The organism is Afipia broomeae ATCC 49717, from assembly GCF_000314675.2.
Classification (GTDB): domain Bacteria; phylum Pseudomonadota; class Alphaproteobacteria; order Rhizobiales; family Xanthobacteraceae; genus Afipia; species Afipia broomeae.
In genome coordinates, this window is record NZ_KB375282.1 from 483,372 (window position 1) to 596,248 (window position 112,877).

Consider the following 112,877-nt stretch of genomic DNA (forward strand, 5'->3'; position numbering starts at 1 on the left):
CAAAATACTTCCTCTCGTCGGTGAATCGTACGGCCAGCTCTCGCGGCGACAGTTCTGGAAGATCCAGCGCCAGGTCGAGGATCTGGCGGCGGACATCGTCCGGGATCCGGTTCCAGACACGATCTGGTCGTGAACGGCGGTCATCCAGCGCCTCAGGCCCACCCTCACGGTATCGGTCATACCAACGATAAAAAGTGGCGCGCGGGATGCCGAGTTTGTCCAGTGTGCGCTTGGCCGGCAGATGTGATTGCTCGACCAGCTGGATGATCTCGGCCTTCTCGGATGCAGAATACCTCATGCGTCGTCCTCCCCATCCCCGCTCATGCTTTTTTTAAGCAGGCGATTCTCCAGGGTGAGATCGGCCACGACCTCCTTCAAGGCGGTGGCCTCACGACGAAGGTCCTTCACCTCTCCGGACGTTGCGGCGCGGGCCGTGTCGCCCGCCAGCCGGCGCTTGCCGGCCTCGAGGAACTCCTTCGACCAGCCGTAATACATCGAGGCGGCGATGCCTTCACGGCGGCAAAGCTCCGAGATGTTCTCCTCGCCGCGCAGCCCCTCCAGCACGATGCGGATCTTCTCTTCCGCCGAGTACTGCCGGCGTGTCTGACGCCGAATGTTCTTGAGAACTTGTTCTGCCGGCGCTTTATCCGGCCCGGATTTCTGTTTCATCTTCGCTCCTTGCGGCTACGATGAACCAGAAATCCTCCCTTCGGGAAGACCCTCAGTTTGTCTCAGGGGTGCTGACGGGGAACAATCGGCCAGGCGCTGACATCGTGGGCTGCAACATCCCGTCTCAGGCTCGTGGCGTCGAGCGCTTCGCTCGGGAATGTCCGGACGGAAGGACTCGCGGGACTTTATCGTCCGGAGGAAGCGCTCGAACGATTGCTGCAGAACACCGACCTTCGCTTCAATTTCACCGGAAAGCGCACAGTCACTATCATCAATTCTTCTCTGCTAAATGCCAATGCGCAGGCCACGCTTTCACCAATCGAAGTCTCGGACCAGAAGAGCAAGGATGCTCCCGCTGTTCAGGGTTACGTTCCGAAGCGCTCCGCCAGCGGCACCAAGACCAACACCTCGATCCTCGAAACGCCACAGGCCATTTCCGTGGTTGGGCGCGAACAGGTTGTTGATCAGCAGTCGCAGAGCATTGTTGAAGCCTTGCGCTACACCTCCGGCGTGTCGACCAATGTCAATCCGAATGACAATCGCTTCGAATCGCTGCGAATTCGGGGTTTTGAGCCAGTTCTTTATCTCGACGGCCTGCAGCTTCCCTACGGCTCGCAATTGTATGGACGGCCGAAAGTCGATCCGTTCATGCTCGATCGCATCGAGGTGCTGAAGGGACCGTCGTCGTCGCTTTACGGACAGATCGCGCCGGGAGGTCTGATCAACATGGTCAGCCTGATGCCGACCACGACGCCAATCCGGATGGTGGAATTTCAGGCCAACAACTTCGGACGGCTTCAGGCGGGATTTGATGTGGGAGGTCCGGCCGATCCGAAGGGAGATTTGCTATATCGCATCACCGGCGTCATTCACGGCGGCGGGACGCAGATCGACCACGTGGACGATTTCCGCGGTGCCATTTCGCCCTCGTTTACGTGGCGTCCCGACATGGACACTACGCTGACCGTTCTCGGCTCCTACCAGCGGGACGATAGCGGCGTCGCCATCCAGTTCCTGCCCTCTGTCGGCACCCTTTATCCGAATCCGAATGGCCAGTTGCCAGTCAGCAAGTTTGTCGGCGAGCCGGGATTCAACCAGTTTACCCGAACGCAGTATTGGGTCGGCTATCAGTTCGAGCATCACGCCAGCGACGTCTGGACCGTTCGCCAGAATCTCCGCTATGCGTCCATCGATACGATGGTGAAGGCCGTCATCGGAGCTGGCCTTCAGTCAGATAATCAAACGCTTAATCGTTCGGCGTTTATCGTCCCGGAAAAAGCCGATGCCTTCACCGTAGACAACCAGGCGGAAGCGCGCTTCAACACCGGCGCTCTGTCTCATATCGCGCTGTTCGGGCTGGACTACCGGCACGTGACGAGCGACTTCAGTCAGTACTACAGTCCGATGGTGTCGCCGATCAACCTCTACAACACCGTCTATGGCGCGGCGATCGCGGATCCACCGCTGGTGGCTCACAATGGGCAGGTCCAGGACCAACTCGGCATTTACGTGCAGGACCAGATCGCCCTCGATCGCTGGCGCCTGACGCTGAGCGGCCGGCATGACTGGGTCAGCACTGACACGACGAACTATCTGGCGAACACCCGCCAGAGCCAGAACGACAGCGCATTTTCCGGCCGCGCCGGGCTGAACTATGTGTTCGACTCGGGCGTGTCGCCCTACATTGCCTATGCGCGCTCGTTCCAGCCCACGATCGGCACACTGGCCAGCACGTCGGAGCCGCTGAAGCCGACCACCGGCGAACAGTATGAAGCAGGCGTAAAGTATCAGCCCGTCGGGACGAACATCCTGCTCACCGCGGCCGTCTTCGACATCACGCAGCAGAATATCGTGACAACTTATCCGGTGCCTATCGGACAGCAGCAGACCGCCGAAGGCCGCTCACGCGGCGTCGAGCTCGAAGCCAGCGCGAGCCTCTCAAACGGCTTGAAGTTTGCCGCAGCCTATACCTACACAGACACCAAAAACATGAGCGCCGGCAACGCGGCCCAACTTGGCAAACACTTTATTACGGTTCCGCTCAATCAGGCGGCCGTCTGGGCGGATTATACCTTTCAGGAGGGGCAGGCTGCAGGTTTCGGCTTCGGCGGAGGCATCCGGTACATCGGCGAATCCTTCGGCGATGCAGCCAACACCATCCTCATTCCCGATTACACTCTGTTCGACGCTACAGTTCATTACGATCTATCCAACCTCGACCCGCGGCTTCGCGGCACCAAGGTGGCCGTCAACGTCAATAACATCTTCGACAAGGCCTATGTCTCGACGTGTGCGAGTCTGAACCAGTGTTATTATGGCACGGGCCGGGTGGTCACCGGCAGCCTTCGTTACACATGGTAAGAGGTGGTCGGGAGGGACATGGCACCGAACACCGTTCGCATATGGAAAAGGGTACACACTTGGACGAGCCTGGTCTGCACCCTTTTCCTGCTGATCCTCTGCGTCACGGGCCTGCCGCTCGTGTTTCAGGAGGATATCGACCAGGCGTTTGGACAGCGAGCCGGTCCCGATCCCGCGGCGGATGCAGCCGCCCCGCATCTTGATCTTGACCGGCTGATCGCAATTGCACGCGCTGCGAAACCGAACGAAGCCCTCCGCTTTGCTACGGCTGTGTGGGGTAAGCCGCTCTGGAACATGGAGATGGGGACGACGGTCGAGTCGATGAAGCTCACGTCGCTCATCACGATCGATGCGCGCACCGGCCGGATCATGCGTATCGGCGAGCGGCTGCGTAGCCCGGCAATGCAGTTCATCAAGGATCTGCATACCGAGCTCCTGCTTGGCCAGCCGGGGATGCTGTTCCTGGGTCTCATGGCGCTGTGCTTTGTCGCTTCTATCGTTTCAGGTGCGGTAGTCTACGGCCCATTCATGCGTCGCCTCGACTTCGGCACGCTCAGAGCTCGAGGCTCGCAAAGACTTTACTGGCTGGACTGGCACAATCTCGTCGGCATCGTCGTTGATAGCCTGGCTTTTCGTGGTCGGCATGACGGGGGCGATCAACACGCTGTCTCAGCAAATCGCGCAAAGATGGATGAGAACCGAACTGGCGGAAATGATCGGTCCGTGGCGTTCGGCGCCCCCACCGTCGCACATCGTCCCTGCGCAGAAAGCAGTGGATGCGGCACTTGCGGCAGCGCCGAACATGTCGGTTGCCACGGTCGCAATGCCCGGATCGGCTTTTGCCGGTCGGCATCACTACGACGTGTTTCTCAGCGGGGATCAGCCACTGACCTCTAAATTGATTGTCCCCGTACTCATCAATGCGGAGGATGGGACCGTTACGGAGATGCGCAGCCTGCCGATGTACGCTCAAGCCCTGTTCTTGTCGCGCCCGCTTCATTTTGGGGACTATGGCGGCATGCCTCTCAAAGTGATCTGGGGGTTGCTCGATATCGCCACGATCGGGGTTCTCGTTTCCGGTCTCTATCTTTGGTTTGCGCGACAACGTCGCAATCAGACAATGGACAGGCGCTCGTCGGCGCGCGGACAGTGATTGCTGTTCGAGGCAATATCTATGTCTGATCTCGTCTGCTTATTGGACGATCACTTTTTGATGTTATTCCAATGATGCCGAATGAAAGCGTTGTCCGATGAAGGCCGTGAAGCCGTGACCAGACTGAACTCGCTCTGGCGCATTTGGCGTTGGCCAACGGCCATCGCATTTTTGAGCATCCTTGGGCTTTTCTCCGCATTGCTCGGCGGCGGCGGCATCTGGTGGGTGCTCTGTTGGATCGCCCTTGCGCTACCATTGGGGCTTATAGGCTGGTTTGTTGCAAGAATCTGATTGCCACGGGTGGATACTTCTTCGATCGGCATATCATGTTGCCGTCGGCGAGGGTCTAAAGGGGTTTCTCCAAAAGCGAGCATCGTTACAAAGCAGGTCTAGGATAGCAGGACTTGTTGCTCCAGGTATTACTTCGGTATCGCTGTTGCTTCAGATCTTTGGCCGTATCTAGAAATGCCCTGATCTGTGCCGATTGATCCCTGATACAGAAGTATGAATTCCCTGCTCGATAGACTAGGGAATTTGCCTGATTGGCCTGGATTTAGCGGGTTTGATTGCTGCGAAACCAGCCCTGAATTCGATATTTTTGGCTATTTCCCTGTAAAATTCCCTGTTTGCAGGCCACTTGGCCGGAGATGGCGCGATTGGCACTGCGCCGCCAGCCAAAAAGTGCAGTAATTTCAAATACTTGAGAGAATGTCGCGAAAAGCCCGCAAACAGCGGGCTTTTCTGACACCGTGTTTGTCTCTGTGTGGCCAATTCGCTTTTTTCTTTGCGTATGTCGGCAGAAATCTCCGCGCATACTTTGAAACATTCCCGTTTTCGGGAGACACATTTTGGAGACCGGTTCGATCCCACTGCGTGGCCGACCGGATAACAACCGTGGCTGTCAACAGCGGCGCTGTAGGCCAGTTTGAATAGGCGACAGGGCTGCCCCATTCCTGACGGCTAAAGACATCGGGGTACGAGAATGACAATTCGGCTTACGCGAGAGCAGCTTTAGGAACTGGTCTGGTCAGAAGCATTGGTGCGTCTCGGAAAAGGCCTGGGAATTTCTGACGTCGCCATCGCGAAGCAATGCCGTAAGGCGAGCATTCCGATTCCGGAGCGAGGTTATTGGAATAAACTTCAAGCTGGACATGCTGTCGCGCGTACCCCTCTTCCGCCACGTGATCTCGCAACTGTTGATGTGATTGAGATGAACGGCGAGCTGAAGCCGGAACACAGGGAACGGTTCAGTGGTGAGCCGGGCATTGAAAGTGCGTCTGAAGACATTGACGTGCTCGCCGCGCGATTTCGGCAGCGGCTTGGCAAGGTGACGATGCCGCGTGATCTCATGCAGGGGGATCCCGCTATCGTCAAACTACTTCAACGCGATGAGGCCATACGGCAGAAGATGGCGACAAGTTCCTATTACTTTGACAAGCCGCTGTTCGAATCTGCTTTCGAGCGGCGACGCTTGCGAATCCTGAATGCGATTTTTCTGGCTTTTGCTCGAACAGGCGGTGGAGGTGGATATTTCCGAGACCGCCAGGCACGTGAGGTCTCGATCTGGGGCCCGGCCGGAGTGAGCGTCGAACTCGACACGCCAAAGCCGCGTTCGCGTGGAAGGAATCAGGAAAGTGCCGAGAACGAGAAGAAACTGGTGCTGACGGCGACTGCCGGCGAGCGGTTTTCAAACCTTGTTTCAAGCTGGGCGGATGACGAAGCGGGAAAGCTTGAAGACAAGCTCACCGACATTGTCGTCGGTCTCGCCACCATAAGCGAGTATGAATCGCGCCGCTGGCAGGCCGAAAGGGCAGAGTGGGATCGTAAACGCGCGGCTGAAGAAAAGGAGGCGCGCAGGATTGCCAAGGATAAGGCCGAACGCGAAGCTCGAGAACTTGCAATAGCTGAGCAACAGGCGCGGCTCGATGAGTTACTTGGCGAAGCGAGGGCGTGGCAGGACGCTGCACTCATCAGAGCTTACGTTGATGCTCGCTGCCAGCGCGAGAGCTTTCATGAGCCGTCAAAGTGGGTAGAGTGGGCGCTCGCCGAAGCCGACCGCATTGATCCGTTGATGAAGTGAGCTTTGCGTCTGTCAGATGCAAGATTGCCAGCTGCGGTTTCAGCCAGCTTACCACGACTCATTTGCGATGATCTTGCGCTTTGGATCAAGAAATTGGCGGGGTAAGGCAAAACACAAGTTTCTAAGTTGTGTATAGGTTTCACTGTCACGTTGAAATGGCGCATTGCGACGGTCTGCTGGAGTTGGGGGCGATTCCTCAACAGCGGAGGTCACAATGTTCAAGCCTCTTAGTGCGAATCGTTTTGTCACGCCGCAATCAGAGTTTGTGCCGGGACCCGCTCCGTTTCTGGAGTGGATTGAAACTGACAAGCTCGTCGTCGATGCGTCATACCAGCGCGAAATCGGCCGACGCGGGACAATCAACGTCAATCAAATTGCAGAAAATTTCGACTGGTCAAAGTTTGCGCCGGTCATTGTCGCGCCGGTCGAGGGCGGGCAGTTCGCTATTGTTGATGGTCAGCATCGGACGACGGCCGCGATGTTGCGCGGTCAGAAGACTGTGCCTTGCCAAGTTGTTCAGGCTGATCGCGCACGGCAGGCTGCGGCATATGCCGCCGTCAACGGCAATATTACCAAGACGACTGCACAGCAACTCTATCACGCAAGGCTTGCTGCTAAAGATCCCGCGTCACTCGCGCTTGCAGAGGTATGTGCTGCAGCTGAGGTCGAAATCGTTCGCAAAATTCAGTCCAATCTTAAGCGAGGTCAGACGTCGGCCGTGGGGGCGCTAACAAGATGTTTCAATCTATATGGACGAGATACGCTGATCACTGCTCTTCAATGTATTACGCAGACCGCAGATGGGAATCCTGGCTTCGTTAAAGCCACCATCGTCGAGGCGTTGTGTGAGGTTCTAAACGGCGTACCAGAATGGCGGGATGCTGGAGAGCTTCTGCTTCGCACCATGGATAAGTTTCGGTTTGCGGATGTGTGGGGGGAAATAACCGACGGCCGAGACAAAATATTCCCAGGCACTGCTAACAAGGTGATGGCGGACAAAATCCGAAAATTCTTGTCCAGAAAGCTCGGAGCCCCCAACAGCCGGGCGGCAGCCTAGAAAATCAGGGGAGGCGAGTTCGTTAGCTTGCCTCCCAGCTGTTTTCACCAAGGTGCATACTTCTGGTTCAGCATCCGGTGGGTGTAAAAGTCTCTGAGCCCGAAACTCGCGGAAAAATGCAAAATTCTCTTGAGAAATCAAAGGGGTTTTTGCAATTGGGAATGTTGCAGTTCGAATCCTCCCACGACAGCCAACCAGTCCGGCTTTTATAGAATATTATTGTTTTGAGGCAGAAAGGCCCGCAAATAGCGGGCTTTTCACGCGTTACGAGTCTCTGTCGAGACTAATGTTCGCCCAATTCCTCTGAAAATTTCCAAAAGTCTCCAAGTACCTATTGAAGAATTCCCGTTTTCTGGAGACTCGCCTCAGAGACCGGAGAATAAAATCACTGCGTTATGACCTGGCAGTCTGCTCGGCCGTCTTCCGCGGAAAGCTGTCATCAACTTTGCTCTGGAACACCAGCAAGGCGAGCGCCATTAATTGGACGGGCGACATCGAATCACCGACGAATCCCAACTGGGCTGTTCAAGTCTATCAACGTCAAAGGAGTTGTTCGATGCAGAAGCTCTTTATGGCCCTTTCGCTTTTGTCCGCGCTGCTCTTTGCGCAAATTCCGGAGTTGATACAGCAGTATCGCCAAAGAATTGGCGGCGCGGCTGATGAACTCAATGTCATTGTGCGCAATTTCGACGAAGATTCTCGGCGATCCGGATTTGACCGCGCTGGCGCGTTTGGCCTCATGAAGAAGAACCCTGAGCGCCTTGTAAGAGAGCAAGGTCAGCGGATGGAAGATTATACAGGCAGGCTTGAACGACTAAATTCGCAGCAATCAGTGTTAGCAAACGGCGTTACTTTGGCAGCGGTGCTTTCGGTCGCGTTTAATTACGATGCGCAGATAATGTCGCAAGCGCGGGCAGCTTTCACGCCCGCGTTTCCACTGACACTCACATCAGTTATATTTGCGATCATTGGCTTTATCCTTTGTTACGGCCCACTGCTGCTTCTCAGTTCCATTTTTGGATCACGCGAACGCGCCAGAGCTTAGCTCTGATCGAATCTTGATCGCCACGGCGCTAGATGTATCTGGCGTAATCAGAGCTGACTTTCTGATCGGTTGTGTACTTTAAGACTTCGCCAACAGCTCGCGCTGCTCGAATAGGAATTGGCAGCTTCTGATTCATTTGCGTGGAATTCCAGTTCACCTTCGTCAAAGCCAAAACTTCGCTCGCAATTTGCGCCACTGTGCTGTCACTGCCCTCGTATGGACAGAGAAGAAGCGGTCGTGGATCGTACATACCTGGATAGGTTCCGTAATAGGGAATGCTTCCGTTTGTGTAGAGCAGTCCTTTCCCGTCTAGATCGACGAATGTCCCGCGCATAACAGGATAGTTGCCGTCACGTAGAACTTTGACGGAATAGGACTCCTGTACCCAAACGAGGTCTCGAAACTCCAATCCGGCTTCATTTATAGCTTCAAAGATGCCTTCTGCTTCTTCTTCTCGGAATTTCGAGGTCTTGAGGACAATAACGCGCGCGGGATAATGCTTGTGATGGTTTTTATAGGCTGTCAGCGCATTGGCGACCAATTCATGCGCATCCTCCTGCGTCATGTATGGGTGACGACCTCGACTTTCGGTCTGGGCTCGTTTTCCCTTTAGAATAAAACCCCGACCTCGCTCGTCGAACATCTGCGCCGCACTGGTGAACAATTGCTGCCCGCCGACTTCGCGATAGAAGCTGATCCCGATATAGCAGGCAGTGAATTCGCCATCTTGCGGCATCTTCCGCCACGGAATGCGGCCCGTTCCTTTGTAGTAGATCGTCGTCAGCAAATTCCAAGTTCGATCAGCTTGATCTTGTATCTTTCTGGCGCGACTTTCCTTAACCTTGAGCGGAATTTTTGCACTCTCGTCAAACACATCTTCCCAAGCAATTTGGATCGGGAAGCTCAGGTCCATGGCCTTTGCCTTGAGCATGCCACGGAAGTCGGGTGCATCTGAACCGCCGGAATCGTCCTTCTCGGTCGTCGCCTTGGAATCCACTTTCGCATTCCATACACGTTCAATCAGCTCCACCGGTAACGCGACAATCGCAACATCCGGACGGTGGCTGGTCTCATCGAGTGTTTGCAGTTGTTGGACGATTTCATCGACCGCCATCTCTACAGCTTTATAATGATGTGGTTCTTTCCTAATCTTGTCGATTTTGGATTGCGAGATCGCAATGGTCGCGCCATCAGATATCTCGAATTTGCATCGATATGGATTCTGATTTCCCAATCCCGGAAAATCTGGATGCAGGTTCGGATGTTTTTCGCCTTTGCCCTCAAAGCCAGCAACGGCTTCTTCAAAAAACTCCTTTGTATCCTCCACTGTCTTTGAGCTGCCGATTACGGCGATCTTGACCACGTCTCCTAAAGGAATCTGCAGCGGTCCAGCTTCTGACAGGCCAAGCCGTGGGTCCGGATGATGATGCTTGTCACCAAACTCCAGCTGCGGCTCTTCGAATATTTTCGTTTCAAATTTCATCCGAACATTTTCTCCTGTCCGTCGTCAGGCTCGACAACGCTTTTCTTTTGCGATCCCCAAACATCCTCAGGAACGCGCGTTGCTAGGTCGACAGTCGGTGGCTCACCGAAGCGTAGCCGAGGTTCGGTCGATAATTTCCCAAACAGATTGTTTTCTTCGCGGTCTGCCTGACTTAGGAAGCGGTGCCACATCACGACTTGCCCGCGCAGCGATGCGCTATTGTCCAGGCGTTTTTTTCCTGCAAGAAGCGCAGCCGGATACGAATGCGGAATAAATCCATTCGTCGTGAAAAAATAAGTTGGGTTGATGACAAGATACCACTGATCGTAAATCAATTCGAAACGTGGCGTAAACGCGTGGTGACGGACAAAGTCGACACTCTCTTTGTCGGCCTTGTTCACGATCGCATTCACAACGTCGGTTGACGCGCGTTTTTTTGATGCCTCATACGCGAATGTTCGCGAAGTATTCTCTGCCAAGGCTCGGACATAGAAGAGTTTGCGATCCTTGTTCCAACGCAAGTCATTTTGAACTTGATGGTCCAGCGTTTTGCGAAGCAGGAAGGCAAAGTTATTTTGCTCATCCTGCTCCTCCTGAAACGCAAGTGCCGTGGTGTTGATTGCTTCAACCTGATCGAAATCGACAAGCTTCCTGCAAACCGTCTCGCGCGGGTCACTAAACGACCAGAATGTTCCGCCCTTGATGGCCCAATCAAATCGTGGGCTATTGCCATCGAGCAGGATCGCAGCTGCTTTCTTAGGCGTATGCGGCGTGGATGCTACGAACACCTCAGTTGGAAGCGTAATCGGCAAAATATTGACTAGTGCTTCTTCTCCGCCTCCGATAGGCGGCACATAATAACCGAAACCAGTTTTCGGAACAGTCAGCGCTGCAAGGCGATCTACGGCATCTGCATCGAGAATATCGCGTTTCTTGTCGAATTGGAGCCGACGCTCTTCCCCTTTGATTTGACTGCCAACTTCGTTCCAGAAGTAAGTGTCATCGGATCTGCGATGGAGAACAATGATGACCGGAAGGTTGGAACCGCGCCAATAGGCCAGATCTTCGGGGCGCAACAGGTAAGAAAAACCGTCGTCAGTCTCGGACGAGTAGCGAGATGAGTCAGTTGCCTTGACCTGAACCGCAATCATCCGGGCCAGTGGCTGCCCCTTATCCATTACCTCGGCAATGCCATCGACCCCCGCTTCTAGACGCGAGCGCCCGTCAAACTGAAAACCCATGTTAAGAAAGCGAAGACGAACTGCCGTCTCGCCTATCTCCCCGAGCAATTGGTTGGCGGTTATAGTTTTTGACATGCAATAAGACTAGAACAATCCAAGAACGCTGTTAAGTCTATTTGGAGTGTTCACTGTGTGCCAAGCCGCAATTGATTGAGTTGTCCCTGACCACAGGGGCTTCCCCCCAATCTGCGAGTTGCTGGGTTCTTACGAGAGTGGACGACCGCTTAGGCGGGGCCGGACCGGTATCCCGGTATCGGACGGGGATAGCCCCGACCAACGTTGACGAAGGTGACGAATCGCTTTGCCAAGAAGGACCTCGACCGCGCCGTCTATGTGATGACCGGACGCTGGGTCGTATGATGTCGACCGACCTGTCGGTCGTGCTGGCCGTATGGCGCAACGTCTTACCGAAATTGGCATTGTGACGCCGCTGAAACTACGCCAGTGCGACCCGGAGTTTATCCGGGAACGGTTCAACGTGGTGGAAGATCCTGTGCTGGACCGCAAAGCATCATCGCTTCGCGTTCGTTCGGCAGGCTAGTCACGACCTTGCAGGAAATGGAAGAAGCCGTCGCTCGCGCCGCAGAGAAGATGAGGCGGCAGTATCTCGCGACTGCGCACCTGTCTGTTTTTGTCAAACCTAACCGCTTCAAACCGACCGATCCGCATACAACGTATCACGCTTGATCCGGTTGCCGGTCGCCGGCGCGGATGCGGGCACGCTCGCCAAGGCGGCGAATACGGTCATACGCGCGATCTATAAGGACGGCTTCCCATACAAACCAGCGGGCGTGATATTGCTCGATCTCGCCCCGTCAGAGCGAGTGCAGGGTGATCTTTGGACGTCATCCCGATGCCCGCACGGTCGAAGTCCCTCACGAAAGCCCTCGATGAGCTCAACGCGTATTACGGTCGCAGCACCCTGACATACGCGTCATCAGGCAAGCGGCCGGCTTAAAAGCTCCGGAGGGATCACCTCTCCCCGTGATATACGACGTCTTGGGATGAATTGCTTGCCGTCGGCGATTAGTTACAGCATTCTAATTGCTTAATAACAAAAGAAGTGATTTTGGGGAGTTGCGGGGTAAATGCCGCTTACTATTCTCGATTACCCTGCTGCACCTGAGTGCGGCGGCACGCAATGGCTGGTGGCCAATCAGGACGAGCTAGCAACGCTTGTCGGGACGGTTCTTGTTGGGCGGGCGAAGCACGTTGCAAGCGTTCTTAAAGGCACACAACACAATTCGGTCAATACGAGTGTAGCGCAACGAAATGCGTTACGTGCCCAGCTTCACCCTGCCAGTGAGGCCATGCAATGGCACCGCGACGGCCTTCTATTCGAAATCATCTGCTGGATAACTGCTCGCATGTCCGCAGACGCTAATGATGTGATTTCGGATCCACATCTTTCCTCAACCCAACAGGGTGCGGACACAATTGTTGTCCGATTTGATGCCGCGTCACGCACGCTATCGCTGGCGACAATCTATGAGCAGAAATGCACAGCGAACGCGCGACCGCAATTTAGAGATAATGTGATGCCATCTTTCAAGGAGTGGATGTCTGGGAAACGCGATAATCATCTGACTTCAATCGCAACTGGGTTATTGAGTTCTTTTGATCTAACCGATGACGAGCGCACTGCGGTGTTCGACAGATTAGTTCAAGACCGGCCTTTGGCATTCCGGGCGGCACTAACCGTCACGCCGACTCCATTTGCAACGGAACAGTGCGTAGCAGTGTTTAAGGATTACGGCACCCTGACTCCTGCGATCGAGAATCGTCTTGGCGACACATTTCCACTGCCTGACATTCGACAATGGTTCAGCGTCTTTGCACAAGACGTTTGGGCTAAAATAGAGGAGCAGGATGTTTGACGTTGAAACATCGCGCCTGATCCGCCGTGCGCCTGCATTGCGAGGCGTTGATCCAAATGTTCTTCCGCAGGAATTAACAGGGATTTATGCGGAACTGGTCGCTCTTCGCTTACGTGAAGATGAATTGGTGGCCGCTTCTGACCGCGCAATTTTGCTAGAAAGATTGAGCCGCATTGCCACGGTCTACGAGGCTTGCGCAGATGTAACTGTGGACAACGAACGGAGACGCGCATCCGCTTTCGTTGCAGCAACAGCCCATCAAATTCTCGGTCGCGTTATGGCTGGAGCATACGATGTATCGCTACCATACCTTACCGTATCAAGCATTCATCCGTTGCTGGCTGCGCCGCTCTTATTTCTAGTCGCGGAGCAAAACGCCGACGCTCGCGAGGCGGCTAGGTCCCTAACAGATGTTCGCGATGATAACCTGATCAAATCTGCGCTCATCGAAACCGTCTATGATCTCGCCTCCGAGAGCTACCAGTCAATTCTTGACCGTGCGGCCCGCCTTGAGCAAATGCGAGCGCCAATTAACGAGTTTGGTGACGCAGCGATCGAACAGGCGCTTTACGGCCTGTGTTGGTCGGGCATAGTACAACTGGTATCTCGCTTGATGGGTGTTGAGTCTCCAGCAACACAATTTCTCAATTTTGACTCACCGCAGAATGCATTCGAACGCGTTCTAGAACTATCCGTCGAAGATCTAAATCTTGCGGATTTTGGCGAAGGCGATTCATATGCAGTGTTTGGAGGGCCCAGACATCTGGCGGCGCTTTTGCGGCATCTTGCGGATGGTTTGGAGGGCGCAGGGGTCGCGAATATTCCACCGCCACAAGATGCATCCCCCGAATTCTGGGTGCCTTGGCTTAAACATCGCGCGAAGTCCAAGCCCATAATCTGGAGTAATCACCGCCGCGCTCTCGAAACCAATTTCTTGAATAGAGGCACGTCCGCTGTTCTGGTTTTGCCGACAGGCGCGGGTAAGACCACACTTTCCGAGCTAAAGATCGCAGCAACGCTGGCTGCAGAACACAAGGTTGTGTTTATTGTTCCCACGCTCGCTCTTGTGGACCAGCTCCGGGACGATTTAGCAGAAAGCTTTCCTGCATCAATCGGCGATATTGAGGTCGCCGCTGACGGTGACCTCACCGGAACATTATCGGTCCCGGAGCTAAGCTCCATTGAAGTCATGACCCCAGAACGCTGCCTTGCTCTCATGAGTCACAATGCAGACGCTCTCGAAGACGTGGGGCTCGTGGTGTTTGATGAGTGTCATCTTCTAAGCCCGCAAGGAGGCGGAAAGCGTAGCCTTGATGCAATGCTGTGCCTTATTCAGGCAATCAGACGCGCTCCGCATGCCGACTTACTGCTTCTTTCAGCAATGCTCACAAACGCCGCTGATTTTGCAGATTGGATTGCAGAAATAACAACTCGCCCGTGTGTCGCCTTCCAAGATTCGTGGAAGCCGAGCCGCCAGGCCCGAGGTGTTATTGTATATGATCAAAATGAAGTTCAGGAAATTCGTAGATCAGCCACTAGAGCAAACCGGGCTGCCAAAACAAAAACTAAACTGAAGCGTAAAAAGGATGTGGTGCCGTTTGCGGTTTTTGGACTACATCAAAATTGGAACCAAGGAGCGGCGGCGGACATTCGTCTGATAAAATTGTCAGATGATCCTGTAGAGCTCACAGTTAAAAAAAATGGTTATGCGACACCGAATTCCAACAAAGTTGCGGCCCGCCTTGCTATCGACGCCTGCGCTGCCGGTCTCAAAACTATAGTTTTCGTTCAGCAGCCCGGACACGCTGTTTCTACAGCACGAAACATTTCAGGTAAATTGGAAGCAACATATACGCTGACTGCAAGCGAAACTGCTTTATGGGGAAACATTCAGGCTGAGTTGGGCGGGAGCGAGCATTCCCTGATTAATATCGGCGCTGCGGCGTTACCTCACAATGGAGACATGATACCCCTCGAGCGAAGACTCGCGGAATCTCTCTACAAGAAGCGAGACGGCGTCGACGTGATAGTCGCCACGCCCACACTAGCGCAAGGCATGAACCTTCCGGCGCAATTGGCAATACTCGCTGGCGACAAACGTCACGACGATGACGAGGGCCGATCAGCTCTAGCGGCCCATGAGCTGTTGAATGCGGCAGGCCGCGCTGGTCGCGCAGGTCATTTGGCAAACGGTGTGGTTTTAATGGTCCCGGAACCAATAGAAACCTTTCACAATGGGAGGCCCTCCGATTCTGCCTTCAGTAAACTTCGCGCCATACTTCCGCAGGATGATAAGTGTGTGGCCATCGCGGACCCAATAACCCGGGTACTCGATCGTATCCAGTCTGGCGACACAAATAGTCTAGACGTCAGATATTTCATTAGCAGGATTCAGGCTGCTGACGACCCAGAGCAAGCGGCAGAGAACGCACTGAACACAGTGCGCCGTTCTTTCTCGAAATTCCTTGCTGACCGACGAAACGAAGCTGAAAATTTCGAAACCAAAGTATTGGCCTTGCAAGCGGTCATCGCGCAGCCTTCTGACATCGATGCTGATGTCTCCGCTATTGCGGCTTCATATGGGCTTGCCGCAGATCCGCTGGCCAAGGCCCGCGCCCGCATGGAAGCCGACTTTGAGAGCCTTCCCACGAGTATCGGCGGGTGGGTTGAGTGGCTGATACAGTTTTTCAAAGCGGACCGACAATCTTATGAAGCACTGATGGAGTTGGATGCAGGAATTGCGCTGTCAGTAATGCGCGGTGACCTGCCACTGAGTTTTTCCTCCACCTGGAGTTAGAGTCCGGCCTCTATTGGAGGCGGACCAATGAAGCGGAAGCGATTTACGGAAGAACAGATTATCGCGGTTTTGCGCGAACACGAGGCTGGTGCGAAGGCCGCCGATCTGGCGCGCAAGCACGGCGTCTCGGAAGCCACGCTGTACAACTGGAAGGCCAAGTATGGCGGCCTGGAGGTGTCTGAGGCCAGGCGGTTGAAGGCACTGGAGGATGAGAACCGCAAGCTGAAGAAGCTGCTGGCGGAATCGATGCTCGACAATGCCGCGATGAAGGAGCTTTTGACAAAAAAATGGTAGGGCCCGCCGCCAAGCGCCAGGCTGTCGCTCATCTGCGCAGCGTGCTGGAGATGAGTGAGCGTCGGGCCTGCACCATCGTTGCTGCGGATCGCAAGATGATCCGGTATCGCTCGCGCCGCCCGCCCGATATCGAACTTCGCGCGCGTCTGCGCGATCTCGCCAACCAGCGCCGCAGGTTCGGCTACCGGCGGCTGTTCATCCTGCTGCGGGATCAGGGCGAGCCCTCAGGCATCAACCGCATCTACCGGCTTTATCGGGAGGAAGGGCTGACGGTGCGCAAACGCAAAGCTCGGCGACGGGCCGTGGGAACACGGACCCCGATCCTGATCGAAGCCAAGGCCAATGCACGCTGGTCGCTCGACTTCGTCCACGATCAGTTCGCGCTCGGCCGACGCTTCCGCATTCTCAACATCGTGGATGATGTGACGCGCGAATGCCTGGCGGCGATCCCGGACACCTCGATCTCGGGGAGACGGGTCGCACGCGAACTGACGGTGCTTATCGGCAAGCGTGGCAAGCCTGCGATGATCGTGTCGGATAACGGCACCGAGTTCACCTCGAACGCGATCCTTGGCTGGGCAAAAGATCATCGTGTCGAATGGCATTACATCGCGCCGGGCAAGCCGATGCAGAACGGCTACATCGAATCCTTCAACGGCCGGATGCGCGACGAGCTTCTGAACGAAAGCCTGTTCGTCGATCTTGGTCAGGCCCGCCAACTCATCGACGCATGGGCCACCGACTACAATACCGCGAGGCCGCATTCCTCGCTCGGATACAAGACGCCGGCGGCTTATGCCGATACACTCACCGCGCGAGAAGGCGCATCACCAGCCGAGGCTCTAATTGCCACCGGATGAAAGTTCAGTGGCAGGTCAATGTTTGCGGCTATCACGAATGTTATCGAGTAACACTATAAATGGTCCGGTGCTGGTGGAGCAGGAAAGCTCCAAGCCAAACTCGGGATGCTAAAAGGTGGCGAAGCGTGTTCCGGCGCGCTAGAATCCCAGCGCCTGCCACTGCTTGGAAAATGCCAGCGGCAGCGTCTTGGGGATTCGCGCTAAGGATAATGTCGCTGGTTGATCGCCGTTGAGAATGGCCGCGGTGATGGCCGGTGCGAGAAACGCGTAACGGAGTTCCTGCCGGACCAGCTTGGGATGCAGGTTAACGGCGGCTGCCAGCGCTTCAACAGTGTCAAATTTGTTGTTCTTCAGATCGCGCAACCACGCATGAGCCCGAACAACGGCCTGCACCAATTTTGCATCGGGTTGGCGTTCGTTAGTTGCATCGACGATCGATGCCGAACCGGCCTGGGGCGGCTGCCAAGGAATCGTGAACTGGCTGGATCGAATCTTCGCTGCTGGAGATGTGGTGATTTTGATGGCACGGCTACTTAGTTCGGCACGCGCAACATATGTGCCGATAATATCCGCATCCAGGATAGCTTTATCGATCTTTAGTCGCTCGCGCAGAGCATTAATCAGCGTCTGTTCGATGCTGGTTGCCGAAACGCGTGCGACCGATCCAGCGTCGGTTTTGCGCCCACGCAGGATTGCTGAACTGACATAGAAACGATAGCGGGCACCGTTTTTCGACGTAAAACTGGGGCTCATGGCGTTGCCTCGGTCGTCGAACAGTTTGCCCATCAGGAGCGCACGGCTTTCCGATCGTTTGATCTTCCTCTTGTTGGTGCCGGCGGAGAGCAGTTCTTGAACCTTGTTGAAGGTTTTGCGATCTATGATCGCCTTGTGCTCGCCGGGATACCATTTGCCGCCGTGACCAGTTTCGCCAATGTAGATCCGGTTTTTCAGGACATGAGCGAGGGGACCGTAGGTGAACGGGATGCCACCGTTAAATTTCTTGACCTGGGTATTTCGCCGCTTGGTGACGATGCGGCGCTTGTCGAGATCGACAACAAGGCGGCCAAAAGACTGCAGCTCGATATATCGGCGGAAGATGATGCGGACGGTTTCTGCCTCTGTAGGATTGATGACGAGCTTCTTATCCCGGGCCTCATAACCGAGCGGCACCGTGCCGCCGGTCCACTTTCCCTTGCGACGCGAAGCCGCCACCTTGTCCCGGACCCGCTCGGAGGACAGCTCGCGCTCGAACTGGGCAAAGGACAAGAGCACATTGAGGGTCAATCGTCCCATCGACGTGGTGGTGTTGAACTGTTGCGTCACGGCGACAAAAGAAATCGATCTTGCATCGAACGCTTCGACCAGTTTGGCGAAATCCGCCAGCGAACGGGTCAAGCGATCGATCTTGTAGACCACCACCACATCGACCTTGCCAGCTTCGATATCCTTCAGGAGCCGCTTGAGGGCGGGGCGCTCGAGGTTGCCTCCGGAGAAAGCGGGATCGTCATAGGGCTGGGGCAGCACCTTCCAGCCGAGCGATGTCTGGCTCTTTATATAGGCCTCGCAAGCTTCTCTTTGGGCATCGAGCGAGTTGAATTCCAGTTCCAGGCCGTGCTCGGTAGATTTGCGGGTGTAGACGGCGCAACGGAGTGTTTTGGTTGCGCTACTTGCCATTGGCTGCTCCAGGAGTCTTTGACCGCAATCCGAAGAAGCGGGGTCCATTCCAGTTGGTGCCGGCAATCAGCGAGGCGATCTCGGAGAGACCTGCATAGGTCTTGCCGTCATAGGCAAACCCGTCCGGACGAACCACGACGCGGTGGGTTTTTCCCTTCCATGTCCGAACCAGTTCCGAGCCGGGCTTGATCCGGCGCGGCAGCTCCAGCCGCCCGTTGGGCTTGGCGGCCATCGCCTTCACCAACTGGTCGAGCAGGCGCTTGGTCGGGCCGGACAAGCCGCCATAGGCTTTTTCCTGGATCCGGTGAGCGATGCTCCGGCGCAGCAGGTCCGGACCAAATGCTTTCGGCGGATCCGTTCGAAGCACTTCCCGATAACGTCTGCGCAGTTCGGCGATGGGAGCTGTCGCCAGCTGGTTCAGCTCGGCTTCCACCGATGGATCGGCTGGCTTCATGGAGGAGGAAGCTTGGATCATTTCGCGGTGCTCGATTTTGCGATCCGGTAGGCGCGCTGGCTATCGGTTTTCGCTGAGGTCAAGTTCAGCTTGAGCTTCTTGCGCACCGTGCCTGCAAAGAATCCCCGCACCGAATGCTGCTGCCAGCCCGTGGCCTTCATGATGGCGGCGATGGTGGTGCCGGACGGGGCGCGCAGCATGTCGAGGACCTTGTCCTGCTTGGACATGGCCACGTTCGGCGTCTTCGGCGTGACCGGCTTCTTCGGCGCGACGGGCGGCAGAATCTTAGAGGCCGGTTTCGTCGATCGCTTTGGTGCCGGGGTGGATCTACGCCCGGTCTTGCGAGGGGGCTTTCGATTGCTGGTGGTCATTTCGGTTCTCCTGCCTCAACGACAGCGTCCTGTGCTGCCACTGCCGCAAGCCCGTCGGTTGCCGACGGGCCGAGAACCTTTCGGTCGGAGAGAAATCCTTAGTCGCTCGACAACCGGTTGAGCAGCGAAGCCGCATCCTGCAAGCGGCTGGTCTCGTAAAAGATCTGCTCGAGATCCATCGAGACTCTCACGCCCTCACTGACACTGCCAGCCAGCGCGCAGGCCTCTGCCGCCTTGGCGATCCGGGCGGCTTCGCCAAGGCGAATACCGATCTCGGTGAGGATCAGCCCAATTGCCTGTTCCGTGATTTTGCGGTCCATCATCTTGCCTCCGGTTACGGCGACAGTGACGCTCCATGTGCCGGCGAAGTCGAGCCGAAACGCAGCAATCTAGTGGCTCTTATCAGCCAGTCCGGATCACAAGATGATCGGGAAAAGTCCGAGCCGCCACGCTTACTTGGCCGGACGCTTTGACGGGGACTTGGGCGAGCCCTTACCGCCAACATAGTCCTTGAATAGCTTGACGGGATCGGCACCAAGGGCGCGGGCGATAGCAGTGAACTCGATGATATCGAGGCGGCGCTCGCCGTTCTCATACTTCGCGACAAAAGATTGAGGCCGCCCGAGCTTCTTGGCCAACGCCTGCTGGCGAACGTCCGCGGCTTTCCGCGCTGCGACAAGCAGGTCGATCAGCCGGGCATAATCTGCGGATTTAAGGGTCTTTTGCATGCGCCGCCAAGGCCGTGAATCGGCGGCGAGCAATCTGATCCTGAAAATGGATTATCCCAAAATAGGATTATATTAACTGACGTTGGCGATAGTGACGCCGACAGCCGAGGGTGTCGTGGACTTCTACCCCGTGGGAAGCGATGTGCTGACCCACCCACGCCGAGCCTGCGGGGTGCGGCGGAAGGGCACACTGAGCAATAGCTGGGAGTGATCCATGAATATTGTGATCAAGGCGGCCTTGGGCTGCGCACTTGGATTTATCGTCGTCGGCGCCCTTGTCGGTGGCGGTCGAACTGCGGCACCACCCGCTCCGAGCGCGCCCCTGCCATCCGATCAGGCTCGCTTCATAGCAGCCATCACGCAGGCACGATCTCAATTCACGTCGGCCCCCAATGAACTGGCTGCAGGCGGAATCCGCAATACCAGGCAGCAGGCGATCTGCAGCGCTCTTCAAGGTCAGAGTGCCTCAGGATGGATCGGAAAGGTCGCTTATCTCTCCACCAATGGCGATGGCAAAGGCGTCATTACGCTCGAACTTGCGCCGGGTTTACAGGTCTCGACCTGGAACAACGCCTTATCGGACTATTCTGATAAAACTCTGATCGATCCCGATACGCAATTTTTCAAATCTCTGGTTGCGATGAAACGTGGCGACCCCGTCCGGTTTTCGGGAAGTTTCTTTCCATCGAACCTCGATTGCGTGGGTGAGCAGAGCGTGACCTTGGCCGGATCCATGAAGAACCCGGTCTTCACCATGCGCTTTTCATCCATCCGCAAGCTCTGACCGACTATGAGGACACTTCACTCGTTTGACGCGGAGAAGCGCGGTGGCAGCTCGATGACTCAAACGCACCCGGCCGGCTCGCAGCTATTGACTAATCGACCGCGCTTTCACCCGACCCACGATAGAGTCGTATCGTAGCCGCCCTTGTATGAAAGTGCTTGGCTAAGGCTATCAACCTGATCGTCGTGCTTGCCTTGCGGGAAAGTCAGAAGCTCGGTTTCGAGCTGCGCTAAAAAAGGTGCCTTCTTCGGAAACAGCACCAAACCCGCCTCGAACTTGGCTTGATGCACGAATAGGCGGCCCTGCTTATCACGCTCGATGGGCACGGGTTTGACGGTGTGGATACCGCTTTGCTTAAGTTCCTGAGCCAGAGCGATACCTGTCGATGCGTCCTCGACCAGAATTTTGAGCGGATCGTATCGCTGCGCGAGGGCGATCGCCGTGGCGCGGAGTTGGGGATACTCATAACGTCCCCTTGTGACGTCCATCAGATAGAAGTGTTTATCCACGAGCAACCACGTCGTGCAGACGGACCAGTCGTTCTGAGTGCCAACTTTTGCCGCCGTGTCCCAGCTTTGGATCACTTTGGTGCGGTAGGTGCGTTCCGGCAATTGATCGTAATAGCGCAACCATTCACGCTTGATCATTCCGCCGCCGTCGGGAACGGGAGATTGCTGATATTGGGCCCCGAAGATGCCCGAACCCATTTCGGTGCGAAGCTTTTCCAGCGTTGCGAGAGTCTCGTACGCGGGATGTAGAGCTTGGCCCGCGCGGCGCGCGTGAAAATGCCCTTCACCTATCTCGACCTTCTCATCGACGTCGGCGATGGCAGGCAGGCTCAGGACTTTCCAGTCTTTGGAGTTCTCAACAAGAAAGCCCGTTAGATCATGCAGATGAACTCGCTGCATGACCAGAATGATGACGCCCGTCGCTTTGTTGTCGAGACGCGAAAGGAGTGTATTGGTAAACCACTGATTTAGTGAGTTACGCAGAACGTCGGATTGCGCGTCGACCGGTTTTTGCGGATCATCAAGAATGATCATGTCGCCGCCGAGACCTGTCAGCGTTGCCGAAACGGAAGTCGATCGGCGAAAACCGCGTTTAGTGGTGAAGACATCGGAATCGGCGGTCCGAGCGATACGCATGCTCGGGAACATTTTTCGATACCAATCGGACTGCACAATCGCCCGGAAATCGGCCGCGTGCTTGGCCGAGAGGTCGTTACTGTAGCTCACGCCGAATATCTTCATTCGGGGATCGTGACCGAGCAAGAACGCCGGCAGTATCACCGACACGGTGAGAGACTTCAGGTATCGCGGCGGCATATTGATGATTAAGCGGTTCGTCTCTCCTCGGCGAAGGCGCTGGAGTTGATGCGCAATCGCTTTAATGTGCCAATTGGGCAGGTATTCAGCCCCTGGATTGAGCATCAGAAAGCAACGATGAAGGAAGCTCTCGAAATCATTGCGCAGGATGGAATAGAGGAGGTCTTGATCCTTCATCGCGCCTTCTCCTTTCCACCAAGTGTGGATTGGAAATCACGTAGGTAGGCGTCGAGTACTGCCTTGTCGTCGCGACTTATCTCGGATTCGTCGCCCGCGTTCGATGCGATCGCGGCCAACTGATTTAGCAAAAAGGTAGCGCTCTTGATGTTACCCTTCAAAGAATCCTCCACCACCTTATGGAAGATGCCCTCAATGACTGTGATCCTGCGAATCTTGCCGTCGCGGCGCATTGTGATTTTGCTATCGAGGAGTTCGCGAAGGATAAGTTCGCGACTTTTGGCCCCCTTGGGACGACCTTTTGGATTGCCGCTTTTGCCCGGCCTGAATTGATTTGCCTTTGGCGGCTTGCCATAGCCGACATCTTCGTCGCTCGACTTGAGCCGAACCCGCTTCCGGAACACACGTTTCACTTTTGGAATTGATGCCATTTGTTAGGTCCTTACGCGTTTGAGAACAGGGGAGACGGATCGCTCTGTGGCCACTTCGTCGAAGGTTTGACCGGTAGCCGCGAGTATCGCGTCGCGTCTGGTGAATTCCTGCCAACGGCGGATCGCTACGTCGATGTAGAGGGGATCGATTTCGATGCCATATCCGCGCCTGCCAACTTTCTCCGCGGCTAGAATGGTGGTGCCGGATCCCATAAAGAGATCGAGCACTATGTCGCCACGACGGGAGCAGTCACGCATCGCGTCGGCAACGAGGGCGACGGGTTTGACAGTGGGATGAAGGGTCAGCTCCGCAAGGCGGTCTTTTCGAAATGTATTGACGCCAGCATACTGCCACACGTTCGACCGAGATCGCCCGTGCTTACCAAGCTGAATATTGTTCTGATGGCGCGCTTCGCCGCTTTTAAAGACAAAGACTAATTCATGCTGCGATCGGTAAAGGCTGCCTTGTCCAGGATTCGATTTTACCCAGACAACGATATTCTTCAGCTCGTCATAGATCTTCTTGCCCGCGGCCAGGATTTCCGGCGTATGTCGCCAGTCCATGAAGAAGAAATGCATTGAGCCGTCTTCCGAGAAATCAACCGCGATCCCCATCGAAATGGCGAGGAACTCCGTAAATTCTTCGGACGACATTTCCCCAGAAGCGACGGAGAACTCGCGATGCTTGATCTTGCCTCGCCCTTGCACGGAGCTTACGCGGACATTGTAGGGTGGATCCGTGATAACCATAAGGGCGCGGTTCTTGCCCATCAGATGTTTCAGATGATCCGCTCGTCTACAGTCTCCGCATAAGAGGCGATGCTCGCCGAGCATCCATAAGTCACTTGTACGGCTTGTCGCGTTGCTTTTGAGCGACGGCACAAAATCGCTGGGATCGGCTTCAGCGTCGCTGAAGTCGCCCATGAGACCGTCGATCTCAGCAGGCTCGAAGCCTGTGATCTCCAGATCTAGATTGAACTTCGGCAAAAGCGTAGCGAGCTCGCCAAGCTCGTTTGCCAACGACGCTCTATCCCAGCCCGCGTTAGAAGCTATTTTGTTATCTGCTATTGCAAGGGCGCGCTTTTGAACTTCGGTCAGCTCGGTGCAATATATGACAGGTACTGTTTTGAGCTTAAGCTCCAGAGCAGCAGCCAATCGTCCGTGTCCGGCGATCACATTGCCTCTATCATCCGCCAATATCGGCTGGGTCCAGCCGAATAAGCGAATGCTGTCTGCGATCTGCAAGATCTGCTTTTTTGAATGAGTTCGCGCGTTGCGCGCGTTCCGCTTAAGGGCGGAAACTAGGGTTGTCTCAACTTTCGGCGTCTGCATTGAAGCCCCATTCCAAATGAATGAAGCTCCTAATGTTCACATCCCCGGTGCGGCGTCACCAGCTTAGATCCAAGTGAGAACATGGCCAAAAAGTGGCCATCTGCAGTTCTACGATTTTGGCCTACGTTTTGGATTCCAAAGGCCCACCAAAGCTAGCGTGTCAGAAATCTTTTGCTCCGAGGGAATTGCGGCCGCGGGGAAAATTTCTATAAATTTGCGCTGCACATGTTTTAGCTTGAGACGTGGCTTTTCAACCTCTGCCAGCTTGCCAAAGTCGATAAATTTGAAGCCGTCAATGAATTCACCGAATTCAACGAATTCAAAGAACTCAGCTCCCGTGACCACAGTGCGTTTCGCATCTTCCTCAGATAGCCCCTCCCGGAAAGACCGATAGGCAGCGCCTTCGATCTGCGCGACCGAAATGGCCGCATGGATGATTTTCTCATCTAAGGGGGTGAATTCATATGGAAGTCGACCGGGTATAATCTCGACCGCGCGTAACGTGGTGCCATCTTGCAGCGTGATAACCGCATCATGTGACACCATACCTCCGTCTAATAAATCAACAGCATACTCGCGGCGCTGGCCGGTTAAATTCTCAATTGCACGAAACGTATTGCCTGATTGCAAGGGAATGAAAGTGCTCTCGTCGGAAAGTGAGAGCTTATAATCCAGCAGGACGAGGTGAAGATGCTTGCCCGCATTCAAATTCATTCGCCCAACATGCACCACGATTTGCGCGCGCTCTGAAAGGCCGTGGCTTTTCTCGACAACATGAATTGCCTCAGCGAGGGTTGTCGGTTTCCGTATTGGATCGTTTCGGATCATGGAGGGTATATTAGGAATGAGCTAGGCAAGCTGCAGTATAGTATGTCGAAGCACTTTTAGCTGACATTCATCTTCCGAGCGAGCGATCATGTCGCCGCCATTTAGGGAAGTCACGATTTGCGCCAGTTAGAAATGTCACCCGGTCGGGAGCAGGATAGCCGCCTTTCTGTGGGTTAGAGGTTGGAAACCGCCGGATCTATCCGATCTTAAACATGTGGTTCTTCTGGCCGCGCCGGCGCGGCGCCTTGGCGGAGCGGGACATGTCGAGCTGTTTCTGTTGTTCGGCAATGTAGGCCAGGATCGGGCCCAGCCGCTTGTTCTCGACAATGGCGGCCTGGTTGACCTGCGGACGTTTATCGAAGGTCCGGTAGGGCAGATCGACGCCGTGGTGCCGGATGGCCAGCCGTCCGTCGGGGTAGTCAATCACCGTGACCCGCTTGCGTGCCAGCGACCGTGCGATCGCGGTCGGCTCCAGCATGAACAGCACCTGGTCGTACTGCAGCGTCAGGTTCACCGAGACCGAGCGCTCTTCCTTCCAGGCAAAGGCGTCGTCGAGATCATCATGCCCGGCGAGCGGGCGGTGACCATCGCGATCCTCGAAGGGCGCCTTGGCAAAGCGCGCGTTGTGCTGCTCCATGAACGTCGGCAGGAATGCATTGCCGGCTGCGATGGTGTCGATGCCGCACAACCGCATCTCCTTCACCAGCCGGTCCTGCAACGTGCCATGGGCCCGTTCCACTCGGCCCTTGGCCTGCGAGGAGTTGGCACAAATGATGTCGATGTTCAGCGCGTGCAGCGCCCGGCCGAACTGGGTCATGCCATCGCCGGAGGCGGCATCCTTCCTGTTGACCCGGAACACGCCGTGCTTGTCGGAGTAGAACGCCACCGGTTTGCCGTGACGCTCCAGATAAGCGCGAGTGGCGGCAAAATAATCGAAGGTGCTCTCGCTCTCGACAAACTGCAGATGCATCAGCCGGCTGGTGGCATCGTCGATGTAGACGAGCAGGGTGCATTGCGGACCGCGGCCCTCGAACCACCAGTGCTCCGAGCCGTCGATCTGGATCAACTCGCCCAGGCAATCGCGCCGATACCGCGGCTGATGCACAGGCTTCAACCGGGCGCGGCGATCCTTCCACAGACCCGCCATGATCATCCATTGCCGCAGCGTCTCGCGCGCCAGGTGAATCCCGTGCAGCTCCGCCAACTTCTCCGCCGCCAGCGTCGGACCGAAGTCGAAATAGCGCTCACGGATGATGCCGATGACTTCGGCGCGCAACGCTGGCGGATAACAGCGGTTGCTCGGCCGGCCGCGGCGGCGTGAGACCAGCGCCTCGGGGCCATGCTGGTCGTAGGCCTTCGCCAGCCGGAATACCTGACGTCGGCCAAGTCCCATTAACGCCGCAGCATCCGCAACCTTGATCCTGTTCGCCGCCAGATCCTGCAACACGCTCATCCGGTCGATCTCCGTCCGGCTCATCGCAATCACCGTCATCGGCCCCATGCTCCCCAACTGAAACCGTGGAGAGTGACATCTCTATCTGGGACAACAGTGACTTCTCCATCTGGCGTCTACAATGCAAACGCAAGACTACACTGGATCGCAGGACGCGGTCAGGTCGTGTCAAACGGCGGGCCACCCAAACACTTAAGTGGAGCAATTTACGAGATCACAGACCGTAAGGCACTTGAAGCACGTTTGCTCTCCGTCAACGAGACGCTTGAAGCGAGGGTAGCCGAAGCGCGGGTGGAAACGCGAGCCTTGGAAGTTCTGAACCAGGTCGGAATTGCCGTTGCGGCCGAACACGATATTGCAAAGTTGGTACAACTCGTGACCGACGCCGGCGTCGAGCTTAGCCATGCCGAGTTCGGAGCGTTCTTCTACAACGTCCTACGGGAAGACGGCGAAGCATATACTCTGTACACGCTATCCGGTGCGCCGCGCGAAGCGTTCGAGAAGTTTCCGATGCCGCGCAACTCAGCCATTTTCGAGCCTACGTTCCGGGGAGGGGCGCCGGTGCGATCAGATGATATTCTTGTTGATCCACGCTACGGAAAAAATCCTCCCTATCATGGTATGCCCCAAGGCCATCTGCCAGTGCGCAGCTATCTTGCGGCATCGGTTGTATCGCGCTCCGGTGAAGTTCTAGGTGGACTTTTCTTCGGTCATGCACAGCCAAGAGTGTTTACCGCGCGGGCGGAGCGGATCGTTGAGGCGCTCGCGGCCCAGGCGGCGGTTGCCATCGACAACGCCAAACTCAATGAAGTCAATCTGCGCCAGATCGCAGCGCGAACACAGGCTGAGAGCGATCTCCAGCAACTAAATCAAAATCTTGAGAAGCGCGCGGAAGAACGGGCGCAACAACTAGCCGCCAGCGTGATGAAGCTGGAAGACACAGAAAGGCGCTTTCAGCATCTTGTTCAAGGCGTGACCGATTACGCAATCTATATGCTCGACGTAGACGGGACGATCATTAACTGGAATCCGGGAGCTGAGCGGATCAAGGGATATTCGCGCGCCGAAATCGTCGGGCGGCATTTATCGACCTTTTATACACCGGAAGATATTGAGCGCGACCTTCCCAAAACCGCGCTCGGGACGGCGTTGGAGACTGGAAAATATGAGGCGGAGGGTTGGCGTGTGCGCAAGGACGGCAGCCGTTTTTGGGCAAGCGTGGTCATCAATGCGATTCGGAGCGCTGACGGTAAGCATATTGGGTTCGCCAAGATCACACGAGACTTGACAGAACGTCGGGCCGCTGACGAACGCGCGCGTCAGGCGCAGAAAATGGAAGCCATTGGCCACCTGACCGGGGGCGTTGCCCATGACTTCAACAATCTTCTGATGGTCATCGTCGGTAATCTCGAAACTGTTCAGCGCAAGTTGAATGACATACCTGTCGATATTCCCAGGCTTGCAAGGTCCGCCGAAAACGCAATGCGCGGCGCGCGGCGCGCCGAGTCACTAACGCAGCGTCTGCTTGCCTTTTCCAGGCAACAGCCTCTCGATCCGAGGCCGCTGGATCTTGGCCGTACAATACCGGGCATGTCAGATATGCTTCGCCGTACGCTCGGAGAGCAAGTAAGTATCGAAACTGTGCTGGGCGGTGGGACGTGGCGGGCACTCGCTGATCCGAACCAACTCGAACTTGCCGTTCTCAATCTGGCGGTGAATGCACGTGACGCTATGCCGGACGGTGGAAAATTGACGCTCGAAACCGCGAATGTGTATCTGGACGAAAAATATACTTCCACGCAGAATGAGGTCGTTCCTGGTCAGTACGTCATGATCGCGATCACGGATAACGGGAGCGGGATGACCGATGAGGTTAAGGCCAAAGCCTTTGACCCGTTTTTTACCACCAAGGATGTGGGGCATGGCACCGGGCTCGGCCTCTCGCAAGTTTATGGCTTCATCAAGCAGTCGCGCGGACACGTCAAAATCTACACCGAACTCGGGGAAGGCACCACGATCAAGCTTTACCTGCCCCGCGCGCATGCGGTTCCTGACGAAGTAGAGTATGAGCATGGCAAAATACTTGTTCGCGGCCGCAAAAACGAAACCGTTCTTGTGGTGGAAGATGATCCTGATGTGCGCGCCTATAGCTGCGACACGCTAAGCGAGCTTGGTTACGACGTTCTTTCCGCTGGTACTGGCGCTGCCGGGCTGGGCGTTCTGGACAGCAACCCGGCTATCCGTGTTCTGTTCACCGATGTCGGACTTCCAGGTGGCATGAATGGGCGACAATTAGCGGATGAAGCGCGGAGACGCCGCCCCCATCTCAAAGTTCTTTTTACAACGGGCTACGCGCGAAACGCGATTGTCCATGACGGCCGGCTCGATGCAGGTGTGGATCTTATCACCAAGCCCTTTAGTCAGGCTGCGCTCGCGGAAAAGCTGAGAGACATTATTGATGCTAAACGAGAACCCGGCCGGATTTTGCTTGTTGAAGACGAAGCGCTTATCCAAATGCTCGCCGCTGAATATCTGCAAGGAAGCGGTTTTACCGTTCATCCCGCTGGCACCGCGTCCGAAGCGATGAACGTGCTGGGCAAGATACCCGGCGGTGTTGATGCCGTTGGCCGACATGGGTCTTCCAGACCGAAGGGGCGACGAGTTAATCCGTGAGATAAGAGCACTGCACCCGTTCTTGCCGGTGGTGGTGGCCACCGGCGCAGGCTCGGAAGAGATCAGGACGCTATTCGCAGGGCAAGAGAAGATTGCCTTCGTCACGAAGCCTTACCGTGAAGTCGAGCTGCTCAGTGCGCTTTCCTCGCTCGGTATCCCCGCAGAAGCCAAGCGGTAATGATATTCAGGGACTACCTCGGCTCTATCTTGGCTCTCAGACGATGAAATTATTCCGCCTCGCCCCGTTCGGATCGATGGAAAGCGTCGGGCATACAGCCCGATTATTATAAATTTGTCCTGGAAATCATCTATTGAGCGGTGCAGAGAGAGTTTGGCGCGCACCGGAGGCGTCTTGAAGCTCGCTTATCCTGAGAATGTCCGTTCACCTGGGGTGACCGAAACGGCCATCGTCCATTCAAAGCGACGCGAAGGACCCAGAGCGGACTTCGGACCAGCCGACCGCTTGATATGGCCGGTGCTCTATATGTCTAGGACTCGAGGATCGCCTTGCTCTGGGCGGTGAGGTTATTCTTGCGGCGGAGCTGATAGGGCCGAAAAAGTACGGCCCGCCGAAGCGGGCCGCATGTATCAATCGATGACTTCTATGACTAAGACCGTCCGATCATTGACGACGGCGTAACGATACTTGGTGACGCCGTACTCGCGCGGTACTTCGTAATAGGTTACGCCGCTTGAGGGCAGATCAGCGCCAACTCGTACTTCACGGTCATAACGATAGGAGCTATGCTTTTGGCCCGATACATAGGTGCGAAAGCTTGGACGGGTTTCGTCCGAAATGCCACCCGCAGGGCACTGCGCCAACAGTAGCGCCCAGGGGGCCGCCCACGATAGCGCCGCCGACAGCGCCCGCACGCTTTGTGCAAACGCGCCGGTTGAACTCACGAGGGCAATCAGTAGGCTTCATAACGTCTTTCTCAGTGTTACATCGTGCGAGCTAACAAACTCGGTTGCCAAATGTTCCCGGCGTCAGCGGCGCTCCGTGGAAATTAGGCGAACGTTCGTTGCCCGTCCGGCATTGCGGAGACATGAAGGAGTAAAATTCGGCCACACCTGCTTCGAACAGTCTTCCGTCGAAGTGTGCGCTTTGTCGCTGGGAATGGTTTCGTGTTCTGCGCGAGCCCCTGTTGCCAGGAGAAGCAGTACTGCGACCGCTGACAAGTTACGTTTCATTCATGCACCTCTTTGTAAAATTTTAATCCTAACGAAGATATGGGCGCGGTGTTCCGCTGAATTTTACGAGGCGAAAAAAAACCTGCCGAGTGGGTACTCGGCAGGCTGCGCACAGAAGTCTGACAGACGGCAAGTGGGGAAAACTTGGTGGCCCGTCGCCTGCGTTCTCAACGATCAGTTTTCCGAGCAAACTTTGATGGTCTTCATGCCGGTCTCGGCTTCGGTCCGGGTCTTGAAGGTGCCGTTATCGACAACGGTCGTGGTGGTTGTGGTCGGCTTCTTGTCGACGATGGTGCACTTCTTGGTCGTGGCATCCCTCACAACGTAAAATTCGGTGGTCTGCGCGAACGCCGAGGTGACGGTAAAGGCGACGACAGCGGTCGAAAGCAGGAGCTTCTTCATGATTTTTTCCTTCCAGTGGAGTCTAAGCTTTGTTGAAACAAGTAAAGTGGACGGCTCGCCGCAGGAAGCGGCTCGCGCCACCTGCTCACGGAGTCAAACGCGCCATATTGCCACTTGTTCCCGATCTGGGTCGGTCAGTGTAAGCGAGGGCAGCAGCGGGTGAGGCGCTAACACGCTGACCCGAACAGCAGCATGGTGAAGCGGAAAGCAGGCGCATGGGGGTCTTCATAGTTCGGTGGTCGAGGCCGACGCCGTCGGACAATTGGGATCATGAGGGACCTGAAGGGAAATAACTTCCCGCGAATAAGATCGGTTTCCCGTCGCGCGCCCGTCTTTCGGCGGATTGCCACGTTTTCCTAGCGGGAACTGAACGACCGTCCTTTAGTTCTGTCATGACAATAGGGGCGCGACACGTGATGGCAAGAAGAGTGGGTTTAGCCGCGCCCAAAAAACGGCCGTCGGAGCGGATCGACGACGCGCCTGCCACGACGGAGAGGAAGCCTCTTCCTTTGGGCGCCGGCGCGCGCATGAATGCCCGGGTCGTGCTTGCCCTAGTCCTATTTGGTCTAGCGGTGTGGACCGCCGCGGGTTTTCTGCCAGCGCTGATTTGGGCCACGATTCTCGCGGTTGCCCTGTGGCCGCTGTACCTCAAATTTGCGGCACGCTTCTCCTACGGTCCCTCCAGCTTGGCTGCGTTCATCTTTACCGCAATCGTTGCACTGGTCCTGTTCACTCCGATGTCGCTTGCCGTCTACCAGATAGCGCAGCAAGGCGACGTGCTCGTGAGTTGGCTCAAGCAGGCCCAGGAGAGCGGGGTTGAAGTCCCGGATTGGGTCGCTCGCCTGCCGGTTGCCGCGGAAAGTCTGCAATCATGGTGGCGCGCCAACCTCTCGGACCCGAAAGCGGCCAGCGCCTTGCTTCGAACCGTCAATGCGGACAATGCGTCAGAGTTTTTCAAAACGTTTGGCGGACAGCTTCTCCATCGGCTGTTCCTGTTGATATTCTCGCTCGTGACCTTGTTCTTTCTGCTCCGCAATGGTCGCGCCGTCGCGAGCCGTTTCCTCGAGACGTGTGACCGCCTTATTGGCGATGCAGGGGAGGGGCTGGTCGAGAAAATGGTTGATGCCACGCGCGGCACGGTGAACGGCACTGTTCTGGTTGCCGTGGGCGAGGGATTGCTGATTGGCGTGGGCTTCCTCGTGGCGGGTGTACCAAATCCGGTGATGTTTACGATTCTGACGACGGCTTTCGCGATGCTGCCGCTCGGAGCATGGCTCGCCTTCACCACGGCGGCGTTGGTCCTGGTCTCCGGCGGCGGCAGTGGGTTCGCGGCCGCAGCCGTATTTTCCTGGGGAGCGATCGTCATGCTTGCAGGCGATCATTTCGTCTGGCCGACTCTGGTCGGCGGTTCGGCGCGTCTCCCGTTTCTTATCGCCTTTATCGGAATCTTCGGAGGCCTCGCTGCCTTCGGATTGTTCGGATTGTTTCTGGGGCCTGTGATCATGGCGGCGTTTCTGACCGTTTGGCGCGAGTGGATCTACCGGCCCGTTCCACAATAGGATTCTTCAGCGAGTGACCTGACCGGGCTTTTTTAGACCAAGCATTGTGAGAGAATGTCTTGGAAAGGAGCTTTGGTGATGCCGAAGAAGAGGTTTAGCGCAGAGCAGATTGTGGTGGTGCTTCGTCAGATCGAAGTGTTGATGTCGCAGGGCAAATCGCCGCCGGTGGCGTGCCGGGAAGCCGGCATATCGCAGCAGAGTTATTATCGATGGCGCAAAGAGTATGGCGGCCTTGAACTTGATCAAGCCAAACGGATGAAGGATCTGGAGCGGGAGAACGTCCGCCTCAAGCGCCTTGTTGCCGATCTGTCTCTCGAGAAGCAGGTGCTCAAGGACGTTGCCTCGGGAAACTTGTAAGCCCCGAGCGGCGCCGGCAGGCAGTCGAAGGCATCCGAAGGAAGTATGGTCTCTCGGAGCGCCATGCCTGCCGAATTGTCGGTCAGCCCCGCGGAACGCAACGATACTCCACCATTGTCCGGGCTGATGAGGATGCGCTGACGCGAGCCATTATATCTCTCGCATCCCAGTACGGACGATACGGCTATCGGAGGATCGCACAGCTGCTTGCCGATGCTGGCTGGCAGGTTGGGTGTGATCGCGTGCAGCGGATCTGGCGTCGTGAGGGGCTAAAAGTACCAAGGAAGCAGAAGCCGCGGGGCCGGCTTTGGCTCAATGACGGGTCTTGTATCCGGCTGCGGCCGCAGCATCGCAATCATGTGTGGAGCTACGACTTCGTCGAAGCGCAAACCCATGATGGACGAAAGCTCCGACTGATGACGTTGATCGACGAGTTCACCCGGGAGTGCCTTGCGATCCGGGTGGCTCGCCGGATCAATAGCTTTGGCGTCATTGAGACGATGGCCGATGTGATGCTCGCCAAGGGCGTCCCGGAACACATTCGCTCGGACAACGGCGCGGAGATGACAGCAAAGATCGTGCGCAGCTGGTTTGCCAAACTTGGAGCGAAGACACTTTACATCGAACCCGGCAGTCCCTGGGAGAACGGCTACTGCGAGTCCTTTAACGGAAAACTGCGCGATGAACTGCTCAATGGGGAGATCTTCTACAGCCTGAAGGAAGCCACCGTTGTTATCGAGCAATGGCGCAAGCACTACAACACGATCAGACCGCACTCATCGCTGAACTATCGACCACCGGCTCCGCACACATCAGCGCCAGCAACCCATCTGGATCGGAGCGCGGCAATGCAGTAGTCTCTATCCCGCTGGTCCAAAATATCCGTCAGGTCACTCATGCTTCAAAATCTTTTCATTAATCCGATTGCGATGGTCATTTCGTCGCAAATCTTCTGAACATTGTTGTCTGCAAAGACATCAACGCACCTGCCGCGCCAACCGTTCGAGCCGGTCGGCGATCGCCAAAGCCGCAGGAGCGGTCCGCGCTTAGGCTAGGATTGGAATTTGCTCATGGAGGAAGGCGCGGGGTGAAGCCTACATTGCGCAACGCACGCCGATGCCAGCCGGTCTAGCGTCTACGGCTCTGTGTGTCCCCCGTCGCGTGCGATGGCCTTGTACAGCAGTTCTGTGCTTTGTTCGCGACGCGCAGCGACGACACGGGCCAAATGACCATATGATAGCCCATGTCCTTGAACTCCTGCGCGGTGAAGAATGGCGTCTTGCTGAACTCTGTCATGTTTGCCGGCAACGGCACACCGGGCTTCCGCTTTCGAAGCGGAGCGATGGCGCTACGACATCGAATTGCTGGGGCTGGTCCGAAGTAGATGACGGAACTTCAGAGTACGCGACTGGCCGTTGAGCAGCTTCAGGACCAGTTCGTCGGTCAGTCCGATTTGGTATGCGCTTCCGTTCTAGCGCTGGCATCAGGAATCCGCACGAAGCTACACGATAGTATTTCTGGTAAATTTCTCAATATAATCCAGTAACTTATCGGATGCAGCCGCGGCTGATTTCGCATTGCCTCTGCAAATTTGTTCGGCCAAATTCGCGTGCAGCACGGCGGTATCAACTAGGCTTGCGTGTCTTCTATGGTACTTCACCCAAAATCGCCTGGATAGGCCGTGCAGTAACGCCATGGATTTCGCAGCAAACTCATTTTGAGAAGCCTCATATTCCAGCTCGGTCAGCCGGTTGTCCCAGCGACTAAATAACGTTTCATCGGTATCCTCGGTAAGCTGCCGCAGGTTCGAGCCGATGTTAGCGAACTCCTTCCTCTGTTCTGGACTGGCGCGTTCGGCGGACAGTCGCGCAAGCAAACGTTCAGTCTCCCTTCTCATTTCCAAAAGACTAAGCTGCTTGTGAACGTTCAATTCGCTGACCAGAACCCCCCTTCGTGGAAGAATGAGAACCAAACCCTCGCGTTCCAGACGTCGCAAGGCTTCACGTATCGGTGTCCTGCCCATGTTCAACTGGCTGGCAAGAGTTTGTTCGGAGAGTGCGGCTCCTGGCTGCAATCGCAGGGTAACGATCATCTCCTCCAAAGCGCGATAGGCGTGGTCGGCCAGACTGATGTTTGAATCATCGTCGTCGGGTGCGAACGGCTTTTGTCGTTTGTGAGCATGATGTTTGCGAAGCATCAGACCGGGGCTCTCTCTCTCTCGATTTGGACGGATCAATATGAGTACACATAGCTGACATTTGTCCGATCGCAACGACGCAAATGACCTCTCAGCTTGAGCGGTGGAGATGGCCACTGCAACAGACTTGACAAGCGGCAGGCCCCGGGATTATGTTGCCGACAACTGAAATTTCAGGTGTCGGCAAGTAGGACTATGATCCTGAATTGTCGGCTAAAAGGGAGGAAGGGTCATGGAACTGCAGAAATCAGCCATGTCCGATAGGCAACGCGCGTTCCGCGCGACCTATCGTCATCAAATCGCAACTTGGTACAACGGCTGGCTTCACCTCGCGGTGATTTTTGTTTCCGGCTTCGCCGTCATTTACGTCTGCGCGGCGAATTTGCGTGACGGCGCGTGGTGGGCGTGGGGCGTCATTCCTGTTGTTTTCCTGGCGTACCAGTTCGGAGAATATTGGGCCCATCGTGTGTGGCTTCACCGGCCTGCGCAGAATGGGGCGCTTCGTGAACTCTACAATCGGCATACTCTGCAGCATCATCAGTTCTTCACTGACCACGAGATGCGATTTGCTGATCACATGGACTGGCGTGTCACCTTCTTCCCGCCGTTCACAATGGCCACCATGCTTCTTGTGGCTCTGCCTAGTGCGGTGATTTGCGGTCTGCTGCTATCGCCTAATGTTGGCTGGCTTGTCATGGCGAGCGTGATTGGCAGTTACATGTGGTACGAGTTCGTTCATTTCTGCTGCCACGTGGAAGACAACTGGTTCCTGATCAACTGTCCGATCGTCAACACCGCGCGCAGGCATCACAAAGCCCATCACGACCACTCCATCATGATGGAAGTCAATATGGGCATCGGAACTCCGATTTTCGATTGGGTTTACGGCACGTCCGATCTCGATCGCGGCTTCTTCGGGCACGTCTTCAATGGAAATAGCTGGAAGCACGTAAAATCGGGCCTGCGAAAAACAGCAAAAACACCGACGCTAAAATTGCAGCGCTTGGCGGAGAGCCAGTGAGCTTGCCTGTCGTGCTTTGAGTAAATTGCAAGTTGGGAGCAACGTCGATGGAAGCTGCGCTTTCGATTGCCCGTACAGTGGAGCCGGATCTCGTGTCGCTGGGATGGTTCTCCATTCTTTGGCTGGCCTGTTGTCTAAGCGGGCTGACAATTTCCGGCATGCTGCCCTTAGGTGTGCGAGCAAACAATCTCTCGACCCCGAGCGGAACTGGCCTGGTGGTCGTGAACATCTTCTTGCTCTTCTTACTACTCGCAGGAACGGCTTTGTTTGCTGCGCTTACCCTTCGCGTGTCGAGCATCATTCTTATGGCAAGTTGGATATTCCTCTTTGTGCCGGCCATCCTTGATGTGTTTCCCGAGCGTTGGATCGACAGCCGCGGTGGATTGACGGTCTTGCTCTGCGTTCAAGCAGTCGCGCTGGTGATGCTTTGTCGATCCTCTTCTGTCGTAGCTACGCTGTCGATGATTTGAGCGAGGAATAAGATCATGATGGCCAAAATAAAGTCTGTGATTTCGATTCTTGTTCTTGCTGTTGCCTGCGGTATCGCAGCTTACGACTATCGCATCGGACTAATTGCACCGGCTTTGGTATCCGTGGGGGTTGGCCTGTTCGTGGTTTTTGCCATTTGGGTCTTTCCCGATGTCAAACCGAAAAGTCAGGTCAACAAATAGGAACGTTGCGTTAGTGAAAAAACGCGTTACGGCGTCACCGAGAAATAGGAACTTCTAATGAAGCTGACGGGCAAGACTTTTCTTATTTCCGGCGCGGCGAGCGGCCTTGGTGAGAGCGCTGCCCGCCTTATGGCGCGCAAAGGAGCTAACATTGTTATCGGCGACATACTCGATGAAGACGCTTCGCGAGTTGCTCAGTCGATCATTTCTGATGGTGGATCTGCGTCGGTCTTTCATCTCGATGTTTGCAATGAACCGGATTGGATCGGTGCGGTGAATTTCGCTGTATCCAGCTATGGCAGGCTCGACGGGCTTGTTAGCAATGCGGGGATCAGCGGGATGATTCCGGATGTCATGGATACGGAATATTTTGATCGTCTCCTTGCGATCCACGCACGTGGAACGTTCCTTGGCATCAAACATTCAGCACCGGCCATTGCCCAGGCTGGCGGTGGATCAATCGTTGCCGTCTCATCCATCGCGGGAAAGGTTGGCGCGGATTACGTCCACATGGGATACAATGCGGCAAAGGCGGCAATACTTCTTCTCGTGAAGTCAGCATCGGGATACTACGCGAAGGATAACATCCGCTCGAACGCGGTTATTCCCGGGTGGATGCCGCCGATGCGCACATCTGTTGCATCTGCCGACCCGGAGTTGCGTCCAAAGCTTCTGAAGTCGGTCCCGTTAGGGCGCACTGGTCTCTTTCCCGAAGTCGCTGAAGCCATCGCCTTTCTGTCATCCGATGAAGCTTCGTACGTTAACGGCGTCGAACTTCCGGTGGATGGCGGGTTTCTGGCATATCGAGCATTTTCGTGACGGTTGTGAGCGGTTGTCGCGATAGGTGCGTGTACGTGCGGCCTGTGCTCGATACCCGTGCAAAGGCTTGAAGGGCAAGGACATGAGTATTTTCAAGGGAACGAGATCGATTGACGGAGTGCGCGTGACGGTTGATGGGCAGCCGCTGGATCACGTTCTCCATATCAGGACTTATGGCAGCGGATTCTTTGAATGGAGTTACGAAGGCGATGAGCCAATGCAATTGTCTTTGGCAATACTGAACGAATATTACGGCGATCAACAGAAGGCGTTGTCGATGACCGAGAGGTTCATGAAAGAGATCGTCGCGAATTTCGACAACGACTGGGTGATGACAAGCGAGGACATTCGAACTGCATTGTTGCAGATGCATCCTATTCCAACCAATGCTTCGGTACGTTGATATGTGCGAAAGATGGGGTGGTCGTTCACGTCTTGGCTGCGAAATCGTCTCGCGCCTGCCTATCGCAGATTGCAAGGGAAGCATTGGGGCGTCGAGGACCGGCACGGTGGATAAGAACAGGCCCGCAATCACCTCGATGGACATGCGGCAAAAATACCGGGATCGCACGCCGGTAGTGCAGAAACGATAAGATTGGACAAGCTTTCAAAATATGACTGCAAGAGCGCGAAAAGCGCCGCGACGGTCAACGGGGGATATCAATTGTCGGATTTTTCTAAGCCAGACTCTGCAGGCTTGAACGTCAGCCATTTGTCGCTTGCGTTCGGCGGGCTGAAGGCGCTGTCGGATGTTACCTTCTCTGTAGCGCCGGGGGCGATCACGGCGGTGATCGGGCCGAATGGCGCCGGCAAGACATCGCTATTCAACTGCATATCTGGTTTTTACAAACCTTCGGAAGGCAAGATTGAATTCGGCGGCGAAGACATTACTCGGCTGCATCCGCCGGCGCGGGCCAAGATGGGCCTGGCACGCACGTTCCAGAACATCGCGCTGTTTCGCGGCATGACGGTGCTGGACAACATCAAGCTCGGCCGTCACGCGCACATGCAGACGAACGTGTTCGATGCGCTGTGGTACTTCGGTCGCGCCAGGCGTGAGGAGCTTGAACTGCGTTCCGAGCTCGAGCGGCGCGTGCTTGATTTCCTCGAGATGGAGTACATCCGCGATCATCCCGTCGCGTCGCTATCCTATGGCTTGCGCAAGCGCGTCGAACTCGCGCGCGCGCTTGCGATGCAGCCGCGCGTGCTGATGCTCGATGAGCCGGTGGCGGGCATGAATCGCGAAGAGACTGAAGACATGGCGCGTTTCATCCTCGACGCGAAGGAGGAGTGGGGGGTGACCATCCTGATGGTCGAACATGACATGGGCCTCGTGATGGATATCTCGGACCACGTTGTCGTGCTGAATTTCGGTCAGGTGATCGCGGCCGGAAAACCCGCGGAGATTCAGAACAACCCGGACGTGATCACGGCCTATCTCGGGTCCGGCGATGTCGGAGAATTGTCGCGGCGTATCGCTTGCGAAAAGGCAGCATGATGGACTGGCTCTTTCTCATCGAGGTTGTTCTGTCGGGTCTGGGATCAGGTGCGTTGTTTGCCCTGACGGGCATCGCCTTTGTGCTGATCTACAAAGCGACGAAGGTGATCAATCTTGCCGTCGGCGAGATGTTGATGCTGTGCGCCTATTTCTTCTTCGGTCTGACCACCGCGCTGGCCCTACCTGTGTGGCTCGCGATTATACTGACCGTGATCGGTGGCGGTGTTCTTGGCGGCGTGGTGGAGCGGGCGCTCATACGACCGATGCTTGGTGAAAGTCCGATCTCGGTGTTTATGGTGACGGTCGGTTTGAGCTCGGTGTTGATTGGCTTTGTTGAACTCGTCTGGGGTGGAGATCCCAGAACACTGCCTAATTTCCTCCCGACAAAACCAGTGTTCATTGGCGATGCTTATGTATCGCCGAAGATAGCGGTATGCTTCGTCGTCGCTTCGTTGCTCATAGCTGGTTTTCTCTTGGTCTTTCGCAAATGGCGCGGCGGCGTGGCGCTGCGCGCCACTGCTGCTGATCAGGGGGCAGCGTTTTCATGCGGCATCAACGTTCCAGCGGTGTTCTCGATTTCGTGGATTGTCGCGGGGATGGCGACGGCTGTATCGGGGATCCTCATTGGCTCGATCGGTGGTATCTCGCCGAGCATGGGCGTGTTCGGATTGACGGTTCTCGTCGCGGTAATTGTTGGCGGGCTCGACTCGATTGCCGGGGTGCTTGTGGCTGGCCTGGCGATCGGTGTCATTGAAGCGCTCGTCGGTACGTATCTTGGCGGCGAATTCAAGCTCTTCGTCACTTTTGTTACTCTTATCATTGCCATGATGATCCGGCCCTACGGATTGTTTGGCACAATCGAGATCGAGCGACTCTGATGCGTATAAGCGCCGCCCACGAAACTTATGCCCAGGCAGAGTCGTTTTTGGATACCAATGTGCAGCGCGTGATGCTGCTGTTGCTGTTCGCAGGGCTGGTGGTGTTTCCGTTCTTGGCTGACCAGTACTGGATTTATCTTGCGTGTCTCGTCGCAATCCATATCGTCGGTACAACTGGTCTCAACATTCTCACAGGCTATACCGGACTCATAAGCGTGGGCCAAGCGGCCTTCATGTCGGTCGGAGCCTATACGGTCGCGATCCTCGAGATCCATGTAGGTACGCCCTTTATCTTCAATTTGATTGCAGCTGGAGTAGTCGCCGCGGGTGTCGGCGCGATCTTCGGGGTCCCAAGCCTTCGCGTAAAAGGTCTTTACCTGGCTATTGCGACCATCGCGGCATCATTCATTCTGCATTTCCTATACACGAACGGACCGTCGATCCTTGGAGGTACGCAGGGGCTCAGCATGCCGCCGGCGCGGTTGTTCGAATACGATTTCGTGCGTCCGTTCCAGTTGTACTGGCTGTTCGTGCCACTGACCGCACTATCGGTGTTCGCCGCAGCCAACCTGTTCCGGACCCGTATCGGCCGCGCCTTCATTGCGATCCGCGACCGCGATATTTCCGCTGAAGTGCTGGGAATTCCTCTGCTGAAATACAAGCTGCTTTCCTTTGCGCTCTCGTCCTTTTACGCCGGTATTGCTGGCGGGATGTGGGCCTATTTCTTTCGCGTGGTTACGCCGGAAAGCTTTCCGTTGATCTATTCGATATTCTTCCTCGCCGCCGTCATCGTCGGCGGCATGGGCACGATCCTTGGCGGCATCCTTGGCGCGATCTTCATGACCGTGATCCCGGAGCTTCTCAAGCTGTTGGTTTCATACATGACCTTCATTCCGAACGCGACAGCACAGCTGTCGCCAATTCGCACAATCGTTTTCGGCTTGCTCATCGTTGTGTTTCTGTTGTTTGAACCGCAGGGCCTCGCCGAGACCTGGCGCCGCATACGGCGCTTCTTCCATCTATGGCCGTTCAAAAAGTAGTATGTAGGGAGAAAATAATGAGTATTTTTCCAACGCGCCGGAAATTGATGTCGTATGCAGCCGCCGGCTGTCTTGCTCTCGGAATCCAAACGTCGGCACGCGCTGCCGATGATATTGTCATCGGCGCATCGATGCCCCTGACCGGCGCATTTGGTTTCGCAGGTATTCCGCTTAACCTCGGGTTCCAGGATTATGTGAAGATAGCGAACGATGCCGGCGGCATTGGGAGCCGCAAGATCAAGTATATATCGGAAGACAGCGGATACGCGGTCGATAAATCGATCGCGGCGTTCAACCGCATCACCGCCAGCGAGAAGGTGAGCCTCTACTACGGAGATTCCACGGGGTTCTCCAAGACCATCAATGCCGAACTCAATCGCCGCGACAGCATCCTTATGGCCGGCACGTCCTTCGCGACAGAGCTGAACGATCCGAAGAATTTTCCGTATCAGTTCATCCCGGGCCCTGACTATTCGCAAATGATTGGCATTCTTCTGGAATACATTGCCAAAACGACGCCGGGCGCGAAAATCGTCCTTGTCAATTCAGATACCGAATTCGGCCGGGATCCGATCGCGGCGACAGAGAAGCGGGCTGCGGAGTTAGGTCTGAAAATAGTCGGTAAGATCGCAACGCCGCCGACCAGCGTCGATGTTTCGACCGAAGTCCTGAAGCTGCGCCGGGCGGATCCCGACTACACGATCTTTCACGGCTATGTTCTCGCGCCGTTGCCGGAATTCATGACGCAGATGAAGCAACTGGGTCTCAAGAGCAAGTTTATGGGCACCTTCTGGTCGATGGACAATTCCATCTGGGCTAATTCTGCTGCGGTCGCCGACGGCTACATGGGTGTGATGCCATATCGCTACTATTTCGATACCGAGGGCGCGTCGCCAACCCTCGACAAAATCCGGCAGCTCCGCCCCGAGTATCAGACGATATACTACACTCAGGGTTTCCTCACCGCGATGCTGATGATCGAAGCGGCAAAACGTACACTCGATGCCAAGAAGGATCTCACCGCGACCAACATGAAGGCCTCGTTGAACTCGATCAAGGACTTCGATACCGGCGGTATCATCGGCGTACCGATCTCGATCTCTGGCAACACCATTCCTGTCGGTCGCGTCTATCAATACGACGGCGCGAACAAGACCATGAAGCCGGTCTCCGACTGGATCAGGATTGCGAAGTAATGACAATGGCCGCGGACACACTTCTCTCAGTGAATAATATCGAGGTCGTTTATAGCAAAACGGTCCAGGTGCTCCGCGGCCTGTCGCTGAAGATCGACAAGGGAGCGGTGGTCGCGTTGCTTGGCTCCAACGGAGCTGGCAAATCGACCACGCTCAAAGCTGTCTCCAATCTTCTTGAACTGGAAGGCGGCAACGTTACGACCGGCGAGATCCTGTTTAAGGGCAATGCCGTCTCGCGTCTCGCCCCGCATCAATTGGTGCAGAGTGGGCTGTTTCATGTGATGGAAGGACGCCGAGTTTTCGAAGACCTGACGGTCGAGGAGAATCTTACTGCGGCGACCTACGCAATGTCAGGGCGCAGCGGCGCGAAGACTCCTTTCGATCTCGTCTACACTTATTTCCCGCGTTTGTTCGAGCGGCGAACCGGGCGCGCCGGTTACCTATCCGGCGGCGAGCAACAGATGCTGGCCATCGGCCGCGCGCTAATCGCTCAACCAGAACTCATGCTGCTCGACGAACCGTCGCTCGGCCTGTCGCCGAAACTGGTGGAGGAAATTTTCACGATCATCGCTCGCATCAACCGCGAGCAGGGCGTCTCGATGCTTTTGGTCGAGCAGAATGCGGCCGTCGCCTTCGCTGTCTCGACCTACGGGTACATCATGGAGTCGGGAAGGATCGTGACAGACGGCCCCACGGCGCAGCTTCTGCGCGATCAGGACGTTCGAGAATTTTATCTCGGCGTTGGGGCGGCGAACGCGGAGACCAAGGGCTTTCGCGGTATCAAACACTACAAGCGCCGCAAGCGCTGGCTGTCCTAGGGTTGAAATGAGGATCGCATGAGCGACAGATTTCCTGAGATGACATTGCCGCAGGCGCTGCGTGAGAATGCCCGTGTCCATCCGAACCGGGTTGCTATCAGGCAGAAGAAATACGGAATCTGGAATCCGTGTACCTGGAGGAACTACTATACCCGTGCCTGTCATATCGGACTCGGCTTCCGCGCGTTGGGACTGAGTGCAGGCGGTCATATCGGCATTCTGTCCGAGAATCGGATCGAATGGGTGCTGGCGCAGCTTGGCGCAAACATTATCGACGTTGTTGCAGTCGGGGTTTATCCCACCAGTCCGTCGAACGAGGTCGCCTATGTGCTGGCGCACTCTGAATCCGAGATCATCGTGTGCGAGGATCAGGAGCAGGTCGATAAGGTTCTGGAACGCCGTGACGAACTGCCAAAGTTGCGGAGGATTATCGTCGTTGAAACCAAGGGCATCAGGGATTACCCGCCCGATCAAGTCATGTCGTTCGATGCGCTGGAAGCGCTTGGCGCCGACTTCGAGACGAGCCATGCCGCTTTGGTAGATGGCATCATCGATCGTCAACAGTTATCGCAGATCGGATTGATTATCTACACCTCCGGCTCCACCGGGAAGCCGAAAGGTGCAATGCTAAGCTACAAGAACATTCGGGCGCAGGCGATTGGTTGTGCGGATCGGCTGGTTGTCGATCAGTCGGCAAGTGTTCTGTCCTATTTGCCGCTATGTCACGTCGCCGAGCAGATGACGACAGTGATGGTCCCGACGTATCTGGGCTCGTTGGTTAGTTTCGGAGAGTCAATCCGGACCGTGCAGGAGGATCTGCGCGAGGTTGCACCAAGCGTGTTCCTCGGTGTGCCACGGATTTGGGAAAAACTGCATTCGTCGATCCACATCAAGCTGCTGGAGGCGGGACGCATCCGGCGCGCCATGTTCGAGCGGGCCTATGCTGCCTGCGAGCCGTTTGCGGAGAAGAACGCGGCCGACCGAACGCTGTCCGAAAAACTCAAGTTTGCGCTGTCGTACTGGCTGGTCTTCCGCGCGCTACAAAACTTTATCGGGCTGCGAAAGACCCGCATTGCCATGACCGGTGCCGCGCCGATTTCGCCCGCGATTGTGCATTTCTTTCGCGCCATCGGCGTGCCGCTGATCGAGGTCTACGGCCTGACGGAAAGTTCGGGCATCGCGCTGGGGCAGGTACTGTCGGACCGGCGGGTGGGGACAGTGGGTAACGGTATCGACCGGATGGAAATAAAGCTCGGAGAGTCGAACGAGCTTCTTATTCGCGGAGATACGGTGTTTGCGGGTTACTACCGGAACGAAGAGGCGACCAGGATGTCGATCCGCGACGGATGGCTGCACACCGGTGATGTCGCGGAATTCAAGGACGGCCATTTCCGCATTGTGGACAGGCTGAAGGACATCATGATTACGGCGGGGGGAAAGAATCTCAGTCCGTCGGAGATCGAGAACATGGTGAAGTCGAGCGCGTTCATCAAGGAGTGCGTCGTCATCGGTGACGCGCGCAAGTATGTCTCGGCGCTGATACAGATCGACTATGATCTTGCCGGGAAGTGGGCAGAGGAGAAGGGCGTCGCCTACACAAATTTCAAGAACCTCACAGAGAACGACAGTCTTCGCGAGTTGATCCAGTCGGAGATCGATACGGCCAACGCGCAACTTGCCCAAGTTTCGCAAATCCGGAAATTTCATCTTCTGACAAAGGAACTGGATCATGATGACGACGAAGTCACAGCGACAATGAAGGTTCGTCGCTTCAATGTTCAGAAGAAGTACGCTTCAGAGATCGAGGGTCTCTATAGCCGACATGGTTCATGAACGGCCTCAACCTTCCATAGCTCTGCTCATTCGGCGTTGTGAATGATCACCGAAACCATCGTGTATAGACAAATAGAGTACGGGTCTCGTCCGTTTCGGGCGTCCGACCTGTCGGACAATCAGGGAGTCAGGCTATGAGCAGCCATCAGGGCCAATACAGCACTGGTCTGGACAAGAATGCCGCCAACTATGTGCCGCTGTCGCCACTGAGCTTCCTTGCTCGCAGCGCCGCCGTCTATCCGGATCACGTTAGCACGGTCTACGAGGATCGCAGCTTCACCTGGGCGCAGACCTATGAGCGCTGCAAGCGCTTCGCGTCGTTTCTCGTCAAGCGCGGCATCCAGCGTGGCGACACCGTTGCGGTCATGCTGCCGAATATCCCGGCGATGAACGAGGCGCATTTTGCCGTGCCAATGGCTGGCGGCGTCCTCAACGCGCTTAACATCCGGCTCGACGCGGCTTCCATCGCATTCCAGCTCGACCACGGCGGCGCAAAAATCATTCTGGTCGATCCCGAGTTCTCCGGCGTGATCTCCGATGCGCTGGGCCTGATGAAAGGCCCGAAGCCGCTGGTGATCGATGTGGATGACGCGGCGTTTGCCGGCGGCAAGCGCATTGGCGAGATCGAGTATGAAGCGGCGGTCGCGTCCGGTGACCCGGACTTCGCCTGGCATCAGCCGCAGGACGAATGGGACGCCATTGCGCTCGGCTATACATCCGGCACCACGGGCAATCCCAAGGGCGTCGTCACGCATTATCGTGGCGCGTATCTCAATGCTGTCAGTAACATCCTCGCGGGCAATCTCGGCACCCATCCGATCTATCTCTGGACGCTGCCGATGTTCCATTGCAACGGCTGGTGCTTTCCGTGGACGATTGCGGTGTCGGCCGGGATCAACGTCTGTTTGCGCAAGGTCGATCCAGCCAAGATTTTCGAGCTAATCAAGGCTCACGGCGTGACCCACATGTGCGGTGCGCCGATCGTCTACAACACGCTGATCAATGCGCCGGACGCTCCCAAGGGCAGCGCTGCGAAACCCGTCGTCGGGTTGATTGCGGGCGCGGCGCCGCCTGTGGCCGTGCTTGAGGGCGCCGAGAGCATCGGTATCAAGCTCACTCACGTTTACGGCCTCACAGAGGTCTATGGCCCCGCCTCCGTTTGCGCCGAACAGCCCGGCTGGGATGATCTGCCGGCAGACCAGCGCGCCCAGCTCAAGCGCCGTCAGGGCGTGCCCTATCCGCTTGAGGAAGCCGTCACGGTACTTGATCCGGACACGATGCAGCCCGTGCCACGCGATGGCGAAACCATCGGCGAGGTGATGATCCGCGGCAACATCGTGATGAAGGGCTACCTGAACAACGAGAAGGCCACCAAGGAAGCCTTCGAAGGCGGCTGGTTTCACACCGGCGATCTGGGCGTGCTCGACAAGGACGGCTACGTCATCATCAAGGACCGCTCCAAGGACATCATTATCTCGGGCGGCGAAAACATCTCGTCGGTCGAAGTCGAAGACGTCCTGTACAAGCACCCGGCGGTCCTGTTCGCCGCCGTGGTCGCCAAGCCGGACCCGAAATGGGGTGAGGTGCCCTGCGCCTTCGTCGAACTCAAGGACGGCGCGACCGCGACCGAAGCGGAAATCCTGAGCTACTGCAAAAGCATACTGCCGGGATTTAAATCGCCGAAGTCAGTGGTGTTCGGCGCGATCCCGAAGACGTCCACCGGCAAGATCCAGAAATTCGCGCTGCGCGATCAGGCAAATTCGGCGAAGGCGATTTTGGCGTAGTGTCTGTGCCGCAAAAGAATTTGCGAGCTTGGGTGGGTGTAATTCAGGTTCTGCTTCTATCGGTATGGCTTTCGGCGGCCTTGCCTCAGGTAAATTATTTGGCGCCTTTCACTCTCGTGGGGGCGCGTGCAATCGGAGCAGCGCACTCAGCCGCGTCGTAATCGGCGTGCGTCTTGCGCATTAACGAAACATTTGAAGCGGATGGCAGCGATAGTTTCGCGTCCTCGTCGGAGGATTGGTGTTGTTGGCTTTAGATCAAATTCGAAATCGTGGAAAATCTGAGATGGATAAAATGGCAAACTACAAAATCCTGATACTTGGCGCATCATACGGATCACTGCTCGCTTCGAAAATCATGTTTGGAGGCCATTCGGTTACGCTTGTTTGTTGGCCGGCTGAAGCTGATCTAATTAATAGCGAGGGTTTCCGTGTGAGAATGCCCATTCGCGGACAAGATCCGATTGTCATCGACTCCCGTGAATTACCCGGCGAGGTATCTGCCGCAGATCCCGATGATGTTAATCCGGAGCAGTTCGATCTGATCGGCTTGGCGATGCAGGAGCCGCAGTATGGTACGCAAGGTGTCCGCGGGCTGCTTGAGCGGATTGCTGCATCCCGGGTTCCGTGCATGTCCATTATGAACATGCCTCCACTTCCGTATATTAAACGCATCAAGAGTGTCTTATCCCAAACCGTAGAGGCGGCTTATACCGATCCGTCCGTTTGGAGCGGCTTTGAATCCGGAGCGCTGACGCTGTGCAGTCCGGATCCCCAAGCGGTTCGTCCTCCAGATGAGAGGCCGAATATATTGCAAGTAACGCTGCCAACAAATTTCAAGGTAGCGAGATTCGATAACGAGAAAAGTGATGCGATCCTCGAACGACTTGAACGAGACATTGACGCCGCTCGTTTCGGGACTGGCAATATTGAGATCCCGGTAAAATTGCGAGTTCATCAATCAATATTTGTGCCGCTGGCAAAATGGTCGATGTTGCTTGCTGGAAACTATCGTTGCGTGACACAGGATGGTATGCGAACTGCGGAGCAAGCTGTGCACTCCAATCTCGATGAAACGAGGTCGGTTTATGAGTTTGTCGCGGACGTTTGCGTTGCTCTGGGGGCTTCACGCGAAGAGCTTGTGACCTTTACAAAATATGCTGATGCGGCCAAGAGTCTGTCACGTCCTGCGTCGGTTGCAAGAGCGCTCAATAGCGGTGCTGTAAATGTCGAAAGAGCCGATAAACTCGTGCAGTTGCTGGCGCGACAAAAGGGCATGTGTCATCCTGTGGTCGATAGCATTGTAGAGTTAGTCGACCATCGCCTGAATGCGAATCGGACCCACCCCAAGCAATAATAGGGGTGAGGCAGGAATATCGTGCGTCGCGTTACGGATAAAATACGCCGCCCGTCGCACGCTGTGGAGCATCATTCCTTTCAGGCAGTGGAATGAACTCAGCCTCGTTACCTGGCATGGTATCAAACCGTCCCTTGGCCCACTCTTCCTTAGCGGCCTCGATCCGCTCGAGCGAGGAAACGGAATTCCACCAGATGTAACGGGGACCCTCCATCGGTGCACCGCCAAACAGCATGGAACGGGCCTCTGACGTGGCCGTGACTTTGAATGCCGAAGTTCATCGGAGCTGATATTGCGAGGCTACCGCGCAGGCTGCCATGCCCCAGGCCGCGCTCGATCTCGCCTACAATGAGTGGCTCGCTCATGAGCCTTCGAGAGAAGAGACACTTTGATCATGATCAGCGGGCTGAGCACTCAGTGATCGACGAATCGCGAAGCTCATGAATTCCTGTCCCATTAGGGTGACTATCTCGTCGGACGGCAGTCTTAGATCGCCGCATATTATTTGAGCTTGGTCAACGGATTGGAAATCTGCCTGGTCGCTGAGCGTGGCGAGCGTGTCCGCAACTGAAAGCAGGTAAGGTTTGTCGTCGCTGAGGTTTATGTGGACTGTCATGTCGAGCTCCCGCACAGCTTCGATGCCTAAGTTGGAGAGGTCCGCGGCTCAATGTCAAGCTGAGACGTCGGCTCGACTGTGAGTTCCTTTCCAGATTGTCGCCCCGTTAAGTGAGGTCAGATTTGCACCAGTTAGAACCTCACGCTGCGGGAGCAGGTTAGCCGCCCTTCCATAGGCTAGGATTGGAATTGCTCGTGGAGGAAGGCGCGGGGTGAAGCCTACATTACGCAACGCAACGGTGCCAGCCGGTCTACCCGACCGCCGCCGCGACACCAGCGCTTCGGGCCATGGTGGCCGTAAGCCTCCTCCGCCTGAACCGTGGAGAGTGACATCTCGATCTGGGACAACAGTGACTTCTCCATCTGGCGTCTACATGGCGTCTACATCCATTGTCGCCGCCATTTAGGGAAGTCACGATTTGCGCCAGTTAGAAATGTCACCCGGTCGGGAGCAGGATAGCCGCCTTTCTGTGGGTTAGAGGTTGGAAACCGCCGGATCTATCCGATCTTAAACATGTGGTTCTTCTGGCCGCGCCGGCGCGGCGCCTTGGCGGAGCGGGACATGTCGAGCTGTTTCTGTTGTTCGGCAATGTAGGCCAGGATCGGGCCCAGCCGCTTGTTCTCGACAATGGCGGCCTGGTTGACCTGCGGACGTTTATCGAAGGTCCGGTAGGGCAGATCGACGCCGTGGTGCCGGATGGCCAGCCGTCCGTCGGGGTAGTCAATCACCGTGACCCGCTTGCGTGCCAGCGACCGTGCGATCGCGGTCGGCTCCAGCATGAACAGCACCTGGTCGTACTGCAGCGTCAGGTTCACCGAGACCGAGCGCTCTTCCTTCCAGGCAAAGGCGTCGTCGAGATCATCATGCCCGGCGAGCGGGCGGTGACCATCGCGATCCTCGAAGGGCGCCTTGGCAAAGCGCGCGTTGTGCTGCTCCATGAACGTCGGCAGGAATGCATTGCCGGCTGCGATGGTGTCGATGCCGCACAACCGCATCTCCTTCACCAGCCGGTCCTGCAACGTGCCATGGGCCCGTTCCACTCGGCCCTTGGCCTGCGAGGAGTTGGCACAAATGATGTCGATGTTCAGCGCGTGCAGCGCCCGGCCGAACTGGGTCATGCCATCGCCGGAGGCGGCATCCTTCCTGTTGACCCGGAACACGCCGTGCTTGTCGGAGTAGAACGCCACCGGTTTGCCGTGACGCTCCAGATAAGCGCGAGTGGCGGCAAAATAATCGAAGGTGCTCTCGCTCTCGACAAACTGCAGATGCATCAGCCGGCTGGTGGCATCGTCGATGTAGACGAGCAGGGTGCATTGCGGACCGCGGCCCTCGAACCACCAGTGCTCCGAGCCGTCGATCTGGATCAACTCGCCCAGGCAATCGCGCCGATACCGCGGCTGATGCACAGGCTTCAACCGGGCGCGGCGATCCTTCCACAGACCCGCCATGATCATCCATTGCCGCAGCGTCTCGCGCGCCAGGTGAATCCCGTGCAGCTCCGCCAGCTTCTCCGCAGCCAGCGTCGGTCCGAAGTCGCAATAGCGCTCCCGAATGATGCCGATGACTTCGGCGCGCAACGTTGTCGGATAACAGCGGTTGCTCGGCCGGCCGCGGCGGCGGGAGACCAGGGCCTCCGGGCCATGCTGGTCATAGGCCTTCGCCAGCCGAAATACCTGACGCCGGCCAAGCCCCATCAGCGCTGCGGCGTCCGCAACTTTGATCCTGTTCGCCGCCAGATCCTGCAACACGCTCATCCGGTCGATCTCCGTCCGGCTCATCGCAATCACCGTCATCGGCCCAATACTCCCCAGCTGAAACCGTGGAGAGTGACATCTCTATCTGGGCCAACAGTGACTTCTCTATCTGGCGTCTACAGCGAATATTCGCGTAATGACGCTTTATGGAATGGCCCGCTCGCGCTGAACAGGAATATTGGTCTGTCGTTTGGGATCGCGTCTACCGTTGCCTTGACGGCCGACTGATCGCGGTGAATGAAATCATTGTTGTTAGCCAGTATTGCAGTGGTCACTTTCAAATAGCTCTAAACTCGCGTTCAGCCAGTTGAACGCGAGAATACAGAGCCTCATAGTGGCAGGTTAGAGCAACCTGGCACATGACAAATATCTTTGACCTGATCATCGACGACTTACGGATTCTGGATAACGATAATTGTCCTGTCGAAGACACATTTTCCCAAAGCATGGTCTGGCTTGAGAATCTCGGCCGCATTCTTCAGCCAGGCAGTTTCCAGCTACCCACCGATCTTCGCACCCATGGCGTCATGAAGCCCGGTCTCTATATGACCGTCGTTCTCGAAGGCATCGGAGATAGCTACGCCTGCGACGGCCCGGAGAAAGTCAGCTACGCGGCCAACCGGTTATTGGGCATGGCTATACGCGAGCCGACACCGTGCAGCGGCGAAGCTTCCCGCGGCCCAATACGCGCCGTCGGTGTCGCCTTTCCTCGTACATCCATCGCAGCACTGGGTCTCGATCCAGAGTTTACTGATCTATTCAAAGCAACGGAACGGCCGGTTGTGGCATTCGCGGTACAAGCGCCACCGCGTATTCAAGCTATATCGCGTCAGAAATCCTGTCACCGGGAATCGACGGTCCTGCAGCGAAACTGCTGATGAGTGCACAGGCGACGGAAATTTTGGCGAGAGGGATGTTCGCTCTGCGCCACAATGTTGAATTGACGAATCCGGTCGATCATAAGCGCGCTCGCCTTCAGGTGGCGAAAGACATGATGGATGCCGACTTGCGCTATCCGTGGAGTATCGCCGAACTCGCGCGTCGCGCGGGATCGAGCCGCCGGTCTTTCAATCTGCGCTTTCGCGCGGCCTACGGTATGAGAGCCATCGACTACCTTAGGACAAGACGGCTAGAGGTCGCGCGCGAGGCGCTAGTGTAACGATCCGCGAGGACCTGATGAACAGGTTTGCTATAGCCCGTAAGCATCCGAGATCGGTCGTGATCGTTGATGTAGCGGACGTCTATCTGCATTGCAGCAAAGCTTTAAAGCGCTCGGATCTGTGGAATCCAGATAAGCATGTTGCACAGTCTACTCTTCCGACCTGGGGCGAGATGCTTCGGAATCAGGGACGTGCGTTCGCGCCAGCCAAGCTGATCGATTTCATTATCAAACAGGACGCAAAGCGGAATCTTTACTAAGGCGAGGTTTGTTCCGTAGGCTGCTTCCTCTACACTTCGCGGAATCACGTGTTATGGAACGCCGCTGTCATCGCTTCTTCGATCATGGTTATGTGATCAGTATTTGGGAACCTTACAGAATGGAAAGGCTTAGATAAGTTCTCATCCGTCTTCTTCCTTTCCCGAGAGAAAATTGCCGGCTTTCATCGAAGACTATGCCCTCATAGGCGATTGCCTTACCTCTGCGCTTGTGAGCCGCGACGGATCAATCGATTGGCTCTGTTGGCCTTCCTTCGATTCTGATGCGTGTTTTACTGCGCTGCTGGGCTCTGCCGAGCATGGCCGCTGGCAAATCGCGCCCAAAGCGAACCCAAAAAATATCACCCGAGCCTATCGCCATGACACGCTCATTCTTGAAACTCGGTTTGAGTGCGACAGCGGTGTCATCACCCTGATCGACTTTATGCCCCCGCGCGGCAAGGCGTCCGACATTGTCCGGCTGGTGCGCGGCGATGCCGGTGTTGTTGCTATGGAGATGGAGTTGATCGTGCGCTTCGGCTCCGGCGCAAACATCCCGTGGGTCAGGCGTCTGGAAGATCAGACGCTGTTGTTCATCGCTGGCCCTGATATGGCAGTTATGAGAACACCGGTAGAGTTGGAGGGCAAGGACATGACGACCTGTGCCCGGTTTGATGTCAGTGCGGGAGAAATCATCCCCTTCGTATTTACCTATGATGCTTCGCATCTGCCGGTCCCGGAGCCGATCGATCCTACGCAGGCCCTGGCTGACACAGAAAATTTCTGGAATGAGTGGTCTGGTCGCGGCACATACAGAGGCAAGCACCGGGATCTCGTTCAACGCTCGCTCATAACATTGAAGGCGCTGACCTATGCGCCAACAGGCGGCATCGTTGCCGCGCCGACGACGTCACTGCCGGAGAAACTGGGCGGTGCACGCAATTGGGACTATCGCTATTGCTGGCTGCGCGATGCAACCTTCACGCTGCTCGCCCTGATGAACGGCGGTTACCAGGCCGAGGCGGCGGCCTGGCACAACTGGCTGCTGAGATCGGTCGCGGGGTCGCCGGCCGACATGCAGATCATGTACAGCATCACCGGTCAGCGTCGGCTCCTAGAATGGCAGGCCGATTGGCTGCCCGGTTATGGAGATTCAAAGCCAGTCCGGTTCGGAAATGCCGCACATGCGCAGTTGCAACTCGATGTGTACGGCGAACTGATGGACACTTTCCATCAATCACGCATGCTCAATATCGAACTGGACGGCGGTGCATGGGCCCTAGAAGTCAAATTTCTGGAACATCTCGCCGAGATATGGAATTTGCCAGACAGCGGGATCTGGGAACGCCGCGGTCCCGGCCGGCACTATGTTCTATCCAAGGTGATGTGCTGGGTAGCCTTCGATCGCGCCGTAAAAAGTGCGGAGCATTTCGGCCTTCAAGGACCGCTTGACGACTGGCGAGTCTTGCGGGATCGCATTCACGCCGACGTCTGTGCCAATGGTTTCGACCGTGACAGAAATACCTTCGTCGAATCCTACGGCGTGCATGTACTCGATGCCAGTCTTCTTCTCCTTCCCGCCGTTGGATTCCTTCCGCCCAATGATCCGCGCCTCCTCGGCACGATTGCTGCGATAGAAAAGTACCTGATACGCGACGGCTTCGTGCTGCGTCATGACCCGCGCGAAACGCCCCCGGATGAGGTCGAGCCGATCGAGGGAGCATTCCTCGCATGTACGCTGTGGCTGGCGGACGCCTATGTACTGGCCGGGAGGCTGGATGAGGCGAGGGAACTGTTCCAGCGTGTTGCAGACGTCGCGAATGATGTCGGATTGCTTGCGGAGGAGTACGATCCAGTAACCAGGCGGCAGATGGGAAACTTCCCACAAGCGCTGACTCATATCGCTATTATCAACACCGCGCATAACATCTACGATGCATTGCATCCGACGAAAAAACCCGTCGTGCAGCGAGCGGCTGAATGAGGTTTACGCTTCGTCGTTCGCTTTCAAGATTGTTGCCACCGCTTTTGCAAATCCATCATCCGTATTCGATGCCGTGATGTGGGCGGCTTGTGCCTTGATAGCATCGGAGGCATTGCCCATGGCAAACGACGTTCCGGCTGCACGGAACATCGGCAAGTCGTTCGACATGTCGCCGATGGTCGCAATGGCCTGCGGCGGAATATCTAACCGCTTGCCTATTGCTGCAACGAAGCTGCCCTTGTCATAGCCAGGAGGCGTTACGTCAAGATAATAGTCCTGCGACCGCGCGACATGAGCTTCTGCGCCGAGCAAATGCCGTAGTTCGGTTTCACATTCCGCCAGCAAGGAAAAATCGGCGCTAACGCCGACCACTTTGCAGGCTTCGCTGACATAAAGCTCATCACGGTCAACGATCAGTGGACCCGCCTGAATTGTCTGCTGCTCATGCGAAACATACTGACCGTCGTCGCGATGAATAACCCATCGTCGATTGGTGAATATCCAGGCGTCGATGCCGCGGCGGGCGAATAGCGCAAGGCTTTCCATGACCGTCAGCTTGGGGATGGTATGTTGCTCATCGACGGTCAGGTCGGGATTGACAATCGAGCTTCCATTGAAAGGTCCCATCGGTAAAGCGATGCCGAGCGGCTCGACCAGCATGCGGAGGCCGATAGGCGGGCGGCTGCTGGTGATCGTAAACAGGATGCCCTTGGCGCGCAGTTCGCTGACCGCGTCAAGGGTCGCGGGCGTCAATTTTTTGTCCGGCGTGACAAGCGTGCCATCCACATCCGAGACCAGAAGCTGGATTGGCGTCATTGTTACGAAGCCTTGGGCGTCAATGTGACGTGGAGTTGGTGGACAATCTGCGTGAGGATTTCGTCTACGCTCGCATCGATGTCTACGGTAATGACACGCTCTTTCGGAAGAGGCTCTTCAATCGTCGCGAACTGACTGTCGAGGAGAGCGGTGGGCATGAAATGGTCGATTCGAAGTGCAAGTCGCTTTGTGATCAGTTCGTGCGAACCTTTCAGATACACGATTCGCACATCCTCACGGTCATGAACGAGAATCTCCCGATATGCCCGCTTCAACGCTGAGCAAGCAATGACGACCGGTGTGTTAGCTTCGGCCTTGCAGTCGATCGCTTGTGCAATCGCCTGCAGCCAGGGCCAGCGGTCTTCATCGGTCAACGGAATGCCGGAGTGCATTTTCGCCACGTTCGATGCTGGGTGATAAGTATCGCCATCTTCAAAGACAAATCCCAGCTTGTCTGCCAGCGCTTCGCCAATCGTTGTTTTGCCGGAGCCGGACACGCCCATGATGATGACGGCGGCTATTTTACCGCGCGCTTGCATCTTTGTCCTCATAGGGCGCGGCTGCTTTATCGATGAGCCAGATGGTTTTGCCATGTTCTGACCGCGCCCGCGTAGCCGGGAGGTCTTCGCCTGCGAGCACCCGTCCCAAGATATCTTTCTTGTCGCGACCGGAGACAAGGAACAGCATTTCGCGGGTTGAGGCGAGGCAAGGCAACGTGAGGCTAACGCGCGGGACGAACGGCGCGACATTGGCGCGGGGAACCCCGATGGCCCATTTGCCATGCTCATTCAAGGCCGGAAATGCAGGAAACAGCGACGCCGTATGACCGTCGGGACCGACTCCCATGAGCACAAGATCGAAGAGCGGCGAATCTTCATCGAGTGGTGACGGATGAAATATGTGCAGTTCCTGCTCATAAAGATATGCCGCTTCATCAGGCGTCTTCTTGTCGGTGGGAATTGTATGGATATTTTCGGTCGGGGCGCAGGCATCGAGAAAGGCTTTGCGCGCCATGCCGATATTGCTCAAAGGATCATCGTACGAAACGAAACGGTCGTCGCTCATGAACCAATGAACGCGCTCCCACGGGATTCTCTCCCGCCAGGGAGATGCCGCGAGCAATTCATAAAGCCGCTGCGGGGTCGATCCGCCGGTAAGGCAGATGGCCGGGCGTTGCGGATTGGCCGCGATGTGCGCAATCAACCGCTGCGCAGCGGTCTCGGCCAATGTCTCCGGATCCGGGACGACGATAATCTCACGCTTTTGCGCAAGCGTGCTCATTCGCCATCAATCCTGCGCCAGCGGCGGCCATCGCGTTCGATCAACTCGTTCGCTTCCTGAGGTCCGTCCGTCCCGGCCTTGTACATGGCGAGGCCATTGGTGCCGGATTTCTTCCACGCATCGAGAAACGGCTGTACAGCCTGCCATCCCGCTTCGACGCTGTCGGCGCGCTGGAAGAGAATGTTGTCGCCGATCATGCAGTCGTAGATCAGCGTCTCGTAACCGGTACTCGGCGCGACCTTGAAGTAATCCTTGTATTTGAACTTCATCTCCACGCCATCCACCGTGACGGAAGGGCCGGGAACCTTGGTATTGAATTGCAGCGTGATACCTTCGGTCGGTTCGATCCCGATCACCAAGTAGTTTTGCGATAGACGTTCGACTTCGGTGGCGCGAAACATTGAAAATGGCGCGGCCTTGAACCGGATCGCCACTTCGGTGCGCTTTGCATTGAGAGATTTTCCGGTACGGAGGTAAAACGGCACGCCGGCCCAGCGCCAATTGTCGATGGTGAGCTTCAGTGCGGCATAGGTTTCGACGACGCTGTCGGGCGCGACCTTTGCGGTCTTCCGATAGTCGCTGATGTCCTTATCGCGGACGCGGCCTGCCACATATTGTCCACGGACGGAATTCGTCAAAGCTTCCTCTTCGGTCTGGGTCTGAATGGCGGCCAGAACTTCACCCTTCTCGGAACGTACCGAATGGGCATCGAAGCGTGATGGGGGCTCCATGGCCACGAGCGCCAGTAATTGGAAAAGATGGTTCGGCACCATGTCGCGGAGCGCGCCAGTTGCCTCATAGAAGCTGCCGCGGGTGCCGACGTCGATCGTTTCGGAGACTGTGATCTGGACGTGATCGATATGGTTTCGATTCCAGATCGGCTCGAACATGCCGTTGGCGAAGCGTAGCACCAGAATGTTCTGAACCGTTTCCTTGCCCAGATAGTGATCGATCCGATAAAGCTGATGTTCGTTGACGATCTTGAGCAGATCGAGATTCAGTTCCCGGGCTGATTTGAGATCGGTGCCGAACGGCTTCTCGATCACCAGACGCCGCCAGCCGTCCGGCTGGTCTGTTAGAAGACCCAAGCGGCCTAGTTCTTCGCTGATCGGTCTGAAAGCGCTTGGGGGGACCGCTAGGTAAAACAGATGATTCTTGATACCGTCAGTGGTGCGAATCTTGTCGAGATGAGCTTTCAGGCGTTCAAACGAATTCGGTTCAGCCGGATCGGCGTGAATGCTCAGTACGCAGTCGAACAGCTTTTGAGCAACGGCCTTGTCGATCGGTCGTGTCGCAAATTTCTGAAGTCCCTCCATGAGGTCGTCATGCAGGGCTTTGCTTTGCATTTCCGTCCGCGTGATACCGACGACGCAGAATCTCTCCGGGAGCAGGCCCGACTCCGCAAGATTGTACAGCGCCGGTATCACCAGCCGATGCGACAGGTCGCCGGTGACGCCAAAGATCACGAAGCAGCACGAATCCGGAATGGCCGGCTTGGCGGTTGTGTCAGAACTCATCGGCGGCTCGTCTTTCTGGTCGATTATTTCTTCTGTCCGGCATCGGGGTGCGCCGGCGGTTCGGTGTGGCCGCCGAAACCGTGACGCATGGCGGACAGGATCTTTTCGGCGAAGGTATGGTCCTTGCGGGAGCGGAAGCGGGCGTAGAGCGCCGCGGTGATGACTTCTGCGGGTACGGCTTCGTCGATCGCAGCATTGACGGTCCAGCGTCCTTCGCCGGAGTCCTCGACGAAGCCGGAATAATTCTCGAGGGTTTCGTTCTTCGCCAGTGCGCTCGCCGTCAGATCGAGCAGCCATGAACTGACCACGCTACCGCGCCGCCAGACCTCAGCTATGTCGGCAATATTGAGATCGAAGCGATGTTCCGGCGGTAGCGCGTCGATGCCGGCATTTTTGAGGATGTCGAAACCCTCAGCATAGGCTTGCATCAGGCCGTACTCGATGCCGTTGTGAACCATCTTGACGAAATGACCCGCGCCGTTCGGGCCGGCATGGATGTAGCCCTGTTCGGCACGCTGGTCGTGGCTGTCACGTCCGGAGGTGCGGGGAATATCGCCGAGCCCCGGTGTGAGTGATGCGAAGATCGGATCAAGGCGTTTCACGATCGCGCTCTCGCCGCCGATCATCATGCAATAGCCGCGCTCAAGTCCCCAGACACCGCCGCTGGTTCCGACATCGACATAATGAATGCCGCGTTCTTTCAGTTCCCGCGCCCGGCGGACGTCGTCCTGCCAGAACGTATTTCCGCCATCGATGACGGTATCGCCGCTTTCGAACACCTTGCTAAGCGTTGCGATGGTGTCTTCCGTGATTTTGCCGGACGGAAGCATCACCCAAACGGTGCGCGGAGCGTCGAGCTTGCGCACAAGCTCCTCGAGCGACGCGCTTGCAGTCGCACCATCGGCCGCAAGATCATTCACGGATTTGGAATTGGTGTCGTAGACCACGACCTTGTGCTGGCCCTTGGTCATCAGGCGGCGCACGATGTTGCCGCCCATGCGTCCAAGACCGACGAGTCCGATTTGCATACGTTCGTTCCTGTTTCAGCGCGCCTGAGGGGCGCGGTTACTTGGTTTGCTCGATCTGCCGTAGCGCGGCGGCCAGAACCTTGTCTGCCGTAAAACCGAACTTTGTCAAAAGGTCCTTCAGCGGCGCAGACGAGCCGAATGTATGCATGCCGATGATCTTGCCGGAAGCCCCCGCGTAACGATCCCAGCCGATCACGGACCCCTGTTCGACAGTCACGCGAGCCTTGATGCCGGGCGGCAGCACGCCGTCACGGTAGGCTTTGTCCTGCTTCTCGAACAGATCCCAGGACGGCATGCTGACCACGCGAGCGCCGATTCCACGGGATTTCAACGTCTCGAATGCCGACATGCAAAGCTGAACCTCGCTGCCGGTGCCGATCAGGATGACGTCGGGACGCGCGTTCGGCGCATCAGCAAGGATATACGCGCCGCGTGCCAGTCCTTCTGCCGGCGCATAGCGGCTTCGGTCGAATACCGGCAGAGGCTGGCGGCTGAGCACCAGCGCCACCGGCTGGTTCTTGAGGCTCATAATAATTTTGTAAGCCTCGCGCACCTCATTCGCATCTGCAGGCCGCAATACGACGAGCCCGGGGATGGCACGCAATCCCGCGAGTTGCTCGACGGGCTGGTGGGTTGGGCCGTCCTCGCCGACGCCGATGGAGTCGTGTGTGAAGACGTGAAAGACCGGTAGCCGCATCAGCGCGGCGAGGCGCAATGGCGGGCGCATGTAGTCGCTGAAAATCAGGAACGTTGCGCCGAACGCACGCAATTGACAGAGCCCCATGCCATTGACGATCGCGCCCATCGCATGCTCGCGCACGCCGAAATGCATGTTGCGGCCCCCCGGCGTGGATTTCTCCAGAGTTTCGGCGCCTTCAAACGAAAGCTTGGTTTTGGTCGAAGGCGCGAGATCGGCGGCGCCTCCGATGATCCATGGTATCCGCTCGGCGAAGGCATTGAGCACCTTTCCCGATGCTTCGCGCGTTGCGATACCTTTTTCGCCGGTTTCAAAGATTGGCAATTCACGATCCCATCCATCGGGAAGATCATGGTGGAGGCCGCGCGTGATTTCATTCGCAAGATCGGTATAGCGTTCGCGATACCCGGCGAAGGTCTTTTCCCACGCGCTGTGCAATGCCGCGCCGCGCTTGCCGATGCCGTTCGCGAAACAATCATAGACGCCATCCGGCACCAGGAATTGCACGTCTTCCGACCAGCCATAGAATTTCTTGGTCTTGCGAACCTCATCCTCGCCAAGTGGATCACTGTGGATGGCGGCGGTGTTCTGTTTGTCGGGCGCGCCATAGCCGATGATGCTGTTGACGATGATCAGGGTGGGGCGGCCCTTGGTGTCCTTGAATTCGTCCAGCGCTTCGCGCACGCGCTGTATATCATTGGCATCCGGAACATGTACGATATGCCAGCCATATCCACGAAAGTGCTCAGAAATATTCTCGCTGAAGGCGAGTTCGGTATGACCCTCGATGGTGATGGTGTTGCTGTCGTAAATCCAGCACAGATTATCCAAACCAAGATGTCCGGCGAGCGAAGCGGCTTCACTAGCGACGCCTTCCATCAGGTCGCCGTCGCTGCACATTGCATAGACGTTGAAATCGAACAGCGTCAGATCGGGTTTATTGTAGTGCGCACCGAGCCATCGCGATGCGATCGCCATGCCGACGCTGTTGCCGCAGCCTTGTCCGAGAGGGCCTGTGGTGGTTTCCACGCCGGTGGTGTGGCCATACTCCGGATGACCGGGCGTGACGCTATCGATCTGGCGGAAGTTCTTGATGTCGTCGAGGGAGATTGCGGGACTGTTTGTAAGCTTGCCATTCTCCAGCCGCCTCACACCTGAAAGGTGGATCAGCGAATAAAGCAACAGCGACGCGTGCCCGGCGGAAAGCACGAAGCGGTCGCGGTTCGGCCAAAGCGGATCGGCCGGATCGTAGCGCAAGACGTTTTGCCAAAGCGTATAGGCGACTGGAGCCATGCCCATCGGCGTGCCGGCATGGCCGGAATTCGCCTTTTGGACAGCGTCAATCGTCAGGGTACGAATTGTGTTTACGCAAAGCTGATCTAGGTGACTTTGGCCGAGACGATGCACTGCTTCCAAGCTTAGACTCCTTCAAAATCAAATCCACCGGGGAAAGACTTATCAGGGGAAGATGTTCCTTGTCGTCGCATCGGCTCGCGAGGAAGTGAAGTTGTCTCGTGATTAGCTATCCTTGATGCCTTTAGGGGGGCGATATCGCGGACGCTGCAAGCGGCTTTGAATAAATGGCGCATACTTTGGAAGAGCTGCCTGCTCTTGCGTTCGCCTTTTGCGAAGCTGCTTGAGATGGAATTAAATCTCGGACGAGCGCACTATCTTCGCGGAATGAAGCTTTATGGAATGCAGTTTCGATATTAGATGTTTCGCTACGGCTATCGCGATGACGCGAGCACTTTGAAATGTTCCGGAAGCAATCGACGCACGTCGAGCCGTTATGGTGATCTCTCACTTGGTTTCCGGTGTTCGAGTGTGCAACAACCACCATCCACCGCGATGTATCACAAGCGAAAGAGAGTCGGGGTACTGCGGGGGCGCGGAATCCGGCGCAATTCGGATGAGGACGTAGTCCCAATCTTCGAGCTTGTAATGCGGCCATACGATGGACTTAAGGTTGCTCGCCTTGAAATCAGCGGGAAGCGACAGGTTAGGGTTTATTCGAGTGGGATAAATCGCTGTCCCTTGATGAAACCACAAATCGCTTGGAACAATGGGTCTCTGAATTAATATCAATTTGTCGTAGTGAACAAATGGATGGCCGGTAAATATTCTGCTGTCGGGCTCAAGCGGGAAATAGAGCAGTCGGCTGCGTGCTGGAACTTTTGAGAGAACATCGGACGCGCCGTTTGCTTCGTTTTGAAATTGACTTGAAGCAAAGAGCGCAAGCGCCACGCTGATTGTGGCCCCAATTTCCACGGCGGCTAGTTGTATCGATTGGAATCGGCCGCGGACCGCTCTGGTATCGAGCGTCAGAATTGCGGTCAGGATTGTTACGGGCAGCACGCGTCCGTCGACAAAGCCGAACCATCCGATTGAATGCGGCAGCAGCAAAAACAGAAGGAAAGTCGATGCGCTTGCCGCCATCAGCGCCTGCGTATGCCGCGACTTCGGTGATGATGAATCCAGTGTTTTGGAAGTCCGGTAAAATCTGACCGCGGCCACCGCAACAATCAGCCACAGCGTCACGGCAATCAGGATGTCGATGCCTGTACGCGTCATCAGCGCCGGCGTCGCAAGCAGGCTGAGCTTGTCGAGCGCGCCTTGAAACGCAGGTGTTAGCGAAGCATGGGGCAATACGCCGCCGTCCGGCAGCGTTCCAATGTGTTCGATCCATAGTGAGTAGCCCGCGACTAGAGCCGCAGGTACAAAAACGCGGAGCTGAAAAATGCGTCTGTACCGATCACCTGTCGATAAGGCAGTGACAAACGCCACAAATCCGAAGATTGCGACGGCAAACCCGTGAAAGATAAGGACGAGAGCGGCGAGGATCGCCGTGCATGCTTCCTGGCTGGTCGTTGGCTCGCCGGCATCCGTCTTTGCCATCAACGCAAGCCATTCCGTCACGGCGATCATGAGAACGGCGAGCGATATCATGTAGCTCGCGAAGCCGAGTACGGTCATGAAGCCGAAGCAAAGAATAAGCGCAGCGAATGCAAAGAACGGGTCTGCATCGCCATAAAGGCGCTTCCGGGCGTAGAGAACCGCTACGGGCAATGCCAGTACCGGCAGCGACGCCAGCGTTCTGATCGCCGCCATCGGTCCGATCCATTCCGCCAGGTGATCGCCTAAAAATCGAAATGCTGAATAGCCGCCGAGGTGCGGGTCGAGCACGAAATACTGGCGAAGGAAATCTGACCCCGGATACGCGGTCCGCAATGCAATCACTCCGGCATGGGCCGGCAGATCCATGAACGGCAATGCATCAAACATCCAGAAAACGGCAAGACCCCAGACCTCGAGCGCAGCAAATGCCAGCCACGGCAAAATCCGTGTTCGCGAAGTTATCGGCTGGAAAGTCGAAACGGGCTGGCTCATCGTAGGCGTTGCATCGGCGCGGGAAATGGGTGCATCGCGGATAGCGGATCCGGAAGAGGGCGGGAATGGACCGTGAGCGTCGTTACGGCTGGGACGATGGGCCGAATGTCAGGCCAGAGTAGGTTGAAGCAGGGGGCTCGTCGAGCCCACTCTGTCGGCCGCGGCGCTTGACCCCCCGAATAGCCGCCGGTATTGACCGCAGCGATGGTGACTGGGGCCTTTGTCTTTGCTGGCGGGAAGGCGCGACTGAAGGTCGTGCATCTTGTCGTGGCCGGAGACATCGGCGGCGCCGAGCGCTTTCTGATCGATCTGGCTTCCCGGCCGGATGTCACCGGTGCGGACCATACGGTTGCGCTCATGACGCCCAATCCTGAATTGCGCAAGCTGCTGCAGGACTCCGGGCTTCATGTCCGGGACCGCGGGCTGGTTCACGAAAACGGTCTGAGCTATTTGTGGAGGGCCTTCGGTCCCGCGGACCTCGCCTGGCTGGTTGATTTAATAAAGACAGAGAGGGCGGACGTCATTCACGTTCATACGTTCGCCTCGCACATTCTGGGTGTGAGGGCGGGTGCACGCAGTCAATTGCCGGTGCTGCGGACTGAGCACGGCGTCCGGCACTATCAAGACCCATCCTGTGCACTGTTTCGGCACTGGGCGCTCGATCAAACCACAGCGATTGCCGCCGTCAGTCATTTTGTCGGCCGCTTTGTCGAAGGAATTTCTCCGGCGTCAGCACCGAAGATTCGCGTGATCCATAACGGTGTGGATACGCGTCGTTTTCATGTTTTGCCTGCGAGAAAGAACAGTCCGTTTTCGATCGCAGTGGTTTCTCGGCTTGAGCCGAGTAAACGAATAGAGCTTGCCATCGAAGCGGTTGCGTTGACTCCGGGCGTCGAATTGACCATCGCCGGAGACGGCACGGCGCGCGCCGCCTTGGAAAGGCTCTGCGCCAGGCGCGGTATTGCGGGAAGGGTTCATTTCACAGGATACCAACCGGATCCGCGAAGTGTAATCGCTGCCAGCGACGCTCTTATCAATTGTTCACGGGAAGAGCCTTTCGGTCTGTCTGTTCTCGAAGCTTCCGCAATGGGCCGCCCAATTGTCGCTTTCGCCGGTGGTGGAATTCCGGAGATTGTAACGGACGGAGAAACGGGGTGGCTGGTAAGGGAGGACTCCATTGAGGGGTTCGCGACAGTGCTTCGCCGGGCTGCCGATGACACGGCCAAAGGTGTGGACTATGGCGCGAATGCTCGGTTGCGCGCAGAATCCTACTTCACCATTGAGAAAATGTGCGCCGGTTATGCGGCCGTCTATCGAGAAATGAGCGATGCAACTGCCGTCACCGCCAGTTAGCGGTTCAGTCTTGCGGACTGTTGAACCCAAGCCATCGCCTGAGCAAGACGCGCGGGACCGGCGGCTTCGCGTTCTTTTCATCAACGATACGTCACGAAATGGCGGGCCGGGCCGAACCATTCTATACGTGCTGAAATTTCTCGATCCACAGCGTATTCACCGAACGGTGCTGATTCCGCGGGAAGGGGTAGTCAGCCACCGGCTGGAGAGCGCCAACGTCGCCGAGAACTTGTTCTTTGAACCTGATCTCATTGAAAACATCTACGAGCCGGTCTCAAGGCCGATGGAGCGGACTGACTTTGATGCCCCCATTTTACTGAAGGCATCCCGCGCCGTTGCGAATGTGGTCCGCGCCACAGGAGCCATGCTGAGGCTTATCAAGCGGGTGAGGACGGAAAAATTCGACCTCGTTTTCTGCAACGGAACGACCGCAAATTTTGCGGGCGGAGCGATTGCGGCAATCACCGGCGTGCCGGTGATCTGGCATGTTCTTTATCCCTCCGTGGCTCCGCCCATCCGGCGGCTGCACGCCGCGCTTGCGGCGGGTCGAAACGTTCGATCGATCATTTGCGTCTCGCGCGCGACCGAAACGCAATTTTCCCACTGCCGGCAAAAGGTCAGGGCCATCCCAACCGCGCTGGATATTGCTGAGTTTGACAGCGGTGCCGTCAAACCGGTTCTGCGCGATGAGTTCGGACTTGCGCCGCAGACCTTGGTTTTCGGGAGTCATGGCCGTATTCTGCCGCGGAAGGGATTTATCGAACTCATCAGGGCGGCACGCATCGTCATCGATGCGTTGACGGATGAACAACGGGCGCGATGCCGGTTTGTGATCTTCGGCGATACGCCAGAGGATATGCGCCCAGATCATCTTGAAGAATGCCAGGCACTGGTGCGTGAACTCGGCCTGGCTGAATGGGTCATCTTTGCCGGTTTCCGCTCGGACGTTCGCGCCTACGTCGCCGATTTCGATGTCGCTGTTGTGCCGAGCGTTTATGAGGATCCGCTGCCGCGCGCGGTAATGGAGGCAATGGCCATGTCAAAGCCGGTTATCGCCTTCCGGATGGGCGGGATCGGCGAGATGATTGACGACGGCGTGGAGGGGAAACTCGTGACGGGCGCTCCGCCGGACATCAAGGGGCTTGCCGACGCGTGTCTGGCGTATTTCGGCGACGAGACCCTGCGACGCCGTCAAGGTGACGCCGCCCGGCGCCGGATTGAAAAAGATTTCAACGCCGTCAATCACGGAACCGTTCTTCAGGCCGAAATGGAACGCGTTGTTTCCCTGCACGAGGGATCGGCAGCGATCTAGCGGACAGCAGATGCGTTTTCGTGGTTCTGCGTCCGAGAAAATGAAAACCGCCCAAGCAACCACGGCATGCCGACAAGCAGGAAACCCAGCAACTGATCGACCGCGATTGTGATCATCAAAACGGCGGCCACAGCTTCCGTTGATAGTGTCAGAAAACTCGCCGCTGCAATGCCGGTTCCCACGAACAGCAGATCCTTGTTTGGCAGCAGCGGCAATCTCGAGATCAGAAGGCGCAAAGCCACGAAATAAAGACATGCAATCGCGGTCGGAAGTGCTCCCGACAGCCACCAGATGCCGAACTGAAGCACCAATGCGATGGCGCTCCGAAGCAGGTGAATTGTGAATGTCGATGCGATCTGCTGCCGGTTCAGGGTCGTGACCTTACGGCCCCCGAACACGAGAATGAGACAGAACATCAGCGGAAGGGAGGCGATCACAATCGAGGTCCACAAATGCGTTGAGAAGAAAGTCGGAGGCGTGATGCCGCCCGATGCCGAAAGGAGCAGAAGGACCAGCCAGACCATTGCGAGACCGGCACCTGCCGAGAGAATGTTGCTATCCTTGATGGCATGCAGCAGGGCGGTCTTCTCAAGGTTAAGCCTGTGTTGAGCCCAGAAGTAGAAATAGGCCTCTCCCGAATAATCGAGCACCATCGCGTTGAGGTAGCGCTTGCGCAGGAATATCGAAAGCGGCAGAGCCTTTTCGACCTTCCAGAGATTTCGGTAGATCAGGAGATCTGCCACGGGCTGGACGAAGAAGGGTACCAGCACCAGCAAATAGAAGCTCAATGCAGTCGGCTTCGCTCGCCAGATCTCCAGCCAGCCGATCGAGGCAAGCTGATGCCCGATGAAGCCAAGCAGGATAACCGGGACGCCCCAGCGCAACGCCTGCATGGCAAAATGGAACGGCGCGGACCGCGGCTTTTCAGCCGCTTCCTCGAACTCACCACCACCTATCTCTACGAAGGTATTCATACGCCCCAGACGTGCTTACTTTCCCCGCCCGGACGATCCCATCATTTGGGGCCGTTGTCCACGATAGAGCCGTTATGGGAGTTGAAAAGGGATTGGAAACTCAACGATTGTTGTTAATTCGGCCATCCAAGTTCCGCCCCCACAGGGCTATTCGGCCATTCTCTCGGTGGCGACTGGCTGGTATGGTCCGCGGGCTTATTCGGCTGGGGTCTAGGTCAGGCAACAAGATACCAGCCCAAAAAGGATATTCATTGATGACTGCAGCCTCTGTCCATCCGCTGATCTGAAACCATGAATATGACAGAGGCATTTTTCGCGTCCGCCAAGCCAAAGCCGTTGGCTGATCGTCCGATGCGGATTTGCCTTATTACGAGCTCCTATAACTACATCAAGGACGGCATCGCGCTGACGCTCAATCGTCTGGTCGGCTATCTGGAAGACCAGGGTGTCGAGGTTCGGATATTTGCCCCAGTCGCTAGCTGTCCGGCGCTTGATCATAGCGGTGATCTCACGCCGGTGCCCTCGGTCGCGCTGCCGATGAGGCCTGAATACCGGCTTGCCTTGGGCCTTTCCCGCCGCCTGAAAGCTAACATTGAAGAGTTCGACCCGGACATCATTCACATCGCCGTGCCAGACATTCTCGGATATCAGGCCTTGCGGCTGGGGCGCAGGTTGAAGGTGCCGGTAGTTGCATCGTATCACACTCGCTACGATACCTACGTAAAGTTCTATGCGCCCCTGAAGCTGTTTCAAAAGCCCGTCGAAAATTATCTGCGATTCTTCTATCGCAATTGTGTGCAGGTTTACGTGCCGTCCGGTTCGATGGCGGACGTTCTGCGCGAGCAGGGTTATGCGGAAAATCTCGCAGCATGGCCTCGCGGTGTGGATGTGGAGAGATTTCATCCCGCGAAGCGTTCCCAGGAATGGCGCGCTCGCCACGGGATCGCCCCGGATCAGGTGGCGATTGTTTTTGTCGGCAGATTCGTTCGCGAAAAGGGTCTCGACCTGCTGGTCGATACATTGAACGAATTGAAGCGGCAAAATGTTGCTCACCGAAGCATCGCCGTGGGTGATGGGCCCGAGCGAGCGTGGCTTGAGGAGAGGCTGCCTGATACGATATTTCCTGGGTTCTTGCACGGTGAGGATCTCGCGCAGGCGTATGCGTCGTCGGACATTTTCTTCTTCCCGAGCCAGACGGAGACTTTTGGGAACGTCACGCTGGAAGCGATGGCGTCTGGACTGCCGGCTGTTTGCGCCTTCGCGACGGGCAGCCGCTCGCTTGTGAGTCCACATGTGACCGGCTTCATGGCTGAAACAAACAGTGCCGGGGAGTTTGCCGACCATTTGTCCACCCTGGTGGCCGACGCCGTTGCGCGCCGCCGCATGGGGGCGGTCGCTCGTGAGAGAAGCCTGAATTTTTCATGGGACGCTGCCATGGATCGCATGCTGGGCTATTACCGTTCCGTGCTCAGCGGCATGCCGCGATAAGATTCGGGCGTGGCCTTATGAACCCGAATCCAAGTGGTCAGGTCGCAACTGTTCTGGACGACACGTCACGGACGCTGATGCAGGGTGGCCGCAAAAGTTTTTCCTTCCTGGACATCAACACTTTCTTTTCGCGTCGTGCGGGCGGCATTCGTGCGTTCTACGAGGCGCGGATCAAGCATTTCAGTGGCCAGACTGATCATCGCTACGTTCTGATTCATCCGGGCTCGCGATTCAGTTGGCGTAACAATGATCAAAACGTATCGACGGCTGAAATCTACGGGCCGGTCGTATCGCGCGATCCGAGCGGCTATCGATTTATGCTCGATTACGCAGCCGTCTATCGTGTCATTCGCGGGAGCAGACCCGATGTTATCGAGGTTGGAGAGCCGTGGCTGTCGGGGCTGTTCTGCTTGCTGATCAAGAAGCTTGGTCTGTACCGTGGGCTTTTGGTCAGCTACTTCCACAGCGATCCCATTCTCACGCATCTGTCGCCTTGGGCGAACCGGGGAGCGTTTCAGACTCTGCGCAAAGCGATTGTTCTCCGCCCCCTGGCGGCGCTTTTTTATCGTGTGCAGCGCAGTTACGATCTTACAGTTGTTTCTTCGCGCGTCATGCAAAGCCGCCTTCAGAGCAGGGGCATCCCCGTGGCAGTTGTGCCCCTGGGGATTCCACAGATCTATCTGGAGGCTCCGCTGGCTCTCCGGAAAACGACCGCAGACAAAGGCGAAATCAAGCTCCTATTCGTCGGCCGGCTCAATATTGAAAAAGGAATAGAACTAATTCGAGATACTATTTCACCGCTGCTGGCGCTCGATCACGTCCGTGTCACGGTAATCGGCCGCGGCGGAGCGGAGGGGTTTTTCTCGAAGCTGAACCATCCTCGTTTCGATTACCGGGGATTTGTCGAAGACCCAATGGACGTACGAAAGATCTACGACGATCACGACATATTGCTTGCGCCAGGGCCCTTTGAAAGTTTTGGCCTCGCAGTGGTCGAGGCAATGGCGCGTGGTCTTGTTGTTGTCGGTCCTGATACGGGAGGAACAGGGGAACTGCTGCGCGACGCCAATTCAAGGTTCGTCTTTCGAGCAAACGATAGCGACGATTTCCAGCGCGCGATAATGCGGGCGATGGAGTGCGATTGGATCGAGGAAGCCGCAGCCGCCAGAGAGTTCGCGTTGAAGCAGGGAACGATTGATCTGGCGATGACGCGGATCGCCGACCTTTACGTGACGCGTCTAAGCAATAATATCGCGAGCAGGTCGTCGTGAAGCTTCTGGTTTCGCTCCATGACGTGACGCCCTTTCATTTGCCAAGGTTGCAGAGGGCCGAAGCGCTATGTGCGGCGCTCGGTGTCGACAAGATAAGCTTCCTGCTCATCCCGGATTATCATTCACTGGGACGGTCCTATCTGAGTCGGGATTTTGTCGCATGGTGCCGCCGTGATCGCGCTTTCGCTGTTGAGTGGCTTCTCCATGGGTATACACACGCGGACGAGGCGCCGTCTTCGGTTACTTTGTCCCCGAGAGACCACTTCCGGCGCCGTTTTCTGACAGGGAGCGAAGGAGAATTTCTTCCGCTAGAAGCGACCGACCAGCGACGTCGCATTCAGGATGGGCTTGCTGTTTTCCGCCAATGCCTGCAGCGCGATCCGACGGGCTTCGTTGCGCCGGCATGGCTTTTCAATCGGCACCTATTCCCGATCCTACGCGACGGCGGTATTCGCTACACGGAAGACCACAGTCGGCTATTTTCCGTCGTAACGGGGGAAAGTTTGAGAAGTCCCGTTATTACCTGGGCGACGCGATCCTGGTGGCGCAAACACGGATCGGTCATCGCTGCACCACTCCTCGCCAGGCACTGGCACAAAGAAGATATTCTGCGTGTTGCGATGCACCCGTTTGACTTCGATCATCCGGAAACCGTGGACAGCATTCGCGAAAACCTGGGTCGCCTGATGAGCGAGCGAGAGACGGTTTTTATAAGTGAGCTTGATTTCGGGAACGCTCTTTAGGCTGCAGGACTGGGTTGCGCCCGCATCCGGTCGCGGACGACACGAGAGTGCAGTGAATACCTCGGATCGAAAATGAACTGTGCCAAAAGCCTAGAGAGCGACTGTTTCGATTCAAGAGTATCGTAAAACTCCGGCGCTTTCGCACGAAGCGCGGGAAGTCTGTTCCACGGAATCGAAGGAAAGTCGTGATGCTCGTTGTGATAGCCGACGTTCAAGGTGAGAAAATTCAACGGGCCGTAATAGCTGAACGTTTCCTGCTTGGGATCGAGCGTGTAGTGCTCCTGAATCCAGCGAGCGCCGAGGGGATGCAGTCCAAGTGCGAAGAGGACCGATGCAGCAAGATAAAGCAGGCCGTTCCAGCCGAAAAACAAGACAATGACGATGTCGAAAGTAACGGCTGCGATAACACTAAGAATTGTCCATCGGTTCATGACAGATATCGAACTAAACCGGGCCGGCCGCGCGACCTGTAGAACCGGAAAGAGAAACAGCCAGATCGCCTTGGCGTACCAGCGATTGCCGACGATGTCTGCCTCCCAATGGCTGGCGAGGTCGGCGTCCCGGTCGTAGTCGCCCTGATAGGCGTGGTGCTCCAGATGACAGATGCTGAAGCCGATTGCCGCCGGCAGGATATTCGGCAAATCGGCAGCGATCGCTGCCAGTTTGTTCAGCCTGCGGTCCCTGAAGATCAGGTTATGAGTCGCTTCGTGAATGATCACGTAAAGGCAGTTGTTGGCAAAAGCGCCGACCAGATATGCCGCGATGAGCGCCAGCCACCAATAAGCTGTCCCAAGGTGTCCCATGAGCGCCACTAGGCCGATCTGCAGCAGGACAACCGCAATCAGAATTACCGCGGTCCAGGGATTGCGTCCCATGAGATCGCGGACATCCGGATGCTGTCGTAGGATCGCTTTGGTTCGTTCAGGATGAGGTTGGGCGGGCGTGGAAAAATCAAAGGCGCTGGTCATGGTGGGTTCCTTCGACATCCGACCCTGCCACGGGCCGACGTGGATGGGAAGTATTTCCATTCGAAGCCATTGGCCTGACCCAGCTTTCTCATGCTAGGGCTTCTCTTAACCGCCTCAAAAACACGGGCTTTCCGACAGTGCTCGATGCTCGAAATCTGGCCAAGGTTTTTGGTGATCGAACGGTTGTGGGGGATGTCAGCCTTCACGTCCGGCGCGGGGACATTGTGGGCCTGGTAGGGCCGGGCGGCGCGGGAAAGACAACCGTTTTCGGAATGCTTGCCGGGATTGTGACGCCCGACCGGGGAACCGTACACCTCGACGGAGCGAATGTGACATCCGCGGCCTTATTCGAACGTGCGCGTCGTGGCCTGAGTTATCTCACGCAGGAAGCCTCGATCTTCAAAGCGCTCACCGTCGAGCAGAATATTCTGATGGTGCTTGAAGCCATCGAGAGCAGCCCGTCCCGCAGAAAAAAGACGCTCAACTCTCTTGTGTCGGAATTCGGTCTGTCGGAAGTCCGCAATGCTGTGGGCGCCCGGCTATCGGGAGGCGAACGGAGGCGCTGCGAGATTGCGCTGGCGATAGCTGGGGAGCCGAGCTTCGTGTTGCTGGATGAGCCGTTCGCAGGCGTTGATCCGATCGCCGTCAGCGATGTCCGCAGGCTGGTCGGCTCACTCGCCGACCGTGGCGTCGGCGTCCTGATCACCGATCACAACGCGCGCGAGACGCTCGGTCTTGTCGACCGTGCCTATATCATCCAGTCCGGTTACGTACTCGCCCACGGGCCACCGGCCGACATCGTCAACGATCCGTCGGTCCAGCGGATTTACCTCGGCGCAGGATTCAGGCTCTAGCCCGAAACCGGAGATCATTTTGGCGGCATCAGTCAGTCCGATGTCGGGAATGTTTCTGCCGCAGCAAAGGTCAATAGATTGCGGGTAGCGGCGGTGAAATGCCGATAAAACAAGCTATGCAACGCGTATCGGGGTGAAATTCACCGGCAAATCCAGTTAGATTTAGCGAAAGAACCGTGTCAGACTATCGTTTTGATTGAGCAATATAGGCCGAAGGCTATGTCATGACCGGGGGCAGATTTAAGGTATTCTTGATTAAGCCATCGCACTACGACGACGACGGCTATGTGATCCAATGGCGCCGCTCCCTGATCCCGGCCAACAGCCTGGCCAGTGTTTATGGTCTCGTGCGGCATTCTGCGGACGCTCGGATATTTGGACCGGATATCGAAACTGACGTCGTTGCCATCGACGAGTGCAACACGGTCGTCAATTGCCAACGCATCGCACGTCAGATCAAAGAGGCAGGCGCAGGCCTGGTTTGTCTGGTCGGCGTGCAGTCGAACCAGTTTCCCCGCACGGTCGATATTGCCCGCCAGTTTCGCGACAATAACATCGCCGTCGTCATAGGCGGCTTTCATGTCAGCGGCTGCTTGTCGATGTTGCCCGCGTTGCCTGATGACATTCAGGAAGTGCTGGATATCGGGGTGTCGTTGTTCGCGGGCGAAGCCGAAGGACAGATGGAAAATCTGCTTCGCGATGCATTCGAAGGCAGGTTGCGTCCGATTTACAACTGTCTCAACGCGCTTCCCAATCTTGACGGAGCGCAAATTCCCATTCTTCCGGCCGAGAATATCAGCCGACAGGTCACTGATTTCACCAGTTTCGATGCGGGACGCGGCTGTCCGTTTCAATGCAGCTTCTGCACGATTATCAACGTTCAGGGCCGGAAGTCACGGCACAGAACGGCGGACGACGTGGAAGAGATCATTCGCGCCAATGCCGCGCAGGGTGTGACGAACTTCTTTGTCACGGACGACAATTTTGCGCGAAACCGTAACTGGGAGTCGATTCTGGATCGTATCATCTCTTTGCGGGAGAATGAGGGATTCAAGCCGTCGCTCATATTTCAGGTCGATACCCTGTGTCACCGCATTCCTGGATTTATCGAGAAGGTGGCGCGCGCCGGATGCATCTCGGTATTCATCGGACTGGAAAACATCAATCCAGAGTCTCTGATGGCCAGCAAGAAGCGCCAGAACAAGATCTGGGAGTATCGCGAGATGTTGCTCGCATGGCGGCGTGCAGGCGTCATCACATGTGCCGGCTACATTCTCGGATTTCCGACCGACACGCCGGCGTCCATTGCGCGAGATATCGAAACGATCCAGCGCGAGCTGCCGATCGATATTCTTGAGTTCTTCCTGTTGACGCCTTTGCCGGGTTCGGAGGATCACAAGAGCATGTACATGGCCGGTGTTTCGATGGATACGGACATGAACCGGTACGATCTCGAGCACGCATGCGCCGATCATCCCACCATGGACCGAACGACTCTGGAGAGAGTCTATCGCGATGCGTGGTCGCTTTACTACACCGATAGTCACGTTGAAACGCTCATACGCCGCGCCGCTGTCAGCAGTCTCCGGTCGCAGCGGAAACTGATCGACGATCTCACGCTTTTTTCCGGCTCCGTTCGCATCGAGAACGTTCACCCGTTGCAATTCGGATTGTTTCGCCGCAAGGTTAGAACCCAGCGGCGGCATGGGATGCCGGTCGTCAATCCCCTTCTATTTTATCCTGCTCGATTTGGTGAGATCGTCAAAAGTGCGGTCCGGTGGATTCGGCTGTTCGCGCACTATCGGGGGCTTCGCCGCAAGATTCTCGCCGATCCGGCCGTCAGGGATTATACCGATCTTGCACTGACGCCCGTGGCATCAGAGGAAACCTTACAAGAGGGTTTTGTCGCCGAGTTCGCTGCGAAGATCCCCAACACGCACGGTGCTCCGAAGAGGATCGCCGTAGGGTGATTATCTTGTTTGCACTCGAACGCGTTTTGAGGCGGGGGCGATGCTAATGCCCAATCAGAAAGGAGCTGCCTTGCCTCGGCTCTACGTCGTGAAGTTTCTGATGCGGGTTCTCGTTCAGGCTGCGCTCGTCGTTCTTCTCATCGAAGCGATCTTCATGACCGAGAAGCTAAACGACGTCCTGCGTTCCGCGTTGGCTCAGAACGCGAGCTTTAAAACGATATTTGCGCTTTTATTCCTGCGGTCGCCCGAAGTATTCGGGTTGGCCATTCCGCTCGCGCTCTTGGTTGCAGTTTACCGGGTCACACTGCGGTTTCGAGAAGATCGGGAGCTTCTCATTTTGTCGGGAATGGGAATCGGCTCGTACAAGTTTCTTTGGCTGGCTGCAGGCATCGGGCTGGCGGCGCAAATTTTGTCGCTTGTCATCTCGGGCATTGTCTCGCCGGCTGCGGTATTCGGTCAGCGACAGCTGCTTTTTGATGCCCACTATATGGCTTTGCGGGGCGGAATCTCGGCAGGACAATTTTATGGTTTCGGCCAGTACACAGTATTTGCTGGCCCCAATACGAAATCGGATGCCCGCCGTCTTTTTCTGCACCGGGCTGTGGGTGACGAGGAGCAGGTGGTTATTGCAAAGCAGGCATCGCTTGAAGGGCCACGCGACGACGGCACGATGACTCTTCATCTGCAGGACTTCGCTTCAACGTGGTTTGCGTCGGTTGCAAGCTTCGCCGAAGCTGAAGCAGCGGCTTCAGAGCATTGTCCGAAGTGCTCAGGGATCACGTCGTTTGAGCCTGTTTCGAGCACCCGGGTCGGTAATCTGACTCAGGAGCTGGAAGTCAACGAACTGTTTGCCTTCGATCCTCGCGGCTCGCATCCGTCGGAACGTACTTTCCTAGATCTTGTAGGCCTGGGGTCGGCGGCCGTGCGCCCCGATCCAAATGATGCGTACGAGCTTGGACGCCGGATGGGCCGGAGTCTGCTTTGCCTGTTGGCGCCACTTATCGCTGGAATAGCGATTGTGTTCACAAACCGGACCACACAGGTTGCAGCACTTCCCGTAGCCTGCGCTCTTTTGATGTGCGTCGATCTTTTTTTTGGCGTGCTCGTTCAGCAGACTGCCGATTTCGGGCCTCTGGCGGGAATCCTGTCTCCGATCATCGCGTCGATTGCCCTTTTGGCCGTTGGCGCAAAGTGGCTGTCGTTTGCACAGAACGCTCTGGTCAAGCCGGGCTTGTCGCGCGCATGAGCGCCGTTCTCGAACGGTTGCGTGGAAGCGCGTTGCGGCCACGCCGCAATGCGCGGCTGGCGTTTTTTGGATTGTACACCCGATATACGTTTCAGGTTTATGTGCAGCATATCTGTGTTGTGCTTGCCGGATTGTTGATCGCGGCTCTAACCATTGACTTATCCACGCAGGTCCGCGAAGTGCTTGCTGCACCGCCTGCCGCAGCCGGCTTCGAGATTCCGCTGCGGCTAGCCTGGTATGCCCTTCTCAGGTCCGCCGATATAGCAACGCGCCTGCTGCCAATCGGGTGCTTCCTGGGCGTGCTTTCGGCAGAAGTTGCGATGACGGTGGGGCGAGAGCGCCTCATAATTTCGAACACCGGCCGCTCCCCCTTCCAGTGTGTCGTCCCCGCGGTGCTGCTGGGAATTGTGTTCGGAGGTGTACAGTTCACCTTGGACACGTTTCTGCGTCCAATGGCGATGATGGCCCAGATTTCTGGCCGGCTTGGCGATGACGGCCGCAGAGCCGACCGAACCATCGACAGGGGACAAAGGTGGTTCGCTTCGAAGGACGCTTTGATGAGGGTCCGTATCGAATATGGGCCCCCACCAGTGTTGCGGGATTTGACCGTCTTCGCCACGGGAGACGATGGGCAGCTCCGGAAGGTGCTCACGGCGGCCTCGGCCAGCCCGGAGCCGGGCACCGGTTTTTGGCTGATTAAGGACGGCAGGCTTTGGGTGGCGGATGGAACCGGCTCGCGCGGCTTTACGGTCGAAGTATCTCCGCAGACGGGCCAAGCGCGAGCCGATCTTGGAATGGATCCCGTATGGGTGAGCCACCTCGAGATAAGTCCGGCATACCTGCCTCAGGCTGTTCTTCACTCGCTCGCGGACTCGCCCGGCGGCGTCTTTGATCCCCGTATTTACCGGATGATGATCCAGGTTCGTTATGCGGACTGGTTTCTTCCGGGGAGCATGATCCTTCTCGTAACCGCCCTGTCATTGTTTTTTTTGCGCCATGGAAGCTCCTTCCAGCGCGTGATAATGGTGGCGTTGATCGGGTACGTTGTGCATGTCGCCTTGCGGGCCATCAATTTGCTGGGCGGGCACGGCTACATCTCACCGTGGATTGTAGCCTGGTCTATTCCCTGTGTTCTTATCGTCGTAGCGGGGGCTGTTTTGACGCTGACCCATGCCCTTGGCACCGGAGAGGGAATGCTGCGGCTGCTTCGCAAGCTGTTTGGAAGGTTTTCAGGAGGGTTTCGTCAATGATCCTATATTACCAAGGGTTTGACGGAACCGGAATATTGCATGAAAATTGAGCAATAACGGACTATGCGAAAAATTCGTGATTTCGATGAGCAAATTAGGTACTAACGTAAGCATTATTGAGGGCAGGGTGGATTATCGGAATGGGGTCGGGGTCTCTTTTGGAGTTCGCCTCAAAGCGTGCGCGCCTTGCGGGCAAGTCAATACTCGATAGCGGTAATCCCTGGTTTGTCCCTTTAGATCGCCTGCGGAGCGATGCGCAGTCGCGTGGAAGATCGCTCGTCAGTTTCGCGAATTACGACTACCTCGGTTTGTCGGATCGCCCGGAAATCAAGAAGGCTTCAGCCGAAGCACTTGAGCGCCACGGCGCCGGCGCGCTCGGCTCTCGGCTCGTTGGCGGCGAGCGCTCGATGCATTCCGAGTTCGAGCATGCGGTCGCGGATTTCATTGGAGTGGAGGCAAGCCTCACGCTGGTCAGCGGTTATCTCACAAATCTGACGATTATCTCGCACCTGCTCGGTGTGAAGGACTTGCTTCTGATCGACGAGCTTTGTCACAACAGTATCCTGGCAGGGGCCAAGAACGCGAAGGCTGAACTTGTCGCCTTCCGGCACAACGACCTTGAGCATCTGGAATCCATTCTCAAGGAAAAGCGCGGCAGCTTCCGCAATTGCCTTATTGTTGTGGAAGGCCTGTACAGCATGGATGGAGACATTCCCGATCTCCCCAAGCTGCTTGAGCTGAAGTACCAGCATAACGCCTGGCTCTTGGTGGACGAAGCGCACTCATTCGGTGTGCTCGGCAAACAGGGGCGGGGGATCAGTGATCATTTTGGCGAAGATCCAAACGACATCGATCTCATTGTCGGAACCCTCTCCAAGGCGCTCGTATCCTGCGGAGGATTTCTTTGCGCCAGGCAGGAGATCATTGACTGGTTGAGGTTCACGCTTTCGGGGTTTGTCTACAGCGTGGGTCTGTCTCCCGTCATAACAGCGACGGCTCATGCCGCACTCGACATCATCGCAGCCGAACCCGAACTTCCGGAGCAGCTGAGAGTCGTATCCGAAATGTTTCTTGCGAAAGCCCGTGCCGCCGGATTGAACACCGGTCCTGCAATAGGCCGAGCTGTAGTACCCGTAATGTTCGGCGACCTGCGTTCAACCATGCTTGCATCGCAGGAGCTTTTGAAGAAAGACATCTACGCGCCGCCGATCGTGCATATAGGGGTGCCCAAGGATCTACCCCGCATCAGATTCTTTCTTTCAAGCCGTCACCGGGAAGCAGATATCGACAACGCTATCGCTGTTCTCAAGGAGCAGGATTTTCAGGCTGCGCCCGCGATCGAATCTGTTTTCTAGACAGACGTTCGGCATTGAACGGCCTGCAATCTTCAGCCAAGCGGCTTTTCAAATAGCCGGTATCGCTTTTTCTGTGCGGCCCCGACTAGATCAATCACGTTCTTTACACCTTCGTTCTGGTCGAGAATCCAAGACAGTTCCCCGATCGGTGTGCCATTCTCGATATTGAAGATGCGCGTCTCCTGAATCACCATCAGAGCAAGGGCCGCGCCGAGCGGAGAGCTTTGCAGCGCCTTTCGAACGCCCATAAGCGGCATCCTTGCGGTGAATGGCTTTCTGATCTTGAGGCGCCACAATATCTTCGCCCAGCCGAACGGGAAGAGTTTCCCGCCAAGATCGCGGATAACTTCATTCAGGTTGGGCATGATGAGCGCAAAAGCGACAGGCGCCCCGTTGTATTCGGCAATGGCCACGTCGCCCGGGCGCAACAGGATTCTAAAAACGGTGGCAAGATCGGCAATCTCGGCCTTTGTCATCGGAACAAAGCCCCAATTGTCTGACCACGCATCGTTGATGATGTCGAGCAACAAAGCGATTTCCTGATTGATATTCTTGCTGTCCTTACGGATTGGCCTGACTGTTATGCTGGCACGCTTCCGGCCCCATTCGACAAGCCGTATTGCACGATCCGGGAATGGCAGCCTTCCGTCATATTCGTAGGTCAGTAAATCCTGTACAGGGCTGTACCCGGCAGCGGTAATGTGCCGCTCGAAATAACGATGGTTGTAGTTCATCATCACGCTCGGAGACGCATCAAAACCGTCGACTAGCAAGCCCGGCTGATCCCAGAGTGAGAAGCTGACTGGTCCGACGATCCTGCGGATTCCGCCTACGCGTGCCCAGGACTCAGCGGCCGCAAGTAGTTGGCCGAACACGGCAGGATCGTCGACGGCCTCGATGAACCCGAAATGTCCGGTGGCATCCCGATGCCGGTCCAGATGAAGCTGATCGATCTGCGCTGTGATGCGGCCGACCGGCACTCCATCCCGGTAAGCGGTCCAGAATTCAGCCTTTGCATGCTGAAAGAAAGGATTGTGCTTCGCCTGAAAATGAAATTTTCTTTCAAGCAGGAGCGGGGGTATCCAGTGTGGATCGTTCCTGTAAACCCGATATGGAAGAGCATGGAAATCGCGCCAATCCTTGCGCGTCTTCACTTGCCTGATATCGACAGGTCTCGTTTCTTTTGTGACATTCAGCATCAGATGTTCTCAAAGCCGGAAATCAAAATCCCCATGGGCGGCCATCCGTATATGAATTGCAGGGGGACGGGTCAGATTGCAACAGCCGTAGCGCTGCGGGGGATGCATTGCGCAGAATATTGATTACGGGAGCTTCCAGCGGGCTGGGGGCAGCATTGGCGGAGGCCTATTCGGCGCAGGGGACAAGTCTCATTCTAATGGGCCGAAGCGAGGAGCGGCTTGCGCAGATTGGGGAGCGCTGCCGTGAAAAGGGGGCGGAGGCTCAGACCATCAGCCTGGATGTTCGCGACACAAATCGCTTCCTCGCGGAAATCCGGCGTCTCGATGCCGAGGCGGCAATCGATACGTTTTTCCTGAATGCGGGCATAGGGGGCGTTTCTTCGCCGGATTTCGCCAGCGAAACGACTGAGCGGGTGAAGGAGGTGTCGGAAGTGAACTTCCTGGCTCCCATGCTCGGCGCCGCTCTCGCGGGCGAATTGATGGCAGCCCGGACCGGCGGCCGGATTGTCCTGATCGGATCGATCGCTCAGCAATTTCCGCTCCCGATGGCGCCGTCATATTCCGCCACCAAGGCGGGGCTGGCGATGTATTCGGAGGCGCTCCGCCTGCGGCTTGCAAAATACAACGTCAAAATCACGCTGGTCTCGCCGGGATTCATCGATACGCCTATGAACCACGGCATGGATGCACCGAAGCCTTTCCTTATTTCCGCGGAACGTGCGGCGGCGATCATTCGGAAGCGGGTTGGAGAGGGGGCCGAGAGGATCGTTGTTCCCTGGCAGTTCTCATTCCTTGCCGTCCTCGCTGGGCTGGCGCCTCGATCGCTGGTGGCTGCGGTGCTAAAGCGCGTATAGCCCCGTGGTGGCGCGACAGTGGTCCTTGTTCGGACGTGCCAAGGGTCAATCGAACCGGCTCGCGTCATCCGACCCTGTTGCCAGCAATTCTGTGTTCCGCCTATTATATTTCTCAGGCAGTTGTATTCCGCGCTCCACCGGCTGTCGGAGCCGATCTGATTGTCGAGAAGGTCCTTTGATGCACCCTCGCGTTACTGCGGATTATCGCACGATCCTCTGGGTTGTGCTCTCCACGGCGCTGGCTGTGGCCCAATATGCTTTTCCGTCGCTCTCGCCCTATGTCTGGCCGATAAGCTGCTACTTTGCGCTGGCCTGCGGCGTAATCGCTCACAACCACAATCATTGCCCGACATTCGAAAATGCGAAGGCCAATCACTTCTTCGCCAACTGGATTTCGATTTTTTACGGGTATCCGACCTTTGCCTGGATACCCACGCACAATATGAATCATCACAAATACGTCAATCGCGCAGGCGATGCGACAATCACCTGGCGGCATTCCAACAGGCACACACTTTTTATCGCGGCCACATACTTCTTCGTTTCGAGTTACTGGCAGAGCGTTCCGATCCGATCATTCATTGCCAAGGCGCAGGAAAAGAACGGGCCGCTCTACCGCCGGATCGTTTTTCAGTATGTGTTCTTCGCGACGACCCACATCGCGCTGGCATGTCTGGCAATCGCCTTGTACGGCCTGAAGGCGGGCCTATTTCTCTACTCCATGGCATTTCTCTTGCCCGCTTTCTTCGCGCTGTGGACTATCATGTTGTTCAACTACGAGCAGCATGTGCATACGGATCCTTGGTCTGATTTCAATCACTCCCGCAATTGGGACGGCCGGCTTCTGAATTTCCTGCTGTTCAACAACGGGCTGCACGCTGCGCATCACGAGACGCCTGGCACGCATTGGAGCAAATTGCGACCCGTTCACGAGCAGCTTGCGCCTCATATCGATCCTCGTCTTGTTCATCGCAGCATGTGGGGATATTTTTTCCGCCAGTACGTGATTGCTCTGTTCTTTCCGGCATTCGGGACGCAGCAGATGGGGCGGGCTCCATTTGACCCGCCGGACGGAAGGCCGGCAAGTTTGCAGACAGCCGAAGTTGACCTGGGGGACGCCGGTGTCACTGCCGATATGATCCGCGGATAAATGCCGCTGACCAAGTCGTTCCGGTTTTACGGAACGTGTAAGGTCGCCGGCGGACCGATATTTTGATAACCGATGATTCAAGACGTGGATGGTGACATTGCGACGGAGCTTGGGGATACGAACGTGGTTGCTCGCTCCGATATTCTGGATTCTCTTCGTCGCTGCCATATTGCGACTGATTGGATTGGGCTGGGGACTTCCTGCGTCCGATGGCTGGGACAGCGATGGAATTGCGCCTCGCGATTTCCTCGTCGGGGTTTCAAAAACATATGTGCCTGGTGATTATTTCACCTATCCGCCATTTCACCTTCTGATTTTGACAGTTCTCACCTTTCCGGGCTGGCTTGCCGGGATCATCAATGCGTCATCAATAGCGCCTGCGGACATTGTCTCGGAGTTTATCAAAACTCCGTACATGACCTTCTTTGCACTGGTCGCGCGTCTCACTAGCGCTGCGATGTCGCTCGGCACCATTTATTATGTTGGAAAGATTGGCGAAGAACTTGCCGGAAGGCGCGGGGGGGTATGTGTCGCCGGTGTATGTGCGCTGAATGCAACTCTCACATACTATGGGCATACCACGAACCTGGATGGTCCGTATTTATTCTGGTCCAGTCTGGCAATTTTGTTCTGGGTCCGCGCAATCGCGCGCCACGATCTTGGCCAGATTCGCTTTATGACACTTTGCAGTGTCGCTGCCATCGCCACGAAGGATCAAGCTTATGCGATCTTCTTGCTAAGCCTGCCGCTAAGCCTCATTCTCTGGTTTGCTATAGATGCCTGGCCAAGAAAGAATATGCGACAGGTTTGTGTTGTGCTTCTTGTATGGTTTTTGATCGGACTGTTGCTATTGCTGCTCATCGATGGAGCCGTCACAAATCCGACGGGGTTTCGCGCAAGGTTGGCTTTTCTCACCGGTAGCGCAAGCCAATCTCATGCGTATTACTCCGCAAACTGGAACGGCTATATTCAACTCTTGAAGGATGGCTGGGGCAATATCGATCGATATTATCCGAAGGCAACTGCTGTCGTTGCGGTCATAGGGTTCTGCATTTGGATTTTCCGGCCTTTGGGCAATAGAGGCCGATGGGTCGCCGGATTCGTTCCATTTCTGGTCGCGCTGTCGTTCACTCTGTCGTTCAACTTCGTTGTTTTGCGCTCCGAGAACCGCTTTTTGCTGCCGCAGTCCATTTTTCTGGCCGTGTATGTTGGTTTGGCGATCGACGAGTTGATATTTTCCAGACAACGGACGCTTGCCTTTCTGTCTCGCCTCGGCGTGCTTGTCATCGGCTGTGTCGCTTTGTTTCACTGTATGGCCGTCGATGCGGCCTTTCTGAACGACCCGCGATACGCGGCCGAGCGGTGGCTGGAATCACATGCATCGCGCGCCGATTTGATCGAAACCTACGGCCCAAACGTTTATTTGCCCCGCTTCCGGGGGCTCGGACGTGTCACACGGATTGATCAGACGCCGGTGGGAAGCCGAAGCCGTCTTCCGGGCGTGGATGAAAGCGCAGAGCCATTCGAACTCGCTGTGAGCCGGGCGCCGCGATTCATTGTCCTCAGTGAGTTCTGGGCGATCCGCCACCTGACGGATGAAAAGGAATTTGGCGATAGTGGCAGGATTTCTTCCGCCGAGCAGAAAGCGCATTTCCGGGAAACTGCCGTCCGCAAGTACTTTCGGGATTTGCGTGACGAGAAATTGCCATATCGCATCCGTTACGAGGCTGGCCCTTCTTCGAAATTCTGGCCCCCGGTTCGGGTTCATGAATCCATTAATGAAAAAATTCTCATTTTCGAACGGATCGCTGACAACTGAGCGAACTGGGTTAAGGCAGTTTCGAAAACTTGGATGCGGCATTTGCATTCGAAGTTCTGTAGAGCCGGAATGCGCCGATCGTGGAGACCGTGCTGAGCCCCTCAATGATTTTGCCTGTGAGAGGCTCCTTGCCATCTAACAGTCGATCGTCGTGAACGATAACATAGTTAAATTTGTCAACGTGTGACTGGAAATCCAATCCCGCTTTTATGAAGGTTGGAGGAAGATCCGAAAGAAACGTGTTGGATCGCTCCGGCGCGTTCTGTAGTTCAAACCGCTTATAGCGCAGCGGCTGTTGACCGGCAAAAGTGAATAGCGACTGCGGAATCGCGTGTCGTTGCAAAACTGCGAAGGCGCCGATGTGATACAGACCGGCAGCGCGGGTACCGAGGTCTTTATCTGTTGTCCCGTCTCGTACAAAAAATATCGAAGAACCCTCGGGTACTAACTCCAGCACACGGAAAAGCGTTGTCTGCTCGTCCCGAGCAACGATCCACTGCTGAATATGCAGAATGCTAATGCTAGCTGTGATCAGCGCGATCATGATGGCGAAGGAAGGAAACGGCTTGATGTCCGATTCTCTTGACGAGTCTAGTGACGCGACAAGAAAGAACAGGCCAGCCAGCATAATGCGCCAGCTTACGAAATTCGTCTCTTCAATCTTGGAGGGAAGTGCAAAGAAAAGCAGAACGCACAATATGATCGCGATCGTCGCGCCCGGTCTGTAGCGAAACCGGCTGAAATAGATCGCTAGAAAGAAGGCGATGCAGGCCAAAACCAGCAAGACATCGTTGATGAACGGCGTTCCGAGATCAATCAGGCGATCGAGATCGCTGATCCGTGAATAAGGCGGCTGGAAACTGCGAAATGTTTCGACTGATGAAGTTCTTTCGGACCGCGTATGGGTGAGCCATAGGAGCGCGAGAAGTGCGGGCGGAAGAGCCTGTAGTCCGTCGCGGGTTAGTCGCGCAAGCAATCTCATGATGGAGTTGAGGTTCCATATGCCGAGATTTTCTTTTCTGAATGACCAGCCCAGAACGAAAATGCCGTAGCAGGCCCATGCATAGAAGTGGATCAGATAGAGACACGTTGAAAAGGCGGTGGCGCCGAGCAACTGCGTCCGCCAGCGGTTTTCGTCAAGCGATGCCCACCACGCCGCCGCCCATAAGGCGACTCCAATCCCGAAGTTGAAGCTGAGAAACCCCTTGTTGAATCCCGTATTAAAAACGAAGGGGAAAATCAGGAGGGGAGCAAGAGTCCATCGGCCGACAATGGCTTTGTTGAGTGCGAAGCATCCACTGATGGTCACTACGCAGCTCAGGACGACGAAAATCTTGCCCACATATTCCAGCGGGATGAAGCGTCCTGCCGAAAGTGCAAACAGGTCCCAGCCCAGATTGGGCACGGGCGAATAATCGACGCTGAAATAATGCTTGAATGTCGGATCGTCGAGATTTTGCAGGATGTAGGCGCGGGCGAGGTGATTGGGGTAGTCCTGAAGTCCAGGATACTGAAACAGGAAAATCGGAAGAAACGCGATCAACGATAGCGCGACGGCCCATCCCACTATGATCCGCTTACGATTCGCCTCGTCCATATTTGCATTCCCGAAATTCAGAGGCCGATATGCGCAAATTATTATTGGAGTATTGCCGCGAACGCAGTCGGAGATGGAGAGTCAGTTCGTCGTTGCATTGGGGAGTAATCGGTCCTGCATGGCGCGGAATATGATTTCGTTCCCGGCCTCGGAGTAGTGGAAGTCTCCCGGTACGAAGAGTCTCTCATACCAGTTTGGAGCCTTGTCCCGTTCGGCAAAAAATACCGGGAACAGGCTGACGAACGCCTTGCAGTGATCTTGGCAGAATTTACTCCAGATCCGGATCTGCCTGTTGTCGCGGTCGTCGCGCGCAAGTTGCGCTGGCCACGGATAGACGACAATTGTAAGGGGGATCATCTTTTGCTTCAGAAGCTCCGCCAATGCCGTCATGTTCTGAACGGACCGCGCAACGCCACCTTCTACTCCGAGAGGCTGGTATCTTGCTGCAGAAGGATTTCGATAGAGCCATTCGGTCCGGAAGGCATCGAGAGGAAAGGGCGGCTTCGGCGGATCGACTTTCTTTTCGATCCAATCGCCTATGGCGTCTGTAACTTTCAAATGGCTGCTGACGAATGATTTCTTTGACGCAGGAGGCTTTGCATCAGCAGGATCGCAAAAGGCCCTGTATTTGGGATCGTCATCAATACAGAAATAACTTGATGCTTCGTCGGTCACATCGGAAAGATCGGAAAAGACGACCACTTCGTCGAAGTGAAATCCATCTGAAAGCAACGCCTGAATTTTCTTGAAATAGATTGACGGCGAGTACGACGCGACTCCAGCGTTCAGAAATTCGATCTTTTCCTTACGATTCTGGCCGGCGCTATAGAGTTTTCCAGCGAATGTTTGCTCAAATGGCAGGCCGATGCCCTCGGTGAAAGAGTCGCCGATCAGCAGGATGCGGCGGTTCGGGGAAACCTTGGCAATTTCTCTCACCGCGGCGTCCTTGAAGCCAAGGCTGTTTGTGAACAGCCTATAGCGATTGTTCCCCCAATAGTCGTATCCGTCGAAATTGGCGATCAAGCTGTGGTGATAGCGATAATCGAAAATCCGGTATCGGCGTGGATCCCCCATGGTCAATGCCGTAAACGCGAAATCGAACGCCAGATAGAGCACGAAGCAATAGAGCAGGAGCATCAAGCCGAGCGCGATCCGCCGTTTGTAATCAGTCATTGCCGACCGTCCCGACGCGTCGGCCAGTTGTCTCTTCCGCCGGCAAAATCGAGGTTTTGCTGAATAGGCGTGGCTTTAAATCCGCCCGGCATGGGGGCGCCATCGAACTGTACTTTTGCATCCAATATGCCGATAAGTATGCTATTACGTCTTTGATTTTTAACTGAAGTTCGACTTTGGCCGCAACAGACATCATCTCTCCGCGTGACATTAATGCCCTCCGTGGATTTTCATGAAGATTTCGCCAGGCAGGATTCCGTAACCCGGGGTTCGGATCGTGCTTTTGGCTTTGTCATGACGGGTGCTTTTGCGCTCTTGGCAGCCATCAACCTCTGGCATGCTGGGCGGATCTGGCTGTGGATGGGGCTGATCTGCGCGGGGTTTCTCGTTTCGAGCCTTGTCCGACCGTCGGTGCTGGCGCCGCTGAATCTTCTCTGGTTCAAGCTGGGTCTTTTCCTACACAAGATTGTCAATCCTATCGTCATGGGGCTGCTTTTCTATTTTGCCGTCCTTCCCACGGGACTTGTCATGCGCCTGATGGGCAAGGATTTGCTGAGACTAGGGCTGGATCGGCGTTCTGAAAGCTATTGGATTGTGCGACAGCCGCCGGGGCCGCAGCCCGAGGCGATGCGGGATCAGTTCTGAGAGGCCGGGTATGGATTTCCTGACAGAGTTCTGGCGTTATATCCGTGTCCGGAAAAAATTTTGGTTGTTGCCGATCCTGATCATGATGGTCGTATTTGGGGGGCTTGTGCTCCTGACCAAAGGATCAGCCGTGGCGCCGTTCATCTACACCCTCTTTTAGGGCTCGTTGATGCGCGTTTTGGGAATTTCCGCCTTTTATCATGATGCAGCGGCCGCCCTAGTCGATGAGGGCCGCATCATCGCTGCGGCTCAGGAAGAACGCTTTACGCGCAAGCGGCACGATGCGGAATTTCCTGCACAGGCCATCGCATATTGTCTCGAGAAGGCAGGCTACGCGATCGAGGACCTCGATCACGTTGTGTTTTACGACAAGCCGTTTCTGAAGTTCGAAAGACTGCTGGAAACCTATGTCGCGTTAGCGCCGCGCGGGTTTCGGTCGTTCAAGCTTGCGGTGCCCGTCTGGCTCAGGGAGAAGCTGTTTCAGCGGAGCCTGCTGCAAAAGGAACTTGAGAAATTTTCGGATCAGTTCGACGCCGCAAACAAGTTTCTCTTTTGCGAGCATCATGTCAGCCACGCCGCGTCAGCTTTCTTTCCCTCTCCATTTGAGAAGGCTGCAGTTCTGACGATGGACGGCGTCGGTGAGTGGGCGACAACTTCCGTTGCGGTGGGCGACGGAAACCGACTAAACATCATCCAGGAGATTCATTTCCCTCACTCGCTCGGGCTCTTCTATTCGGCCTTCACCTATTATCTCGGCTTCAAGGTCAATTCGGGCGAGTATAAAATGATGGGCTTGGCTCCTTACGGGCAGCCAAAATATGTCCAGCTTATTCTCGACCATCTGATAGATCTGAAGCTGGACGGCTCGTTCCGGCTGGACATGACCTATTTTGACTATTGTACTGGCCTGACGATGACGAACGAGCGGTTTTCCCGATTGTTTGGAGAGCCGGTGCGCACGCCTGCCGATCAGCTTACAAGTTTTCACATGGATGTGGCAGCGTCGATCCAGGCCGTGCTCGATGAAATTGTTATTCGCCTCGCACGGGGTATCGCGAAACAAACGGGAGAGAGAAACATCTGCCTTGCCGGTGGCGTCGCGCTGAATTGCGTGACCAATGGAAAGTTGCATCGCGAGGGAGTATTTAGTGGCATCTGGGTGCAACCCGCTGCAGGCGATGCAGGCGGCGCGGTGGGTGCGGCTTTGGCCGCAACCCACATTTTTGCGCAGCGTCCACGTCACGTCAGCCGCATGGATGGAATGTCCAGTGCTTTGCTGGGACCTGATTTTTCCCAGCCCGAGATCGAGCGTCGTTTGACGGAAGCGGGCGCCAGGTTCAGTTCGGTTAGTTTTGACGAAATGATACAAACGACCGCTCGCTGCCTTGCACAGCAGGATGCGGTTGGATGGTTTCAGGGAAGGATGGAGTTTGGTCCGCGTTCTCTCGGTGCGCGCTCCATCCTCGGGGACCCGAGATCGCCCAAGATGCAGCAGACGCTCAACCTCAAGGTCAAATATCGCGAAAGTTTCCGCCCGTTTGCGCCTGCAGTACTGCGCGAGGATGTGAGTGACTGGTTCGAATTCGATGCCGACAGTCCTTATATGTTGATGGTTGCGGGCGTCAGGCAAGACAAGCGTCGCACGATGACATCGGCAGAGCAGGACCTGTTCGGCATCGATAAACTGAATATTGTGAGATCAGAGATTCCCGCCGTCACACATGTGGACTATTCGGCGCGACTTCAGACTGTAGATGCGGCATCAAACCCCATCTTTCATCGCCTGCTGCTTCAATTCAAGGACATTACAGGCTGCCCTGTGCTGGTCAATACGAGCTTCAATGTGCGGGGAGAGCCGATCGTCTGTACGCCAGAGGACGCGTTCCGCTGCTTTATGGGGAATGAACTCGACGTGCTCGTCGTCGGGAATTGCATTCTAAAGAAGCAGGACCAGGATCCACGCCTCAAGCAAGACTATAGCAGTGCGTTCGATCCTGACTAAGTGAATGCTTAATTCTTGGGCAAATCCGACTGCGTGCCGTTTCTCAACCGATAGACATGCATTCCGCCGTCCTGTGCGGACAGAACAAATCTTTGGGACAACGCTTCGCGAATCTGCGGCGGAAACAGGTCGGTCTGTGTATTGACCGCAGACAAGGGTCTCTCAAGAATATCGGTGTGGACGACAAGGCAGCGCACATCGGGGCGGATGAGATCGTTCTGCCATACCTCGACCGGAAACATCCCGCTTCTTACGAGATGCGTGAACTGATAAGGCGTGGCGATAACTCGATTGTTCAGACTGAACTCGAATCCGGGTTCGTCGGCGAGTACAACGTCCTGCTGCCCAATGCCGCAAATCTGCCGAGCCTTGGTAAGGATGGCTGACTGCTTGGGGGTGTTCTCAATATCTTCAAGAGAGCTACGGACTGTCGCAATTCCCACCCACAAGGACTGAAAGGTTGCAACGGTTGCAACGATGGGCGATAGACGCGGCGGAGCACTTTGCGAAAGGACGATCAGAGCTGCGACGCAGGGCTCCATCCAGTAGTTGCTCGCACTTCCTGTCTTGGCAAGCAGCAGCAGGGTCCAGAGGACGCTGGCTGCAAGCGCGGATAAAGTTACACGGGTATTGATGGACGACCGCTCGCGAAATCCGCACCAGGCTGCGAAGCCTATGAGTGCGGCGAAGAACGGCAACCTTGAATATAAGTTGTCGAGCCAGATCGACAGGACCAGCGGTTGGGCGGTCGACATCACCAGATGTGAGATCCATGCGCCGCCGCTCGCTTTCTGCAATAAGAAGGCGATGGGGGCAGAAACCGCCAAAGCCCCCAGCACAGTGAAGCCTGCAGCCCTTCGGTCGATGAGAAGTGTCGCGAGAAACGCGCCCGCTCCCAATCCGATAATGTGCGGCTTCAGCCATGCCGCCAAGGCGAATAGAACGCCGGCAAGGAATCCGGATCGTCCGGCTTTGACTGAAAGTAGTAGTCCTATCCCAGCCAAGAAAAGTGCAGCGCTGTCCGGCCGGCCGGAGGACCCGTAAAGGATAAGGACGTAGGTGCCGGCGATGAACAGTCCTCCCAGGCCTGTCACCCAGCGCGAGGATTGGCGTGCGGAAGCAACGATGGCGCAGATCAGCCCCAGCCAAAGCAGCGTAGCAATAATCCTGCTTCCCAGAAGCGCAGCCGATCCGGGAAGCAATGAAACCAGCCAGGACCAGAGTGGAGGATAGAGCACATAGTATCGTGTCGGCGGCTCGCCATACTCGTGAGTACCTGCGATTGGATCGATGTAGAGCGGCCGGCCTTCACGGATACGAGAGGCTTCAAAAAGAATCTCGCCTTCGATCCCGACGGGCGGGCGGCTTTGCGATGTGATAATCGCGCACGTCATTGCGGCTGCGCCCGCGATCAGAAGTATGACCAGAAGTGCTCGGGTCGCCCAGCTTCCCATTAATAGGTCTTTGCTTTCCAGAGAGTAAGTATGTTGTATCGCTCGCGATTTAGAAATGATAGTTGCCGGGCGCTAGTTGGATTTTATGAGGTAGGCGCTGACGCGATCCCTGTTCTTGACTCGTAGTATCCTGTTTTTGCTGGAAGTTTCCCTGTTCCGAACCTCAGGGAACTTTTCAAGAAAGCCGTGCACGCAGCCATTTTTGCGACTATAAGTATCTCGTATAACCTGAAAATTTGATATTCCCTGTAAAATTCCCTATTAGCAGGGAATTTCTATGGAGACGGGTGCGATCAGCACTGCGCTGCCAGCCAAACATTCCTTGTGGATTAAATCAGAGACAATGACGTGCGAGAAAGGCCCGCCGTCATTGCGTTTTATCGGGTTTTCCCCGGTGCGATAGAGACGGAAACGCTGATTATCGCGTCGAATTTGCGTGCGAGTCTCTGGGTGAACGCACCGCTGCTAATGCCAATTTCCTCGGTAGTTCCGCGGTTACGCGGGAGCCTGGGCAATAACATGCCTTGTCCATAGAATTTCGGGCAGTTCTACGTGAATTCCCCCTAATAACCCAATGTGCGGACCGACCATGGGCAAGCGTTGGCTTAGCAACAACTACCGGGTCAGCAATCTGGGTTATGTGGGCTCTTCGCACCGGATCGACCTTCGTGTGTTCAAGAAATTTGGATGGATGAAAGATGGACAACGGACCCACTGGCAAACGGACTATCCATCTTCTGGACGCATGGTAGCCGATTTAAGGCCCGGTTACGATAATTTACTCGTCATCGACATCGAAGGCATTCGCCAGAACATTCAACTCGTCTCGCGCCCGACGCCTTTCGGAGGACGTCGTTGGTATTTTATCGACGACCTTGGGCAGAGGTGCGAGCGCATGTTTCTTTTTGGAAACAGGTTTGTTTCGCGAAAGACCGCGCGCCTGACGTATCGAACTCAATCAGCAGGTACGGAGACGAAGTGGGTCAATGAACGTGACGACCTCGATCAGGCCCTAAACGGGAACCCACTGAAAGGCCCAGCGCGAGGACGTCGACGAGAAAGACTTCAGGCGCGTCGCGACCTCCTTGATAAAGCGATAGAGGGGGTCGGTGCAGGCATCGCAGGCCATATCATGTTCGTGCGTGCGCAGGCCCTGCTGCGTAAGAATAGTTCGATTCAGAGGCTGGAAGCTGCGAAAAAGGGGTTGGAGAGGCAGCCAGGTCTTAGCTCAGAGCTCATCTTGCAACGATTTGAATCCTACATTGCGGCAGCAAAAACACAAACTCCGAAGCCACCATTCAGCGTGAATGCTGTTTGTGGCCCCGCCGCCAGCAAGGCGGAACTCCCACCGCAGCACGTTGACCTATCCATTTTGCGGCGCCTGGATATAGCCCGCCCGGGGGATGTCGTCGGAAAACAATTAGGTTGGCCGCAAGAATGGATCGGTAACCCAGGCAAGCAAATATTCGCTATCGTCGACATGCGAGATTCAACAAGCCCCTGCGCCATGTTCATCATTGATGACGACGGTCTCCCTTTAGCGACCCAGTTTTTCTGGATTGTGGAAGTGCGGGCCGCCTTCGGCCGAACGCAAATGCATTTTCTCGCAGCAGAAGGCGGCGATACATCCGAAATCCTCTACTACCGCGACGGTGTGTTTGTGTTTTAGTCGCGGAGGAAAATAAATTTCACGTTCGTGACGTCAGCGCACCCTCGTAAGGTGGATCGGGATTTCCCCGCTGCTCGAGTTGGGAATCGCCCCGTTTTTACGTGTATTCACCCGAAGTCGTTGAGCGTCGACGCGTTGGATGAAGCCAAATGAATTATGCACTGAGGTGCAGTCGAAACCTACGACGTCTCTCACGGGGCTTGTAATTCGTGGTTTTTGATACGAGCGTTACTTGTCGATTCGTCGGGGACGATGAATTTGTAAAAGGCGACCGGAGACGGGCGCTGAATGATATCTTTCTTCAGTCTGTAGGGGACTGCGTGACCTTGACCCGGGGACGGGCAATCCGGCGTATCTGCCATAACAGGGCTCGTGTCTGTACCCTGTAGGTTCAAATCTATGAGCAGCGATTGATCACTAGCGCATAGTCGCTGGCGGAACGGAGAGAAATGGCGTTAGACAAGTGGACTCGTGAGAGCAATCTGATCAAAGTGTGACCGATGACTACAAATCGGAGCGACCGCAGACGCGTGCTAGCTCAGTTCGTTTAGGCGGGCGTTGTCTCCGTCCTTCTTGACTACGGTGAGTTCGCTAGCTGTTCGGAAAAGCAATGATTTCAGAACATCAGCGGATGGGTAATAACTCCTTTGAATTTGGGCTTTCCTTCATCGCTGAATCGTAGAGTGTTCGGAACACTATCCATCTAGCAAGACGGCGCAGCGGGCTAGGTTGGCCGTTAATCGGCAAAAATCCGCGGCATCTCCACGAGGGGATTTTTCAAAACAGCGGCTTGAAGTTCACCTCTCGCGTATTTTCGCGGTGAAACGTTTCGCGGCCGGGCCGGACTTTCCACTTCGCAAAGTCGTCCTGAAAGTATCTTCGAAATTTATTCCGTATACTTGCGTTGGCGCGAATTCTGGCGATTGACACTTAATGGTTGCAATCTAGGCTTTTGTTCCCGATTCGACTTTGCGGTCATCCCATGATTCTGAAGCGCATTAGTGTGCGGAATTTCCGCTCAATCAGAGATGTTACACTCGACCTCGGATCGCAAACCGCGATTGTCGGCGGGAATGGGGCGGGCAAGTCGACTGTTCTTCGCGCCATAGAGAAATTTTATGGCTCGTCATCGACGGTTGAGTTGGACGATTTTTTCGGCCGCCAAGTGAATGAGCCGATCGAAATCGAGCTGACTTTCACCGCATTTAACGAGGCTGAAAAAGAGCTTTTTGAATCTCGAATTAACAACGATGAAATGACCGTTGTCCGCGTATTTGAAGTGAGCGGCGGAAAAGCTAGCGGACGATATTTTGGCGTGACGCTTCAACACCCTGCCTTTGCCGCAATTCGCGCAGCGGCCGGAGCTAACCAGCAGCGAGCTGAGTATAAAGCTCTACCCGACCAGGGGGGCCCATTCGCTAATCTGCCTAGTGTTAATAAGGCGGAGCAAATCTGGCCGGCGCTGACTGAGTGGGAGGCCAACCACGAAAGCGAATGCCAGTTGTTAAGAGATGATGGTCAGTTCTTTGGGTTCACCAACGTTGCCAAGGGTGCGCTCCAGAAGGCCACGAGCTTCGTTTTTATTCCAGCCGTTCGTGATGCGTCGGCTGATGCTCTCGACGCGCGGGGAGCGGTGATCGCAAAGCTCTTGGAGCTCGTGGTTAAGAGTGCGATTCAGCGGCGCAAGGAAATTCAAGAATTCCAAAGCAAAACATCAGCGGAGTATAAAAAACTGACCGATCCGGAAAAGCTCTACGAATTGGGGCACCTATCGGATGAACTCACCGAAACCCTCCAAGTCTTCTATCGCGAAACCGCGGCGCGTGGTGGTCGAAACATTCGATCCAGGTCTTGCGATCATGACCGAATTTTTGGCGAGGTCGCGAGGCAAGAGCTACGAAGGTCGCGACTTGGAGGTTGCGATTGCTTGGATGTTCTGGATGTTAGGATTCGGGACGGTTCAGTTGGGATCGACCGCGCGAACCCAAGACTTTGCAGACGTCGCGATGATCACACCCCAAGGACACTTTGTAATTGTCGAATGTACGACCGGGTTACTGAAGGCAGAAAACAAGCTCGCGAAGTTGATATCGCGCCACGCAAGTCTGCGGACGCGTTTGGACGAATCCAGCAATCAACACCTCAAGCTACTTCCCATCATCATTTCAACACTTCCGCGAGCGGAATTGCAGGCAGATCTCGAACAGGCTGAACGAATGGGAGTACTTGTTTTAGCCCGCGAGCAACTTGACCAAATGGTCCCCCGCACGATGGTCAGAAATGATCCCGATGAGCTGTTTCAAGATGCAGAGAAGCGCGTGCAAAGCGCTCAAGAAGCATTCCGACGAAAAGCGGACTCTGAGCCTGAACTACCCCTCAAGCCGTAAAAGGTGAAATCATCTTGGCGAGCATGAGCGACGTTTCGAAGTGGAGGGCATAGCCTAGTGAGCGGTGAGATTAAATCAAATGCCGGGGCTTTGGTAAATCCAGACGCGGGTGCAGGGGAGGCGGCCCTGATGAAATATGGCGCCATCACATTTGATACTCAGACGGTCGAACATAACGCTTTTCACTTTGATGGTGGACTGCTGTCGCAGCTGAAGCAATTTAAAGACGGTCCGGTTCGAATTGTTTTGTCGGAAATTGTGCTTCGCGAAATATTCAAGCATCTCCTTGAGAAGACGAAGAGTGCAAGGGACGCGGCGGTGGCGGCGCACAAAAAGGCGCTTGATCACGGGCTTGCGGATGCTGACAAACCCTTTGTTTCACTCGATGTGGATTACAAAGCCGTCGCGCGAGCGCGGTTAGACCGGTTTGTTCGGGAGATAGGGGCAGAAATTGTCAGAGTCGATAATGTTTCGATGAAGACATTGATGAGCTCTTATTTCCAACCAGCGGCTCCGTTTTCGAGTGCGGGTAAGAACAAGGCCGAGTTTCCGGACGCGATAGCGCTGCTTTCCCTACAAAAGTGGGCCGAAGATAATAAAATTCAGTTATTGGGAGTTAGTGGCGACAAGGGTTGGAATGCGTTCGCCGCTTCGAGTAACCGCATCGACCTCGTGAATGACCTTAGTGAGGCACTTTCACTGGTGCAAAAGCACAATGAAGAAATGAGTGCGATAGTTCAAACGCTCATTGAATCAATTGACACCGCGACAGATGAAGACCTGAAGGACGAATTTGTTTCGAAACTCTCTAACGAAGTATCAGGGTATAGTGTCTACGCTGAGGCCGACAGTTTTTATGACATTGAAGCCGAGCAAGTGGACATCGAATTGAGCGATAGCCAGTTTGTCGGGGACGCATCAGGTTATGATTTTTCCGTTGTTCAGGCATCAAGAAATCTGATCGTTGCGAAAATCACTCTCGAAGCCTCTATTAAAGCGGAGGCGATATTTCACATGTCTGTCTATGATTCAATCGACAAAGATTCGATGGGTATTGGTTCTACAGAAGCTTCTACTGAACAGGATGTGACTTTTGCTGTTCTGGTCACGTTTGAACGCGAGGATGCTGCAGCGAGTTTTGGGATTACAAGTGTCGAAATAGTGGACGGCCCTAAATCTCTAAACTTTGGCTATATCGAGCCTGATTACGAGCCTGACTACGATGAAGACTACGAAATACCTTTGCCGCCGTCTAAAGATCAAAGCGACGATGAAGTGCCAATCTAGGTCTTCAACACGCGGTTCAGTGCTTCTGCAAATTCGGCGGCACTTCCCGGGGACGAATCCGGCGTGATCGCTTGAATAGATGTCTGAACAATTAAGTTGTAACTTTCTATTCCGATTAGTGATCGCGACGCATTTTTGCTTCTGACCAGACCATCGGGGATGGTCTCTACAGAATCCCGCAGACATTCAAAAATTTCTATCATTCGGTCTTCGTGAGTTTCGCGCTGCGGATCACGTCCGGTAATTGTATTGTTCATGATCTGCATAGTGGGATTACGTTCCCACGCGCTCCGAAACCAATAGATGCTGAAGCCGAAACGTTCTTTCAGATCGGTTGCGAGATTTTGTTCTTATGGAGTCAAGTGAGCCAAAACGTCGTTTTCCGCCACCTTGGCGCGTTGAGCGCAGCAGTAAAGATGCGTTCCGAATCAAGGACGCCAATGGGATCACAGTGGCTTGGGTTTACCCAGGTCTTAGCAAGTTAAAATGCGTCGAAGCTGTGGACGAGGCTTTTGACGGCCTCTCAGACGACTGCCCAGCCTGCGACTAACCGACTTAGGAACAAGCCGTTGCTTCGAATGTTCTGTCCCCTCCCACAATGGAGGTCTGTGATGGATTGGAACCGAGTCGAAGGTAACTGGAAGCAAGTTAAGGGCAAGGTCAAAGAACAGTGGGGCAAACTCACTGACGATGACCTTGATCAGATCAACGGCAAGCGCGAGCAACTCGAAGGCAAACTTCAAGAGCGCTATGGCTATGCGAAGGATCAAACAAAGAAGGAAGTGGACGACTGGTACGGCACAAGCTGGCCGGGTTAGCCACCAACTTGCCCCGTTTCGGCGGGGCCTTCTTATTAAGGATGCAACTCAATGCAGATCACATCGCCCGAGTGGGTCTGGGCAATCCTTATCGCGCTGGTCGGCGCCGCGCTGGCTTTCGGCATTATGCGCAATCGTCAACGGACCGCGCGCGAGGTAAGAATGACAGAAGACGTTACCGAGAGTCTCTACAAGAAAGGGGACCGGAAAGAACGAGACGCGCGACGTCGGTAAGACGCTAGAAAAATTGAATGTTGAAACGTGTTTAACGTTTTCGGATGTTGGCAACGAATGGGTCCCGTACTGGCAACCTTACTTTTTCTCCTCGTGTAGGAGCGCTTTCAGCAATCCCTTCACTTGCGGCGACTTCATCGGGTCTGGCCGGTCACAGTGGAGGCATTGGTACGTGCGTTGTCCTTTACCGCCCGGCGGCAGCATCAACTTCACGGGCCGCCCGCACTTCGGACAAACGCGCTCGTTTATAGGCATCGAGGTCACCCTGCCAAGGATCGCTCCATCCTAGTTCCTGCGCTGAATGAGAATCGAGTCCAATTTTTGGATTAGGCCGCGGCCAAAAGAAGCCCCGCGCCGGTAAGCGGGGGCAAACCAGCGCGGGGAGATGGGGGATATTCGTCCTACAGAACGATTTTAAAACCCCGGATTGGCGAAGACGTTCCAGGTCGCGTTTCGAATTAAAGGTCGGGACGGAGCCAAGCAGAACGTATGGAGAACGGCCAAACGGGAACTTGGCAGCGCGGAAGGACTTGAGTCACAATTCAGTTCAGTTGAGTAACCGGAGTATTGCGTATGGCCCCCCGCGCCAATTGGAAGGGTTTCCTTCGTCTGTCCTTGGTGACCTGTCCCGTCGCTTTGTATCCTGCTACTTCCGACGCGGAAAAGGTCAGCTTCAACCAGATCAATAAGAACACCGGGCACCGCATCAAGTACAAAAAAGTGGATGCCGAAACCGGCGAAGAAGTCGAGAACGACGACATCATCAAGGGCTATCCCGTCGATAAAGATACTTACATCGAAGTAAGCAAGGATGAACTCGAAAGCATCGCGCTTGAGTCGACGCGCACGATCGAGATTGACGAGTTCGTTCCAAAATCTGAAATCGATACCCGTTATCTCATCCGACCGTACTACTTGGTGCCTGACGGTAAGGTCGGGCACGACGCATATGCGGTGATCCGCGAAACAATCCGCGACATGGGCAAGGTCGCACTGGGCCGCGTCGTTCTAACGAGTCGCGAGCACATCATAGCCCTTGAGCCGATGGGCAAAGGGCTTATGGGAAATCTGTTGCGTTACCCATATGAGGTGCGAAGTGAAAAGGAATACTTTGACGACATTCAGGACGTGAAGGTCACCAAGGATATGCTGGACCTTGCGCGCCACATCGTGAATCAGAAGTCGGGCTCATTTGAACCTGAGAAATTTGAGGATCACTACGAATCCGCGTTGATCGAACTGATTAACCAGAAGCGCGCCGGTAAGAGGATCAGCGCGCCGACCGCCTCCCGTACCTCCGGAAACGTCGTGGACCTTATGGACGCCCTGCGGAAGAGCTTGGCAGGAAGCAAGCAGGCCGCTCCGCAGACATCCATGGCTAAACAGAAGAAAGCAAAGAAGCGCATCCCCGGCCAAAAAGAAATGCTTCTCCCGATCAGCGGGAAGGGCGGAGCTGCCGCTGCTGAACGCAAGAAGGCGGATAAGCCCCAGCGGTCTACCGCAAGGACACGCAAGGCGGGCTAGGCCATGAAGTCCCCTCGTGACCTCGCCACACGATTGCGCCAGCGAAAAGACGATGGCTATCTTCGCGAGACCTTCACGCTTCCAAGGCGTGATGCTCGACTTAAGGCGAGGGAGTTTCTAACGAAGTATCCTAAGGCGGCGTACATGACCGAGGTCGAGAGTTGGCGTGAACTTCCCAACGATGCGATTGAGTTCACGATGAAGCGCCTGCCTAGTGCAGATTGATACATGGGGCCTTTGATCCCGGGAGCCCGATTGTCGCCACCAAGTTCTTGATTGGTGGTAGCCGTAGGTGGTAGCATTCGCGAAGCAGTCGAGCTGATTTGTGCCCGATTTATCGCTGTTTTTGTGAACGCCCTTCGATTCCCCTAGGGAGCGCCACTTGAGTAACTCCGCCCCTTGCGAGGCGATTTATTCCGCTCCCAGCAAATCCCGGGTTTGACCCTTCCAGCTTATGGCATTGCATTGCGCTAAGTCGGTGATGCTGATGTCTGCCATCCGACCCTGAATAATTGCATCGGTGATGTGCGGATCCAGAAACGCAAACCGGATATTCTGCCGGAGCACGTTGGGATTGAGCTTTACGGCTTCCGCGAGGGTTTCGATGGTGTCGAACTTTCCATCGTTGAGCAGCTTCACCCAAGCATGAGCGCGCACAATCGCATTGACAAGTTGCGGATCAGGGCCGGTGGTCTCGTCGGGATGCGGGAACGGCGACTTAGCCGCCTCATAAGACCAAGGCAGATCGACAATTCTGGCGCGACCGGGCCCCATGCCGTCGGTGCAGTCTTGATCGGGGTCAAGCAAGCTCAACCTCAATGAGCTTTTGCGCAGATCTATGCGCGCGAGCGTAAGATGAAGCAGCTCACGGAAGCTGCCGTCTGTGCCGAGGTGCTTTGCAAACTCACGGCTGATAAATTCTGTGATCGCGGTCTCAACGGGTATTGCGGCGATCCGACTGACCGAGCCGGCATCGGCCTTACGGCCGCGTAATAGTGCTGAGCTGACGTAGAATCTGTACCTGACACCCTTCTTGGTCGAATAACTCGGGCTCATGAGATTGCCGCGGTCGTCGTAAAGTTTGCCCATCAAGAGCGCGCCGCTCTGGGTGCGTTTGACCCGACGCTCGACCTTGTGGGATTTCAGCAGCGCCTGGACGCTCTCGAATAGCTTCCGATCAAGAATAGGTTTGTGTTCGCCGCGATACCATTTGTCCTTGTGGGCCATTTCGCCAATGTAGAGGCGGTTCTTCAGCAGATAGGCGAGGGGGCCGTAGGTGAATGGAATGCCGCCTTGGTACTTCTTGAGCTTGGTGGTCCGCCGCTTGGTGACGATGCCTTTGGCATCGAGGTCGGCGATCAGCTTCTGGAAGCCTTGCAGCTCCAGATACTTCGTGAAGATGTATTCGACTGTCTTCCGTTCTGTCGCGTGGGGAACGAGCTTCTTGTCCTTGATGTCGTAGCCCAGCGGGATCGTGCCGCCGGTCCATTTGCCCTTTTGACGGGAAGCGGCGACCTTGTCCCGGACGCGCTCGGAGGATAGCTCACGCTCGAACTGGGCAAAGGACAGCAGCACATTGAGCGTCAGGCGCCCCATCGAGGTTGTGGTGTTGAACTGCTGGGTGACGGCGACGAACGAGATCGACTTGGCGTCAAAGGCCTCCACCAACTTGGCGAAGTCTGCCAGCGATCGGGTCAGCCGGTCGATCTTGTAAACGACGATGACATCCACTTCGCCGGCATCGATATCGGCCAGCAGCCGCTTGAGAGCAGGGCGGTCGAGGTTTCCGCCAGAGAACGCGGGATCGTCGTAAGGCTCGGGAATACACTGCCATCCTTGAGAGGCCTGGCTTTTGATATAGGCCTCACATGCTTCGCGCTGGGCATGAAGCGAATTGAACTCCAGATCCAGACCGTGCTCGGTGGATTTACGGGTGTAGACCGCGCAGCGCAGCGGCTTGATGGCGTTAGAGGCCATGGCCGATCGCCATACGCTTCGGCCGCGATGACTTCAATGCGGACTGGTCAACCTTGGGCCGGGCGCTTCGGAGCGGCTTTGCTTGGGCCTCGCCATCACCGGTGTCAGCCTGCTGACGGCGCAATCCGAAGAACCGCGGTCCGTTCCAGCGGGTACCGGTGATCAGGCGGGCAATCTCGGAGAGGTTGGTAAAGTCGCGGCCGGCATAGCTAAAGCCCTGCTCCTGGATCATGACCTGATGCCGTTTGCCCTTCCAGTCCCGGACCAGAACCGTCCCGGATTGCGCGCGGCGGGCGACGGTGAACTTCGCACCGGGTTTTTCAATCATCAGTCTGACCAACCGTTTCAGCTCGCGCTGGGTAGCCTTCGGCAGCCCGCCGTGGGCATTCTCCTGCAGGCGGTGGGCGACGCTTCGTCTCAAAAGATCGGGACCGAATGCCTTGGGAGGAGCGCGATGAAATAACTCCTGATAGCGCTTCCGCAGAACGGACTTGGGAGCGGCGGCGACAATCTTGAGTTCGGATTCCAGTTCGGGGTTTGGTTCTCGTCTCGGGTAATTCATGAGCCCTAGAGCAATGCAATTGGCAAAAAAATGCAGATCAAGCTTCTGTCCGCGCGCGTCGGCAGGAACGAAATCCGGTCGCCATTAATCCAGCTCGTCGCCCATCAGCTCACGGCGGATGAGGAGGGCAGCGTTGAGCATCTGCTGAGCCCGGTGTGCGGGGTCTTCAAAATTCATTACCATTTTTACGGCCGCCTGCAGGTTACCGCTTGCGGCGCAAACCTCTGCGGCCTTGGCGATGCTGGCGGCTTCCTGGAGGTCGCGCTGAATGTGGTGGAGGAAGTTCTTAACGACGGCGTCGGCTGCGGCTTGATCCATGTCTGTCTCCTGAAATGGGAGGACATGGATGCTCCGAACGTGGCGGAAGTCCACTAAATCCAGAGCAATCTAATTGCTCTTTTAGGCCTGCAGCCCAAGGGTTTCTGTAATCGGAAAGGGCAGCTGAACGCCCCATAATTGGCTTCCCAAGGCCTAGCCGCGGCCGCTCCTGGCCTTTTTCTGGGGGACCAGGAGTTGGTCGGCCGAGGTGCCGAGCGCCGCTGCCAGCCGCGCCAGAACTTCAATGGTCACGTTGCGCTTTTCGCGTTCAACCTGCGAAATATAAGTTCGATCGAGCCCGGCCTCGAGGGCTAGGTCTTCCTGTGAAAGCTCGGCGGCCAGCCGTCGTCGCCGCACATTTTCCGCCAAAATCGCGATGATTCCCGAGCCCTGTCGCATAGCAACAATGAGCCGCCGGGAGGACTTTCGGTCTACGGACTATGAGTCCCATAAATTTGGAGTTATGTAGACGATCGTCATCATTGCTTAGGGGCGATTTATGAGAACATTTTGGAAGGTTGGCATTCTTGGCTTTCTGGCTTGCTGCGCCATCGGTGCGGCGGTTCAGCCTCAACCCAAAGAACTTACGGAGGCTGAACGTGCGGCGAACGAGCGCCGCTCACGTGAATTGACCGCGATCTCTTATGCGAGGACGGTGATCCCGAAGCAACTGCGCGATCCCGCCTCGGCAACATTCGGCAAAATCAATGCTCATACAGATCGGAAATATAGAGGAAAGCCGGTAACCGCCGTGTGCGGCGCAGTAAATGGAAAGAACGGTTTCGGCGGCTTCACAGGAATGCAGGAGTTTGTGTTCATCGCGGAAACAAATTCGCTGGTCTTTGACAACAACACAGACAATTCGAAATTTGTGGAGCTCTGGAACTCGCTCTATGCCGGGAAGCACAACTGACGCGGATTCGCGTTATGAGCGTTTATGGAATGCATCAGCAGGCCCTTTTGCGGGCTGACGCCAGCTGCTACCGATCAGGCTTTTTGAAAGAGCCTGCAATTCTATGTCAGCTGCAGCGGCAAAGCGCCCAGCCGTTTCTGCGGAAGCTTTACAGCGGGTATCGGATCAATCACGGGCACTCTGTTCCTAGCGGGTGTCCCACCTATGTCTATTCCTTTGAGGACATGAAGGGGTGGCACCGAGCGCCTCGCAGAACGAGAGATGCGCCTCAAAGCGTACACCGCTGCCGATCGTCCCGATCGGCTGACACGAAGAGGTCATGCGCTGAACTTCTGAGCGTCTTTTCACCGCCCCGCGACCGCTGGAGCCGCTCGACTTGCCCGATGACCGTCGGTTAGCGTTAGAAATCGAAGCAGTTGCGGCGGCTAATCGGGCGGGCGCCAGGCTTCCCTAAGTTCCGCCACTTCAGTAAGTTCGATCTGGATGTCGAAGCGACTATCGTAAAGAGAGAGCAGCGAGTCATGAGTTTGGTCGGCTGAACTCGCCAAGGCATCGCGTACCACGATCGTCCGATACCCTAGATCAACTGCAGCGAGGACGGTTGCTAGCACGCAAACGTCGGTCTCTGCGCCCGAGATGATGAGGGTGGTAACCCCGCGCCCTCTAAGCCAATTGTGGAGCCGTCCATCAGCAAATGCCGAGTAGGTGGTTCGGTCGAATTTTTCCGCCGGCGGCGTGAGCCTCTGTAGCGGAGGGATAAGTTCCAGCATTTCCGGGTTTAGCCGCTCAAGCGTGACCGCTTCCCATTTTCTGTAATATCTCGCCCACATACCGGGCGCTTCTTCCGCGGACCTAGCTGGAATAAACCGCGTAAAGACGGTTCGTCTTGGCGAATGCGACGCCACTCGAGAAACGGGCGTCAGAATGCGCTCGACCCAAGGCGCGGCCCAAGGACCATCTGCCCCGAACATTCGCTGCATGTCGATGCAAAGGTGAATGCTTTGCTCAGTGATTTTATCCCGCAGCTTTCCCATCCTGCTCGCCTTCGACGCTCAAATGCATCGGCTTCGTCATTCTGCGAATCAGGCGTTCCACTCCCGCTCCGACGGCGAAGCCGACCACAACATCTGATGCCCAGTGAGCGAGAATCGCGATGCGTGTTGCCGAGAGAAGACCCGCGACGAGCCACACCGCGTCACGCTTCCTTGGAGGAAGCAGGGTTGCCGCGCCCGCAGCCGCTCCCATATGGATCGCGTGTCCCGAGGGAAAAGCATCATTCGCTCGCCCGGAAAAGTGAACACCATGTCTTTGTGCTTCAGAGAACTGGCGGTCAGGCCGTTTCTGATCGATGCCAGCTTTAAGAACGTGGGGAAGTATAGACGCTACGATGCTGGTAACCAGAAGGTGCGAACCGAGCTTTTGGTGGGGTAACGAAGTCGAAGTCCTTGTAGCCAGCCAAGCAACGCCCGCCGCCAACAACAAAAGGTGTTCATCAGCGCCCCAGGTCAAAAACCGCGCGGCGGCTTCGATGTCTGGATTTGTATATTTAGCCACAGACTCGGCGATGCTTCGGTCCAAATCCGTGGGCTTTATCTGCAAAAGTCCCATCCCGGTAGTTCTCCCGATTTCTGATGGAACTCGGATAAACGCGGCTGGTTTCCCAAGAGCTTAAAAAAAGGAGCAGAAAAGTGGAGTATCTGGTCCGTTTTCTCGCCGGCGGCGTGGTTGTGTCTGTTTTCGCGATGTTGGCAGATATTATTCGGCCAAAAAGTCTTGCAGGACTTCTTTCGGCGTCACCGGCTGTTGCTCTAGTCACCCTCTCGATTACGTTCGCTAACAGGGAGCCGGCTCACGCGTCCATCGAAGGCCGCTCGATGATCTTGGGAAGTGTCGCGCTTAGTTTTTACAGCACCATGGTGTGCTATCTGCTGGTGCGTACGCGACTATCCGCTCTGTCCGCGAGCCTTATCTCGCTTCCCATTTGGCTCATTATATCCCTGTCACTTCTCACGCTTTTCCCGGTACGCCTATGATCGAAAGGGTCAAAGTCGCCGCTCTCAGGGAGGGGCGCTGGTATGAATATGTGGTCCGCTTTCTGCTTGGCGGAATCGCGACGGTGTTAGCCGGTGTTGTTGCGGACGTTTCCGGACCCGAATACGGAGGGTTGTTCCTTGCCTTCCCTGCAGTTTTCTGTGCAAGCGTCTCATTGGTCGAGCGGCACGAGCGACGCCGGAAAGCCGAGAAGGGATTGAAGGGTGAACGTCGCGGTAAACTTGCAGCTGCTCTGGATTCAAACGGCGCGGCTATCGCAGGCATAGGGTTAGCGGCATTCGGGATATGCATTTTCCTCTTTGCGATGCGACCTGCAGCCTCTTTGTTGTCGGGCCTCATAGTGTGGTGCTTGATTTCTTATGGCTTGTGGCGAGCATTGCGGTAGTTGCAGCCCGGTGAAGACTTCATCCGGCAAGGCGACAAGCCGACCGAATGGCAATCGTTCTGGAAGGAATGGTGGCGCGGGATCACACACTGGCGAATGGCGGCAGGCAATACGTCTCGCTGCACATTGCGGGCGACTGGCCCGACGCCCAAGGGCTTTTTTTTAGAGGAAATGGATCAGTCGGTCTGCGCGGTAGACCCAGCCTCTTTATACGCCATACCGCACGAGAATCTTATTCGGACGTTTCGCGCCCGGCCGAACGTTGGGTTTGCAGTATGGCGCGAAACCATCGATGCTGCGACATTTAGAGAGGCTGTTACGAATAATAGCAGTCGCGCCGGAATGACCCGGTTAGCGCATTTCTTTTCGGAGATCCATTTCAGATCGAACGCGAACGGGTTAGTCGAGAAAAGCTCTTGTCCGCTGCCTCTCAGTGAGACGCAACTCGGAGAAACATCGGGTATGTCGATCGCAACGGTCAATCGGCATCTGCAAAAGCTGCGAAGGAGCAGGGCGGCTGATTTGAGCGGCCGGGTCGTGGTTGCGAATTTCCCGAAGCTGAACTCGATAGCAGACTTCGATCCGGAATACTTTCATCTGCAAGTCCAACCTAAGGTCTGAAAATCAGTATCTCGGTGAGACGTTCGATCGGCGCAAACGGGAACTCCAGTGTCGTCGAGAACTTGCCGGCCATGCAGGATACCACCGGTCTTGAGGACGAGATCGACCTTCATCCATGCGACGCGAGGAAAATCTTGCGTTTTCTGACGCCGAACCTGAGCGGCAAACACGAAGCTGACCATCGCTTTGCGTAAGGGCGTCAATAGGAAGACGATGGCAGCCTGGACAGGAGCCGCACGGCGATGCGTCCTCGATCACATTTCGTCTGCAAGAGGTTCCAGATAGCTTTTGTGATAACTGGTCGGATGCTTATTTCCGTCGAGAAGAACGGTCACTTTCCCCCCTTTGCTCACGGAAATCACAGTGCCAAGCTTGTCTTTAAGTTTTGGGCTGCGAGACTTTCCCACTTCTGAAAATCGGAAACGGTCGCCTCGTCGTAATATGTCGTCTCTCCAAATTCGTCTTTCATAAATTGTTCGCCGACTAGTTTATCAGCCTCCGCTATACCCGCCGATAATAGGGAGAATCTCGCCTGTTATGTAGCTGGAGCACGCTGGCGAGGCTAGGAAGACGTAAGCGGGAGCGATCTCTTCTGGCTGGGCAGGTCTCTTCATGGGTGTATCGCTTCCAAACTTTGCTACGTGCTCGGCATTTTTGTCCGCTGGGTTCAGCGGAGTCCAAACGGGGCCGGGCGCTACCGCATTAACTCGGATCCCGCGCGGCAATAAATGAGCGGCAAGCGAACGCGTAAAGGCGTGAATACCACCTTTGGTCATGGAATAGTCGAGCAGGTCCTTGTTGCCAAGTAAGCCTGTTACGGAGCCGGTGTTGATAATGGCGGTACCTTCCTTGAGGTATGGTACCACGGCTTTTGCCATGTGGAAGTAACCGTAAAGGTTGGTCTTGATGGTGCGGTCGAAGTGCCGCTCGGTCAAATCCTCGAAGGCTTTTACGTGCTCCTGAAAGGCTGCGTTGTTGACCAGGATGTCGATTTTACCGAAGGCCTTGATGACTTGCGCAACAGCGTCCCGGCAAAATGCGGAGTTGGCGACGTCGCCTGATATGGTCATGCACTTGCGGCCTTCTTTTTCGACAGCGGCCTTCGTTATTTTGGCATCGGCGTGCTCGTCGAGATAGAGGATGGCGACATCAGCCCCTTCCCGCGCGAACAGTACTGCGACGCTGCGGCCAATCCCGGAGTCACCTCCCGTGATGATAGCTACCTTCCTCTTGAGCTTCTCTGAGCCGATGTAGTAGGGCGCATCGAACATGGGCAGTGGATCGAGATCCGCCTCCGATCCGGGCTTTGTTTGGTGCTGCTTTGGAAGTGGGGGAACCGGGTATCGGCGTGCGCCCGTCTGGGGAGCGCTATCATCAGGCTTTTTGGCTCGCTCTTCCGCGGCGTCGATCCTCGCCTGGATCTCGCGTTCCTCGCCTGCTGTGTGCGAAGCATCAGCAGCGTAAGATTCTGATTTGTTGGTTTTGCCTGCAGTCATCGGTCTTTCTCCATGTATCCAAGGCAAACCCGAGGCTTGAATGGATGTTCCTTCGGGACGCGCCGAAGTACCGAGACTATGGTTCTTGGGATTGGGCAGATTCTGCGCGCACCCGATCAGTCAACGACTATTACGGGATAGCGTGGCCTGGTTAGCTCAAAAAGAGGCTATCCGGCAGCAACCGCCGCATGGCTTCAGCCGTGGCAAGAATATCGCTCATGAGACGACATTACCCCGCCACCGTACATCTGCGAAGGATTAGACCCGGTGAGGGAGGTAGATTCTTTCGGAACGAAGAAGCTATCCGCCGTTATCGAATCTCTGAGAACCCTCGTTGACGGCGCAAAGAAGCCCGGAATGCCGCTAAGTGTCCTGAGCAATATTGCGCGCAAGGCGCCTCTTGGATCGCTTTTAGTCGCATTTCTGCTCAGAGTAGCGATCGGTAGGCGGCGTTAGTTCCTAAAGGGGCTGATCATCCTCAGGAAATGGTTGCGACACAAGGGAGACGATGTCGCCCCCACCAAGATCCTCCTCCGGAGGCGGCTGTTCACAGTTGGTCGCAGATCGCGTCTAGCTCTTTTCGTACTGCGCCTGCCGAATTCCCGACGCGCTCGATAACGTTCCGAAGTTCCTGTTCCGTCACGTGAAGATGTTTCATCCGAAGATGTTTCATCCAAAGACGCAAGTTCTCTTTGTCGTCGATCGCGATTTGAGAGCGGCTTAGCGGGCTCCTGCTGCTGACCCGGTTCATCTGGCTTCCCTCGAAGCACGACGGTCGTGCGAGAAAAACGCTGCTCCGAGATTCCCGTTCCAGCACCGGAACTTCAATTTGCCTTGTAGTATTTCACAAAACAGGAGGCTGACGTGGGTTTTGGTAAAGGCGCATTGCTTTGGCTGATTGGACTTCCGCTCCCGATTATCATTCTTCTTGCCTTGTTCATGAACCGTTAGGAGCGCCGCAATGAGCGTAGGCACAATCATTCTCATCATTCTCATCATCGCCTTGCTCGGCGGATTTAGTGGAATCGGCGGCGGTCCTTTTTATGGCACGGGATATTATGGCGGAGGTGGACTCGGCCTTGTGATCGTCATCCTTTTGATATTGTTGCTCATGGGAAGGATTTGAACGATTACTCCAACAACCGCATCCTCGCGAGCCGTTTGACCGTTATAGCCCATATCGCGCTGGACTACGCTACTAGGCCGGACTGTTCGAGTGTTTCCTTTCTCGCCGGCATAAAAAGAGAACGCACCGATAATTCAGACGTTCCTTGCTGGAGCAGTCAGTTATGCTGGATTGCCGCCCACCGAAAGAGCCTTTCGCAAGGCCCGTGCAAGAGTCTCGACTGAATAGGGCTTCCGAATAAGTTCAACGCCGTTCGTGCTGCGCTCTGCTAACGCTGTCGAGTAGCCGGTGGTAAGCAAGATTGGCAATCCGGGGTATTTATCGCCAATCAAGTGAGCGAGCTCGACGCCATTCATGCCAGGCATCATCACGTCCGAAAATATGAGATCAAACGCGAATTCGTCCTCGTTGACCAACGATAGGGCATCGTTCGCCGATTTAGCCCATTTCACCGCGTAACCTAAATCTCGAAGCAACTCGCTCGTGAATTCCCCGACTTCGTGATTGTCCTCGACCAAGAGGACTCGCTGACCGCGCCCGCTTTGTAGTGCGTCCTGCGCCACCTTTATGCCGCCGGTTTCCGCCGCTGGCGGCTGTGCTCTGGGAAGATAGATCGTAAACGTTGATCCTTCGCCAAGCGTGCTTATGACCCTGATTTCTCCGCCAGACTGCCGCGCAAATCCGATCGCTTGACTAAGTCCGAGACCGGTGCCCTTTCCAATTTCCTTCGTTGTAAAAAAGGGCTCGAAGACCGCATCAAGGTCTTGGGTGGCGATCCCGGAGCCGTGATCATTGACGGAAATCGCCACATATTGCCCGTCCTTTCCCGGAAGGTTGCGTAACGCAGGAATTCCGTTGGATGCAGAGACAGCAATTACTAACTCGCCTTCACCGTCCATCGCGTCGCGCGCGTTTACCGCGAGATTGACCAGCGCGGTCTCGAATTGCACAACGTCGGCGACCGCGAACATATCCTCATGCCCCAAATCCAGGCCGATCCGGATACGACTGCCTACAAGAGGGCGGATGAGATTAGTGACGCTTTCTATTTGGTTGGCGACATTGAATATCTGAGGCGCCAACGGTTGTCGTCGAGCAAACGCCAGAAGCTGCGATGTCAGTTTGGATGCCCGCTCGACCGTATCGGCGATGGCATTGATATAACGATTGCGCCGTTCGATTGGCAAATCTCGCCGACGGAGAAAATCCACCGCTGAGCGAATTATAGTTAGAAGGTTATTGAAATCGTGCGCGACACCACCTGTAAGCTGCCCGACAGCTTCCATTTTCTGAGCGTGGCGCAACGCGTCTTCGTTCTGCCGTCTCTCTGTTATGTCGACAGCTTCGGATAAAACGCCGTTAATGTCCCCATTTTCATCTCGCACCGGCCGCATTGCGAAATCGAAATGACGGGTTCCGGCAGGTAGGTTCAGAGCGAGTTCAAATTTCTCCGTCTGGCCGGTTAGCGCTCTCCCAAAGGCAGCACGGATGCTTTCGGCAATCGCCGGATAACCACCAAACCAAGGCCCATCCCAGTAGAATGTGCCGATCAAATCATCCATTTTGGCTTTAACGCCTGCCAACGCGATGGCGTTGACGTAAATAAGCCGTCCCTCGAGGTCGAGCAACACTTGATACTGATTACTTGTCTCTAGCATTGCTCGGAGTTGAGCCTCGCTCGACCGAAGCTGATCTGTTCTCTCCCTTATCTTGCGTTCAAGCGTCTCATTAAGGCCCCGAAGGTCGATCTCGGCTTGCTTTGCAGCGGTGATGTCGTGGGCGACACCGATAAAGCCGATGTGTTGTCCAGCAGGATCCCACCGAGGCTGCGATTCGGACCGCATCCAGCGCCATTCGCCATCCGCGCGCCGGTAACGTCCCTCCAAGATAAAAGGTTGAAGTGACGCTTCACCGCTTAGGCTCTCCCGAATGATGCGCGATACGTCATCGGGATGTATAATCTGTCGCCAGTCAAATTTTAACGCTTCCTCATAGGGAAGCCCTAAAAATTCCAAGTATGCCCGGTTTGCGAACGCGCGTGTCCGATCCATCTGGGTGACCCACATCGGAACGGGTGCGCTATCAGCAATCAGTCGAAATCGCTCCTCGCTCTCGCGGAGCATTCCCTTGGCCAAGACGCGTTCGGTAATATCGATGTGGGCGCCGATTAATCGAATTGGTCGTCCATCGTCTTGGCGATCAATCCGCGCCTCCGCGGCAATCCATCTCAGCGCCCCATCGTTAGGGCGGATAATTCGATACTCAGCGGAGTACCGTAGGGCGGTACCCCGGACACACTCCAGGAAATGCTGTTCAGTCCGCACTCGGTCTTCGGGATGGATTCTCCGAACCCAATCCTCATGAGTTTCGTTTGCCGCTTCGGGCGGCAGCCCATGAATCGCCAAATACTCAGGTGAACGGAAATTCTGAAATCCCTCTCGCAGGTCTACAACTACGCCGCCCACGCGAGCTATCCGTTGAACCTCTGCAAGCTGGCGTTCACGGTCCCGAAACGCCTGTTCCGCGGACGAGATTGGTTGGTCCAAGATTGCGTTCCCTAAGCCCTAACGAAGCCTTTTGTTAACCAGGCGATTTCCCGTCGGGAGAAGATTCATTAGGAGGGAACTTGGTTCCAGCAGAGGACTAAAATCTTTCAACTCGCGGACCTCATTGCGCACGCTGCCTATCACGGCCCGGGCCGTGGCTTTTAGCGGTGACCGCGAGATCAATTGCACTCCCGCCTGGTGGGGGTCAGAGTGGACCGATCGGCAGGACTAGTTCAGGCCCCTTATTCCTGACATTTCCCACCTTCTTATCGACCGGGAATATCTCGAGCCATTCGTCGGGGCAGGGCTTTAGCAACGCCAGCAGTTCGTCGTTACTCGCAGGCTCCGCCCAGCCGCTTTGGCCAATCGCTTTCGCACAGATGCAGGCCATGCGATTGTGGATCTCGGCCATGGCGTTATTCGGCCCGCAGATGAGGATCGTGCAACCTCTTACCGATCGGACAACGGTCACCATGCGCTCGGTCGGTGCGAGATTTTGATCGTACTCGAGTTCGGCGCCGGAGAACTTCAGCGTAATTTGATTTCGGACCCGTCGTCAGCGAAGCGAGCGCGGCCGCACATCAGCATTCTTCCGAGATAGCTTTGCGAAGGCGGGTCATTGGCTGACATGGGGGGACGGAGTGCGACACATGACCAACCGCCGCGGCTTCGTCGTCGTTGCGGGCTAGACGGTGGCATTGCTGGCCGTTTGTATCTGAACCCTAGCAGGGGAGACCGCTTCCTCTCGGCTGCGGTTGCGTGTCCGAAAAACGCGTGACCCCTTAAACTCCGGCCGCGTCAACCCTCGGGGTAGCGCGGCTTTTGGTTGTTGGACCTCTCGGGAGCGCTGGTGTTCGGCTCTAGATCTTGGCCGTCAGGTTGAGGCGACGGCTTTGGGCCGTCCTTTTGGCCGTCCTTTTGGCCGCCCTGCTTTCCGCCCTGATCTTGCGCGCCCGGCAGATCGTTCTCGTCTGCGCGACGCGCCTCGGGCTTTTCCCTGATGACTCGTTGCTGCTGGTCTGGCGGCGTTTTGTTGTCAGCCTGCGCCCGTTTCTTGTCGGCCGGCTGTTCTTCGCCTCTGTCTGTCCGAACAATACCTTGGCCCTTGTTATCTTGCATCGGTGACTTCCTTGTAAGGTGTGGGGCTCAATGTATGGAAGCGAGGACCGTTCCCACCGCGAGTACGAGAAGCTCAGGAATCGTGGGTTGGTCTGGGGAATGCGAGGGGCGGTAGCACATTTCAGCCCGGAATTGATCGCGAGCAATCGGCTTGAAACCATGAACCCCGGCGCTAGGGGCGTGGGAAGCGCAGGGCATGGACCCCGCGGCAGGATGACGTAGGAGCGACGGGGGCCTTTCCGGAGGGTACATCCGCCCTTGGCATCCGAAACGTCGCTCGTCCACTCCAGTTCCGAACCGAAATTAGTAATCAGCCCGGCCGGCGCAGGGCATTTCCGGTTGCGTCTACTCCGGCCGGGCTTAGCCGCCGGAGTTCCGGCGACATAGGGCCAACCGGGAGGGTTCTTCCTCTGTTCCAGCCCTGTTCATCACCCGAAAGGATTACTCGATGCCAAGACGACTACAGCTCTTGGGAAAAATACCGGGATCTATTGGCTAGCGTGTTGACTGGATGCAGGAACCTACACAGGTACAACGGCCGCCAACTGAGGCGGTCCTACATTTTAAAGATGTAGGACGCGTAGGCTGCGGCGAATGTCAGGAAGCCGGTAGCTATGACTGCCAGCAAAATCCATTCTATTGCCGACTTGCGATGCGGTTCAAACCCATTGCTGAGCTTTGTCATCCGCGCAGTTTCAGTGAGATCCTGCAAAATTCAAGTAGGCCCCCCTCCAATCAACTGGGCTGTCCGATCGGGATTGATTTCGCCGTCGAGCCAGTCCTGCTCGTTCGCAAGCGCGAGCCAGGCTTCCGCCATCCGCCGATAGCGCTTCGCTTCGGTTTCCTTGGTCGCGGCCTGTGCGAGCTGCGCACAGTTCTCGGCATTTTCCCTGAACCTTTGAAAGTTGTTCATGCGCGGGATCTCCACTTCATCGATGGCCGGTCGGGTTTACTGCCGCCGAGGGTTTTCGGTGGACCGTTCACAATGTGCGCGACGGCGACCTGGGCGACGAACTCGCAGACCTGCTTGTCGGCCGCGAGCATCAAGGCTTTCACGCCCGCCACGACGTGCGGCTTCTCTTGCTCGGCCTTGGAAAGGGTCAGGACGTAAGCCCGGGCGTCGGACAAGGTTTTAATCGGCTTGCCCTTCCGCGGCGTGATCGGACGCATGAGGCGCGTGTCCCACGACATCAGACCAGCCTCAGCGAAAACTGGCGGGCATCGCTTGTATAGGAATCGACGAAGTCCTGCAGATAGGAGGGGACGGGCTGGCCGATAATGTCGTGGCGACGCTGGATCTCTCGCGCGATGTCTTCGGAGACGTCAGCAGACCATCGTTCGGCGGTGTTGAAACTCACCACGCGGATTGGGTCGCTGTACTGGCCGGTGATCAGGTTCTGGATTGTGGTCTCGAGATCGGCCTTCTCGACGTCCGTCTCGCGATAGGCCCGGCCGATCCGGCCAAAATCGTCCTGGACTATATAGACCGTGACATCTCCGGAATCCGGCACAAGGGATGGTGTCCACCCTGAACGCATGACGCGACCCTCAACGCAACAGAACAACTTGATTCAAGCGCCGGATTTTATCCCGGTTCCGCCAGCTGAAGATCAAAAAAAGCCCTGCAACGAGCGAGCCGTATGCAGGGCTAATGGAGGGATGATTGCGCCGTCTTTAAGCGGATGTAACCGGCAAGCGCCCCGATCGTTCCATCGAGACAAACAAGTTCCGATGCGGGATCGATACAGTGTCGAGCCGACAATGAAATAGCGTGAGCGGGGTCTCGCACTGCTTAACTGGCTCAATTGCTGGTGCAACTGGGTCGCGGTCTCTTTCTGTTTTTCCGGATGACCGGCCGCGGCTTCGGTATTAACATTGGGGCAATCCAAGGGCCTTGGAACGGCTTTGCAGTGTTGAGTAGCGCGTATGCCCCGTCACCCTCAGAAGCCGCCATTTGAAATTAAATGGAAGCAACTCGCGGAAGAAGCCCGAGCAGAAGCCGACAGGTTACCTCACGGCCGAGCGCGCGATGCGCTGTTAAAGAAGGCGCGCCAGCTTGAAACAGCGTGCCGTATGACCGAGTGGGTATCTTCGCCGGGATTGCGGCCCCCTGTCGATATGACGAAATTAAAGCCGTAACCGCGGGCTGAACTTTCTCCTGAAAGCGGATTTGTCCCCTTGAGTAGGAGGAGAAATGCCTCGGTATTTTTTTAATATCTTCCACAATCACACTCATATCGACACCGTGGGCGAGGAGTGGATAAGCGGCTTGGACGGAGGCGACGCGTGCCACGGGCGACATCATCAGAGACCTCAACGGCGAATTGAGGCCTGGCCAAGACTGGCGCATGGAAGTGACGGGCGAGTTCCAAAATCCAGATGTGAGGGCAGTCAGCGGTTCGACGGCAAGGGCGCTTCGCTAGTCCAAATACCACCGGCGTTCCGGCAATTTTTTCCGGTGACTACGGCCTTTATGCAGTATTCGAACAGAAGCTGTTTCGAGTGAGGGGTGACGACGATGGCGGTATAGGCGTCTTTGGAGATACTTTCCGCCAAACCTCGTCGACTTCTATGCTGACGGAGGCGTGGAGCTTATCGGGCTGCAAGACGCCAGGCCTCACGATAAATTCGGTGTGGCACTCGCATAAGCGCACGGGTCGCCCCATGCTCGGGCTCTCGACGCGATTTAAGCGCTGTACGGGGCGGGCGTTGGTGGTGCGGTCGTCAGAAGCCCTTATTACCGCAGCTTACCAGTATGAGGTCAGCAATGGCCTAACAGTGCAGCCGAAGGTGCAGTACATTCGACATCCGGACGGAGGTGCGACAAATCCACAAATGGCCCGGTGTACCGCTGAAAGATTCATTGGGATGCGAACCCTTGTGAAGTTCTGAACCATCTCTCAGA

108 protein-coding genes and 5 pseudogenes (1 of these 113 only partly in view) are annotated in these 112,877 nt (G+C 55.9%); 65 read left to right on the plus strand and 48 right to left on the minus strand.

The window, feature by feature from the left end:
• Positions 1-669 (minus strand): IS3 family transposase gene (locus HMPREF9695_RS02365; protein WP_085947357.1). Its coding sequence is split into 2 segments (ribosomal slippage): positions 1-333 and positions 333-669, totalling 1,353 coding nucleotides (it extends 683 nt beyond the left edge of the window); the frame shifts between segments, so codons are not numbered across the junction.
• 132 nt (positions 670-801) lie between these two features.
• Between HMPREF9695_RS02365 and HMPREF9695_RS02375 the strand changes: the two genes are divergently transcribed.
• The 4 genes and pseudogenes from HMPREF9695_RS02375 to HMPREF9695_RS25465 all read left to right on the plus strand — a co-directional run bounded on the left by HMPREF9695_RS02375 (position 802) and on the right by HMPREF9695_RS25465 (position 4,474).
• Entirely contained in the window at positions 802-3,030 is a 2,229-nt protein-coding gene (locus HMPREF9695_RS02375; protein WP_006019174.1) for a TonB-dependent siderophore receptor, read from the plus strand.
• Between the two features lie 18 nt (positions 3,031-3,048).
• A pseudogene (locus HMPREF9695_RS27070) lies at positions 3,049-3,633 on the plus strand (PepSY-associated TM helix domain-containing protein); the annotation flags it as partial.
• A 40-nt stretch (positions 3,634-3,673) separates the two neighbouring features.
• A complete protein-coding gene (locus HMPREF9695_RS27075; protein WP_006019176.1) occupies positions 3,674-4,183 on the plus strand; it encodes a PepSY-associated TM helix domain-containing protein in 510 nt (169 codons plus the stop codon).
• An 81-nt stretch (positions 4,184-4,264) separates the two neighbouring features.
• On the plus strand, positions 4,265-4,474 hold the full coding sequence (locus tag HMPREF9695_RS25465) for a hypothetical protein (protein WP_083875146.1): 210 nt from the start codon (positions 4,265-4,267) through the stop codon (positions 4,472-4,474).
• 262 nt (positions 4,475-4,736) lie between these two features.
• Here HMPREF9695_RS25465 and HMPREF9695_RS26210 read toward each other — a convergent pair whose 3' ends face one another.
• Positions 4,737-5,009: a hypothetical protein gene (locus tag HMPREF9695_RS26210; protein WP_167540038.1), complete on the minus strand. Its 273-nt coding sequence runs from the start codon at positions 5,007-5,009 to the stop codon at positions 4,737-4,739.
• Positions 5,010-5,222: 213 nt separating this feature from the next.
• Between HMPREF9695_RS26210 and HMPREF9695_RS02385 the strand changes: the two genes are divergently transcribed.
• The 3 genes from HMPREF9695_RS02385 (at position 5,223) to HMPREF9695_RS25165 (ending at position 8,365) form a co-directional block, all read left to right on the plus strand.
• Complete coding sequence (locus HMPREF9695_RS02385; RefSeq protein ID WP_157223885.1) at positions 5,223-6,263, plus strand: hypothetical protein; 1,041 nt, start codon at positions 5,223-5,225, stop codon at positions 6,261-6,263.
• A gap of 214 nt (positions 6,264-6,477) precedes the next feature.
• A complete protein-coding gene (locus tag HMPREF9695_RS02390) occupies positions 6,478-7,320 on the plus strand; it encodes a DUF6551 family protein (RefSeq protein ID WP_006019178.1) in 843 nt (280 codons plus the stop codon).
• 556 nt (positions 7,321-7,876) lie between these two features.
• The gene (locus tag HMPREF9695_RS25165; protein WP_006019179.1) at positions 7,877-8,365 is read left to right on the plus strand and encodes a DUF2937 family protein; all 489 of its coding nucleotides are present in this window, start codon (positions 7,877-7,879) and stop codon (positions 8,363-8,365) included.
• A gap of 28 nt (positions 8,366-8,393) precedes the next feature.
• Here the strand turns inward: HMPREF9695_RS25165 and HMPREF9695_RS02400 are convergent, their stop codons facing one another.
• Both HMPREF9695_RS02400 and HMPREF9695_RS02405 read right to left on the minus strand, forming a co-directional pair.
• Positions 8,394-9,848 (minus strand): argonaute/piwi family protein, encoded by a 1,455-nt coding sequence (locus HMPREF9695_RS02400; protein ID WP_006019180.1) that lies wholly within the window; start codon positions 9,846-9,848, stop codon positions 8,394-8,396.
• Positions 9,845-11,164, minus strand: coding sequence for a DUF4365 domain-containing protein (locus tag HMPREF9695_RS02405; protein WP_006019181.1), 1,320 nt, complete (start codon positions 11,162-11,164; stop codon positions 9,845-9,847). Before HMPREF9695_RS02405 ends, HMPREF9695_RS02400 begins: the two co-directional genes overlap by 4 nt.
• Positions 11,165-11,647: 483 nt before the next feature.
• Between HMPREF9695_RS02405 and HMPREF9695_RS27165 the strand changes: the two genes are divergently transcribed.
• The 6 genes and pseudogenes from HMPREF9695_RS27165 (at position 11,648) to HMPREF9695_RS02425 (ending at position 16,917) form a co-directional block, all read left to right on the plus strand.
• Complete coding sequence (locus HMPREF9695_RS27165; RefSeq protein WP_430648540.1) at positions 11,648-11,776, plus strand: hypothetical protein; 129 nt, start codon at positions 11,648-11,650, stop codon at positions 11,774-11,776.
• Positions 11,777-11,781: 5 nt separating this feature from the next.
• A pseudogene (locus tag HMPREF9695_RS27170) lies at positions 11,782-11,868 on the plus strand (hypothetical protein); the annotation flags it as partial.
• 74 nt (positions 11,869-11,942) lie between these two features.
• Positions 11,943-12,047: a DUF4113 domain-containing protein gene (locus HMPREF9695_RS27175; protein ID WP_430648541.1), complete on the plus strand. Its 105-nt coding sequence runs from the start codon at positions 11,943-11,945 to the stop codon at positions 12,045-12,047.
• 130 nt (positions 12,048-12,177) lie between these two features.
• Positions 12,178-12,966: a hypothetical protein gene (locus tag HMPREF9695_RS02410; RefSeq protein ID WP_006019182.1), complete on the plus strand. Its 789-nt coding sequence runs from the start codon at positions 12,178-12,180 to the stop codon at positions 12,964-12,966.
• Positions 12,959-15,763 (plus strand): DEAD/DEAH box helicase, encoded by a 2,805-nt coding sequence (locus tag HMPREF9695_RS02415; protein ID WP_006019183.1) that lies wholly within the window; start codon positions 12,959-12,961, stop codon positions 15,761-15,763. The genes HMPREF9695_RS02410 and HMPREF9695_RS02415 overlap by 8 nt, the downstream gene beginning before the upstream one ends.
• Positions 15,764-15,790: 27 nt before the next feature.
• Positions 15,791-16,917, plus strand: a protein-coding gene (locus HMPREF9695_RS02425) for an IS3 family transposase (RefSeq protein WP_430648543.1) whose coding sequence is annotated in 2 segments (ribosomal slippage) — positions 15,791-16,042 and positions 16,045-16,917 — 1,125 coding nt in all. Because the reading frame shifts where the segments join, the coding sequence is not laid out codon by codon here.
• Positions 16,918-17,055: 138 nt separating this feature from the next.
• Here the strand turns inward: HMPREF9695_RS02425 and HMPREF9695_RS02430 are convergent.
• The 5 genes from HMPREF9695_RS02430 to HMPREF9695_RS02450 form a co-directional block, all read right to left on the minus strand.
• Positions 17,056-18,591, minus strand: a complete 1,536-nt coding sequence (locus HMPREF9695_RS02430) for a recombinase family protein (protein WP_006019186.1) — start codon at positions 18,589-18,591, stop codon at positions 17,056-17,058.
• Positions 18,581-19,066, minus strand: a complete 486-nt coding sequence (locus HMPREF9695_RS02435; protein ID WP_006019187.1) for a DUF2924 domain-containing protein — start codon at positions 19,064-19,066, stop codon at positions 18,581-18,583. The genes HMPREF9695_RS02430 and HMPREF9695_RS02435 overlap by 11 nt, the downstream gene beginning before the upstream one ends.
• Entirely contained in the window at positions 19,063-19,416 is a 354-nt protein-coding gene (locus HMPREF9695_RS02440; RefSeq protein ID WP_006019188.1) for a DUF3489 domain-containing protein, read from the minus strand. Before HMPREF9695_RS02440 ends, HMPREF9695_RS02435 begins: the two co-directional genes overlap by 4 nt.
• A 98-nt stretch (positions 19,417-19,514) precedes the next feature.
• The gene (locus HMPREF9695_RS02445; RefSeq protein WP_006019189.1) at positions 19,515-19,736 is read right to left on the minus strand and encodes a hypothetical protein; all 222 of its coding nucleotides are present in this window, start codon (positions 19,734-19,736) and stop codon (positions 19,515-19,517) included.
• Positions 19,737-19,868: 132 nt separating this feature from the next.
• Positions 19,869-20,144 carry a helix-turn-helix domain-containing protein gene (locus HMPREF9695_RS02450; protein WP_041711055.1) on the minus strand — a complete coding sequence of 92 codons (276 nt, stop codon included), beginning with the start codon at positions 20,142-20,144 and terminating at the stop codon, positions 19,869-19,871.
• A gap of 214 nt (positions 20,145-20,358) precedes the next feature.
• Between HMPREF9695_RS02450 and HMPREF9695_RS02455 the strand changes: the two genes are divergently transcribed.
• Entirely contained in the window at positions 20,359-20,928 is a 570-nt protein-coding gene (locus tag HMPREF9695_RS02455; RefSeq protein ID WP_006019191.1) for a hypothetical protein, read from the plus strand.
• A 107-nt stretch (positions 20,929-21,035) separates the two neighbouring features.
• Here the strand turns inward: HMPREF9695_RS02455 and terL are convergent, their stop codons facing one another.
• The 5 genes from terL to HMPREF9695_RS02480 form a co-directional block, all read right to left on the minus strand.
• Positions 21,036-22,430 carry a phage terminase large subunit gene (gene terL / locus HMPREF9695_RS02460; RefSeq protein WP_006019192.1) on the minus strand — a complete coding sequence of 465 codons (1,395 nt, stop codon included), beginning with the start codon at positions 22,428-22,430 and terminating at the stop codon, positions 21,036-21,038.
• Positions 22,427-22,861 carry a DUF5681 domain-containing protein gene (locus HMPREF9695_RS25170; protein ID WP_006019193.1) on the minus strand — a complete coding sequence of 145 codons (435 nt, stop codon included), beginning with the start codon at positions 22,859-22,861 and terminating at the stop codon, positions 22,427-22,429. The genes terL and HMPREF9695_RS25170 overlap by 4 nt, the downstream gene beginning before the upstream one ends.
• 3 nt (positions 22,862-22,864) lie before the next feature.
• Positions 22,865-24,193, minus strand: a complete 1,329-nt coding sequence (locus HMPREF9695_RS02470) for a site-specific DNA-methyltransferase (RefSeq protein ID WP_006019194.1) — start codon at positions 24,191-24,193, stop codon at positions 22,865-22,867.
• A 108-nt stretch (positions 24,194-24,301) separates the two neighbouring features.
• Positions 24,302-25,021 (minus strand): hypothetical protein, encoded by a 720-nt coding sequence (locus HMPREF9695_RS02475; RefSeq protein ID WP_006019195.1) that lies wholly within the window; start codon positions 25,019-25,021, stop codon positions 24,302-24,304.
• 196 nt (positions 25,022-25,217) lie between these two features.
• Positions 25,218-26,513 carry an ISNCY family transposase gene (locus HMPREF9695_RS02480; RefSeq protein ID WP_006019196.1) on the minus strand — a complete coding sequence of 432 codons (1,296 nt, stop codon included), beginning with the start codon at positions 26,511-26,513 and terminating at the stop codon, positions 25,218-25,220.
• Between the two features lie 204 nt (positions 26,514-26,717).
• On the opposite strand from HMPREF9695_RS02480, the gene HMPREF9695_RS26815 reads away from it, so the two are divergent.
• Positions 26,718-29,147: a PAS domain S-box protein gene (locus HMPREF9695_RS26815; protein ID WP_167540039.1), complete on the plus strand. Its 2,430-nt coding sequence runs from the start codon at positions 26,718-26,720 to the stop codon at positions 29,145-29,147.
• Positions 29,107-29,325, plus strand: coding sequence for a response regulator (locus HMPREF9695_RS25470; RefSeq protein WP_245258753.1), 219 nt, complete (start codon positions 29,107-29,109; stop codon positions 29,323-29,325). The genes HMPREF9695_RS26815 and HMPREF9695_RS25470 overlap by 41 nt, the downstream gene beginning before the upstream one ends.
• Before the next feature lie 410 nt (positions 29,326-29,735).
• On the opposite strand, the gene HMPREF9695_RS25475 is transcribed toward HMPREF9695_RS25470, so the two are convergent.
• A complete protein-coding gene (locus HMPREF9695_RS25475; RefSeq protein WP_430648544.1) occupies positions 29,736-30,050 on the minus strand; it encodes a DUF1236 domain-containing protein in 315 nt (104 codons plus the stop codon).
• A 462-nt stretch (positions 30,051-30,512) separates the two neighbouring features.
• Positions 30,513-30,740 (minus strand): hypothetical protein, encoded by a 228-nt coding sequence (locus HMPREF9695_RS02490; protein WP_006019199.1) that lies wholly within the window; start codon positions 30,738-30,740, stop codon positions 30,513-30,515.
• A 527-nt stretch (positions 30,741-31,267) separates the two neighbouring features.
• On the opposite strand from HMPREF9695_RS02490, the gene HMPREF9695_RS02495 reads away from it, so the two are divergent.
• Positions 31,268-32,299, plus strand: a complete 1,032-nt coding sequence (locus HMPREF9695_RS02495) for an AI-2E family transporter (RefSeq protein WP_245258696.1) — start codon at positions 31,268-31,270, stop codon at positions 32,297-32,299.
• A 78-nt stretch (positions 32,300-32,377) separates the two neighbouring features.
• A protein-coding gene (locus HMPREF9695_RS25480) for an IS3 family transposase (protein ID WP_085947359.1) occupies positions 32,378-33,513 on the plus strand; the annotation gives its coding sequence in 2 pieces (ribosomal slippage) (positions 32,378-32,642 and positions 32,642-33,513; 1,137 coding nt in all).
• Positions 33,514-33,809: 296 nt separating this feature from the next.
• Here the strand turns inward: HMPREF9695_RS25480 and HMPREF9695_RS26820 are convergent.
• Together HMPREF9695_RS26820 and HMPREF9695_RS02510 are read right to left on the minus strand one after the other, a co-directional pair.
• Positions 33,810-33,985 (minus strand): annotated as a pseudogene (locus HMPREF9695_RS26820) (methylisocitrate lyase); the annotation flags it as partial.
• 172 nt (positions 33,986-34,157) lie between these two features.
• The gene (locus HMPREF9695_RS02510) at positions 34,158-34,853 is read right to left on the minus strand and encodes a GntR family transcriptional regulator (protein WP_006019203.1); all 696 of its coding nucleotides are present in this window, start codon (positions 34,851-34,853) and stop codon (positions 34,158-34,160) included.
• Between the two features lie 232 nt (positions 34,854-35,085).
• Here HMPREF9695_RS02510 and HMPREF9695_RS02515 point away from each other — a divergent pair, with 232 nt between their 5' ends.
• The 13 genes from HMPREF9695_RS02515 to HMPREF9695_RS02575 all read left to right on the plus strand — a co-directional run bounded on the left by HMPREF9695_RS02515 (position 35,086) and on the right by HMPREF9695_RS02575 (position 47,765).
• On the plus strand, positions 35,086-35,874 hold the full coding sequence (locus tag HMPREF9695_RS02515) for a sterol desaturase family protein (RefSeq protein WP_006019204.1): 789 nt from the start codon (positions 35,086-35,088) through the stop codon (positions 35,872-35,874).
• A gap of 47 nt (positions 35,875-35,921) precedes the next feature.
• Positions 35,922-36,344, plus strand: a complete 423-nt coding sequence (locus tag HMPREF9695_RS02520; protein ID WP_006019205.1) for a hypothetical protein — start codon at positions 35,922-35,924, stop codon at positions 36,342-36,344.
• Positions 36,345-36,359: 15 nt separating this feature from the next.
• Positions 36,360-36,545 carry a hypothetical protein gene (locus HMPREF9695_RS02525; protein WP_006019206.1) on the plus strand — a complete coding sequence of 62 codons (186 nt, stop codon included), beginning with the start codon at positions 36,360-36,362 and terminating at the stop codon, positions 36,543-36,545.
• 57 nt (positions 36,546-36,602) lie between these two features.
• Entirely contained in the window at positions 36,603-37,364 is a 762-nt protein-coding gene (locus HMPREF9695_RS02530; protein ID WP_006019207.1) for an SDR family NAD(P)-dependent oxidoreductase, read from the plus strand.
• A gap of 82 nt (positions 37,365-37,446) precedes the next feature.
• Positions 37,447-37,767 (plus strand): DUF6166 domain-containing protein, encoded by a 321-nt coding sequence (locus HMPREF9695_RS02535; RefSeq protein WP_006019208.1) that lies wholly within the window; start codon positions 37,447-37,449, stop codon positions 37,765-37,767.
• 261 nt (positions 37,768-38,028) lie between these two features.
• A complete protein-coding gene (locus tag HMPREF9695_RS02540; protein ID WP_041711790.1) occupies positions 38,029-38,862 on the plus strand; it encodes an ABC transporter ATP-binding protein in 834 nt (277 codons plus the stop codon).
• Positions 38,859-39,740 carry a branched-chain amino acid ABC transporter permease gene (locus tag HMPREF9695_RS02545; protein WP_245258697.1) on the plus strand — a complete coding sequence of 294 codons (882 nt, stop codon included), beginning with the start codon at positions 38,859-38,861 and terminating at the stop codon, positions 39,738-39,740. Before HMPREF9695_RS02540 ends, HMPREF9695_RS02545 begins: the two co-directional genes overlap by 4 nt.
• A gap of 47 nt (positions 39,741-39,787) precedes the next feature.
• Positions 39,788-40,780 carry a branched-chain amino acid ABC transporter permease gene (locus tag HMPREF9695_RS02550; protein ID WP_244432844.1) on the plus strand — a complete coding sequence of 331 codons (993 nt, stop codon included), beginning with the start codon at positions 39,788-39,790 and terminating at the stop codon, positions 40,778-40,780.
• Between the two features lie 17 nt (positions 40,781-40,797).
• Positions 40,798-41,976 carry an ABC transporter substrate-binding protein gene (locus HMPREF9695_RS02555; RefSeq protein ID WP_006019212.1) on the plus strand — a complete coding sequence of 393 codons (1,179 nt, stop codon included), beginning with the start codon at positions 40,798-40,800 and terminating at the stop codon, positions 41,974-41,976.
• 5 nt (positions 41,977-41,981) lie between these two features.
• Positions 41,982-42,794, plus strand: coding sequence for an ABC transporter ATP-binding protein (locus tag HMPREF9695_RS02560; protein ID WP_041711067.1), 813 nt, complete (start codon positions 41,982-41,984; stop codon positions 42,792-42,794).
• Positions 42,795-42,812: 18 nt separating this feature from the next.
• On the plus strand, positions 42,813-44,627 hold the full coding sequence (locus tag HMPREF9695_RS02565) for an AMP-dependent synthetase/ligase (RefSeq protein ID WP_006019214.1): 1,815 nt from the start codon (positions 42,813-42,815) through the stop codon (positions 44,625-44,627).
• Between the two features lie 134 nt (positions 44,628-44,761).
• Complete coding sequence (locus tag HMPREF9695_RS02570) at positions 44,762-46,411, plus strand: acyl-CoA synthetase (RefSeq protein WP_006019215.1); 1,650 nt, start codon at positions 44,762-44,764, stop codon at positions 46,409-46,411.
• 292 nt (positions 46,412-46,703) lie between these two features.
• Entirely contained in the window at positions 46,704-47,765 is a 1,062-nt protein-coding gene (locus HMPREF9695_RS02575; RefSeq protein ID WP_006019216.1) for a hypothetical protein, read from the plus strand.
• 31 nt (positions 47,766-47,796) lie between these two features.
• On the opposite strand, the pseudogene HMPREF9695_RS02580 reads toward HMPREF9695_RS02575, so the two are convergent.
• The 3 genes and pseudogenes from HMPREF9695_RS02580 to HMPREF9695_RS02590 form a co-directional block, all read right to left on the minus strand.
• Positions 47,797-48,021: pseudogene (locus HMPREF9695_RS02580) on the minus strand (pirin-like C-terminal cupin domain-containing protein); the annotation flags it as partial.
• Between the two features lie 105 nt (positions 48,022-48,126).
• Positions 48,127-48,381: a hypothetical protein gene (locus HMPREF9695_RS02585; protein ID WP_006019218.1), complete on the minus strand. Its 255-nt coding sequence runs from the start codon at positions 48,379-48,381 to the stop codon at positions 48,127-48,129.
• A gap of 497 nt (positions 48,382-48,878) precedes the next feature.
• A complete protein-coding gene (locus HMPREF9695_RS02590; protein WP_006019219.1) occupies positions 48,879-50,174 on the minus strand; it encodes an ISNCY family transposase in 1,296 nt (431 codons plus the stop codon).
• 320 nt (positions 50,175-50,494) lie between these two features.
• Here HMPREF9695_RS02590 and HMPREF9695_RS25175 point away from each other — a divergent pair, with 320 nt between their 5' ends.
• The 3 genes from HMPREF9695_RS25175 to HMPREF9695_RS02610 all read left to right on the plus strand — a co-directional run bounded on the left by HMPREF9695_RS25175 (position 50,495) and on the right by HMPREF9695_RS02610 (position 53,535).
• Positions 50,495-51,013, plus strand: coding sequence for a hypothetical protein (locus HMPREF9695_RS25175; protein WP_006019220.1), 519 nt, complete (start codon positions 50,495-50,497; stop codon positions 51,011-51,013).
• A 35-nt stretch (positions 51,014-51,048) separates the two neighbouring features.
• Positions 51,049-51,294: a helix-turn-helix domain-containing protein gene (locus HMPREF9695_RS26825; protein ID WP_041711792.1), complete on the plus strand. Its 246-nt coding sequence runs from the start codon at positions 51,049-51,051 to the stop codon at positions 51,292-51,294.
• A gap of 432 nt (positions 51,295-51,726) precedes the next feature.
• Positions 51,727-53,535, plus strand: coding sequence for a glycoside hydrolase family 15 protein (locus HMPREF9695_RS02610; protein WP_006019223.1), 1,809 nt, complete (start codon positions 51,727-51,729; stop codon positions 53,533-53,535).
• Between the two features lie 3 nt (positions 53,536-53,538).
• Here HMPREF9695_RS02610 and HMPREF9695_RS02615 read toward each other — a convergent pair whose 3' ends face one another.
• From HMPREF9695_RS02615 to HMPREF9695_RS02645, 7 genes are all read right to left on the minus strand, one after another.
• Positions 53,539-54,351 carry a Cof-type HAD-IIB family hydrolase gene (locus tag HMPREF9695_RS02615; protein WP_006019224.1) on the minus strand — a complete coding sequence of 271 codons (813 nt, stop codon included), beginning with the start codon at positions 54,349-54,351 and terminating at the stop codon, positions 53,539-53,541.
• A gap of 2 nt (positions 54,352-54,353) precedes the next feature.
• Positions 54,354-54,890 (minus strand): gluconokinase, encoded by a 537-nt coding sequence (locus HMPREF9695_RS02620; RefSeq protein ID WP_006019225.1) that lies wholly within the window; start codon positions 54,888-54,890, stop codon positions 54,354-54,356.
• Positions 54,874-55,632 carry a 6-phosphogluconolactonase gene (gene pgl / locus HMPREF9695_RS02625; RefSeq protein ID WP_006019226.1) on the minus strand — a complete coding sequence of 253 codons (759 nt, stop codon included), beginning with the start codon at positions 55,630-55,632 and terminating at the stop codon, positions 54,874-54,876. Before pgl ends, HMPREF9695_RS02620 begins: the two co-directional genes overlap by 17 nt.
• Positions 55,629-57,149, minus strand: coding sequence for a glucose-6-phosphate dehydrogenase (gene zwf, locus HMPREF9695_RS02630; RefSeq protein ID WP_006019227.1), 1,521 nt, complete (start codon positions 57,147-57,149; stop codon positions 55,629-55,631). Before zwf ends, pgl begins: the two co-directional genes overlap by 4 nt.
• Positions 57,150-57,172: 23 nt before the next feature.
• On the minus strand, positions 57,173-58,177 hold the full coding sequence (gene gnd, locus HMPREF9695_RS02635; RefSeq protein ID WP_006019228.1) for a phosphogluconate dehydrogenase (NAD(+)-dependent, decarboxylating): 1,005 nt from the start codon (positions 58,175-58,177) through the stop codon (positions 57,173-57,175).
• Positions 58,178-58,214: 37 nt separating this feature from the next.
• Positions 58,215-60,290: a transketolase gene (tkt, locus tag HMPREF9695_RS02640; RefSeq protein WP_006019229.1), complete on the minus strand. Its 2,076-nt coding sequence runs from the start codon at positions 60,288-60,290 to the stop codon at positions 58,215-58,217.
• Positions 60,291-60,674: 384 nt separating this feature from the next.
• Positions 60,675-62,261: a hypothetical protein gene (locus HMPREF9695_RS02645; RefSeq protein WP_006019230.1), complete on the minus strand. Its 1,587-nt coding sequence runs from the start codon at positions 62,259-62,261 to the stop codon at positions 60,675-60,677.
• A gap of 192 nt (positions 62,262-62,453) precedes the next feature.
• On the opposite strand from HMPREF9695_RS02645, the gene HMPREF9695_RS02650 reads away from it, so the two are divergent.
• Positions 62,454-63,614, plus strand: coding sequence for a glycosyltransferase family 4 protein (locus HMPREF9695_RS02650; RefSeq protein WP_157223888.1), 1,161 nt, complete (start codon positions 62,454-62,456; stop codon positions 63,612-63,614).
• Positions 63,589-64,926 carry a glycosyltransferase gene (locus HMPREF9695_RS02655; RefSeq protein ID WP_006019232.1) on the plus strand — a complete coding sequence of 446 codons (1,338 nt, stop codon included), beginning with the start codon at positions 63,589-63,591 and terminating at the stop codon, positions 64,924-64,926. Before HMPREF9695_RS02650 ends, HMPREF9695_RS02655 begins: the two co-directional genes overlap by 26 nt.
• Here HMPREF9695_RS02655 and HMPREF9695_RS02660 read toward each other — a convergent pair.
• Positions 64,923-65,900, minus strand: a complete 978-nt coding sequence (locus HMPREF9695_RS02660) for a hypothetical protein (protein WP_006019233.1) — start codon at positions 65,898-65,900, stop codon at positions 64,923-64,925. The two genes, HMPREF9695_RS02655 and HMPREF9695_RS02660, sit on opposite strands and share 4 nt — an antisense overlap.
• 291 nt (positions 65,901-66,191) lie before the next feature.
• On the opposite strand from HMPREF9695_RS02660, the gene HMPREF9695_RS02665 reads away from it, so the two are divergent.
• Genes HMPREF9695_RS02665 through HMPREF9695_RS02675 form a run of 3 tightly spaced genes read left to right on the plus strand, consistent with a single transcriptional unit; the run spans position 66,192 to position 69,402 of the window.
• Positions 66,192-67,388: a glycosyltransferase family 4 protein gene (locus tag HMPREF9695_RS02665; RefSeq protein ID WP_006019234.1), complete on the plus strand. Its 1,197-nt coding sequence runs from the start codon at positions 66,192-66,194 to the stop codon at positions 67,386-67,388.
• A 17-nt stretch (positions 67,389-67,405) separates the two neighbouring features.
• The gene (locus HMPREF9695_RS02670; protein ID WP_024922090.1) at positions 67,406-68,659 is read left to right on the plus strand and encodes a glycosyltransferase; all 1,254 of its coding nucleotides are present in this window, start codon (positions 67,406-67,408) and stop codon (positions 68,657-68,659) included.
• Positions 68,656-69,402 (plus strand): DUF2334 domain-containing protein, encoded by a 747-nt coding sequence (locus HMPREF9695_RS02675; protein WP_006019236.1) that lies wholly within the window; start codon positions 68,656-68,658, stop codon positions 69,400-69,402. Before HMPREF9695_RS02670 ends, HMPREF9695_RS02675 begins: the two co-directional genes overlap by 4 nt.
• On the opposite strand, the gene HMPREF9695_RS02680 is transcribed toward HMPREF9695_RS02675, so the two are convergent.
• Entirely contained in the window at positions 69,399-70,370 is a 972-nt protein-coding gene (locus tag HMPREF9695_RS02680; protein WP_006019237.1) for a fatty acid desaturase, read from the minus strand. The genes HMPREF9695_RS02675 and HMPREF9695_RS02680 overlap by 4 nt on opposite strands.
• A gap of 137 nt (positions 70,371-70,507) precedes the next feature.
• Here HMPREF9695_RS02680 and lptB point away from each other — a divergent pair, with 137 nt between their 5' ends.
• The 5 genes from lptB (at position 70,508) to HMPREF9695_RS02705 (ending at position 77,045) form a co-directional block, all read left to right on the plus strand.
• Positions 70,508-71,224 (plus strand): LPS export ABC transporter ATP-binding protein, encoded by a 717-nt coding sequence (gene lptB, locus HMPREF9695_RS02685; protein ID WP_006019238.1) that lies wholly within the window; start codon positions 70,508-70,510, stop codon positions 71,222-71,224.
• A 251-nt stretch (positions 71,225-71,475) separates the two neighbouring features.
• A complete protein-coding gene (locus HMPREF9695_RS02690) occupies positions 71,476-73,194 on the plus strand; it encodes a B12-binding domain-containing radical SAM protein (RefSeq protein ID WP_204367761.1) in 1,719 nt (572 codons plus the stop codon).
• Positions 73,195-73,240: 46 nt separating this feature from the next.
• The gene (locus tag HMPREF9695_RS02695) at positions 73,241-74,440 is read left to right on the plus strand and encodes an LptF/LptG family permease (protein ID WP_024922089.1); all 1,200 of its coding nucleotides are present in this window, start codon (positions 73,241-73,243) and stop codon (positions 74,438-74,440) included.
• Positions 74,437-75,690, plus strand: a complete 1,254-nt coding sequence (locus HMPREF9695_RS02700) for an LptF/LptG family permease (protein WP_006019241.1) — start codon at positions 74,437-74,439, stop codon at positions 75,688-75,690. The genes HMPREF9695_RS02695 and HMPREF9695_RS02700 overlap by 4 nt, the downstream gene beginning before the upstream one ends.
• 140 nt (positions 75,691-75,830) lie before the next feature.
• Complete coding sequence (locus HMPREF9695_RS02705; protein ID WP_006019242.1) at positions 75,831-77,045, plus strand: aminotransferase class I/II-fold pyridoxal phosphate-dependent enzyme; 1,215 nt, start codon at positions 75,831-75,833, stop codon at positions 77,043-77,045.
• A 32-nt stretch (positions 77,046-77,077) separates the two neighbouring features.
• On the opposite strand, the gene HMPREF9695_RS02710 is transcribed toward HMPREF9695_RS02705, so the two are convergent.
• A complete protein-coding gene (locus HMPREF9695_RS02710) occupies positions 77,078-78,244 on the minus strand; it encodes a hypothetical protein (protein WP_006019243.1) in 1,167 nt (388 codons plus the stop codon).
• A gap of 107 nt (positions 78,245-78,351) precedes the next feature.
• Between HMPREF9695_RS02710 and HMPREF9695_RS02715 the strand changes: the two genes are divergently transcribed.
• The 3 genes from HMPREF9695_RS02715 (at position 78,352) to HMPREF9695_RS02725 (ending at position 82,067) form a co-directional block, all read left to right on the plus strand.
• Complete coding sequence (locus HMPREF9695_RS02715) at positions 78,352-79,098, plus strand: SDR family NAD(P)-dependent oxidoreductase (protein ID WP_041711801.1); 747 nt, start codon at positions 78,352-78,354, stop codon at positions 79,096-79,098.
• Positions 79,099-79,276: 178 nt separating this feature from the next.
• Positions 79,277-80,248 (plus strand): fatty acid desaturase family protein, encoded by a 972-nt coding sequence (locus HMPREF9695_RS02720; protein ID WP_006019245.1) that lies wholly within the window; start codon positions 79,277-79,279, stop codon positions 80,246-80,248.
• A gap of 127 nt (positions 80,249-80,375) precedes the next feature.
• Positions 80,376-82,067 (plus strand): ArnT family glycosyltransferase, encoded by a 1,692-nt coding sequence (locus tag HMPREF9695_RS02725; protein WP_041711079.1) that lies wholly within the window; start codon positions 80,376-80,378, stop codon positions 82,065-82,067.
• Between the two features lie 10 nt (positions 82,068-82,077).
• Here HMPREF9695_RS02725 and HMPREF9695_RS02730 read toward each other — a convergent pair whose 3' ends face one another.
• Together HMPREF9695_RS02730 and HMPREF9695_RS02735 are read right to left on the minus strand one after the other, a co-directional pair.
• Positions 82,078-83,664, minus strand: a complete 1,587-nt coding sequence (locus HMPREF9695_RS02730) for a hypothetical protein (protein ID WP_006019247.1) — start codon at positions 83,662-83,664, stop codon at positions 82,078-82,080.
• Positions 83,665-83,745: 81 nt separating this feature from the next.
• Complete coding sequence (locus HMPREF9695_RS02735) at positions 83,746-84,837, minus strand: SGNH/GDSL hydrolase family protein (protein ID WP_006019248.1); 1,092 nt, start codon at positions 84,835-84,837, stop codon at positions 83,746-83,748.
• Positions 84,838-85,050: 213 nt separating this feature from the next.
• Between HMPREF9695_RS02735 and HMPREF9695_RS02745 the strand changes: the two genes are divergently transcribed.
• From HMPREF9695_RS02745 to HMPREF9695_RS02750, 3 genes are read left to right on the plus strand one after another with little or no spacing between them, the layout of a single operon-like run.
• Positions 85,051-85,482 (plus strand): hypothetical protein, encoded by a 432-nt coding sequence (locus HMPREF9695_RS02745; RefSeq protein ID WP_006019250.1) that lies wholly within the window; start codon positions 85,051-85,053, stop codon positions 85,480-85,482.
• Between the two features lie 10 nt (positions 85,483-85,492).
• Entirely contained in the window at positions 85,493-85,642 is a 150-nt protein-coding gene (locus tag HMPREF9695_RS26560) for a DUF5989 family protein (protein ID WP_006019251.1), read from the plus strand.
• Between the two features lie 9 nt (positions 85,643-85,651).
• Entirely contained in the window at positions 85,652-87,484 is a 1,833-nt protein-coding gene (locus tag HMPREF9695_RS02750) for a carbamoyltransferase family protein (protein WP_006019252.1), read from the plus strand.
• Between the two features lie 8 nt (positions 87,485-87,492).
• On the opposite strand, the gene HMPREF9695_RS02755 is transcribed toward HMPREF9695_RS02750, so the two are convergent.
• Complete coding sequence (locus HMPREF9695_RS02755) at positions 87,493-88,938, minus strand: ArnT family glycosyltransferase (protein ID WP_006019253.1); 1,446 nt, start codon at positions 88,936-88,938, stop codon at positions 87,493-87,495.
• Positions 88,939-89,527: 589 nt separating this feature from the next.
• Here HMPREF9695_RS02755 and HMPREF9695_RS02760 point away from each other — a divergent pair.
• The 3 genes from HMPREF9695_RS02760 to HMPREF9695_RS02780 all read left to right on the plus strand — a co-directional run bounded on the left by HMPREF9695_RS02760 (position 89,528) and on the right by HMPREF9695_RS02780 (position 94,281).
• Positions 89,528-90,607: a hypothetical protein gene (locus HMPREF9695_RS02760; RefSeq protein ID WP_006019254.1), complete on the plus strand. Its 1,080-nt coding sequence runs from the start codon at positions 89,528-89,530 to the stop codon at positions 90,605-90,607.
• Between the two features lie 982 nt (positions 90,608-91,589).
• Positions 91,590-92,819: an AAA family ATPase gene (locus HMPREF9695_RS25490; protein WP_006019255.1), complete on the plus strand. Its 1,230-nt coding sequence runs from the start codon at positions 91,590-91,592 to the stop codon at positions 92,817-92,819.
• Positions 92,820-93,051: 232 nt separating this feature from the next.
• Positions 93,052-94,281 carry a PIN domain-containing protein gene (locus HMPREF9695_RS02780; protein WP_157223890.1) on the plus strand — a complete coding sequence of 410 codons (1,230 nt, stop codon included), beginning with the start codon at positions 93,052-93,054 and terminating at the stop codon, positions 94,279-94,281.
• Here the strand turns inward: HMPREF9695_RS02780 and HMPREF9695_RS26220 are convergent.
• On the minus strand, positions 94,278-94,538 hold the full coding sequence (locus HMPREF9695_RS26220; protein WP_157223891.1) for a hypothetical protein: 261 nt from the start codon (positions 94,536-94,538) through the stop codon (positions 94,278-94,280). The two genes, HMPREF9695_RS02780 and HMPREF9695_RS26220, sit on opposite strands and share 4 nt — an antisense overlap.
• A gap of 354 nt (positions 94,539-94,892) precedes the next feature.
• On the opposite strand from HMPREF9695_RS26220, the gene HMPREF9695_RS02785 reads away from it, so the two are divergent.
• From HMPREF9695_RS02785 to HMPREF9695_RS26830, 4 genes are all read left to right on the plus strand, one after another.
• Positions 94,893-95,099: a CsbD family protein gene (locus HMPREF9695_RS02785; RefSeq protein WP_006019257.1), complete on the plus strand. Its 207-nt coding sequence runs from the start codon at positions 94,893-94,895 to the stop codon at positions 95,097-95,099.
• 51 nt (positions 95,100-95,150) lie between these two features.
• Positions 95,151-95,333: a hypothetical protein gene (locus tag HMPREF9695_RS02790; protein WP_006019258.1), complete on the plus strand. Its 183-nt coding sequence runs from the start codon at positions 95,151-95,153 to the stop codon at positions 95,331-95,333.
• Between the two features lie 573 nt (positions 95,334-95,906).
• Positions 95,907-96,857: a non-homologous end joining protein Ku gene (gene ku / locus HMPREF9695_RS02795; RefSeq protein ID WP_006019259.1), complete on the plus strand. Its 951-nt coding sequence runs from the start codon at positions 95,907-95,909 to the stop codon at positions 96,855-96,857.
• A 3-nt stretch (positions 96,858-96,860) separates the two neighbouring features.
• The gene (locus tag HMPREF9695_RS26830) at positions 96,861-97,082 is read left to right on the plus strand and encodes a hypothetical protein (RefSeq protein ID WP_006019260.1); all 222 of its coding nucleotides are present in this window, start codon (positions 96,861-96,863) and stop codon (positions 97,080-97,082) included.
• A 186-nt stretch (positions 97,083-97,268) separates the two neighbouring features.
• Here HMPREF9695_RS26830 and HMPREF9695_RS02805 read toward each other — a convergent pair whose 3' ends face one another.
• Both HMPREF9695_RS02805 and HMPREF9695_RS02810 read right to left on the minus strand, forming a co-directional pair.
• On the minus strand, positions 97,269-98,834 hold the full coding sequence (locus HMPREF9695_RS02805) for a recombinase family protein (RefSeq protein ID WP_006019261.1): 1,566 nt from the start codon (positions 98,832-98,834) through the stop codon (positions 97,269-97,271).
• On the minus strand, positions 98,824-99,396 hold the full coding sequence (locus tag HMPREF9695_RS02810; RefSeq protein WP_006019262.1) for a DUF2924 domain-containing protein: 573 nt from the start codon (positions 99,394-99,396) through the stop codon (positions 98,824-98,826). The genes HMPREF9695_RS02805 and HMPREF9695_RS02810 overlap by 11 nt, the downstream gene beginning before the upstream one ends.
• Positions 99,397-99,426: 30 nt before the next feature.
• Here HMPREF9695_RS02810 and HMPREF9695_RS02815 point away from each other — a divergent pair, with 30 nt between their 5' ends.
• Positions 99,427-99,771 (plus strand): hypothetical protein, encoded by a 345-nt coding sequence (locus tag HMPREF9695_RS02815; RefSeq protein ID WP_041711096.1) that lies wholly within the window; start codon positions 99,427-99,429, stop codon positions 99,769-99,771.
• A gap of 96 nt (positions 99,772-99,867) precedes the next feature.
• Here the strand turns inward: HMPREF9695_RS02815 and HMPREF9695_RS02820 are convergent, their stop codons facing one another.
• Complete coding sequence (locus HMPREF9695_RS02820) at positions 99,868-100,113, minus strand: helix-turn-helix domain-containing protein (protein ID WP_006019264.1); 246 nt, start codon at positions 100,111-100,113, stop codon at positions 99,868-99,870.
• A 100-nt stretch (positions 100,114-100,213) separates the two neighbouring features.
• Between HMPREF9695_RS02820 and HMPREF9695_RS02825 the strand changes: the two genes are divergently transcribed.
• Positions 100,214-100,627 carry a hypothetical protein gene (locus HMPREF9695_RS02825; RefSeq protein WP_006019265.1) on the plus strand — a complete coding sequence of 138 codons (414 nt, stop codon included), beginning with the start codon at positions 100,214-100,216 and terminating at the stop codon, positions 100,625-100,627.
• 425 nt (positions 100,628-101,052) lie between these two features.
• On the opposite strand, the gene HMPREF9695_RS02830 is transcribed toward HMPREF9695_RS02825, so the two are convergent.
• Positions 101,053-101,661, minus strand: coding sequence for a cysteine hydrolase family protein (locus HMPREF9695_RS02830; protein WP_006019266.1), 609 nt, complete (start codon positions 101,659-101,661; stop codon positions 101,053-101,055).
• Entirely contained in the window at positions 101,642-102,235 is a 594-nt protein-coding gene (locus tag HMPREF9695_RS02835; protein ID WP_006019267.1) for a phosphatase PAP2 family protein, read from the minus strand. The genes HMPREF9695_RS02830 and HMPREF9695_RS02835 overlap by 20 nt, the downstream gene beginning before the upstream one ends.
• A gap of 80 nt (positions 102,236-102,315) precedes the next feature.
• On the opposite strand from HMPREF9695_RS02835, the gene HMPREF9695_RS02840 reads away from it, so the two are divergent.
• From HMPREF9695_RS02840 to HMPREF9695_RS26120, 3 genes are read left to right on the plus strand one after another with little or no spacing between them, the layout of a single operon-like run.
• Entirely contained in the window at positions 102,316-102,660 is a 345-nt protein-coding gene (locus HMPREF9695_RS02840; protein WP_006019268.1) for a DUF3147 family protein, read from the plus strand.
• Entirely contained in the window at positions 102,657-103,064 is a 408-nt protein-coding gene (locus HMPREF9695_RS26115) for a DUF3147 family protein (RefSeq protein WP_041711101.1), read from the plus strand. The genes HMPREF9695_RS02840 and HMPREF9695_RS26115 overlap by 4 nt, the downstream gene beginning before the upstream one ends.
• Positions 103,065-103,685 carry a Crp/Fnr family transcriptional regulator gene (locus tag HMPREF9695_RS26120; RefSeq protein WP_051054947.1) on the plus strand — a complete coding sequence of 207 codons (621 nt, stop codon included), beginning with the start codon at positions 103,065-103,067 and terminating at the stop codon, positions 103,683-103,685. It abuts the gene before it with no gap.
• Between the two features lie 491 nt (positions 103,686-104,176).
• Here HMPREF9695_RS26120 and HMPREF9695_RS02855 read toward each other — a convergent pair whose 3' ends face one another.
• Both HMPREF9695_RS02855 and HMPREF9695_RS02860 read right to left on the minus strand, forming a co-directional pair.
• Entirely contained in the window at positions 104,177-105,181 is a 1,005-nt protein-coding gene (locus tag HMPREF9695_RS02855) for an SDR family oxidoreductase (RefSeq protein ID WP_006019270.1), read from the minus strand.
• Positions 105,182-105,728: 547 nt separating this feature from the next.
• Positions 105,729-105,932 carry a DUF3606 domain-containing protein gene (locus HMPREF9695_RS02860; protein WP_006019271.1) on the minus strand — a complete coding sequence of 68 codons (204 nt, stop codon included), beginning with the start codon at positions 105,930-105,932 and terminating at the stop codon, positions 105,729-105,731.
• Positions 105,933-106,142: 210 nt separating this feature from the next.
• Here HMPREF9695_RS02860 and HMPREF9695_RS25505 point away from each other — a divergent pair, with 210 nt between their 5' ends.
• Entirely contained in the window at positions 106,143-106,307 is a 165-nt protein-coding gene (locus tag HMPREF9695_RS25505) for a DUF3309 family protein (protein ID WP_006019272.1), read from the plus strand.
• Positions 106,308-106,468: 161 nt separating this feature from the next.
• Here the strand turns inward: HMPREF9695_RS25505 and HMPREF9695_RS02865 are convergent, their stop codons facing one another.
• The 6 genes from HMPREF9695_RS02865 to HMPREF9695_RS02890 form a co-directional block, all read right to left on the minus strand.
• On the minus strand, positions 106,469-108,853 hold the full coding sequence (locus HMPREF9695_RS02865) for a PAS domain S-box protein (RefSeq protein WP_041711106.1): 2,385 nt from the start codon (positions 108,851-108,853) through the stop codon (positions 106,469-106,471).
• Positions 108,854-109,058: 205 nt separating this feature from the next.
• A complete protein-coding gene (locus HMPREF9695_RS02870; protein ID WP_006019274.1) occupies positions 109,059-109,328 on the minus strand; it encodes an SOS response-associated peptidase family protein in 270 nt (89 codons plus the stop codon).
• A gap of 323 nt (positions 109,329-109,651) precedes the next feature.
• Complete coding sequence (locus HMPREF9695_RS26565) at positions 109,652-109,972, minus strand: hypothetical protein (RefSeq protein ID WP_006019275.1); 321 nt, start codon at positions 109,970-109,972, stop codon at positions 109,652-109,654.
• A 715-nt stretch (positions 109,973-110,687) separates the two neighbouring features.
• Positions 110,688-110,885: a hypothetical protein gene (locus tag HMPREF9695_RS02880; RefSeq protein ID WP_006019276.1), complete on the minus strand. Its 198-nt coding sequence runs from the start codon at positions 110,883-110,885 to the stop codon at positions 110,688-110,690.
• Positions 110,882-111,142, minus strand: a complete 261-nt coding sequence (locus tag HMPREF9695_RS02885; protein WP_167540041.1) for a hypothetical protein — start codon at positions 111,140-111,142, stop codon at positions 110,882-110,884. The genes HMPREF9695_RS02880 and HMPREF9695_RS02885 overlap by 4 nt, the downstream gene beginning before the upstream one ends.
• Before the next feature lie 20 nt (positions 111,143-111,162).
• Positions 111,163-111,483, minus strand: coding sequence for a hypothetical protein (locus tag HMPREF9695_RS02890; protein ID WP_245258699.1), 321 nt, complete (start codon positions 111,481-111,483; stop codon positions 111,163-111,165).
• Between the two features lie 792 nt (positions 111,484-112,275).
• Between HMPREF9695_RS02890 and HMPREF9695_RS27180 the strand changes: the two genes are divergently transcribed.
• On the plus strand, positions 112,276-112,395 hold the full coding sequence (locus tag HMPREF9695_RS27180; RefSeq protein ID WP_430648564.1) for a hypothetical protein: 120 nt from the start codon (positions 112,276-112,278) through the stop codon (positions 112,393-112,395).
• A 13-nt stretch (positions 112,396-112,408) separates the two neighbouring features.
• Positions 112,409-112,864: pseudogene (locus HMPREF9695_RS27185) on the plus strand (carbohydrate porin); the annotation flags it as partial.
• Positions 112,865-112,877 lie beyond the last annotated feature (13 nt).

What these genes read in the sequence shown, in the direction of transcription:
- HMPREF9695_RS27075 (WP_006019176.1), top strand. Translation starts at nt 3,674, where the DNA reads ATGACGGGGGCGATCAACACGCTGTCTCAGCAAATCGCGCAAAGATGG.
- HMPREF9695_RS25465 (WP_083875146.1), top strand. Translation starts at nt 4,265, where the DNA reads ATGAAAGCGTTGTCCGATGAAGGCCGTGAAGCCGTGACCAGACTGAAC.
- HMPREF9695_RS26210 (WP_167540038.1), bottom strand. Translation starts at nt 5,009, where the DNA reads ATGTTTCAAAGTATGCGCGGAGATTTCTGCCGACATACGCAAAGAAAA.
- HMPREF9695_RS02390 (WP_006019178.1), top strand. Translation starts at nt 6,478, where the DNA reads ATGTTCAAGCCTCTTAGTGCGAATCGTTTTGTCACGCCGCAATCAGAG.
- HMPREF9695_RS25165 (WP_006019179.1), top strand. Translation starts at nt 7,877, where the DNA reads ATGCAGAAGCTCTTTATGGCCCTTTCGCTTTTGTCCGCGCTGCTCTTT.
- HMPREF9695_RS02400 (WP_006019180.1), bottom strand. Translation starts at nt 9,848, where the DNA reads ATGAAATTTGAAACGAAAATATTCGAAGAGCCGCAGCTGGAGTTTGGT.
- HMPREF9695_RS02405 (WP_006019181.1), bottom strand. Translation starts at nt 11,164, where the DNA reads ATGTCAAAAACTATAACCGCCAACCAATTGCTCGGGGAGATAGGCGAG.
- HMPREF9695_RS27165 (WP_430648540.1), top strand. Translation starts at nt 11,648, where the DNA reads ATGGAAGAAGCCGTCGCTCGCGCCGCAGAGAAGATGAGGCGGCAGTAT.
- HMPREF9695_RS27175 (WP_430648541.1), top strand. Translation starts at nt 11,943, where the DNA reads ATGCCCGCACGGTCGAAGTCCCTCACGAAAGCCCTCGATGAGCTCAAC.
- HMPREF9695_RS02410 (WP_006019182.1), top strand. Translation starts at nt 12,178, where the DNA reads ATGCCGCTTACTATTCTCGATTACCCTGCTGCACCTGAGTGCGGCGGC.
- HMPREF9695_RS02415 (WP_006019183.1), top strand. Translation starts at nt 12,959, where the DNA reads ATGTTTGACGTTGAAACATCGCGCCTGATCCGCCGTGCGCCTGCATTG.
- HMPREF9695_RS02430 (WP_006019186.1), bottom strand. Translation starts at nt 18,591, where the DNA reads ATGGCAAGTAGCGCAACCAAAACACTCCGTTGCGCCGTCTACACCCGC.
- HMPREF9695_RS02435 (WP_006019187.1), bottom strand. Translation starts at nt 19,066, where the DNA reads ATGATCCAAGCTTCCTCCTCCATGAAGCCAGCCGATCCATCGGTGGAA.
- HMPREF9695_RS02440 (WP_006019188.1), bottom strand. Translation starts at nt 19,416, where the DNA reads ATGACCACCAGCAATCGAAAGCCCCCTCGCAAGACCGGGCGTAGATCC.
- HMPREF9695_RS02445 (WP_006019189.1), bottom strand. Translation starts at nt 19,736, where the DNA reads ATGGACCGCAAAATCACGGAACAGGCAATTGGGCTGATCCTCACCGAG.
- HMPREF9695_RS02450 (WP_041711055.1), bottom strand. Translation starts at nt 20,144, where the DNA reads ATGCAAAAGACCCTTAAATCCGCAGATTATGCCCGGCTGATCGACCTG.
- HMPREF9695_RS02455 (WP_006019191.1), top strand. Translation starts at nt 20,359, where the DNA reads ATGAATATTGTGATCAAGGCGGCCTTGGGCTGCGCACTTGGATTTATC.
- terL (WP_006019192.1), bottom strand. Translation starts at nt 22,430, where the DNA reads ATGAAGGATCAAGACCTCCTCTATTCCATCCTGCGCAATGATTTCGAG.
- HMPREF9695_RS25170 (WP_006019193.1), bottom strand. Translation starts at nt 22,861, where the DNA reads ATGGCATCAATTCCAAAAGTGAAACGTGTGTTCCGGAAGCGGGTTCGG.
- HMPREF9695_RS02470 (WP_006019194.1), bottom strand. Translation starts at nt 24,193, where the DNA reads ATGCAGACGCCGAAAGTTGAGACAACCCTAGTTTCCGCCCTTAAGCGG.
- HMPREF9695_RS02475 (WP_006019195.1), bottom strand. Translation starts at nt 25,021, where the DNA reads ATGATCCGAAACGATCCAATACGGAAACCGACAACCCTCGCTGAGGCA.
- HMPREF9695_RS02480 (WP_006019196.1), bottom strand. Translation starts at nt 26,513, where the DNA reads ATGACGGTGATTGCGATGAGCCGGACGGAGATCGACCGGATGAGCGTG.
- HMPREF9695_RS25470 (WP_245258753.1), top strand. Translation starts at nt 29,107, where the DNA reads ATGGGTCTTCCAGACCGAAGGGGCGACGAGTTAATCCGTGAGATAAGA.
- HMPREF9695_RS02490 (WP_006019199.1), bottom strand. Translation starts at nt 30,740, where the DNA reads ATGAAGAAGCTCCTGCTTTCGACCGCTGTCGTCGCCTTTACCGTCACC.
- HMPREF9695_RS02495 (WP_245258696.1), top strand. Translation starts at nt 31,268, where the DNA reads ATGAATGCCCGGGTCGTGCTTGCCCTAGTCCTATTTGGTCTAGCGGTG.
- HMPREF9695_RS02510 (WP_006019203.1), bottom strand. Translation starts at nt 34,853, where the DNA reads ATGCTTCGCAAACATCATGCTCACAAACGACAAAAGCCGTTCGCACCC.
- HMPREF9695_RS02515 (WP_006019204.1), top strand. Translation starts at nt 35,086, where the DNA reads ATGGAACTGCAGAAATCAGCCATGTCCGATAGGCAACGCGCGTTCCGC.
- HMPREF9695_RS02520 (WP_006019205.1), top strand. Translation starts at nt 35,922, where the DNA reads ATGGAAGCTGCGCTTTCGATTGCCCGTACAGTGGAGCCGGATCTCGTG.
- HMPREF9695_RS02525 (WP_006019206.1), top strand. Translation starts at nt 36,360, where the DNA reads ATGATGGCCAAAATAAAGTCTGTGATTTCGATTCTTGTTCTTGCTGTT.
- HMPREF9695_RS02530 (WP_006019207.1), top strand. Translation starts at nt 36,603, where the DNA reads ATGAAGCTGACGGGCAAGACTTTTCTTATTTCCGGCGCGGCGAGCGGC.
- HMPREF9695_RS02535 (WP_006019208.1), top strand. Translation starts at nt 37,447, where the DNA reads ATGAGTATTTTCAAGGGAACGAGATCGATTGACGGAGTGCGCGTGACG.
- HMPREF9695_RS02545 (WP_245258697.1), top strand. Translation starts at nt 38,859, where the DNA reads ATGATGGACTGGCTCTTTCTCATCGAGGTTGTTCTGTCGGGTCTGGGA.
- HMPREF9695_RS02555 (WP_006019212.1), top strand. Translation starts at nt 40,798, where the DNA reads ATGAGTATTTTTCCAACGCGCCGGAAATTGATGTCGTATGCAGCCGCC.
- HMPREF9695_RS02560 (WP_041711067.1), top strand. Translation starts at nt 41,982, where the DNA reads ATGGCCGCGGACACACTTCTCTCAGTGAATAATATCGAGGTCGTTTAT.
- HMPREF9695_RS02565 (WP_006019214.1), top strand. Translation starts at nt 42,813, where the DNA reads ATGAGCGACAGATTTCCTGAGATGACATTGCCGCAGGCGCTGCGTGAG.
- HMPREF9695_RS02570 (WP_006019215.1), top strand. Translation starts at nt 44,762, where the DNA reads ATGAGCAGCCATCAGGGCCAATACAGCACTGGTCTGGACAAGAATGCC.
- HMPREF9695_RS02575 (WP_006019216.1), top strand. Translation starts at nt 46,704, where the DNA reads ATGGCAAACTACAAAATCCTGATACTTGGCGCATCATACGGATCACTG.
- HMPREF9695_RS02585 (WP_006019218.1), bottom strand. Translation starts at nt 48,381, where the DNA reads ATGACAGTCCACATAAACCTCAGCGACGACAAACCTTACCTGCTTTCA.
- HMPREF9695_RS02590 (WP_006019219.1), bottom strand. Translation starts at nt 50,174, where the DNA reads ATGACGGTGATTGCGATGAGCCGGACGGAGATCGACCGGATGAGCGTG.
- HMPREF9695_RS25175 (WP_006019220.1), top strand. Translation starts at nt 50,495, where the DNA reads ATGACAAATATCTTTGACCTGATCATCGACGACTTACGGATTCTGGAT.
- HMPREF9695_RS26825 (WP_041711792.1), top strand. Translation starts at nt 51,049, where the DNA reads ATGTTCGCTCTGCGCCACAATGTTGAATTGACGAATCCGGTCGATCAT.
- HMPREF9695_RS02615 (WP_006019224.1), bottom strand. Translation starts at nt 54,351, where the DNA reads ATGACGCCAATCCAGCTTCTGGTCTCGGATGTGGATGGCACGCTTGTC.
- HMPREF9695_RS02620 (WP_006019225.1), bottom strand. Translation starts at nt 54,890, where the DNA reads ATGCAAGCGCGCGGTAAAATAGCCGCCGTCATCATCATGGGCGTGTCC.
- pgl (WP_006019226.1), bottom strand. Translation starts at nt 55,632, where the DNA reads ATGAGCACGCTTGCGCAAAAGCGTGAGATTATCGTCGTCCCGGATCCG.
- zwf (WP_006019227.1), bottom strand. Translation starts at nt 57,149, where the DNA reads ATGAGTTCTGACACAACCGCCAAGCCGGCCATTCCGGATTCGTGCTGC.
- gnd (WP_006019228.1), bottom strand. Translation starts at nt 58,177, where the DNA reads ATGCAAATCGGACTCGTCGGTCTTGGACGCATGGGCGGCAACATCGTG.
- HMPREF9695_RS02645 (WP_006019230.1), bottom strand. Translation starts at nt 62,261, where the DNA reads ATGAGCCAGCCCGTTTCGACTTTCCAGCCGATAACTTCGCGAACACGG.
- HMPREF9695_RS02655 (WP_006019232.1), top strand. Translation starts at nt 63,589, where the DNA reads ATGCAACTGCCGTCACCGCCAGTTAGCGGTTCAGTCTTGCGGACTGTT.
- HMPREF9695_RS02660 (WP_006019233.1), bottom strand. Translation starts at nt 65,900, where the DNA reads ATGAATACCTTCGTAGAGATAGGTGGTGGTGAGTTCGAGGAAGCGGCT.
- HMPREF9695_RS02665 (WP_006019234.1), top strand. Translation starts at nt 66,192, where the DNA reads ATGAATATGACAGAGGCATTTTTCGCGTCCGCCAAGCCAAAGCCGTTG.
- HMPREF9695_RS02670 (WP_024922090.1), top strand. Translation starts at nt 67,406, where the DNA reads ATGAACCCGAATCCAAGTGGTCAGGTCGCAACTGTTCTGGACGACACG.
- HMPREF9695_RS02680 (WP_006019237.1), bottom strand. Translation starts at nt 70,370, where the DNA reads ATGACCAGCGCCTTTGATTTTTCCACGCCCGCCCAACCTCATCCTGAA.
- HMPREF9695_RS02695 (WP_024922089.1), top strand. Translation starts at nt 73,241, where the DNA reads ATGCCCAATCAGAAAGGAGCTGCCTTGCCTCGGCTCTACGTCGTGAAG.
- HMPREF9695_RS02700 (WP_006019241.1), top strand. Translation starts at nt 74,437, where the DNA reads ATGAGCGCCGTTCTCGAACGGTTGCGTGGAAGCGCGTTGCGGCCACGC.
- HMPREF9695_RS02705 (WP_006019242.1), top strand. Translation starts at nt 75,831, where the DNA reads ATGGGGTCGGGGTCTCTTTTGGAGTTCGCCTCAAAGCGTGCGCGCCTT.
- HMPREF9695_RS02710 (WP_006019243.1), bottom strand. Translation starts at nt 78,244, where the DNA reads ATGCTGAATGTCACAAAAGAAACGAGACCTGTCGATATCAGGCAAGTG.
- HMPREF9695_RS02720 (WP_006019245.1), top strand. Translation starts at nt 79,277, where the DNA reads ATGCACCCTCGCGTTACTGCGGATTATCGCACGATCCTCTGGGTTGTG.
- HMPREF9695_RS02730 (WP_006019247.1), bottom strand. Translation starts at nt 83,664, where the DNA reads ATGGACGAGGCGAATCGTAAGCGGATCATAGTGGGATGGGCCGTCGCG.
- HMPREF9695_RS02735 (WP_006019248.1), bottom strand. Translation starts at nt 84,837, where the DNA reads ATGACTGATTACAAACGGCGGATCGCGCTCGGCTTGATGCTCCTGCTC.
- HMPREF9695_RS02745 (WP_006019250.1), top strand. Translation starts at nt 85,051, where the DNA reads ATGCCCTCCGTGGATTTTCATGAAGATTTCGCCAGGCAGGATTCCGTA.
- HMPREF9695_RS26560 (WP_006019251.1), top strand. Translation starts at nt 85,493, where the DNA reads ATGGATTTCCTGACAGAGTTCTGGCGTTATATCCGTGTCCGGAAAAAA.
- HMPREF9695_RS02750 (WP_006019252.1), top strand. Translation starts at nt 85,652, where the DNA reads ATGCGCGTTTTGGGAATTTCCGCCTTTTATCATGATGCAGCGGCCGCC.
- HMPREF9695_RS02755 (WP_006019253.1), bottom strand. Translation starts at nt 88,938, where the DNA reads ATGGGAAGCTGGGCGACCCGAGCACTTCTGGTCATACTTCTGATCGCG.
- HMPREF9695_RS02760 (WP_006019254.1), top strand. Translation starts at nt 89,528, where the DNA reads ATGGGCAAGCGTTGGCTTAGCAACAACTACCGGGTCAGCAATCTGGGT.
- HMPREF9695_RS25490 (WP_006019255.1), top strand. Translation starts at nt 91,590, where the DNA reads ATGATTCTGAAGCGCATTAGTGTGCGGAATTTCCGCTCAATCAGAGAT.
- HMPREF9695_RS26220 (WP_157223891.1), bottom strand. Translation starts at nt 94,538, where the DNA reads ATGAACAATACAATTACCGGACGTGATCCGCAGCGCGAAACTCACGAA.
- HMPREF9695_RS02785 (WP_006019257.1), top strand. Translation starts at nt 94,893, where the DNA reads ATGGATTGGAACCGAGTCGAAGGTAACTGGAAGCAAGTTAAGGGCAAG.
- HMPREF9695_RS02790 (WP_006019258.1), top strand. Translation starts at nt 95,151, where the DNA reads ATGCAGATCACATCGCCCGAGTGGGTCTGGGCAATCCTTATCGCGCTG.
- ku (WP_006019259.1), top strand. Translation starts at nt 95,907, where the DNA reads ATGGCCCCCCGCGCCAATTGGAAGGGTTTCCTTCGTCTGTCCTTGGTG.
- HMPREF9695_RS26830 (WP_006019260.1), top strand. Translation starts at nt 96,861, where the DNA reads ATGAAGTCCCCTCGTGACCTCGCCACACGATTGCGCCAGCGAAAAGAC.
- HMPREF9695_RS02805 (WP_006019261.1), bottom strand. Translation starts at nt 98,834, where the DNA reads ATGGCCTCTAACGCCATCAAGCCGCTGCGCTGCGCGGTCTACACCCGT.
- HMPREF9695_RS02810 (WP_006019262.1), bottom strand. Translation starts at nt 99,396, where the DNA reads ATGAATTACCCGAGACGAGAACCAAACCCCGAACTGGAATCCGAACTC.
- HMPREF9695_RS02815 (WP_041711096.1), top strand. Translation starts at nt 99,427, where the DNA reads ATGCAGATCAAGCTTCTGTCCGCGCGCGTCGGCAGGAACGAAATCCGG.
- HMPREF9695_RS02820 (WP_006019264.1), bottom strand. Translation starts at nt 100,113, where the DNA reads ATGCGACAGGGCTCGGGAATCATCGCGATTTTGGCGGAAAATGTGCGG.
- HMPREF9695_RS02825 (WP_006019265.1), top strand. Translation starts at nt 100,214, where the DNA reads ATGAGAACATTTTGGAAGGTTGGCATTCTTGGCTTTCTGGCTTGCTGC.
- HMPREF9695_RS02830 (WP_006019266.1), bottom strand. Translation starts at nt 101,661, where the DNA reads ATGGGAAAGCTGCGGGATAAAATCACTGAGCAAAGCATTCACCTTTGC.
- HMPREF9695_RS02835 (WP_006019267.1), bottom strand. Translation starts at nt 102,235, where the DNA reads ATGGGACTTTTGCAGATAAAGCCCACGGATTTGGACCGAAGCATCGCC.
- HMPREF9695_RS26115 (WP_041711101.1), top strand. Translation starts at nt 102,657, where the DNA reads ATGATCGAAAGGGTCAAAGTCGCCGCTCTCAGGGAGGGGCGCTGGTAT.
- HMPREF9695_RS02855 (WP_006019270.1), bottom strand. Translation starts at nt 105,181, where the DNA reads ATGACTGCAGGCAAAACCAACAAATCAGAATCTTACGCTGCTGATGCT.
- HMPREF9695_RS02860 (WP_006019271.1), bottom strand. Translation starts at nt 105,932, where the DNA reads ATGAACCGGGTCAGCAGCAGGAGCCCGCTAAGCCGCTCTCAAATCGCG.
- HMPREF9695_RS25505 (WP_006019272.1), top strand. Translation starts at nt 106,143, where the DNA reads ATGAGCGTAGGCACAATCATTCTCATCATTCTCATCATCGCCTTGCTC.
- HMPREF9695_RS02870 (WP_006019274.1), bottom strand. Translation starts at nt 109,328, where the DNA reads ATGGTGACCGTTGTCCGATCGGTAAGAGGTTGCACGATCCTCATCTGC.
- HMPREF9695_RS26565 (WP_006019275.1), bottom strand. Translation starts at nt 109,972, where the DNA reads ATGCAAGATAACAAGGGCCAAGGTATTGTTCGGACAGACAGAGGCGAA.
- HMPREF9695_RS02880 (WP_006019276.1), bottom strand. Translation starts at nt 110,885, where the DNA reads ATGAACAACTTTCAAAGGTTCAGGGAAAATGCCGAGAACTGTGCGCAG.
- HMPREF9695_RS02885 (WP_167540041.1), bottom strand. Translation starts at nt 111,142, where the DNA reads ATGCGTCCGATCACGCCGCGGAAGGGCAAGCCGATTAAAACCTTGTCC.